Raw genomic sequence first — 113,211 nt, 5'->3', positions numbered from 1 at the left:
ATTTCGACGACCTCCTGTTCCTTGGTGCTTCGATCTCTCGCTATCCGCTCGAAGGTTACCGCGAGAAATGCGACACGTCCGTCGTGCTCGGTGCGCGTCATGCCAAGAAGCCGATCGTCCTGAAAACCCCGATCACCATTGCCGGCATGAGCTTCGGGGCGCTTTCGGGCAATGCCAAGGAAGCGCTTGGCCGTGGGGCGACGATCGCCGGAACATCGACGACCACTGGTGACGGTGGCATGACCGACGAGGAGCGTGGCCATTCACAGACGCTGGTCTACCAGTATCTGCCATCGCGCTATGGTATGAACCCGAAGGACCTGCGCCGTGCCGATGCGATCGAGATCGTTGTCGGCCAGGGCGCCAAGCCCGGCGGTGGCGGCATGCTGCTCGGCCAGAAGATTTCCGATCGTGTCGCCAATATGCGCAACCTGCCCAAGGGCATTGACCAGCGTTCGGCCTGCCGTCATCCGGACTGGACCGGCCCGGACGATCTCGAAATCAAGATCATGGAACTGCGCGAAATCACCGATTGGGAAAAGCCGATCTATGTGAAGGTCGGTGGTGCGCGTCCTTATTACGATACTGCTCTTGCGGTGAAGGCCGGTGCCGACGTCGTCGTGCTCGATGGCATGCAGGGCGGCACGGCGGCTACGCAGGACGTGTTCATCGAGAATGTCGGCATGCCAATCCTTGCCTGCATCCGCCCGGCCGTTCAGGCGCTTCAGGATCTCGGCATGCACCGCAAGGTTCAACTGATCGTCTCGGGCGGTATCCGTTCCGGCGCAGACGTCGCCAAAGCCCTGGCGCTCGGCGCTGACGCGGTCGCGATCGGTACGGCTGCACTCGTTGCCATCGGCGATAATGATCCACACTGGGAAGCGGAATATCAGAAGCTCGGAACGACGGCCGGTGCCTATGACGACTGGCACGAAGGCAAGGATCCCGCCGGCATCACGACGCAGGACCCGGAGCTTTCCAAGCGCCTCGATCCGGTCGCGGCCGGGCGCCGTCTCGCCAATTACCTCAAGGTGATGACGCTGGAGGCCCAGACGATCGCGCGGGCCTGCGGCAAGAACCATCTGCACAATCTGGAGCCGGAGGATCTTGTCGCACTGACGCTCGAGGCATCGGCCATGGCGCAGGTGCCGTTGGCCGGTACCAGCTGGATCCCAGGCAAGGGAGGCTTCTGACCCAAACATACCTTCGGCCGTTGCCCGATCTTAAAAGTCAGGCAGCGGCCTTTTTACGAAAAAGTGTCTGAATAATCCAAAGGGGAACGCAGTGACACTCGATCTTGCCAGCTTTGCCAAAGACCGTGGCATCAAATATTTCATGATCAGTTATACCGACCTGTTCGGTGGCCAGCGGGCGAAGCTCGTCCCGGCCGAGGCGATTGCCGACATGCAGAAGAATGGTGCGGGTTTTGCCGGGTTTGCCACCTGGCTCGACCTTACGCCCGCCCACCCAGACCTGTTTGCGCTTCCCGATCCGTCCTCGGTCATCCAGCTCCCCTGGAAGAAGGATGTGGCCTGGGTCGCCGCCGATTGCGTCATGGAAGACCAGCCGGTGGACCAGGCACCGCGCGTCATGCTGAAACGCCTGATCGCTGAAGCGGCCAAGGAGGGCCTTCGCGTCAAGACCGGCGTCGAGCCGGAATTCTTCCTGATCTCACCGGATGGCGGCAAGATTTCCGACGAGTTCGATAATGCCGAAAAGCCCTGCTACGACCAGCAGGCTATCATGCGCCGCTATGACGTGATCGCCGAAATCTGCGACTACATGCTCGAACTTGGCTGGAAGCCCTACCAGAACGACCATGAGGATGCGAACGGCCAGTTTGAAATGAACTGGGAATATGACGATGCTCTGCAGACTGCCGACAAGCATTCGTTCTTCAAGTTCATGGTCAAGACGATCGCCGAAAAACACGGCCTTCGCGCCACCTTCATGCCAAAGCCCTTCAAGGGGCTGACCGGCAACGGCTGCCACGCCCATATCTCCGTCTGGGATCTGGACGGCAAGACCAATGCCTTTGCCGACAAGGAAATGCCGTTCGGTCTGTCCGCCCAGGGAAGGACTTTCCTCGGTGGTATCATGAAGCACGCGTCGGCACTTGCTGCAGTGACCAATCCGACCGTCAACTCCTACAAGCGTATCAACGCGCCGCGCACGATTTCCGGTGCCACCTGGGCGCCGAATACGGTGACATGGACCGGCAACAACCGCACGCACATGGTCCGCGTTCCCGGTCCCGGCCGGTTCGAATTGCGTCTGCCGGATGGCGCGGTCAACCCGTATCTTCTGCAGGCGATCATCATCGCAGCGGGCTTGAACGGTATCCGGAAGAATGCCGATCCGGGCCGTCATTGGGACATCGACATGTACAAGGAAGGCCACACCGTTACCGGCGCACCGCTCCTGCCACTGAACCTGCTCGATGCACTCAGGGAATACGACAAGGACGAGGAGCTGAAGGCGGCGCTTGGCAAGAGTTTCTCCAGCGCCTACCTGAAGCTCAAGCATCAGGAGTGGAATGCCTACGCCTCGCATTTCACCGATTGGGAGCGGCAGACGACGCTCGATATCTGAGCCTCAGGCCAAGTTCCAAGATCAGAAGAGACGGCATGGCCTGTTCCTGCTATCCGATGTCGCGAAACGGATGGACGGGCAGGCCAGCGCCGCGCTAGCTTCCGTTCCACGATGCTGGGCCGGGAGGGCCAGCCAAGACCCAAACCGAGAGACTGAGACCGATGAAGAGCTACGTTCTGACCGTATCGTGCAAATCCACCCGTGGCATTGTCGCGGCGATTACCGGCTATCTGGCCGACGAAGGCTGTTACATCACCGACAGTTCGCAGTTCGACGACATGGAAACCGGCCTGTTCTTCATGCGGCTGACTTTCATCAGCCAGGAAGGCGCTGCGCTTGAGAAGCTGAAGACCGGGTTCGAGGCGGTGAAGACCCGGTTTGGCATGGAAGCCGATATCCGTGATTCCGAGCACCGGATGAAGGTGCTTTTGATGGTGTCGCGTTTCGGCCATTGCCTCAACGACCTGCTCTACCGCTGGAAGATCGGCGCTTTGCCGATCGACATCGTCGGCGTGGTCTCCAACCATTTCGATTACCAGAAGGTGGTCGTCAATCACGATATCCCGTTCCATCATATCCCGGTGACCAAGGCCAACAAGGCGCAGGCGGAAGCCCGGATGATGGACGTGGTCGAGCAGACCGGCACCGAGCTGATCGTGCTTGCCCGCTACATGCAGATCCTGTCGGATGCCATCTGCCAGAAGATGTCGGGGCAGATCATCAACATCCACCACTCGTTCCTGCCGTCCTTCAAGGGCGCCAACCCCTACAAGCAAGCCTATGAGCGCGGCGTGAAGCTGATTGGTGCGACGGCGCATTACGTCACCGCCGATCTCGACGAAGGCCCGATCATCGAGCAGGACATCGCCCGCATCACCCATGCGCAGTCGGCCGAGGACTATGTCTCGATCGGCCGCGATGTNCACCGCCGATCTCGACGAAGGCCCGATCATCGAGCAGGACATCGCCCGCATCACCCATGCGCAGTCGGCCGAGGACTATGTCTCGATCGGCCGCGATGTGGAGAGCCAGGTTCTGGCGCGCGCCGTGCACGCCCATATCCACCACCGTACCTTCATCAACGGCAACCGCACTGTCGTCTTCCCGGCAAGCCCGGGATCCTATGCCTCCGAGCGCATGGGGTGATCTTAGCCAGCTTGCCGTCGTTCTTCGCATCCCCGGACGCCCTATGCGTCCGGGGATGTTTCACATCTGGGGATGTGCCGTGCAACTCAAACGGGCGGCGCAATCTCAAGCGGGGAGCCATCTGAAAAGCGGCTGAATCGGAACGGCGCGGGATCAACGATCGGCGTGGTGCCCATGACGAGGTCGGCGGAGAGATGGCCGGCGCCTGGGCCGATGCCGAAGCCGTGGCCTGAAAATCCTGTCGCGATTGTCAGTCCCGGGATGGCTTCCAATGTCGAGATGATCGGCACGGCGTCCGGCGTCACATCGATCAGGCCAGCCCAGATCTGCTCCACCCTCGCATCGCGCAGCACCGGCAGCGCTTCCGTGGCGGCTTGCAGCGCGCGCAAGGCGGCCTTGCCATCCGGTTTCGGATCGAGAATCCGGTGATGTTCGAATGCGCCGGGCCGGTCGAGCGGGACGGCGGAAATTTCGAACAGTTCATTCCAGCTCTGTGCGCTCAGGCCGAGTTGTACTGCGTCCCCTTCGGCTTTTCTGGCAGGCTGGAAATCCCGGAATAAGGCAAAACTGTCCGGCACCAGCGCATGCATGTTGATACCGCCGTTGGCGATGGTGTAGCCACCGTCGAGGCGTTTGCGATAGGCATACGACGCGGTTGCGCCCGCGCCGTCCGGTCCACGGTTGACTGCGCTGGTGCGCAATACCGAGTTGCGCACTTTCAGTTGCGGCAGCCGGATGCCAAGTCCCTTGCAGAACAGCCGTGACCATGCACCGCCGGCAAGCACGGCGGCGGAGGTTTCGATGCGGCCCTTCTCTGTGATGACGGCGCTGATGCGGCCAGCACTTTTCTCGATGCCGCGCACGGCGCAGCTGGTCAGGATACGGGCACCGGCCCGGCGCGCGCCCGCCGCAATCGCAGGTACCGCCTTTTGCGGTTCGGCGCGGCCATCGCTTGGCGTGTAGAGCGCGCCTTTGTACCGTTGCCCGGCGCCCAGCATCACGGCAGCCGTTTCGTCGGGGCCGATCTGGCGCGTGTCGAGGCCGTGCGCTTGCGCCAGTTTCAACCAGGCGTCGCGATTGGCGACATCCGTCTCGGTCTCGGAGATATAGACAATCCCCGAACGGTGAAATCCGGTGTTGCCGCCAACGCGCGCATCCAGCCCATCCCAGATTTTCAGGGCCTCAATCGCCAGCGGAATTTCACGCCGGTCGCGGCCCATGACACGGACCCAGCCCCAGTTGCGGCTCGACTGTTCGCCCCCGAGTACGCCCTTTTCGCACAGCACGACATCGACGCCGCGTTCGGCCAGGAATAGCGCCGTGCTGACCCCGATAATGCCGCCGCCGATGATGATGACGTCTGCTTTCTTTGGCAGGGCGTGGTCGGTTTCACTGCGATCGAGAATGGGGCCGGGCATGGGCGAAGGTTCCGTGCGTCGAAGGAAGTTATCTCCGATGTGCACGGTATCTTGCCGTTGTTCAAGTCGCAAAGACTGGCCGCTTGCCGGTCCTGCGACGTGGCCTCAGGCGGGCAGTGAAAAAGCGTCGCTCTCACCCTCGACCAGGTCTTCCGGCCAGACCTTCCTGAGTTCCGCATCCGGATAGAAATGGCTAAAGGCCGGCATGGTCGCAAGGAGCGCTTCCGCCAGTGCGATCCCGAGATCGCGGCGCGATAGCGTGAAGCCGGTCAGGCTTGGCGAGAGGAAATGCGATTGCGGGCTCTGGCGGCCGATGATTGCGATATCGCGTCCAGGCTTGAGGCCGGCTTCGCTCATGCCACGATAGAAGCCTATGGCGATGGTTTCATTGACCAAAAGGATTGCGGTCGGCCGGTCCTTCATGGCCAGCAATTGCTGGGCGACATGATAGCCACCTGCCTCGTTCGGCTTCGAGTTGAAGACGAGATCAGGATCGAGCGTCAGTCCGTGTGCAGCAAGTGCCCGGGCGCTCTGATCGACGAAGAGATGACCGAGGTTGATATCATCATGCGGCCTTGTCACGGCGATCCGGCGATGACCCTTGGCCACCAGGCGGTCGATCGAGGTTTGCGCCATGCCTTCGAAATCGAGATCGAGCCAGGGCTGGCCGACATCCGTCAGGCTGCGTCCGAGCGTAACGAACGGAATCTTGCGTTTGGCGAGAAATTCGAAGCGTGGATCGTGCCGCTGCGTCGCCGACAGGATGAGGCCATCGGCAAAACCACGCGCGACGACGCGGCGGAGATAGTCGTCGGGGTCTTCTTCCGATGAGCAGAGCAGGGCAACCAGATCGAGATGGTGGCGGGCAAACACCGTTTGCACGCCGTCGAATACACTCATGAAGAACGTATCACCCTGGCCGGTGATCTCCGTGCCGGTCTGCATCATGAAGCCGATGATGTTGGTGGTGCCCTGGCGCAGGCTGCGGCCGGATTGATTGGGCACATAGCCGAGTTCTGCCGCTGCTTCGAGAACCTTGCGGCGTGTTTCCTCGTTGACGTCAGGGCGCCCGTTCAGCGCCCGCGAGACGGTGCCGATAGAAATATCCAGATGCTGTGCAAGCCTGCGTATGCCCGTCATTTCAGCTGCTTTCAACGCGTGATTTCGGTTGCCCAATGCTTCTCTATTGACACGTTTCAAAAATCGTTCATAGTTCCGTAAACGTTTACGGTGGCCGAAAAGGAGCGAAAACCGTAGACTTTAAGGAGGAGAAACCCATTTTGCGTGCAGTTCTGTGCGGGTGCGGAGCTATGGCCAAAGGCTGGCTCAAGGCGATCGCTGAAACCCCTGAAATTCGCTCGGCGGTTGAAGTCGTCGGGCTGGTCGACGTCAATCCGGTGGCAGCGAAAGCCCTGGCCGCCGAATTCGGATTGGCGGATGCGGTTATCGGTTCTGATCTCGGCGATGTCTTGCAAAAGACCTCCGCCGAAATCGTCTTCGATGTCGTCATTCCATCCGCCCGCCACGATGTGGTGGGAACGGCGCTCGCCCATGGCTGTCACGTGCTCAGCGAAAAGCCGATGGCAGCGTCGATTGAAGCGGGCCGTTCGTTGATTGCGCAAGCCGAGGCCGCAGGAAAGATTCACGCCATTGTCCAGAACCGCCGGTTCATCTCTGGTATTCGCCGCATCCGCCGTCTGGTGGAAAGCGGTGCGCTTGGCGAACTAACGGCGATCCATTGCGACTTCTTCATCGGCGCGCATTTCGGCGGGTTCCGCGAAGAGATGGACAATGTGCTGCTTCTCGACATGGCGATCCACACATTCGACGCCGCCCGTTTCGTGGCGGACAAGGTGCCGGTGGCGGTCTATTGCCATGAAAGCAATCCGCGCGGTTCCTGGTATGCGCATGGCGCGGCGGCCAACGCGATCTTCGAATTTTCCGATGACGTGACGTTTACCTATCGCGGCTCCTGGTGTGCGGAAGGGGCCAATACCAGCTGGGAAAGCCAGTGGCGGATTATTGGCACCAAGGGCACGCTGCTCTGGGATGGTGCGGACGAATTCAAGGCGGGCGTGATCGCGGGTTCGGAAGGTTTCTTCCGTCCAATCGAGGCTATCGACGTGCCGCAACCGGCAAACGAGGCGCAGACCCATGGCCATGCCAGCGTGATCGCCGACTTCCTCACCGCCATCCGAACCGGCGCCAAGCCGGAGACCGTCAGCAGCGACAATATCAACAGCCTTGCCATGGTGTTTGCGGCGATCGAGAGCGCCCGCACCCGGCAGCGCGTGACCCTATGAAGAACAGGACAGTTTGATGAGCAATCCGGCAAAATCCATCCGTATCGGCACCATGATCAGCGCATCCGCAGGCAAGGCGGCGGAGCGCATCGGCAAGGTGGCAGACTTGGGCTTCGAAAGCTTCGAGCCGTTCTTTTGGCAGACGACCAATGGCCAGAACCTCGCCGAACTTGGCAAGCGCTGCGTCGAGGCGATCGGCGATCGCGATATCACCATTTCGACACTCGGCATGTTCGGCAATCCGCTGGAAACCACCGACATCGACCGCGATACGCTGCAGGGCTGGAAGGACTGCATCGACAACGCCCACCATTTCGGCGCCACTTGCGTGGCGGGTTTCACCGGCCGTATCCGCAACAAACCGCTGACCGACAGCCTGCCGCGCTACAAGGAAGTCTGGAGCGAGCTTGCCAAGCGTGCCGCCGACAAGGGCGTCAAGATCGCGTTTGAGAATTGCGCCATGGATGGCAATTGGGCGACCGGCGACTGGAATATCGCCCACAATCCGGATGCCTGGGAACTGATGTTCAACGAGACACCGGATGATAATATCGGGCTCGAATGGGAGCCTTGCCACCAGATGGTCTATCTCATTGATCCGCTGCCGCAGATCCGCAAATGGGCGAAAAAGATCTTCCACGTGCATGGCAAGGACGCGACGATCCGCTGGGATGTCATTCGCGAGCACGGCATTTTCGGCAAGGAAAAATTCGTCTTCATGCGCACGCCGGGCTTTGGCGACACCAACTGGACGGATGTGATCTCGGAACTACGCCTTGCCGGCTGGTCGGGCTCGATCGACATCGAAGGCTGGCACGATCCGGTTTATCGCGATGCGCTGGAAATGACCGGCCAGGTGCACGGCCTCAATTATCTGAAGACATGCCGGGGCGGTGATTTCGTCACCGATCCCGCCTGATTGATCAGGCAGGCTTGAGAGAACTGACATGGACTGAAGAAGGCCGGCATGGAGGATGTCGGCCGACAGGATAACCACAAGGAGGAAATCATGGGTATCCGCAAATATGCAGTCATTGGTGCAATGGCGCTGGCAGGCGTCTCTATGTTCGGCCTTTCCGCCAAGGCGGAAGATGTGAAGCTCACCGTCTGGTCGCTTGACCGGGACATCCAACCGGCACCGCATCTGGTGGCCGATTTCAACAAGCTCAACAACGGTATCCAGATCGAATACCGCCAGATCCAGTTCGATGATGTGGTGAGCGAGGCGATGCGCGCCTATTCGACCGGCCAGGCGCCGGATATTATCGCCATCGACAATCCCGAGCATGCGCTGTTTTCGTCGCGCGGCGCCTTCCTTGATCTCACCGACATGATCTCGAAATCGACAGTGATCAAGCCGGAGAACTATTTCCCCGGCCCGCTGAAATCGGTTGAATGGGACGGCAAGTATTACGGCGTGCCGAAAGCGACGAACACGATCGCGCTCTACTACAACAAGGACATGTTCAAGGCGAAAGGGCTTGATCCGAACAAGCCGCCGCAGACCTGGGACGAGCTTGTCGAGGACGCACGCAAGCTGACCGACCCGGCGGCCAATGTTTATGGTCTGGCCTTCTCGGCTAAGGCCAACGAAGAAGGCACGTTCCAGTTCCTGCCCTGGGCGCAGATGGGCGGCGGTAGTTATGAAAACATCAATTCCGAAGGTGCCGTAAAGGCATTGACCGTCTGGAAGACGATCATGGACGAGAAGCTGGCTTCCCCGGATACGCTGACCCGCGGCCAGTGGGATTCGACCGGCACGTTCAACTCGGGCAATGCCGCCATGGCGATCTCCGGTCCGTGGGAACTCGACCGCATGTCGCAGGAAGCGAAATTCGACTGGGGCGTGACGCTGCTGCCGGTTCCGCAGGAAGGTGCAGAACGTTCGTCTGCCATGGGCGATTTCAACTGGGCGATCTTCGCCTCGACCAAGCATCCGGAGGAAGCCTTCAAGGCGCTCGAGTTTTTCGCCTCGCAGGATGACAAGATGTTCAAGAATTACGGCCAGCTTCCGGCCCGCTCCGATATCGCGATCCCGGCAACCGGCCAGGCGCTGAAGGATGCTGGACTGCAAGTGTTCCTCGAACAGCTGAAATACGCCAAGCCGCGCGGCCCGCATCCGGAATGGCCGAAGATCTCCAAGGCGATCCAGGATGCCATTCAGGCAGCGCTCACCGGCCAGTCGAGCCCGAAGGACGCGCTTGATCAGGCGGCCGATAAGATCAAGGCTGTGCTGGGCTGATTTGCTCCTCTTCTCCCCAGCGGGGAGAAGATGCCCAACGGGCAGATGAGGGGGATGAGGAGCGGCAGCGACGAATGCTTTCACGAAAGCCATAACCGAACGGCAGTGTGTGCCGCCCCCTCATCCGGCCCTTCGGGCCACCTTCTCCCCGTTGGGGAGAAGGTAAAAACGCCGATGGTTCGTACCATCATCATTTCCTCCCGGAAGGGGTTGTCTTTCGCGCCAATGCGCCAGACAGCCCCGTTCGGAGCATCGGAGGCCCCATGAAGAGGCTGCTTTCCAGCATCCGGGATGGCAACGGTTTCGATATCGTGCTCGTCGCCTTTCCGCTCGGTTTTCTGTTCCTGATGGCGGGTCTGCCGCTGCTCTACAATATCCTGATGAGCTTTCAGGAAGTCGATATGTTCAGCCTCGGCACGTTCCTGCGCCCCTTCGTCGGCTTCAAGAACTATCAGGATCTGTTTTCTCAACCGGAGACATGGCCGATCCTTGGCAATACCGCGATCTTCGTCACCGGTTCGATTGCCGGGCAATTCCTGATCGGCTTTGGGCTGGCGCTGTTCTTCTGGGTCAATTTCCCCGGGGCTTCCTGGCTGCGCGGCTTGTTTCTCGTGTCCTGGGTCATGCCGGGCCTCGTCGTCGGCGCCATCTGGAACTGGATCCTGTCGGGAGATTTCGGCGTGTTGAATTTCATGCTGCGGGAAACCGGCATCATCTCGGGCAACATTTTCTGGCGCTCCGATCCGAACTATTCGCTCTATGCGGTCATCATCGCCAATATCTGGCTGGGCACTGCCTTCAACATGATCCTATTATCCGTCGGGCTGGCCAGCATTCCCGGCGATCTCTATGAGGCTGCCGAACTCGACGGCGCCAATGCCTGGCAACGCTTCTGGACGATCACCCTGCCGATGATGCGCTCGACCATCGGCGCCATCGTTTCGCTTGGCCTGATCTTCACGCTGCAGCAATTCGACCTTTTTGCCGCCATCACCTCCGGCGGGCCGAACAATTCGTCCAACGTCACGCAATACTGGGCGTGGGACCTGTCCTTCCGGCAATATGACTTCGCCAAAGGAGCGACGATCTCCGTCATCATGATCGTCTTCGTGATGTTCGCCTCGGTCGTCTATGTCCGCTCCACACGTCATGAGGTGCGCGGATGAGTGATACCAATCGCAACCGCCTGATGCTGGTGATCGCCATCGTCATGGCAGCAATCTATCTGTTCCCGCTTTACTGGATGTTCATCACCGCTTTGAAAAGCGGTTCGGAGATGTTTGCGACGCCGCCGAGCTTTTGGCCGTCAGAGCCGCAATGGGCCACCTACGCCTTCGTCTGGGAAAGCCGGGGCATGGGACGCTATCTGTGGAACTCGCTGGTCATCGCCTTCGGCTCGGTCACCCTGATCACCGTGCTCGGTGTCGGCTGTGCCTATGTGCTGGCGCGGTACAGGAATGTCTGGGTCGATATCGGCCTGTTCCTGATCCTGATGCTGCAGGTGCTACCGGCGTCGCTGATGATCACGCCGATCTTCGTCGGTTTCTCGCAGCTGGGAATGCTGAATTATCCGCGCCTGGCGGTGATCATCGCCATTGCTGCCAAAAGCATGCCATTCTTTGTCGTACTGGTGCGCGCCACCTTCATGGCGGTGCCACAGGAGCTGGAAGAAGCAGCCCTTGTTGACGGCAATTCGCGGGTCGGCGCTTTCTTCAACATCGTTCTGCCGCTTGCACGCAACGGTATCCTTGTCAGCGCCATTTTGATCTTCATGCAGGCCTTCGGCGAGTTCGTCTATTCGAAATCGATCATCCAGGCGGTGGAACTGCAGCCCGCCAGCGTTGGCCTCAACTCGTTCATGGGACCGAACACCAATGAATGGAACAACATCATGGCCTATGCCACGATCTATGTGACCCCCATCCTCGCCATCTTCGTGCTGCTGCAGCGGCGCATCGTCTCCGGCCTTACTTCGGGAGCCATCAAATGACCAAGCAGATCGAGCTCTCGGGCGTCAATAAATATTACGGTGCCTTCCATGCACTAAAGAACATCGAACTCAGCATCGAGAAGGGCAGCTTCGTCGCGCTTGTCGGTCCGTCCGGCTGTGGCAAGTCCACGCTGTTGCGGTCGCTCGCCGGACTGGAAAGCATCTCGACGGGCGATCTGAAAATTGCCGGTGAGCTGATGAACAACGTGCCGCCGCGCAAGCGGGATATCGCCATGGTGTTCCAGTCCTATGCGCTTTATCCGCATATGACGGTGGAGCAGAACCTGACCTACAGTTTGCGCATTCGCGGTGTCCCCAAAGCGGAGGCCAAAAAGGCGGCGGAAGAAGTTGCGGCAACGACCGGGCTCTCCCAGCTTCTCGGCCGTTATCCGCGCGAGCTTTCCGGCGGCCAGCGCCAGCGTGTCGCCATGAGCCGGGCGATCATCCGCCACCCCAAGGCGTTTCTCTTCGACGAGCCGCTGTCCAACCTCGACGCCGCGCTGCGTGTCCACATGCGCAAGGAAATCCGCACCCTGCATGACCGGCTGGGCGCAACCTCCGTTTATGTGACGCATGACCAGATCGAAGCCATGACCATGGCCGATCATGTCGTGGTGATGAAGGATGGCGTCATCGAGCAGCAGGGCGCACCGCTCGAACTTTACGACCGGCCGGCCAACAAGTTTGTTGCCGGCTTCATCGGTTCGCCGGCGATGAATTTCGTGCCTGCTGTTGTCGGCGAGGATGGCCGTTCGCTGGCGGTCGATGTCGGCGAGAGGCAGACCATCACGCTCGACCGGCAGCTACAGCCGGGCCGCAGGGTGACGGCGGGATTGAGGCCTGAACATCTGCATTTCGTCGAGCCGGGGCAGGGTGTTTTCCGCCTGCCGGTCGGCATTGTCGAAAGCACCGGCTCGGCGACTTACATCACGACAGCCACTGCGACGGAGGTGACGATTGTTGAAACGGCGCGCAGACCGGTGAAAACCGGCGATATCATCGATGTGTCGATCCGTCCCGCCGATGTCCATGTGTTCGATGGCGAGACCGGATTGCGGGTATGAGGCAAGCCATTCCAGCGTGATGGCGGCGCTATACATCGGCAGGCCGGCGCGATAATCTCTCGCCGAGCAGCCAAGGTATGCAGAACCGCATGACACAGACAAAATCCAGCAGTCTCCACCCTGTTTTGCGGGTCGATTTTCCACATTCCGAACGGCTGGGGCGGGGCAAGATCGAACTGCTCGAGCATATCCGCGAGACCGGATCGATCTCCGCTGCGGGCCGGGCCATGGATATGTCCTACCGGCGGGCCTGGCTTTTGGTGAGCGCGCTCAACAGCATGTTCAGGCAAGAGGCGGTGGAATCGCAGCGTGGCGGAAAACAGGGCGGCGGTGCGGTTTTGACGCCTTTCGGTGACGAGCTGATCCGTCAGTTTCGAGCGATGGAGGAGAAGGCACAGGCGGCACTGGCATCGGAGCTGGCCTGGCTGCAGGACAATCTCAGCGCCAGCGCGCCGGCGATCAGAGATCCAGAGCCACGCTCTTGATGATCGCGTAAACCGGCTTGCCGGGATTGAGCCCGAGCATGTCGCGGGACAGCACCGTCACCGCCGAGATGATCGTCACACCATCGCAATCCAGCCGTACATCGACCATGCCCTGCGCCGGTTCGCCGATCTCGATGATCATGGCCTGCAGAATGTTGAGCGCACTCAGACCTTCTGGCCGGCTGGTTGCCAGCATGACGTCGCGGGCGGCAATCTGCAGCCGGACGTGTTTGCCAATGGGGGCATTCAGCTGCGGCACGCGGATTTCGACATTTCCGGACCTGATGACCGTGATCTGGTGTTCCATGTCCGTCGTCTCGACAGTGCCGTCGATGACAGCACGGGCCTCGCGGCGGTCGATGGTCGAGGAGGGCTGGCTGAGAATGGTTGCCGCATCGCCAGATGCGCTGATGCGGCCATTTTCCAGGATGATGACCTTTGTCGCCAGCCGGGCGACTTCTGCCACCGAGTGGCTGACATAGATGATCGGAATATCCGCTTCGTCGCGCAGCCGCTCCAGATAGGGTAAAATTTCCGCCTTGCGCTCCTCGTCGAGCGCAGCCATGGGCTCGTCCATCAGCAACAGGCGCGGGTTGGATAACAGCGCCCGGCCGATGGCGATGCGCTGTTTTTCGCCGCCGGAGAGATTGGCCGGCGCGCGGTCCAGCAGTGCGCCGACACCGAGCAGATCGACGATCCGGTTGAAATCCGCACCAACATGGCTGCGGCGGGCAAACCACCGGCCGTAGCCGAGATTGCGTCGCACGCTCAGGTGCGGAAACAGCCGTGCCTCCTGAAAGACGTAACCGAAGCGGCGCCTATGCGCGGGCACGAAAATCTGGTTGTCACCGTCGAAAAGAACGTCTCCATTGAAGGAAAGATGCCCGCCGCCCGGCCGTATAAGACCAGAAATGATATTGATCAGCGATGTTTTGCCGGAGCCCGAGCGGCCGAAGAGGGCGGTCACGCCCTTGTCCGCGGTGAAGGCAGCTTCCACGGAAAATGCGCCGAGCCGATGACGGATATCGACCTTGAGGCTCATGCGGCATCCATTTTCTTTGCGGCAAGATTTGCCAGGATTTCGGACACGATCAGCGCGGCCATCGAAATGACGATGGAAATGAGGGTCAGGCGAAACGCGCCGGCATCGCCACCGGGAACCTGGGTGAAAGTGTAGATCGCTGCCGACAGGGTCTGGGTTTCACCCGGAATATTGGAGACGAACGTAATCGTCGCGCCGAATTCGCCCATCGCCTTGGCAAAGGCGAGCACCATACCGGCGATGATGCCGGGCAGCACCAGCGGCAGGGTGACGGTCAGGAATACCCAGAAGGGTCCGGCACCCAGTGTTGATGCAGCCTGTTCCAACCGTCGATCGACGGCCTCGATCGAGAGGCGAATGCTGCGCACCATCAGCGGGAAGGCCATCACGCCGCAGGCAAGGGCAGCGCCGGTCCAGCGGAAGGAAAAGACGATACCGGTATATTCGGCGAGAAATGCGCCGATCGGGCCGCGTTTGCCGAACAGAACGAGAAGGAGAAAGCCGGTCACGACCGGCGGCAGGATCAGCGGAAGGTGAACCAAGCCGTTGAGGATGGATTTGCCCCAGAAGCGCCCGCGCGCCAGAAGCATGGCGATAGCAATGGCGAAGGGCAGGCTGACGATCATCGCGACGAGCGAGACGCGCAGGCTGAGACGGATTGCCGTCCATTCCGCGTCACTTAAAGTCAACCAGTCCAAATGTGCGTGCTCCGTCCCTGACGGTCAGACGATATGCGCTCCATCCATTCGCGGATAGAGCGCATTGAAGTCTTATTTCCGGCCTGTCTTACTTCAGAACCGTAAAGCCCTGGGCCTCGAACAGTGCGGCGGCCTTGGCAGACTTGACGAAGTCGACATAGGCGGCGGCGTCCGGGTTCTTGCTGTCGGTGGTGATCGCGATCGGATAAACGATCGGCGGATGGCTGTCTTCCGGGAAAGTACCGGCGATCGTCACGTCTTTGTCGGCGGCGGCATCCGTCTGGTAGACGATGCCGTAGGGTGCTTCGCCCTTGGAGACGAGCAGAAGCGCTGCGCGGACGTTTTCAGCACCCGCAACGTTCTTCTCGACCGAAGACCAGATGCCGAGCTTTTCAAGTGCTGCCTTGCCGTATTTGCCGGCCGGCACAGAATTGACGGCGCCCATGGCGAGCTTTTCGTCGCCGAGAAGAGCCTTCAAATCCAGTCCCTGCTTGATATCCACCGGAGCGGCGTCTTTCTTGCCGGTCACCAGAACGATACGGTTGCCGAGCAGGTTGGCGCGGGTTTCGTCCTTGATCAGCTTCTTTTCAGCGACGTAATCCATCCAGGCAAGGTCGGCGGAGATGAAGACGTCGGCCGGTGCGCCGGATTCGATCTGCTTGGCGAGCGCCGAGCTTGCCGCATAGGAAACGGTGGTTTCCTTGCCTGATTCCTTCTTCCATTCGGCATCGATGGCATCGAGCGCGTTCTTGAGGCTTGCTGCGGCAAAGACGGTGACCTTTTCGGCTGCAAGTGCAGGCTGGGCAAGCGCCGCGGCGCCAATCCAGAGTGCAACGGCGGCAGTTCCGAAAAATTTCAGCAAGGTTCGACGTTCAGAGCGCATGCGGTCCCCCATTGGTTTCGAGATATCTCTTTAGATATAACGGTATAATCCGATTGGCCAGCGTTATGTTTGTCAAAATATATTGAAAGTCATTTGCACCGGCCTGCAGCTCGCGGCTTGCTATCGATGCGGCGGAAGTTACATTCGGCGGCACAAGATTGACCGGAATGAACAGGGCAGGGACGCGATGGAATCGAGTGTGAAGATCGAGGAAAGCTGGAAGGCAGCTCTGAGCGCGGAATTCTCCAGCCCTTATATGGCCAGCCTGAAGACGTTCCTGCTTGAGGAGAAAAACAGCGGCAAGCAGATCTTTCCGAAGGGGCCGGAGTATTTTCGCGCGCTGGATCTGACGCCGCTCGACCAGGTGCGCGTCGTCATTCTCGGGCAGGACCCCTATCATGGCGAGGGGCAGGCGCATGGGCTGTCATTCAGCGTCAAGCCGGGCGTGCGCTCCCCGCCGTCACTGGTGAACATCTACAAGGAACTGCAAAGCGATCTCGGCATTGCGCCTGCCCGTCACGGCTTTCTGGAAAGCTGGGCGCGGCAGGGTGTATTGCTGCTCAACAGCGTGCTGACGGTCGAGCGGGCGATGGCGGCATCGCATCAGGGCAAAGGCTGGGAGACGTTCACTGATGCAATCATCCGCGCGGTCAACGATCAGGAACATCCCGTCGTCTTCATCCTCTGGGGATCCTATGCGCAGAAGAAGGCGGCCTTCGTCGACCAGTCGCGCCATCTGGTGCTCCGCTCGCCGCATCCGTCGCCGCTTTCGGCGCATAACGGTTTTTTTGGCACCAAGCCTTTTTCCAGGGCCAATGATTTTCTGGTCTCGAAGGGCCGCCAGCCGATCGAGTGGGCTCTGCCCGCCAACCCGGAAACGCCAGCTTAGGTCAATGTCTGGGAGGAGGGCGGTTCAGGGTTCTTGGCATTGCGGCGGGCAACGATGCTTTCACGCCACACGGTAAAAATGCCGGCGCAAACGACGATCACCGATCCGAGGATCATGTTGAGGTTCAGCGTCTCGCCGAAGACGGAGACGCCGATGATCGAGGCAAAGACCAGCTGAAGATAGGTCAGGGGTTGGACCTCGGCCGCGTCGAGCAGTTCATAGGCCTTGATCAGAAAGAAGTGGCTGGTCGTTCCGGTAATGCACAAGAGCAGCATCCAGGCCCAGTCCTGCGGCGCCAATGTCGTCCAATACAATGGTCCGATCAGCGTGATCGCAACGGCACCGGCGATGCCGGTATAGAAAAAGCTGGTGATCGAGCTATCGTCGCGGCTGACCAGCCTGGTCGAAATCACATAGATCGCAAAGATCAGCGCCGATGAGATCGGGATCAGGAAGTTGATATCGAAGCTGCTGTCGTCCGGTTTCAGGATCAGCAGAACGCCCAGCAACCCGACGATGATTGCCGTCCAGCGCCGCCAACCGACGCGCTCGCCCAGGAGCGGCATGGAAAGCAGCGCCACGAAAAGCGGCCCGGACGAAAAGATTGCCTGCGAATGGGCAAGGCCCACTCGCGAGAACGAGATGATGACGATGACGATCTGTCCAACCAGCAGGATGCCGCGCAGGATCTGCAGTCCCGGGCGTTTTGTCCTTGCGGTGACTACAAGGCCGCCACGCGAACGCGCCGCCAGCGCGATGGCGAAGGCGGCAAAGGCCCAATAGCGGATCATGGTAATGAAGACGGGAGGATAAAGGCTGCCCAGATGCTTGGAAATCGCGTCCTGTATCGAGAAGATTACAAGGGCAGCCAAGACGAAGATATAGCCGGTTTGCTTCGAGGTCATGACCATGGTCATACACCGGTGGTGCCGCAAGCAGCCACGGCATTTTTGCGTTGCAGCACTGTTTGTTTCAAACCGGCGTTTTCCGGCAACACGACGATGATCACCACCGCCGTGTTGCCGGTGTTTGCCTGGCTCAATCCTCGCGGAACGTATGCTGGATCTGTTCGGTCAGCGGTTTCGCGAGATAGGAGATCACCGTGCGATCGGCGATCTTGATGAAGACCTCGGCCGGCATGCCGGGATAAAGGGTCAGCCCCTTCAGGCCCTTCAGGCTCTCCGGCTTCGGTTTGATGCGCAACGGATAGTAGGTCATGCCGGTGCGCTGGTCGGTCACGAGGTCGGGTGCAACGGTGACAACCTCTGCCTCGACGATCGGTGTGGTACGCTGATTGAAGGCGCTGAACCGGACTTCAACCGGCTGGCCGACGCGTATCTGGTCGATGTCATGCGTGGCAATCTTGGCCTCGACCGTCAGGCCGTCAGCGCCGGGGACGACAAGCATCAGAACTTCGCCGGGGTTGATGACGCCGTTCACGCTATGAACGGCCAGCTGATAGATCCGGCCGTCAAGCGGCGCACGAATGTCGATGCGCTTCAGCTGGTCCATGGCGGCGACGCGGCGATCTTCGTATTCGGCGATCTTGCCTTCGACATCCGTCAGCTCCTTGGCATTCTCGGTGCGGCGGTCTTCATCCAGCTGCAGGATTTGCAGGTCGATCTCGCTGGATTTGCCGGCCGCCTGAGCGCGGGCCGCGATACGCGCGCCGCGGTCTCCCTCGAGCTGGGCGCGGTCACGCTTCAGTTCAGTCAGCCGCTGCATGGAAACAAGGCCCTTGCCGTAGAGCTTATCGAGACCCGTCAGTTCTTCGCTGATCAGCTTCAGCGCATCTTCGATCGCTGTGAGCTGAACGCTCAGGCCCTTGGTTTCATCGGCCAGCTGGTCCTTGCGCGATGCGAGCTGGCTTTTCATGCCGACGAGCGCGTTCTTGCGGCTGATGAACAGTTTGCGTTCACTCTGCTCCAGAACTTCACCGGGCGTACTGGTGCCGGATATCAGCTGGCTGAGGTCTTCGGGGATGGTGAAATCGTCTGAGCCGAGCTGTTCTGCGAGAAGCCTGGCCCGGCGCGCATAAAGCTGCGCCAGGGTATTTTGAACGATGGAGAGGTTGGCGCGCACGGTCGTCCCGTCGAGCTTGATCAGGATCTGGCCAGCCTTGACGGTATCGCCTTCCTTAACCAGCACTTCTTCGACGATGCCGCCGGTCAGGTGCTGGATCTTCTTGACATTGTTCTCGACCACGACGGTGCCACTGGCGACGATCGCGCTCGACAGTTCGGTGGTCATTGCCCAGCCGCCGACGCCAACGACGAGGGCGAGGCCGAGGACGGTCACCGCGGTGATATGCCGGCGCAGCGAGCGGTGCGCGCTTATGGGCTTTGCTGTATCGGTCACGATGCGGACTCCTGTCCTTCACCCACGACTTTCAACGATGCGTGGCTTGCAACTTGCTGCTGGCGGTTCTCCTTGCGCAGAATCTGCGCAAGCACTTCGTCCTTTGGCCCAAAGGCCTGCATCCGCCCCTCGTTCATCATCAGCACCATATCGGCGGCGGCGAGCGCACTTGGCCTGTGGGCAATGACAATGACAATACCGCCGCGTGCGCGCACGCTCATGATCGCTTCGCTGAGCGCCTGCTCGCCCTCGGCATCCAGATTGGAGTTGGGTTCGTCGAGGACGATGAGGAAAGGATCTCCGTACAGGGCGCGGGCAAGAGCGACCCGCTGGCGCTGGCCGGCGGAAAGTGCTGCACCGCCTTCGCCAATCTCCGTCTCGTAACCATTGGGCAGTTTGAGAATGAGATCGTGGACACGGGCGGCCTTGGCGGCGGAAACGATCGCGTCCGGTGACGGATTTTCGCTCAGGCGGGCAATGTTCTGCGCCACGGTGCCGGCGAAAAGCTCGACATCCTGGGGCAGATAACCGATGAACCGGCCAAGCCTGTCGGTGTCCCACTGATCAAGTGCTGCACCGTCGAGGCGCACGGAGCCGCGAAAAGCGGGCCAGATGCCGATGAGGGCACGCGCAAGCGAGGACTTGCCGGAGGCGCTGGGGCCGATCACGCCAAGCGCACTGCCGGCTCTCACAGTGAAGTTCACGTCTGCAAAGGTCAGGCGCTGCGCACCGGGAGGGCCACCTGCAAGGCTTTCAGCGCTCAGTTGCCCCTTCGGCACGGGGAGCTCCAACGGTGCCTCCCGTTCCGGCAGGGCCTTGAGCAGTTCCTTCAGGCGAGCCCAGCTCTGGCGGCAGGAAACATAGCCGCGCCAGTTGCCGATCGCGAGTTCTACTGGCGCCAGCGCCCGTGCCGTCAGGATCGAACCGGCGATGATGATGCCGGGCGACGCCAATCCTTCAATGACCAGAACCGCCCCGGTTGCGAGAACCGCGGATTGCAGCGCCATGCGGAACACCTTGGACAAAGCGCCATAGCCGTTGCCGACGTCCGATGTTTCGCGATTCTGCTCCCGGTAGGTATTGTTGCTTTGCTCCCAGAGCTGCGACATCCGCCCCATCATGCCCATGGCCTGCATGACTTCGGCATTGCGCTGCGAAGCCTGGGCGAAGGCGTTGCGATGGTTGCCCGCTTCCGACGCCCTTTTCGATGGGCCTTGCGTGCCGCGGTTCGTCAGGAACGTCAGGGCAATGAGGATGATCGAACCGACGATCGCGACGACGCCGATCAGTGGATGGAAGAGAAAGCAGATGCCGATGTAGAACGGCAGCCAGGGCAGGTCGAAGAAAGCCGCGGGGCCGGTGCCGGACAGGAAGGAACGCACCTGATCGAAATCGCGAAGAGCCTGCAGGCCATCGCCCTGGGTGCGCAGTTTCAAAGGGGCCTGAACCACGGCACGATAGATCCGCGCGCTCATGGCTTCATCCAAGGCCCCTGCGACGCGTACGAGCATGCGGCTGCGCACCATCTCAAAGGCGCCCTGGAACGCATAGAGCAGCAGCGCAAGCAGGCAGAGCGCGATCAATGTCGGGATGCTTCGGCTCGGCAGGACCCGGTCATAGACTTCCAGCATGAAGAAGGAGCCAGTCAGGTAGAGAATGTTGACAAGCGCACTGGCGATAAAGATGCCGATGAACGCCGCCTTGCAGTTCCACAAAGCTTCGGCAGGATCGGATGCGCTGACTTTGTTCTTCGATGAATTCGTCACTGTGGAGGTCCTCGCGAGACGTTCGCCGTCTCAAATGGTGTGCACAATGTGCCACAATTTCTCTAAGGCCGCATTACCTGGGATTCTGTCTCCTGGGGGATCTGCGAACTGCAACGGCATATCGCATCGCCGGTTGCCGGATTTGCGCGCCTATGTAAATTATTCCTCGCTAATGTAAACGGTTTTGTCGATTTTATAGTGGAAATATCGGAATATTGCCACGCGGTTGTAATGTTCAGGTAAAGTATTTTACTGCTTTACCAGATGCTTAGACTTGATGATAGGTGCCTCTGCCTTGCACTCCTTCAATCAATCAGCCAAACACTCCGATATGTTGGAAAAGGGTGCGAAATGAGAAACATTCTGGTCGTGGGGATCGGCGCCGGAAACCCTGAACACATGACGGTACAGGCGATCAATGCGCTCAATAAGGCCAGTGTTCTGTTTATCCCCACCAAGGGTGATGCCAAGGCGCAGCTTGCCGATATCCGCCGCGATATCGTGTCGCGCTATGTTACCAATCCGCGCAGCCGGGTGGTGGAATTCGAAATACCGGTACGCCAGGTGGCGGATCGATCCTATCATCGCAGCGTCGATGAATGGCATGCCGCAATCTCCAGTGCTTACGAGCGGCTTCTGACCGAGGAACTCGATGAAGGCCAGACCGGTGCCTTTCTCGTCTGGGGCGATCCGATGCTCTATGACAGCACGATCCGGATTATCGAACGGGTCCGTGCCTTGAAGACGATCGTGTTCGATTATGCGGTCATCCCTGGCATTACCAGCATTCAGGCGCTTGCGGCCAGCCACAGGATCCCGCTCAATCTCGTCGGCAAACCGGTCGAGATCACCACCGGCCGCCGTTTGACCGATAGTTTTCCGCAGAAAAGCGAAACGGCCGTCGTCATGCTTGATGGCGAGCAGGCGTTCATGAAGATCGACGACCCGGGTGCGCGGATTTATTGGGGTGCCTATCTCGGCACCGAGCAGGAGATCATTATCTCCGGCAGGCTAGCCGATGTGAGGGACGATATCCTCAAAGCCCGGGCGTCGGCGCGGGCGCTGCATGGCTGGATCATGGATATTTATCTTTTGCAGAAGGGTGCGGATTTTGAAGAGTAGTGGTCAAAGCGGTGCTTCGTTTCGACATGCTGCATGCGATGGCGGCCTGGTGTCCTGTGTTGTAGACTACAGCGGCGGGCGAGCGATGGCCCGGCGCCTTGGATTGTCCTTTTTTTGAAAACTGGAAATGGCCAGCTGCCTGTCATGACGTTTTGTGCCGCCCCCTCCAACGGACCGATGGAAGCCACGCAGGGATTGGCGATGCGCCGCGGCGCCTGTCCGTCACTGTCAACGCCGATGATGACGGGCGATGGCCTTCTGGCACGGCTGCGGCCTGAAAAGCCGGAATTTGCGCTTCGCGACCTGATGGCAATAGCGGATGCGGCTGCGTCGTGTGGAAACGGCATCCTGGAAATCACCGCCCGCGGAAATCTGCAGATCCGAGGGTTGACCACGCGCACAGTCCCGCTCCTTTCTGAAAAAATTGCCGAAGCCGGGATAGCGATTGCGCAGGGTCTGGCCATCGAAACGCCCCCGCTCTCCGGGCTGGACCAGACCGAAGTTGCCGATGCCGTTTCCGTCGCTGAACGGTTGCGCGTGGCGGTAGCCGCACATCAGCCGCCATTGGTTCTAGCGCCCAAGCTGTCGGTCATCATCGATGGTGGTGGCCAATTGAACCTGGGCGCGGTCACGGCGGATATCAGGCTGAGAGCGATGCGGACCAATGGGCAGGTCTTCTGGCTGCTGGCCCTTGCCGGTACGGAAACGACGGCAACGCGGATTGCGGCACTGGAGGAAGCGGCCGTCGTCCCGGCCGTGATGGATATTCTCAAAAACCTTGCTGCGATCGGCCGGGATGCCCGAGCCCGCGATATTGTTGGTGCTGTTTCGACACGCTGGGCGGCGATGACCGATCTTGATCTGATCGCGCCGCTGGTTGCGGCACCGAACGCTGCTGGCATACATGATCTCGGCGGGCAGAGACCGGTTCTGGGCATCGGCCTGCCTTTCGGACAAATCGACGTACAGCGTCTTGTCGCATTGCTTGAAGCGCTGGAAATTCTGGGGGCTACAGAAATCCGGCTGGCGCCTGGCCAAGCGCTGATGGTGCTGGGCATCGCACCCGACCGGATAGGCGCAGCGCAAGCTCTGGCCCTCGGCCATGGATTGCGGGCCTTTCCGCGCGATCCCCGCAACCATATTGCCGCCTGCGCCGGTGCCGGTGCTTGTGGCTCGGCGCGGATCGATACGCGGTCCGTGGCACAACTGGTTGCAGACACGGCACCGGCGCTGCTCGACGGGTCGCTGACGGTGCATGTCTCCGGTTGCGCCAAGGGGTGCGCCAAGCCATCCGCCTCGGCGCTGACGATTACCGCTGCGCCAACAGGCTACGGCCTTGTCGTAAATGGCCCAGCATCGGCGGCGCCAACCGCCTATATCGAAGAAAACAACATGAGAACGGCACTTGAACACCTCGACAAGCTCGTGTCTGAGCGGAAACAGGGTGGCGAATCGGCCCGGTCCTGCCTTACACGGCTCGGAGCGGACGGGATCAGAGCCGCGGTTCAACAGGGATAGAGATGCCTGAATACGATTATATCCGGGATGGCGATGCCATCTACGAGCGTTCGTTTGCCATCATTCGCAACGAAACCGATCTGTCCCGCTTTTCCGAGGAAGAGGCCGATCTGGCTGTTCGCATGGTGCATGCTTGCGGATTGGTGGAGGCTGCGCAATATTTCGAGTTTTCTCCGGGCTTTGTTCCAGCAGCGCGTCAGGCGCTGAAGAACGGCGTGCCGATCTTCTGTGATGCGTTCATGGTGTCTCATGGCATTACCCGCGCACGCCTTCCCGCCGAGAATGACGTGATCTGCACCTTGCGCGAACCGCAGACGGCCGATATCGCCCGTGAGATCGGCAACACCCGGTCTGCCGCCGCTCTGAAGCTGTGGGTCGAGCGCCTGGCCGGTTCCGTGGTTGCCATCGGCAATGCGCCGACAGCGCTTTTCTTCCTGTTGGAACTGCTGCGCGACGGGGCGCCAAAACCAGCGGCGATCATCGGCATGCCGGTCGGCTTCGTCGGTGCAGCGGAATCGAAGGATGCGCTGGCGGAAAATTCCTATGGTGTACCCTATGCCATCGTGCGCGGCCGTCTCGGTGGTAGTGCCATGACGGCGGCGGCCGTCAATTCGCTGGCGAGGCCGGGTCTTTGAGCGGCGCTTCGATCGGCAGGCTGATTGGTGTCGGAACTGGCCCGGGCGATCCGGAGCTTCTGACCCTCAAGGCCGTCAAGGCGCTGGCGGCAGCCGACGTGCTTGCCTATTTCGCCAAGGAAGGCCGGCGCGGCAATGGACGCGCGGTTGTCGACGGGCTGTTGAAGCCCGGTCTTATCGAATTGCCACTCTACTATCCGGTGACCGTCGAGATCGATAAGGATCACGACGACTACAAGAGCCAGATTACCGGTTTCTACGATGCCTCGGCAGCCGCTGTTGCCGAACATTTGAACGCGGGCAAGACCGTCGCGATCCTCAGCGAAGGCGACCCGATGTTTTATGGCTCCTACATGCATCTGCATGTGCGGCTGGCCGGGCGTTTTCCGGTCGAGGTCATCCCCGGGATTACGGCCATGTCCGGCTGCTGGTCGCTGGCGGGATTGCCGATTGTACAGGGCGACGACGTGCTCTCCGTGCTTCCGGGCACGATGGGTGAGGATCAACTGAAGCGCCGTCTTGGCGACACGGAAGCCGCCGTGATCATGAAGGTTGGCCGCAACCTGCCGAAAATCCGGCGGGCGTTGGTCGCTGCGGGCAAGATCAACCAGGCCGTTTACGTCGAGCGCGGCACGATGGCGAATTCCGCCATGATCCCGCTGGCTGAAAAAGCCGATGATATCGCGCCATATTTTTCGCTGGTGCTGGTGCCCGGCTGGAGTGGCAGGCCATGAGCGGTACGCTTTATGTGATCGGCACAGGTCCCGGGGGTCCGCAGCAGATGACGCCAGAGGCGCTTGATGCGGTCTCGAACTCCACCGATTTCCTCGGTTACGGCCCCTATCTCGACCGGTTGTCGCTGCGCCCCGACCAGAACCGGATCGCTTCGGACAACCGCGAAGAACTCGACCGGGCGCATGCCGCGATCCTTCGCGTTATTTCCGGCATGAATGTCTGCGTCGTCTCCGGCGGTGACCCGGGCGTCTTCGCCATGGCTGCTGCCGTCTGCGAGGCGATCGACAACGGGCCAGACGAATGGCGCACGATCGATCTCGTCATCGTTCCCGGCGTCACCGCCATGCTTGCGGTTGCCGCCCGCATCGGCGCTCCGCTCGGACACGATTTCTGCGCGATCTCGCTGTCGGACAATCTGAAGCCCTGGGATGTGATCACCCGCCGCTTGAAGCTGGTGGCCGAAGCAGGCCTGGTGATCGCACTCTACAATCCGATCAGCAAGGCGCGGCCCTGGCAGCTCGGCGAAGCATTCGAAATCCTGCGCACCGTGCTGCCTGCGGAAACGCCGGTTATCTTCGGCCGTGCGGCTGGCCGTCTGGACGAGCGGATGCTGGTCATGCCGCTTGGGCAGGCGGATGCGCAGAAGGCTGATATGGCGACCTGTGTGGTCATCGGCTCGCCGGAAACGCGGATCATTCAGCGTCCGGGTAAACCCGATCTCGTTTACACGCCGCGTTTCATCTCCGGGGAGAAAAGGTGATCGACAAGGCCGAGCGCGTCTTTGACAGTTTCGACCGTGCGGACATCGTCCGGTTGCTGGCGCTCGACCATGATCACCGCGATATCGAGCGCGCGGGCGGCCGCGATTTTGCCATAGGTGGCGGTGCCGCCGCTGTTCTTGGCGACGATGACGTCGATCCGGTTCTCGATCAGCAATTGACGTTCGGCGGCCTCCTCGAAGGGGCCGGTCGCGAGAATGTAATCCGCTTGGGGAATGTCGAGCCGCGGTGTAACGGGATCGACGCTGCGGATCAGATAGCGGTGCTGCGGTGCGCTTTCGAAGTGGAAAGCCTCCTGTCTGCCGATCGCGAGGAAGACACGTTTCGGCACGGTGCCAAGAGCGCCGACCGCGTCCGCGATGGAGCGAACACTCTTCCAGCGATCGCCCGGTTCCTGCTTCCATTTGGCGCGGCGCAAAGCAAAAAACAGAATACCGGTACTGCCTGCGGCGATGGCGGCGTTGTTGGAGATGCGAGCGGCAAAGGGATGGGTGGCATCGATCAAAAGATCGAAATTTCCAGCCTTCAAAAACTCGGCAAGTCCGTCGCTGCCACCGAAGCCGCCGCTGCGGGTCGCAACGGGCTGCACCATCGGCTCGGCCGTGCGCCCGGCCAGCGAAAGCAGGCTGTCGCAATCGGCGCGCTGCGCGAGCGCGGTTGCCAGTTGCCGCGCTTCGGTCGTGCCGCCAAGGATCAGGATGCGGTGTTTGCCCATGGGTGACAATCAGGCCTTTTCTCGTGGTGACACAACGCCGTGGCTGACGATTGTTGGCCTTGGCGAAGACGGTTTAGCCGGTCTCGGAGACGAGGCCAAGCGCTGTATCGCCAGTGCCTCGGTGGTTTTCGGCGGCGTTCGCCATCTGGAGCTTGCCGCTCCGCTGATCGCCGGTGAGCAACAGAGTTGGCTCAGCCCCTTCGAGCGCTCCGTCGAAGCTGTACTTGCGCGGCGCGGAACACCCGTTGTGGTTCTTGCGTCCGGCGACCCATTCTTCTTCGGCGTCGGCGTGACCTTGTCGCGGCAGATCGACCGTTCGGAAATGCGCGTTCTTCCTGCTCCGTCATCCTTCAGTCTGGCCGCCTCCCGTCTTGGTTGGGCGCTGCAGGATTCGGTGATCGTTTCCCTGCATGGGCGTCCGCTCGATCTGATCCGGCCGCATCTGCAGCCAGGCTCGCGCATTCTGGTGCTGACATCGGATGAGCGCGGTCCTGGTGAACTGGCCCGGTTGCTTGCGGCAAGCGGATTCGGGCCGTCGCGACTGACGGTACTCGAGGCGTTGGGTGGATCTGGGGAGCGTGAAACATCGCATGTCGCAGCGGAATTTTCGCTGACGGATATCAATCCGCTCAACATCTGCGCCGTCGATGTCGTGGCTGAGGCAGGCGCCCGAATCCTGCCGCTGGCGCCCGGCCTCGATGACGGGCTGTATGAGCATGACGGCCAGATCACCAAACGGGAGGTCCGCGCACTGACGCTGTCGGCGCTGGCCCCGCGGCGCGGTGAACTGCTCTGGGATATCGGTGGCGGATCCGGTTCGATCGGCATCGAGTGGATGTTGTGCGCCCCGGCCATGCGCGCAATTGCCATCGAAGGCTCTGCCGAGCGGGCAGAGCGTATCAAGCGGAACGCGGCCAATTTCGGCGTGCCGGGTTTAACCGTCGTGCATGGTACCGCACCGGGCGCCCTTGCCGGGCTGCCATCTCCGGATGCGATCTTCGTTGGTGGTGGCGGCAGTGAAGAGGGCGTGATGGCAGCGGCCATCGCTGCCTTGAAGACCGGTGGCCGGCTGGTTGCCAATGCGGTCACGACACAGATGGAAGCGGTTCTTCTCGATCATCACGCGCGGCTCGGCGGTTCGTTGATCCGTATCGATATTGCCCGCGTCGCTCCCGTTGGCGCCATGACCGGCTGGCGGCCTGCGATGCCGGTGACGCAATGGTCATGGGTAAAGCCGTGATCTTGGAATTTCAAAAGGACAAAGCATGACCGTTCATTTCATCGGAGCAGGCCCGGGCGCTGCAGACCTGATCACCGTGCGCGGCCGCGATCTCATCGCCCGCTGCCCGGTCTGCCTCTATGCCGGCTCGATTGTTTCGCCGGAATTACTACAATATTGCCCGGAAGGCGCCCGGATCGTCGATACGGCGCCGATGTCGCTGGATGAGATCGAGGCGGAATATGTGAAGGCTGCCGCCGCTGGTCATGATGTGGCGCGGCTGCATTCCGGCGATCTGTCGGTGTGGAGCGCTGTTGCCGAGCAGATCCGTCGGCTGGAGAAGCATGGGCTGGACTATACGATGACGCCCGGCGTACCTGCATTTGCGGCCGCTGCTGCGACGCTTGGCCGGGAGCTGACCATTCCGGCGGTTGCCCAGAGCCTTGTGCTGACGCGCGTGTCCGGCCGTGCATCGCCGATGCCGAATGCGGAAACGTTGGCCGGTTTTGGTGCCACCGGTGCGACGCTGGCCATTCATCTGGCGATCCATGCGCTTGGACAGGTGGTTGAGGAACTGACACCGCTTTATGGCGCCGATTGCCCAGTGGCCATCGTCGTCAAGGCTTCCTGGCCAGATGAGCGAGTTATCCGGGCTACGCTCGCCGATATCGAGGCAAAGGTGGCGGCCGATCCGATCGAGCGGACGGCACTGATCTTTGTCGGCCGCACGCTGGGAGCCACTGACTTCCGCGAGAGTTCGCTCTATGACGCGGCCTATCAGCGGCGGTTTCGCGGTCGCGACGGGTTGTAAAAGGCCTCAGATATCCATGCCCGTGGTGTCCGGCTGCTCGCCGGCTGCCTTGCGCGGCACGTCGTTTTTGCCTTCGATCCGGTCGCGGTAAAGCGCGGATTGGCCAAGCAACATCAAGGTCACCGGCGTTGTCAGGATGACGAAGACGATGATCAGGACCTCATGAAGAATCCAGCGGTTCTGAAGCACGGCGAAGGTTATCATCGAGGCGGTGCAGATCAGGACCGTGCCGGCGCTGGCACCGAGTGTCGGCGCGTGCAGGCGGCCATAGAAGGTTTTCAGCCGGATCAGCCCTATCGAACCGATAAGGGTGATGGTTGACCCGAGGAGAAGCAAGATGCAAACCGGGATTGCTACCCAGGTTGGAAGGTCGGTCAGATGGCTCATTCGATCACCTCGCCACGCATCAAGAATTTGGCAAAAGCGATCGAGGAAACGAAGCCGAGTATGGCGATGATCAGCGCCGCTTCGAAGTAGATCGAATTGGCCGTGCGGATGCCGAATGTCAGCAGCAGTAGCATGGCGATGATATAAAGCGCGTCGAGGCCGAGGATACGGTCCTGCGCCCGTGGCCCACGGACCATCCGGAACAGCGCACATCCCATGGCCAGTCCAAGCAGGATCTGGGATGCCAGAATCGACCAGATGATGAAGAGCTCGTTCATTCGAATATCTCCTTCAGCGGGGCCTCATAGCGATTTCTGACCAGTTCGGACCATGCCGCGCCGTTCTCAAGATCCAGGACATGGATCATGAGAACACCGGTTTGGCGGTCGAATTCGAGCCAGGCGGTGCCTGGTGTCGCGGTCAGGATACAGGCAAGCACTGCCAGCGCATTCTCGTCGCGCAGGCTGATGTCGATGGTGACGAAACCGGAATTGATCGGACGCTTTCCGGCGCGCAGGATCGCACTCATGACAGCGATGTTGGAGCGGACAATGTCGGCAGCCACGTGTCCGGCAAGAACGGCAATCACGCCATAATTCTTCAGGCGCGTCTTGTCGGGCTGGAGATTGACCATGATCCAGGCAAGGACGACCCCAAGTACGCTGCCGAGCACGACCTGGCCTGGCGACAGCGACTGGTTGATCAGCAGCCACAACATCAAAAGGGCTAGCGACAGTAGCGGATAGGGGAACCAGTAGCGCATGCTCTATTCCCCTGCCACAGGACCGGCGCGCGGCGCCGACATCACGCGTCCGATGTAGTTTTGTGGCTCACTCAGCGATTTTGCCGTCGCGTCCATGTAGCGCATGACGGGACCTGCCTGGAAGCTCAGGAAAACGCAGGCCGTCAGTAGCAGCAGAACGGGTGTGATCTCGATCAGGAAGACGCGTGGGATAGTGCCTTCGATCGATGTCCAGAACGTGCGGATACCGACGCGGTTCATGGCGATCATGGCGGCAAGGCCAGACAGGATAAGCAGGGCCGTGTAGCTCCATTCAACACCGGATACCGGCACATCGTCGCCAAAGCTGCTGGGATTGAACACCCCATGAAGCATGGCGAATTTGGCAAGGAACCCGGACAGTGGCGGCAGGCCTGACAGAAGGATGGCGCAGATGCAGAAACACAGGCCAAGTACGGCCATGGTACCAGGCACGGCAACGCCCCCCTCTTTCTCTTCCTCGTTCTCATCGACGTCGCCATAGGCCTCCATCGTCACGGCCAGAACGTCGGCACCGGCATCGCGGGCGCGCTCCACCAGTTCGATCAGCAGGAAGAAGGCGCATATCGTCAGTGTCGAGCTGACAAGATAAAACAGCGCGCCACCGATGACGGCACCATTGCCCAGGCCGATCGCCGCCATCAGCGTGCCGGAGGAGACCAGCACGCAATAGCCGGCAAGCCTGCCCATCGCCTGCGAGGCCAGTACGCCGATTGCACCGAAACCGATCGTCAGCAGGCCGCCATAAAGAAGTACCGACTGCCCGAAGCCGAGGGAGGCGCCGGCATCGCTGCCGAACAGCAGCATGGAGAGCCGCAGAAGAATATAGACGCCAACCTTGGTGAGGATGGCGAAGATTGCGGCAACCGGCGGGGTTGCCGCCGCGTAGGTGGCAGGAAGCCAGAAGCCGAGTGGCCACATGCCGGCCTTGACGAGGAAGGCTATGCCGAGAAGGGCAGCACCAGCTTCCATCAGCATCCGGTTTTCCGGGCCGATCGTGGTGATCCGCATGGCAAGATCGGCCATGTTGAGGGTACCGGTCGCGCCGTAGATCAGGCTGACGCCGATCAGGAACAGCGAGGACGCCGCGAGGTTGACGGCGATGTAGTGTAGACCCGCCTTGACCCGCATCGGGCCTGAGCCATGCAGCAGCAATCCATAGGACGCTGCCAACATCATTTCGAAGAAGACGAACAGGTTGAAAAGGTCGCCGGTCAGGAAGGCGCCGTTGAGACCAGCGAGCATCAAAAGGAACAGCGAATGGAAGTGATGGCCGGCCCGATGCCACTTCGCCATCGAGAACACTTGCGTTGCCATCGCTAGCAGTCCCGTCAGGACCAGCATCAGGGCGGACAGCCGGTCAAGCACCAGAACGATGCCGAACGGTGCCGGCCAGTTTCCAAGCAGGTAGACGCTGGCACCCGCTTCGCCGTCTCCCGAGGAGGACGCCATCTGCATCAGCAGAATGCTGATGATGAAAACCACGACGGTCGAGGTGAACGCGATCACGCCCTTTAGCGTCCGGTTCCGTTCGTCGATGGGAATGAGAGCCGCTGCCGTGACGATCGGCAGCAGGATCGGTAGGATGATCAGGTGATGAAGCCAGCTCATTCCGCGCTACTCCCTGCCATCGACATGGTCGGTGCCGGTAAAGCCGCGAGAGGCGAGAAGAACGACGAGAAAAAGCGCCGTCATAGCAAAGCCGATGACGATAGCTGTCAATACCAGTGCCTGGGGGATGGGATCGGTGTGGGTCAAAAGTCCACCGACACCACCCGGTTCCAGCACCGGCGGCGCATTGACCCTCAGCCGCCCCATGCCGAAGATGAAAAGATTGACGGCATAGGAGAGCAGCGACAGGCCGATGATGACCTGATAGGTGCGCGGCCGGAACAGAAGCCAGACGCCGGAGGCTGTCAGAACGCCGATACCGGCAGAGAGAACCAGTTCCATTATGTGTTCTCCTTCGCAGCCAGTCTCGCGGCCCTGATCTGGGCGCGGGGAGCACGCACCGACTGGTGGGCAAGCGCAATCAGGATCAGCACGGTGGCGCCGAGCACCAGTGAGAACACGCCAAGATCAAACAGGATCGCGCTCGCCAGCGGGATTTTGCCAAGGATCGGCAGCGATGCGTATTGGGCGTGCGAGGTCAGGAACGGATAGCCGAAGACCCAGGACCCAAGACCGGTCGCGGTGGCGACGATGAGGCCGATGGCCATCCAGCGCAGTGGATGGATTCGCAGCCGTTCTTCCACCCAGCGCGTGCCGCCCGCCATATATTGCAGGATGAAGCCGATCGACATGGCGATCCCCGCTGCAAAGCCGCCGCCCGGCAGGTCATGGCCGCGGAAGAACAGGAAGGCAGCCAGCATACCGATGACGGGGAACATCCAGCGCATGATGACCGAGGGGACCAGCAGGTATTCTGTGACGCTGTCGCCCTTCTTGCGGTCCGGGTGATCGTCGTCGAAGGCGTTCTGGACGCGTTGCTGCTCCGGCGCCTCGAGGCTTTCGGTGGCGGGGCGGAAACGCAACAACAGCGCAAATACTGTCAAAGCAACGATGCAGAGAACGGCGATTTCGCCCAGCGTGTCGAAACCGCGGAAATCGACGAGGATGACGTTGACGACATTGGTGCCGCCGCCTTCGCTATAGGCGCGTTCGAGGAAATAGCTGGAGATGGTCTCCGGCATCTCCCGGGTCATCACCGTGTAGGAGATGAGCATCATGCCAAGTCCGGCAAACACGGCAAAGGCCAGATCGCGCAGGCGCCGAAGGCGCGTGGAGATGGTCATCAACTGGTCGTCCGGATCCTCGATCCGCTTGGGCAGCCAGCGCAGGCCAAGCAGGATGAGAACTGTCGTGACGATCTCGACGAGCAATTGCGTCGCGGCAAGATCGGGTGCCGAGAGCCAGACAAAGGTGACGCAGGTGACAAGACCGGCACCGCCGAGCAATACGAGCGCTGCGAGCCTGTGGAATTTCGCCTGATAGGCCGCGCCGACGGCACAGACCATGCCAACCAGCCAGAGCAGCGCAAAGGCTGGATCGATATTCCGCAGAACGATATTCGCCGGTTTGAAACCCTGTGAAAGAAGCGTCACGGCTCCCGCAAGCAGCGCTACTGCGACGAGGACCCGCATCTGGGGCTGCAGACGCCGGGTGCCGGCGCGCATTTCGATGGAGCGTGCCCATTTCCACGACAGGGTCACGAGTACGCGCTCGAAGATGCGTTGGCCCTCCAGGCGGCGGAAGAAGGGCGGCCCCTCGATGCTGGTGGCGAGATAGGGCCGCATGATGAAAAACAGTCCGATGCCGCCGACCAGCGCGATTAGGCTCATGAACAATGGCAGGTTCCAACCGTGCCAGACTGCAAGGCTATAGACGGGGGTTGCATCGCCGAGCACCGATTGGACGGCGGTGTGGAGGAACGGGCCGATGGTCAGGGCCGGGATGACGCCGACGACGAGGCAGGAAAACACCAGGAAATAGATCGGCGCCAGCATCCAGTGCGGCGGCTCGTGGGCCGTCTTAGGCAGGTCCTGCGGTGGTGGGCCGAAGAAAACGCTGTAAATGAAACGCAGCGAATAGGTGACAGCGAACATGCTGGCGAGCGTTGCGATATAGGGTGTGAGCGTGTCGAGCGCGTTGTATTTGTGGGTTTCAATCGCCTCGGCGAAGAACATTTCCTTCGACAGGAAGCCGTTCAGCAGTGGCACGCCCGCCATCGAGGCGCTGGCGACCATCGCGAGCGTCGCGGTGATCGGCATGTACTTGAACAGTCCGCTCAGCTTGCGCATGTCGCGCGTGCCGGTTTCATGGTCGATGATCCCGGCCGCCATGAACAGCGAGGCCTTGAAGGTGGCGTGGTTCATGGTGTGGAAGATCGCGGCGACTGCTGCCAGCGGGCTTCCGAGGCTGAGCAGGACGGTGATTAGGCCGAGATGACTGATCGTCGAATAGGCGAGCAGCCCTTTCAGATCCTGCTGGAAGATGGCGAAATAGGCGCCGAGCAAGAGCGTGCTAAGCCCGGCCAGGCCGACGAGCCAGAACCACTGGTCAGTGCCTGCCATGACAGGCCAGAGCCGGATCAACAGGAACACGCCGGCTTTGACGAGCGTGGCCGAGTGCAGGTAGGCCGACACTGGCGTTGGCGCCGCCATGGCATGGGGTAGCCAGAAATGGAAGGGAAACTGCGCGCTCTTGGTGAGAACTCCCAGCAAGATAAGGATTAGCACGGGGGTATAGAGCGGGTCGTTGCGGATCAAATTGCCCGACGAGAGCACGACATCGAGATCGTAGCTGCCGACAATATGGCCGATCAGCATCAGCCCGACGAACATGCACAAGCCGCCGGTGCCCGTGACCGTCAGTGCCATGCGGGCTCCGTCACGGGCATTGGCATTGTGGTGCCAGTAACCGATCAGAAGGAAGGAGATGATGCTGGTCAGCTCCCAGAAGATCGCCAGAAGAATGAGATTGCCTGATAGAACCATGCCGAGCATGGCACCCATGAAGGCGAGAAAAAGTGCGAAGAAGCGCGGCACGGGGTCATTGGCCGACATATAGTAGCGCGCATAGATGACGACGAGCAGGCCGATCGCGGTGACCAGGCTTGCAAACATCCAGGCGAAGCCGTCCATGCGCAACGAGAAGTTCAGGCCCAGCTCCGGAAGCCAGTTGATATCGTAGCGAAGCACCTTGTTCGCGGCGACGATCGGGTAGAGGCCGGCCGATATGGCGAGGCAAAACAGGGCGATCGAACCTGAAAGCCAGGCACTGGCCGTACCTTTGTGTGCGGGAATGCAGATTGCAGCAAGGCTTCCTGCAAAAGGCGCAAGAACCAGAATCAAAAGCAATGTCGCCGCGGTCTCTATGTGCCCGTTTCCCTAAATCTTTCCGAAATGACAGGACCGCGAGGGGTCCGTGAATGCTGCAGCATTGTGCGCCACGGCGGTGCCCGAAGCGCACCGCGAAACGGTGCAAGAGCACATTGTTTTTATGGCTGCTTTCGACCGCCATGCCAACCCGCAACCGTGATAAAATCGACTGGCTGCGGCAATTCGTTGCCGGGTGTGCCGTGAAATCACAGTGCAGCGTCCGGTCGTCACGTGCCCGGTCAATTTGTGTTTGGAAACATCAGGCCGTGATTTTTGTAACGAAATGTAGGATCGATGTGGCGGGAAATATTTCGACACTGAAAACGGCCCGGGGCAGCGGCCGTGGTACGTGCGTTTTTCCTTGCTGCTGATATAAACACGGCATGGATACAATACCGCACATTCTTGTCGTCGATGATGATCCGGAGATTCGTCGGCTGCTTGGGAAATACCTCGACGGCCAGGGCTTTCGCATCAGCCTGGCCGGCAGCAAGGGCGAATGCGAGGCCAAGCTGGCTGAGCTGAAGATCGATCTTCTGGTCCTCGATGTCATGTTGCCGGATGGTTCCGGGCTTGATCTTTGCCGTTCATTGCGGGGAAGGATGCCGCAATTGTCGATCATCCTTTTGACGGCGCTAAAGGAAGATGTCGACCGAATCATCGGGCTTGAATTCGGTGCCGACGATTATCTCGGAAAGCCGTTCAATCCGCGCGAACTCTCTGCCCGTATCCGCGCCGTGCTTCGCCGTGGCCGCGCCGAGCCGACACCCACGGGCAGCCGGCAATATGTGTTTGCCAACTACATCGCCGATATCGAAAGCCGCACCTTGCACGCGCCTGACGGTAGTGCCGTCGACCTGACGGGCGGCGAGTTCGAGTTGCTGGTGGTGTTTCTCCAGCGTCCGGGCCGTGTTCTGTCACGCGATTCGCTGCTTGACCTGACGCAGGGCCGGACGGCCGATCCTTTCGACCGGTCGATTGATATCCTGGTCAGCCGTCTGCGCCGCAAGCTGGGCGATGCCAGCGTGTTCGCCATGCTGAAGACGGTGCGCAACAAGGGTTATCAACTCGCAGTTCCCGTTGAGCGGAGCAACTAGATGCTGTCGCTCCGCACGCGGTTGACGGCGCTGCTGATCATCTCGGTTGTTCTGGTACTGGTGATTGCTGCCGTCATCACGGCGTGGCTGCTGCGGAAACCACCGGAGGTCATGTACGACCGCGTTCTTGCCGAAAAGGCCGAGTTCGCACTTCTTCTGCTTCGTGCCGACCCGTTGGCAGCGCAGACGCTGCATATTGCAATTCAAGAAAAACCGGCGAAAGACCGCATCGATCAGGAGCGCACGGAGAATATCCTCGCAGAGGGCCGCCGGCAGGGTTACACCGCCGATGTCGTCGTGTTGAAGAGCTTCAATCCGCATCGCTGGGATATCGCCATCCGGCTGGATGATGGCCGATGGGCTTATCTGGACTTCCCCGACCCCGCTCCTTTTCCCTATCTGCCACTGGCGGCCTACCTGGCGTTGGTCGCGATCGGCATGACCGGCATTTCGGCCTATGTCAGCAATGTGATGATGAGGCCCCTGCGCATTCTGGATGAAACGATTGCCAAGATCCGCCCTGATGGCATTATTCCGGAGCTGCCGGAGACCGGGCCGATGGAGGTTCGCACCACTGCCAAGACCATCAACCGGTTGGCAACACGTCTCAATGCGGCAGTTTCCAGCCGTATGCGCATGATTGCCGCCGCAGGCCACGACATGCGCACGCCCATGACGCGTATGCGCCTTCGCGCCGAATTCGTCGGCGATGGCGATGATAGACAGTCCTGGCTGAAGGATCTCGACGAACTGGATCACATCGCCGACAGTGCTATCCGGCTGGTGCGCGAGGAAATCAGTCCGGCCGCGCAGGAGCAGGTATCGCTGGATGCAGTCCTTCGCTCCGTCGCCGAGGAGGTTCGCGAGACGGATCTACTCGTAGAGCAGGGAGCGATCGTACCGGTCCTGGTCAAGGGCGCGCCGTTTGCCCTGAAACGCGCGCTGCGTAACCTAGTGGTAAATGCTGCCACGCATGGTCTTGGTGCCCGCGTTTCGCTGGCCAACTATGGCGAAGAGGCGGTCTTGACGGTTATGGACCGCGGCCCCGGTATTCCGCAAAATCTGCTTGATCGTGTCTTCGAGCCGTTCTTTCGCGTTGACCAGGCCAGACGGCAGATCGTGCCGGGCGCCGGTCTCGGCCTCGCCATTTCGCAGGAAATCATTGAAAATCATGGTGGCACCATCACCATCGTCAACCGCCGGGAGGGTGGCCTGCTGCAGACCGTACGCCTGCCGCTGTGCAAGCCACATCAGGACTAATCGAACCACCTGCGCTCCGGGATGATGCGTCCAGCCAATCGCGGTCAGGGATCGGCTGTCGCATCGGGCTTGGCAGCCAGCGACGGAGCGAATACCGTTTCTGACCGGTAGGCGCGGGCATCAGCATTGCCTTTGTGATGCTGCCCAGCGTGCAAGATATGAGGCCAGCGCCAAGCCGCACTTTCATTCCCTCACAGCACACCGATGAACTCCTCACAAGCCACTGATGAGCATAAAAAAGCGCGACCGATTGAAATGGCCGCGCTTGATTGGTCTGGCTATTCGGACCTGCCGGTATCGGCAGGCTTCCGGCTTACTGTCCGATGGCCTGGATACCCGCGCCACCACCGATGGCAATATTGAGAGCAACGTAATTGTTGGACAGGTTGCGGATGCTGGCTGCAAGCGCGATGCGGGAGTTCGCAAGGTTGCGTTCCGCGTCGAGAACGTCGAGCAGCGATGTTGCGCCGCCCTTGTAGCTTTCGCGGGCCAGACCCAGGGCTTCCTCGTAGGAATCCACGACCTTACGCAGGGCTGCTACCGTCTGATAGTTGTTTCGGAGGCCGACGAGCGCGTTTTCGACTTCCTCGATCGCGTTCAGAACAGTCTGCTTCCATGCAAGGTACTGCTGTTGTGCGCCGGACTTGGCGATATCGACATTGGCCTTCAAACGGCCGCCATTAAAGATCGGAATGTTCAGGCTTGGGCCAAAGGACCAAGTGCTAAGGCCCCCTGCGACCGTCGAGACGATCCGCGCGCCATCGATCGAACCGCTCAGGCTGAGGCTTGGGTAAAGCTGAGCCTCAGCAACGCCGATCTGGGCAGTCGCCGCAGCCAGCAGGCGTTCGGCTTTGCGGATGTCGGGGCGGTTGCGCACGAGATCAGCCGGAATGCCGATCTTGGTGTTATAGCGCGGCGAAGGCTGCGATGCGCCGTTGCGCAGGCTTGCCGTGACGGTTGTCGCGGGCAGTCCGAGCAGCGTGGCGATGTGGTTTGCCGCCTGGTTGAAGCCGGTCTGGTAACCCGGCAATTCCGCGAGGGTGGTGTTCACGAGGCCTTCGGCCTGAACGACGTCGAGGCTGGACGCTGCGCCCGCTGCCTTGATGTCATTCGTCAGCTTCAGTGTTTCGCGCCGCGATGCCAGACTCTTCTGCTGCAGCGCATAAGCTTCCTGGTTGTAACGCGCCTCGATGTAAGACGTGGTCAGATCGGACAGATAGGCCAGGCGGGCAACGTTGACGTCGGCATAGGCGGCATCAAGCGAAGCATTGGCCGATTCCTTGGCGCGTGCATACTGGCCAAACAGATCGATCAGCCAGGAAGCATCGCCGCCGCCGCCGATCGTCTTTGTTTCGCTATGGTCGCCCTGGCCGCTCTTGCGCCGGGTAGAGCCATCCTGGCCCGCAACCGTTGCAGAACCATTCGCATTGATCTGCGGCAGGCCGCCGGATGCTGCGACGATGACATTGGCGCGGGCTTCAACGATGCGCTCGATCGACTGCTGGACGTCAAGGTTCTCGCCCAGGCCCTGTGCGACGAGGCCGTTCAATTTCTTGTCGCGGAAGGCTTCCCACCATGGCTTCAGCGTCACGTCCTCTGCTTCCGCCTTGCCTCCCTCCGAGAATTTCGCCGGCACCGCGGCATTCGGAGATTGATAGTTAGGACCGACAACGCAGCCCGAAAGAAGAACGAGGCTCAAGGGAAAGAGCACTTTAGCAATTTTCATCTGGGTCCCCATCCGGCCCGAGCGGGTCGGTAATAAACGATTCATACTTTTCGTCTTTAACATTTTCCGCGCCGCATGCGAGGGAACAATTGCAAAGATGGCCCTGAAATGGACTTTCCCCAGCTTTGGTGTTTCCTAAGTGCCACGGCTTGGACGTTGTAGCTGTGATTTCAAGGGCGCCTGACAAAAAATTGCCCGTGCGAATCACGCTGATTCCAGCAGTGTGCCTGCGTGAATGTTAACAATTTGCTGACCCTTAAAGGGTGTGCATGTCTGACGTTTGTCGGTGGCGTGTCGAATTGTTTCCAGCGTGCGTGGCCCACGGGCCAATGCGGGCGGACATGAGAAATCCGGTGATGAACCGGCGAACCAAGCGTGTCTCACGAGAAGGCAGGTGTCATGCGCATGATGCGGCACGGTGCTTTCCTGAGTTAAGCCGCCAGCCATCGGCGCTCGCGGGCAAAGTTTGCGAGGTCTGTCGCGCTCATCGGTCTGGCGAAGGCATAGCCTTGCAGCCCGTGACACCCCAGATCCTTCAGAATTCGGGCATGCTCCATGGTTTCGACGCCCTCGGCGATGACGTCGATACCGAGCGATATGCCGATGTCGATGATTGAGGCCACCAGCTGGCGCTGTGTGGTCGAGGTCAGGATCGGGATCACCAGCTGCCTGTCGATCTTGAGGCGGCGCGGGGTGAGCTTCAAAAGGCTGACAATGGAGGCATATCCGGTGCCGAAGTCGTCTATTTCGATATCGATGCCGAGATTTTTGATCTGCTCGATATTGGAAAGCACGGTCATGTCGCTTTCGTCGAACGAGATGGACTCCAGCAGTTCGAACGAGATCTTACCGTGCGGAATAGCCATCTGATTGAGGCGATCGATCAGCTTTTCATCATGCAGGCGATGATAGGAAAGATTGACGGACACTTTCGGGATATGGATGCCGCTGGCTTCCCACCGCATCGACTGGAACAGCGCCTGCTCAAGGATACGCTGGTCGATCTCCGAAAGCACATTGATGTCTTCGGCCGTCTTCAGAAAGGCGTATGGCGCCAGCAGTCCCTTGGTAGGGTGGTCCCAGCGGGCCAGCGCTTCGACCCCGATGATATCCAGAGTGTTCGGACAGAACTGCGGCTGGAAATGCGCGATGAACTCATTCTGCTCGAGACCGCGCAGGATTTCATCTGCCGTCTGTTTCGTCTTGAAAACAGCCGTCTTCAGGGAATGCGTGAAGAACTCATAGCGGTTGCGGCCGCGGCGCTTTGCTTCGTAAAGCGCGATATCGGCGTTGACCAGAACCTGGCTCAGTTCCTCCTCTTGCCTTGCCTGATGGGCAATGCCGATGCTGACGCCTATACGGCATTCCTGTTCCTTGTATCGGACCGGTATGCTCATCGCATCGATGATCCGTTGGGCGAGCTCAGCTTCATGAGCCTCTATCCCGGTCTGGCGTGAAATGATGACGAACTCGTCTCCACCGATGCGGCCAACGAAATCGTCGCCGCTGGTGTTGGCGCGAAGGATCTGGGCTGCATGCTTGAGGATTTCGTCGCCAGCCGCATGGCCGAGCGTGTCGTTGATTTCCTTGAACCGATCGAGATCGATATGGAAGATGCTGGCGAGACCCGGTCTCGTCTCGTCGGCGTGTTTTTTTGCCAGAATTTCGTCAAGGTATCGGCGGTTCGGCAGCGCTGTCAGTGGATCGTGCAGAGCATTGAATTCCATCCGGTGCCGGGCTGCTTCCAGTTCGGCACTGTGGGCTTCGGCTTGTCCTTTGGCGGCTTCAAGCCGCTCGGTCTTTTCGACGTCGGTGGTTACATCCCAGTTGACGCCGACGATCTTCTCATTGCCGCCAGCGCCAATATAGGTGGAGCCGACCGTCCGGATATGCCTGACGCGGCTGCCCGGAAGGCGGATGCGAAATTGCGAAACGTAGCTCGCACCGTGGTGCAGGGCATTGCTGAATTCCTGTTCGGCGCGCTGCAGATCATCCGGATGCAGGGCGTCCCGCCAATCCTCGTAGACTTCACTGGCGTTCTGCCGCAGACCGTACAATTCCTTCATGCGGTCGTCCCAGAGAAGTTTACCGGAGGCGATGTCGAGCTCCCAGATGCCGATCTGTGAGGCATCGAGCGCAATCTTCAACCGGTGGGACAGTTCCTGGAGCTGATCCTTGTTGTTTTGAAGGACCTGGATATTACGTTTGCGTTCCTCGATCAGCCGCCCGCTGATGAACATCGGCACGAGGATGAAGAGGCCGCCGATAAGGATGAGGGTGCGGATGAACCAGGCGTTCGGAGGGGTATCGACCCACCCCCCTTTTGGCACTGCACTGATCATCCAGGATCCACCCGGCAGAAACAGGCTTACTTCGACAGGGTCGGCTGCCTTGACCGCGCTATTGCCGAAAAACAAGGCGCCATCTTCACCCAAGCCGTCGCGGCCGGAAATCGCCACGTCTATATCAAGTGCGGCTGAAAGAAGCCCGCTGTCCTGATAGAGCCGCTCCACGTCGATGACTGCGGAGACGACACCCCAGTAGCGGTTCGAGGCGCCGCCATATGAGATGGCCACAGGAAAGCGGCCGATCAGGCCTTGACCGCCCTGCACAAGATCCAGGGGGCCAGCAAGAACCATCTTGCCCAGCTCACGAACCTTGAGCGCTGCGGCGCGCTGATTGCTGTTCTTGCGGTAGTCGAGGCCGAGGGCCTTCTCGTTGCCTTCGAGTGGGTAAACGAGGGAGACGATCAGGTTGGGGGCGGCCGCGATGTTGCGCAAGCGCGAACGCTCATTGAAGATGTTGCGCGCCAGTTCGGAGAACCGTTTCTGGTTCATGCCCGGTTCCGTGGAGATCGCAGCGATCAATCCACGCACGAGTTGAATGTCGCCATTGATGTTGGCTTCGAGCTTCGAGCGGATCGGGTTGAGCTCCGCAATAACCGCCTCCCGCATCTTTGCCGCATGAACTGCGCGGTTCTGCTGTTCAGCAAACAGGCCGGTTGCGATCACCACCATCAACGCGACGTAGGTCGGCATGTAGTTCGGTTTGAGAAACCGAACTATTGTTGACTTTCTGAGCGCATTCGACAGTCCCGAAAACACGTGATCTCCAATGCTGTTCACTATTCGACAGCAATTGGACCGGATTGTCGCAAAGGCGTCTTAACAAGATGTGCTTCGAGGCCCCGTCAATTCTAGCGTTCTATTCGGATTTTTTCCTTTTTGGCAGGTTCTTGCGGTCGGTTTCCGCAAGCTCTTTCAGCTCTTTTTCCGACATGGATTTTTCCATGCTCTTGGAAGCGCCCTGGAGTTCGGATTTTTTCATGTCGCCGCGCTTGGCGGACAATGCGACACCGGCGGCTTTTTGCTGGGCTTGGGATTTTGCGGGCATCGACTTACTCCTTCGGTCGGATGCCTGTTTAACAACCGTCTTCTAGATTGGTTCCGCAGGGCTTGCCACATTGATTTCAGGAGTGCCAATCATTGCCAGCAATGTCTCCAACCGGTCAGCATCGCGCGGCAGTTTGTCGGTTCGCAGCCGCGAGATGCGCGGGAAGCGCATGGCAACACCGGACTTGTGCCTGCTGGAGAAATTGATACCCTCAAATGCGACCTCGACAACGAAGCCGTGATCTGGCTCCGCCCGGATCGACCGCACCGGGCCGAAGCGCTCGATAGTGTTATTGCGCACGTAGCGGTCCAGCACCTCAAGCTCTGCATCGGTGAAACCGAAATAGGCCTTGCCAACGGGCACCAGAACATCCTTGCCTTCACTCTCCGTCCAGACTCCGAAGGTGAAGTCGGAATAGTAGCTGGACCGTTTGCCGTGGCCGCGCTGGGCATACATCAGCACCGCGTCGATATTATAGGGCTCGCGTTTCCACTTGAACCAAGGCCCCTTCGAGCGTCCAGACGTATAGGACGAATCCAGGCGTTTCAGCATGATGCCCTCGATCACCGGATCCGGCGGCTCCTTGCGTAGGCGATCGAGTTCCTCCCAGCTCGAAAACGGGACGAGCGGCGAGAGATCGAAATGCGAGGGGGCGGCCTTTTCGATCAGGGCCGAAAGTGCTGCGCGCCGGGTCAAAAAGCTTTCCGGACGCATATCGCGCGACCCGGAAAACAACAGGTCGTAACCGCGAATGAAGGCCGGATAGTCTTCCAGCATTTTTCGTGTCACGGTCTTGCGGTTCAATCGTTGCTGCAGATCGGAGAATGTCCGCGTTGCGCGGTTGGTGCGCATGGTGCCGCCGACAAGAAGCTCGCCATCGATGATACCCTCGAAATCCGCAGCCTCAAGAATATCCGGAAAGGCACTGGAAATGTCGTCGCCGCTGCGTGAATAGAGCCGCCGCGTCCCGGCCAGATTGGCAAGCTGGACGCGGATGCCGTCCCATTTCCATTCGGCGGCAAAATCCTTCGGGTCGAGTGAAGCCAGATCATTGTCTCCAACCGGTGTTGCGAGCATCACGGCATGGAAAACCGCGGGCATATCCAGTTTGGGCTTGTCGGTCTTTCCGTCGAGCCATTGGAACAGCGACACATAGGGCGGGGACAGGCCATGCCAGAGCGTTTCGATCTCGGTGATATCGACATTGCCCATGTCGGCGAGGGCCTGCTTCACCAGCCGTGCCGAGACGCCGATGCGCAGGCCGCCGGTGATGAGCTTGAGGAAGGCAAACCGGCTTGACCCTTCGAGTTGATCAAGCAGATCGCGCACGAGGCCATGCACATTGGCTCGGCCGGCCGTTTCCAGCTGATGCATGACTGTGCCAAGCGATAGGTCGCTGGATGCTGGCTTTCCTGTGGCTGGCGGTTCCCAGACGAGCGAGATCGTTTCGGCGAGGTCGCCGACATAATCATAGGAATAGCGGAACAGCACCTCGTCCATGCGCTCCAGTACCAGTTGCCGCAGCACGTTCGGTTTCACGGCCTTCAAGGTCAGCGTGCCGGCGATGACGGCGAGCGCATAGCCGCGGTCGGGATCCGGTGCGTCGCGGAAATAATCCGCCATCAGCTTGATCTTGGCGTTGCGTTGTGGCGTGAGAACCAGGCGGTCGAGCAGTTCTGCGAAGGGACGCACCGGCTATTCTCCTTCGTCGTCGTAGCCGACCAGATGCAGCGGCCGGGCGGCGATACCCTGCAACTCGCACCAACGGACAAGGGCCTCTTCGCGGCCGTGCGTCACCCAGACCTCGGCTGGCTTGATCTCGTTGATTGTCGCGGTCAGTTCCGGCCAATCGCAGTGATCCGACATGATCATCGGCAGTTCGACGCCGCGCTGCTTGGCGCGTTGCCGCACCAGCATCCAGCCGGACGCGAAGATGGGCATGGGATCGGGAAAGCGCCTGGCCCATTTGTCGGCAAAGGCCGAGGGCGGGCCGACGACAACGGCACCGGCGAAGGACTGTTTGTCTTTCGCATCGATCGTGGCCGGCCGGAGATCCCCCAGTTGGATACCTTCGCTTTCATAATAATCGCAGAGCCTTGCTAAGGCGCCGTGAATGAAGATCGGTGCGTCGTAACCCGCTTCGCGCAGAAGCATGATGATCCGCTGCGCCTTGCCGAGAGCATAGGCGCCGACCAGATGGGCACGCTCGGGAAATTGTTTGAGCGAGGTCAACAGCTTGGCAATCTCGCCACGGTCATCCGGGTGGTGAAACACCGGCAGGCCGAAAGTTGCTTCGGTGATGAAGACATCGCATGGGACCGGCTCGAAGGAGAGGCAGGTCGGGTCGCGGCGGCGCTTGTAGTCGCCTGAGACGACGATGCGCATGCCACCTGCTTCAACGGCGATCTGTGCCGACCCGAGCACGTGACCGGCCGGATGAAAGCTGACGGTGACATCGCCGATCGTCGTGCGGGTACCGAGGACGGCTTCCTGCGTACTGACGCAGAATGTGTCGCCATAGCGGATACGCATGATCTCCAGCGTCTCGCGCGTCGCCATCACATGTGTGTGGCCGGCGCGCGCATGATCGGCGTGACCGTGGGTGATCAACGCCCGTTCGACAGGCTGGACGGGATCGATATAGAAGCCGCCCTTCTCGCAAAAGAGACCCTTGGGCGTCGGATAGAGCAGCGTTTCCGGTTTCATGCAGACGAAGATAGCTGGCAATTGCACGACTGCCAGCTATCGCAGCGAATTTTTCGAAATCAGGCTACCGGGTTGTGGCCGAGTGTCTTGGAAATCAGATCAAGCACGCCCTCGGCATCGACGCCGATGCAGATGTTCTGGCTTGGCAGGTTGTCCCAGTCGCTTGGCGGGAAAATATGATCGTCGGCCTTCTGGATGGTCTGGCCATCGGCAATGCCGCCGCAAACGACGCGGATCGCACCGCTGCGCAGGGTGAAGAGTTCCGGCGCCACGACATAGACACAGGCGCAGCTGTCATGCACGACCATACCGTCATCGACATGCTGTTCGTAGAAATCGATATAGAACTGCGAAATGTCCGACAGGAGCTTGGCGCGCTTGCCGCCGGTCGCAGCAATAGCTTCCAACCGCCCACGAGTCATGACGGTCTTCTCGGTTACATCAAGCCCGACGACGACCACCGGCCATGGGGCTGTCATCACCACGTCGGCGGCTTCCGGATCGCCATGGATATTGGCTTCGGCAGCCGGTGTGATGTTGCCGCGCATGTCGAAGGCACCACCCATGATGACGACTTCCTTGACCAGAACGGCGATATCTGGATCGTCGCGCAAGGCGAGCGCCAGATTGGTCATTCGGCCGACGGCAACAAGCGTTACCTCGCCGGGATTGGCGCGTACCATGTCGATGATGAAGCGATGGGCCGGACGCGGATCGCAGGCCAGATCGACCGTTTCTGGAACCCCGATATTGCCGAGACCATCATCGCCGTGGATGAAGGTTGGCCAGCCAACATGGGGCCGGGACGGGTCGAGCGTTTCGCCAAGCCCTTTGGCAACAGGCGCTGCAATATCCCATTGCTGCTTCAGATAGAGCGCGTTGCGAGTCGTCGTTTCGATCGAGGCATTACCGAAAACGGAGGTGATGCCGATCAGGTCGATATCCGGGTGATTATGCAGGAACAACAGGGCCATCGCATCGTCGACGCCGGGATCCGTATCAAAAATTACCTTATGCATGATGTGTTCTTTTCTTTGTTTTGAAAGCCGGCCGCAGCTTGCTGAAAGGGGTGACGTCCAGCGTTGTGTCACTTTTAGCGGTGCGGCGGCCAAGAGCAACCCATTTTCCGGGCCATGGGAGGTGGAGTGCCAAAACAAGGCAAATCCGTATCCTGCCGCGAAATAGGGCCAGCAGGCTTAAACTTTCCGAAACGTCGCCGCGATAGGATGGGGGCTCAATCAATAGGTGGGGCCGTTCCTGCATCCGCGCAGACGCGCGGTGGCAGGCAAGGGAGTTTCAAGCTGATGACGGAACAGCGTACGTGAAGTCGGTCTTTAAAAAGATACGTCTCCCCCGCAAGGTGATGTTCCTCATTACCGGCATTCTCGTGCTGTCGGGTGCGTCCGGCGCCTATGCCGTCTATTCCGGCAAGGAAACCTTTCTCGGCATGGCCGGACCGCAAAAGCCCTCAACTTCGGGCCTGGCCTGCACCACGATCGAAACCCTGAAGATGCGCCGCAATGGCCAACGTTGGATTCGCAAATATGTGAGCACGGAATCTGCAGGCGGTGTCGATCGTGTCCGCACTGCATTGCGCATTACCGGCCTGTTGGCCAAGGAAGAGCAGGCCGATCTCTATCAGGTAGTTGTGCTTGATTCCGCCGGACCGTCAGATCGTGCCGATCGGCGCGGCGCGGCCATCGGCGCCCAGGTCCTTTTCGCGCCTGATCCATCCAAGCTGCCGGGAATGAGCACGCCATTTACGGCCCGTTATACGGAGGCGAAGGCAAACACCGTCGGTCTGTTCTATGGTGCCGAAGTGGCTCTCTCGACCGACGACATCAAGACCACGTTGACGGCAATGGACGACAAGTCGGATTGTTTCGATCCGGTCGCGGCCGCTGCTGCGGCAGTGCCTGGGGCTGCCGGATCAAAGAGCGGCGACCACGGTGAAGCGCCGGCTGCTGCGCACGGAGAGGAAGCAGAGAGTGGCGAGGCGCCTGCTACGCATGCCGAGGAAGGAGCCGCGCCGGAACATGACGCCGAGGCTACGGCGGAGCAGGGCGCGGTAAAGCCTGAGGAAAAAGGTTTCTTCGGCTCCATGCTGGCCATGGTGCTCGGCGGAGATGGCGAAAAGCCATTGGAATCCGCGATGGAAAAACCCGCCGAACGCCCAGCAGAAGAACCTGCAGGGCACTGACGGGCTTTCAAACAGCGCGCTGCCGGCCATCCGGATCAGACGATGGCGTTGCCGGCAATGACGGCGAGAACCACGAAAATCAGGAAGATGATCACGGCGATGGCGAACAGCACGCGCGCGATCGTCGCGGTTGCGGCCGAAACGCCTGAAAAACCGAGAAAACCGGTAATCAGCGAGATGACCAGGAAGATGAGCGCCCATTTCAGCATGGAGGGGGTCCTTTTCAGATTCTGCGGACATAGACGCGCAGGAGCCTGAAAAGTTCCGTCGGCTGACAAGAACGCGCCATCCGGTTTAGCGAATGGCGCGTCCCTAGCGTTGTCTCAGTCCGCCTTGTTGCGGCGGGCCGGGAAGAGGATGATGTCGCGGATCGACGGCGCGTTGGTGAGCAGCATGATCAGGCGATCGACACCGATGCCGAGACCGCCTGCGGGCGGCATGCCCTGGTCGATCGCATCGAGGAATTCGTCGTCCAGCTGCTTGTCCTTCTCACCGCGGGCATGCGCCTGCTCGAGCTGCTCGACCATACGCCTGCGCTGCTCTTCCGGATCGTTGAGTTCCGAAAACGCATTGCCCAGCTCCCAGGCGTTGCAATAGGTCTCGAACCGTTCGACTAGGCGTGGTTCGCCCGGCACTTCCTTGGCGAAGGGCGAGATATCCTTCGGGAAATGCGTCACGTGTGACGGCTGGATCAGCGTGCCTTCGACCTTTTCTTCGAAAATGAAGGCCAGGCATTCGCCCCAGGTCGCGTCCTTCTCGACTTCAAAACCGGCAGCCTCGGCGGCAGCGCGGGCTTCCTCGTCGGTTTTCATCGCCAGGAAGTCGATACCGGTCGCTTCCTTGACGGCATCCGGCATAGGCACGCGCTTGAACGGCCCCTTGAAGGAGATTTCCTTGTCGCCGAACATGAATTCGGTCGTGCCATGGATCGACATCGCGAGCTTGGAGAACAGCCGCTCGACGAGGTCCATGACGTCCTCGTAGTCGGCATAGGCCCAGTAGCATTCCATCATGGTGAATTCAGGATTGTGCCTTGTGGAAACGCCTTCGTTGCGGAAGTTGCGGTTGATTTCGAACACCTTGTCGGTCAGGCCCGACACCAGCGTGCGCTTCAAATACAGTTCCGGCGCGATGCGCAGATACATGTCGAGCTTCAGCGTATTGTGGTGCGTCTTGAAAGGTTCGGCCGTTGCGCCGCCGTAGACCGAATGCAACATCGGCGTTTCGACTTCCATGAAACCGTCGTCTTCCATGAAGCGGCGAATACCGGAAACGATCTTCGAACGCTGCTGGAAGCGGAGCTTGGACTCCTCGTTGGTCATGATGTCGAGGTGACGCTTGCGATAGCGCTGCTCGATGTCGGACAGGCCATGCCACTTCTCCGGCATCGGCAGCAGCGACTTGGTCAGCATAGTGATTTCTTGCGCGTTGATCGAGAGTTCGCCGCGCTTGGTGCGGCGCACCACGCCGGTGACGCCGATGATGTCGCCGAGATCGATCATCGGCAGCATCGCCCGGGCTTCTTCCGGCGTCGTGTCCTTGTGGGAGAAAATCTGGATCTTGCCGCCGGCATCATGGATATCCATGAACATGCCAGAATTGCGCGAGGAATAGACGCGCCCGGCAACCGTGACGACATCTTCGGTCACCACGTCTGCTTCCAGGTTCTCGTATTTCGCCGCAAGCTCAGCATTGGTGATCGTGCGGTGGAAATGCGCCGGATAGACGTCGCCGATCTTTTCGCGCAGCATTTTCAGCTTCTGGGCGCGCACTTCGGTGACGTCGGAGGAGAGGGCGGTTTCGGTCTTGTCGGTCATGGGGCTCGCCTTCTATGGGGCTTTGTTCTCAAGGGTACTAGGGGTCGAGGCCATTTCCTCTTCGCCCCACCGGGGAGAAGGTGGCCCGAAGGGCCGGATGAGGGGGAGCAAAAGACTTCTCAGCCTGCCGCACCACCCCCTCATCGCCTCGCATTCGCTCGGCACTTCTCCCCGCTGGGGAGAAGAAAGAGCCAGTCTTTATTTGCCGCTGCCTGCCATCGAGGCGGCAACCTGGCCTGCAACCTTCAGGCGCTGGCGCACGACCGAGCGGCCGAGGATAGCCATTGAATCGAACAGCGGCAGCGAGCGGCTGGAGCCCGAGACCGCCACGAACAGCGGCGCCACGATGACTTTCAGCTTCTTGCCCATGCGGTCGGCAATGGCACGCAGCTCGGCTTCGATCGACTCGACGTTCCATTCGAGGATCTTTTCCAGATCCGGCTGGACCGTGTTGAAGATCTCGACCAGTTCTTCCGGGCTCGATTTGACCTTGGCGAAGGATGCGGCGTCAAGCGACAGATCGGACTTGAACAGGAAGCCCGCCAGGTCCGGCAGTTCGCCCAGCTTGGAAATGCGCGACTGCGAGAGTTTGAGGCCCTGCTTGATACGGTCGTTTTCCATCGCCCAGGAAAGCACGCGGGCGGCGAACTCGTCTTCTGACAAACCTTCGCGCAGCCAGCGGCCATTCAGCCAATCCAGTTTCTGTACGTCGAAAATCGCGCCGGCCTTGGAGAGGTTCGCCGGATCGAATTTCTCCGCTAGCTGTTCCATGGTCAGCATTTCCTCGCCTTCGGCGATCTGCACGAAGAACAGGCCGAGGAAGTTCATCAGCGCTTCGGGCAGGTAGCCGAGTGCCGTGTAGTACGAGATCGAGGTCGGGTTCTTGCGCTTCGACAGCTTCGACTTGTCATGGTTGCGCATCAGCGACAGATGCATGAAAACCGGCGGCTCGAGACCGAGATACTGGTAGATCAGGATGTGCTTCGGGACCGAGGACAGCCATTCCTCGCCGCGCGCCACATGGGTGATCTTCATCAGATGGTCGTCGACGACATTGGCCATATGATAGGTCGGCATGCCGTCGGCTTTCAGCAGGACCTGCATATCGACTGCATCCCACGGAATATCGACTTCGCCATAGACGCCATCGACGAACTTGCAGGAGCCTTCCGCAGGGATCTTCATGCGCACGACGGTCGGTTCGCCGGCAGCCATGCGTGTCGTCACTTCCTCTGCCGAAAGTGTCAGGCAGCGGCCGTCATACTTTGGCGGCTTGCCGGCGGCGCGCTGCGCCTCGCGCATTTCCGCCAGACGTTCGGGCGTGCAGAAACAGCGGAAACCGTGGCCGTTGGCAACGATCTTCTCGACGAAGGGCAGGTAGGTGTCCTTGCGGTCGCTCTGGCGGTAGGGGCCATAGGGGCCGCCGATATCCGGGCCTTCCGACCATTTCAGTCCGCACCATTTCAGGGCGTCCAGCACCTTGGTTTCGAATTCTGGGGTCGAGCGGGTCGCGTCGGTGTCCTCGATACGCAGGATGAACTCGCCACCCATCTTCTGTGCGAAGAGGTAGTTGAACAACGCGATATAGGCGGTGCCGACATGGGGTTCGCCGGTGGGGGAAGGTGCAATGCGCACCCGGACTGGTCTGTCTGTCATGATCCTGGCCCGTGCTTTACGTGCTTTCGGCCTTCCTGCCGGAAAGGAGACGTCCGGATGTGAAGGCGCATGCTTTTAAGGGAAGGAAATGCCCGGCTGATGCCTGAAATGGCGGAAAATACCGGAAATTCCATATGGCTGGGGTGAGACCATATTCAAAAGGGCGCGTCAAGGAAAACTGCGTTTTCAGCTGTGGCCGGGAACTTTTCAAATGGCCGTTGACATCCGCGTGAAATCGATCTAATTAACCTTTAAGTTAATTAACTTATTGGCTAAATAAAATGACCCAGGACCAACTCAGCACAACTCTTTCGGCGCTCGCCGATCCGACGCGCCGGGCAATTCTGGCGCGGCTGGCTTTGGGGGAGGCGTCCGTCAATGAATTGGCCGAACCGTTCGCGATGAGCCTGCCTGCCGTTTCCAAGCATCTGAAGGTGCTGGAGAAGGCGGGGCTGATCAGTCGCGGTCGCGAGGCGCAGTGGCGGCCCTGCAAACTGGAGGCGGGGCCGCTGAAAGACCTGAACGCCTGGCTCGATAACTACCGGCAATTTTGGGAGGAGAGTTTCGACAGGCTCGATCTCTACCTGCAAAAACTTCAAGAGGGAGATGGAAATGAACGCAAGAGCTGACGTGGTTCCGGCCGATAAGGCCAACCTTGTCCTGACCCGGACATTCAACGCCCCGGCAGCGCTGGTCTACAAGGTCTGGACGGACCCGTATCATCTGTCCCAGTGGTGGGGGCCACACCATTTTACCAACCCGGTCTGCGAGGTCGATCTGAGACCTGGCGGTGTCATTCGTATCCATATGAAGGGGCCGGACGGCCAGATGTATCCGTCAAACGGCGTCTTCAAGGAAATCGTCGAGAACGAGCGCCTGGTGTTTACCAGCACTTATGATGGCGAAGACGGCATCCCCATGCTCGAGGCGCTGAATACGGTGACGTTTACGGAAAAGGACGGCAAGACCGTGCTGACCCTGCATGCTGAGGTGTTGAAGGCAACCGAAGCCGTTCTGCCTGCCCTTGACGGCATGGAGGAAGGCTGGAGCCAGAGCCTCGAAAAGCTTGCAGCCGTTATCAACGACGCAGCCGCTGCCTGAAGTTCTTTTTATCCAACATGCCCCTGAAGCCCGCAACGGGCGCTTCAGGGGCGCTTGTTCCCTTACACAACAGGACCCTGAATATGTTGAAAATTCTACTGATTGTTCTTGCCGTCATCGTCGTGCTTCTGCTCGCCGTGGTCGTCTTCGCATCCACCAAGCCAGACACATTCCATGTCGAGCGTAGTGTCACCATCAATGCCCCGCCTGAAAAGATTTTCCCGCTGATCAATGACTTCAAGCAATGGCAGGCCTGGTCACCCTATGAAATGAAGGACCCGGCCATGAAGCGCACCTATGATGGCGCGACAGGCGGTCAGGGCGCGGTTTACAGTTGGGATGGCAACAAGAATGTCGGCGCTGGCCGGATGGAAATCACTGAAGCGACACCATCCACCAAGGTACAGATCAAGCTTGACTTCATCCGTCCCTTCGAAGGCCATAACGTTGCTACCTTCGCGCTTTCACCCGCCACGCAAGGCACGACTGTGACCTGGGCGATGGATGGACCGAGCCCGCTGATCGCCAAAGTGATGGGTCTGTTTTTCAATATGGACACGATGATCGGTGGCGATTTTGCGCAAGGGTTGCAAAACCTCAAGGTGATTGCGGAAAAGTAACCGGCAAAAAGGGAACCATTGTTGGCGTGACCCGTTTCCTTGATGAGGAGTGCGGGCCGTGCCAACCGGACCAGAGGGAGATGGAGAACGCGGAGATTTTTCCGGTTTCTCTTCGCGGCCAACGAAATGGCAGGCGAGCTTCTTACCCCTTCGGCCTCGTTCCTCGAATGCCCATATGGAATTGCCCCGGGACAACAGTCCCGGGGCTTTTTTGATGGGCGCTTTCCAGCCGCAAACAAAAAAGGGAGCGCAGCCGGATGGTGCGCTCCCTGTTGAGTCGTCAATCAGGCGAATACCCGGTCAGTGTTTTGCGGCCTTGTCCTTCTGCCGCTTGTTGCGCGACAGCATGTTGAGCACCTCGACGAGCGCTGAGAAGGCCATGGCGGCGTAGACGTAACCCTTCGGCACATGCAGGCCCATGCCTTCGGCGATCAGCGTCGTGCCGATCATCAGAAGGAACGCGAGCGCCAGCATGACGATGGTCGGGTTCTTCTCGATGAAGCGGGCAAGCGGACCGGAAGCGACCAGCATGACGGTAACGGCAAAAACGACGGCGATAACCATGATCGGCAGATGCGGCGTCATGCCGACGGCAGTGATGATGCTGTCGACCGAGAAAACCAGGTCGAGCAGCAGGATCTGGCCGATGGCGGCGCCAAAGCCCGTTGTCACCGAGCTGGCGATGAAATCCTGCTCATGATCGGCTGGATCCACATTGTGGTGGATTTCCTTGGTGGCCTTCCAGACGAGGAACAGGCCGCCGGCAATCAGGATCATGTCCTTCCACGAGAATGGATGGTCGAACACGGTAAAGACCGGGGTCGTCAGCTGGACGATCCACGCGATGGTGCCAAGCAGGCCCAGTCGCATCAGCAGGGCAAGGCCGATGCCGATCTTGCGTGCCTTTTCCCGATGTTCGGGCGGCAATTTGTTGGTCAGGATCGAGATGAAGATCAGGTTGTCGATGCCAAGCACGACTTCCATGACGATCAGAGTGATCAGGGCAATCCAGGCAGTCGGATCTTGCATTAGGAGCAAAATATCCTGCATCGGGGGCGGTTCCTTCCTCGGCAATCAGCGTGCATATGCGGGAACCCGCGCCGCCGGATGGCAACGCGGGTTTAATTGATTGTTTCTTATGTATGCGGAAACGGTGGCAAGGCAAGCGCCGAGGGGCGCGCAAACCGGCGCGATACCGTTAACTCGCCACCGGAAGCCAGATTTCGGTGAGCCCCATACCCGTTCTCGGGTCAAACCGCTCGTCATAGCGTTCCATCAGATCGGGAAGTCCGGCATGCTTATAGCCGGATGCGGGCAGCCATTCGGTAAAGATCGCGTTGCAGGTTGCCTGGATGCCGGAAATATGGCCGCGATGGGCGAAGATTGCATAGGTCTGGGCGGGAAGTTTCAGAGTTTCAAAGCCTTCGGGCAGGTCGTCGGTGTCTCGAACCTCGACGGCGGTCATGTACTGAAAGCTGCTATCCTGTCCGTCTTCCTGCGTGCAGATGCCATAGGCGGCACGCCCGATCTGGCCGGCAATGCCGCCGTCATGGGCGTTGAACCGCTGCCATTGCGAGGGGATGCCAGCATTGGCGCCGTAATTGTAGGTCTGCTGCAGGCCTGCCATCATCATGGTTGGCGTGGTTTCAAATCGCGGCTCGTCCAGTCTTGGAAGGGGTGCAGTGTTCATGCGAAGGGGCTCCATAAGATCGAGATCGCCAACATGCCCTCTGTTGCGAACTTCTTCCGGTGTCACGCCGAAATGCTCGCGAAAGGCACGGGTGAAGGCTTCATGCGAGCTGTAACCCGCATCAAGGGCGACTGCGAGAATGCTGGAGGCGCCCTCGGCAAGGGAGAGAGCCGCGGTGCTCAAGCGCCGCGCCCGGATATAACCACTGATCGAAAATCCTGTCGTCAGGCCAAAGACACGCGACAGGTGATAGCGGGAAAGCCCCGCCGTCTCCGCGATATCTTCCAGTGAAATATCCCCGGCGTAATGGCTTTCGATAAACCACAGCGCCTTGCCAATCGCATTCATCCAACCTCCCGCAGCAAACCGGATATGACCTTAATGCCGATCAGGCGGCTTCATTTGATCGTGGTTGCGCGATTGCTGACGGCTATCAGGCTGTTGCCCGGGTTCCGTACGCGGCCATGAAGACGCGAACGGCGCCGCTAATGACTCGGTCGATTTCTTCTGGCGACGGTGGGGCCTCCATGGTTCCGAAGAGGCGAAACTTGAAGAAGCCGCCACTGGCGAGATCCAGAAATTGGCCTGCCGCCAGATCGAGGTCATCGATCTTGACACTGCCGATATCGACCTGATGTGCCAGGAATTCCTGCAGGACCGTTCGCAAGTTTTCCGGCCCCTTGAAGAACCGCTGACACAGAACCGGCATGCGATCGCGGACGCCCAGAACGGTACGCATCGCGCTGATCACCTTTTCATCGGTCACGTGGGTGACGAACGAGACGCCAAATTTATAAAGCCCGGCTTCGACATCCTCGTGAGCGGCCAGAACCGTGCGAACCGCTGCCAGAAAAAGCGCGCGCTCGTTTTCGATGATCGCCGAAAACAGGTCTTCCTTGTTCTGGAAGTAGACGTAGATCGTGCCTTTGGAAACGCCGGCTTCCCGCGTTATATCGTTCATGCTGGCGGAGGCGAAGCCGACGCTCATGAAAACGCGCTTTGCGCCTTCGATGATCTGTTCACGCTTTGCTGGGTCTTCGCCGGCGGCGCGGCGGCCGGAAAGGGCCTCACCCGGACAGTCTGCGGTAGCCGTTGTTTCTGCCAATTTGTCGTTACCTTCGGACATTTTTGTCTCATTGTTAACTTTTCGAACCGGTTGGTTCGATTTGACTTGATATGTGAGTAGTTTCGCATTAAGTCAAATCGAACTGAACGGTTCGGTTCGAATTTCTCATATCATGGCTGGTAGTGCAATATGTCAGTTTCAAGCAAGTCCGGTGCTGCCCATGTCCGCCCCGTCGGCGATGATTTCAAGGTGCCCGGCGAACAGATCGAAGCTCCTGAAGCCAAGAACGTGACGGAGCCCGCTGCCGAGCAGCAGGCGGCTCCTCAGGTTGCGGCTGTTGCTGAGCAGCCCGCGCCGAAGCGCCGCAAGCTGGTGTTTCCGGTCATCGTGATCGCTGCTTTGGCAGCCGGCGGCTGGTATGGCTACGACTGGTGGACCAACGGCCGCTTCATGATCTCGACCGACGACGCCTATATTGAGGGCGATATCGCGTCGATTTCGCCGAAGGTGTCCGGCTATATCGAAAAGGTCAATGTCATCGCCAACCAGCACGTCAAGGCTGGCGATCCGTTGATCACGCTCGACAAGGAAGATTACCGCATTGCCGCCGATCAGGCGCAGGCGCAGATCGATACGGAAAAACTGTCGCTGCAACGCTTCGACGCTCAGATCGCTGGTGCAAAGGCCAGCCTGCAGCAGGCAGAAGCGCAGAAAACCGCCCTTGAGGCGACCGTCCGTGGTGCCCAGATCACGCTCGCGCGTGCCAGTGACCTCCAGTCAAAGGCAGTCGGTACGGTCGCCTCCCTCGATGATGCCACGGTGGCACTCGATCAGGCCAAGGCCAATCTCATTGGTGGCGATGCGCAGATCGCTACGGCGAACGCCAACATCGCCGTTTTGGTTGCTCAGCGCGCCGAGGCCGAAAGCACCATCCGGACGCTCGAACTGGCCCGCGACAAGGCTCAGCGCGATCTCGGCTTCACGGTGCTGAAGGCGCCTTATGACGGTGTCATCGGCAATCTGTCCGTTCAGGATGGCGACCTCGTTTCCGCGGGTCAGCGTCTGGCGGCCCTGGTGCCGACCGAGCAGCTCTATATCGATGCGAACTTCAAGGAAACGCAGATCGCTCACATGGTGCCAGGCTCGAAGGTCAACATCCATGTGGATGCCTTCGACGAAGCGCCGATCGTCGGCACCGTGCAGTCGATCTCGCCGGCTTCCGGCTCGGTGTTCTCGTTGCTTCCGGCTGAAAATGCCACGGGCAATTTCACCAAGGTGATCCAGCGCGTTCCGGTTCGCATTGTCTTCCCGAAAGAGGTGCTGGACAGCGGCCGCCTTCGCGCCGGCTTGAGCGTCGTGGTCGATGTCGATACCCGCACCGCACCGAAGCAGGAAACCGCTGCGGCCAAGTGATCCGTATGCCGCGCCGTCAAGGCGCGGCTTCAGCGGTTTAGACAAAAACGTCCCGGGCCGATGTGCCGGGACCCTGTGATGCACCAGTTTTCATGATCATGATGGCTCCCACGTTCGTTTGAACGCGGTCACGCCAGGAGCAAAGCCGATGGCTGCCACTGCAACAGCGGGTACAATGCCGCTTCCTGCCGCCAAAGCGGAAGAGAAGATGGACCCGAAACGGCTGATCGCCTTTTTCGCGATGGTCTTCGGCATGTTCATGTCGATCCTCGACATTCAGATCGTCTCGGCCTCGCTGGCCGAAATCCAGGCCGGACTGTCGGCCGGCTCCGATGAAGTCGCCTGGGTGCAGACGGCCTATCTGATCGCCGAGGTCATCATGATCCCGCTGTCCGGCACCTTGGCCCGGATCGTTTCGACGCGTGTGCTGTTCTCGGTGTCGGCTGCAGGCTTTACGATCGCCAGCGCCCTCGCGGCGACGGCCACCAATATCGACCAGATGATCGTCTACCGGGTGCTGCAGGGCTTTATCGGCGGTGGCATGATCCCGTCGGTGTTCGCAGCTGCCTTCACGATCTTCCCGCCGTCAAAGCGCAGCATCGTCTCGCCGATCATCGGCCTTGTCGCGACGCTGGCGCCAACCATTGGACCGACCGTCGGCGGCTATCTCAGCCATGCCTTTTCCTGGCACTGGCTGTTCCTCGTCAATATTATCCCGGGCATCATCGTTACCATCGTAACCTGGAATTTCATCGATTTCGACAAGCCTGAGTGGGGCCTTTTCAAGAAGTTCGACTGGTGGGGCCTCTTGTCGATGGCGGTCTTCCTCGGCGCGCTGGAATATGTGCTGGAGGAAGGCAACAAGAACGACTGGTTCAGCGACGAATATATTCTCATCGGCGCGGTTGCATCGGCGATCGGTGCTGTGGTGTTCTTCTATCGGGCCTTCAAAGTCGAGTTTCCGGTGGTCGATTTAAGGGCTTTCTCCAATCGAAACTTCGCCTTTGGGTCGCTGTTTTCCTTCGTCATGGGGATAGGCCTCTACGGCCTCACCTATATCTATCCGCTCTATCTCGGCCGAATCCGCGGCTACGATTCGCTGATGATCGGCGAGACGATGTTCGTGTCAGGCCTGGCGATGTTCTGCACCGCGCCGATTGCGGGCAGGCTGTCTACCAAGGTCGATCCGCGCGTCATGATGGCGATCGGTTTTGCCAGCTTCGCGTCCGGTACCTGGCTGATGAGTTCGATGACGGCGGATTGGGATTTCTATGAGCTTCTGCTGCCGCAGATCCTGCGTGGTTTCGGTCTGATGATGTGCATGGTGCCGATCAACAACGTCGCGCTTGGCACCTTGTCGCCCGCCCGTATTCGCGGGGCATCCGGCCTGTTCAACTTGACGCGTAATCTCGGTGGCGCCGTTGGTCTGGCTGCGATCAATACCATTCTCACGCAGCGCCAGGAAGAGCATTACGCCCGCCTGCAGGAACATGTGCAATGGGGCAACCCGGAAGCCATGGACCAGCTGAACAACATGATCGCCAAGTACAATTCGCATGGCCTCGACGGCGCGACCATTGCCATTCAAAAGCTGTCCGGGATGGTGACGCAGCAGGCAACGGTCATGTCGTTCATCGATGTGTTCCTGATCCTCACTTGCCTGTTCGGCGCCTTGGTCTTCTGCGCCTTCCTGATCCAGAAACCGCAACCCGTGCCAACGGGAGCGGGCGGTGGCGGGCACTAGCCGTTAAGGCCACTGCATATCCGATCTGTACGTCATGGCTTTCATCCGCCAGAATGCCCTGAAGGCAAACTTCAGGGCATTCTGCATGACTGGTCATCCGTTTCCTCCGCTCCCCAGACGGTCGTTTCTCGCCAATCTTCTCAGTCTCGGAGTTGTTTCGTCGGTCGGACCGGCGTTCGCGGCGGCGAACGCAAAGCCAGCCTGGCCTTCCATCGATGCGACATTCCTGTTCACGGCTGACGTTCATACCTGCCTCATTTCCGGCGGTGTGCTCAGCCCCAATTGCGCAGCAGAGGGCAAGACCGACGCCAATCTCTTGCGGCATGTGGCGGCGCTGAATCGCATCACGGAGTTTAGCTGGCCAACGGAGATTGGCGGCGTCGCGACCGGGCTTGCCGGGGCAGGCAAGAAAATCGCCAAGCCGCTCGGCCTGGTGATCGGCGGCGACATGACGGATGATGGCGGGGGCCAAGTCAAGGTTCCCGGGGAAGGCCACCAACTGCTGCAATTTTCAAGCCGCTATCAGGAAGGCACCGGGCCGGACCGGGTGCATTTCCCCGTTTATAACGGCCTTGGCAATCATGATCTCGACCAGGATGGAGTACCGCCGCATATCGACTGGTATCGCCGTGAACTGCGCGACTATGTCGAGCTTAATCATCGCCCGACGGTGTTCTACAAGCCACCGGTGGCCGTCGCCAATTACGACATCGATTCCGACAATTACTCCTGGGACTGGGGCGGCCTGCATCTGGTGCAGCTGCAGCGTTTCGGTGGCGATACCAGCAAAGGAGCAATCAGCGGGCTGGACTGGCTGAAGCAGGACCTCGCCAATGCGGCGGCTGATGGCCGGCCGGTCGTCGTGTTTCAACATTACGGCTGGGATACTTTCTCGCTGGAGAAATGGGACCCTGCAAAGATGACCTTCGATGATGAAGGCTCCGGTCACGCGCACTGGTGGGATGACGATGATCGCGCCGCACTGCTCTCGGTCTTGAAAGGCTATAATGTCGTTGGCCTGTTTCATGGCCACGAGCACGATACGCCGATGATCTATAAAGAGGGCAGCCTTGATCTGTTCAAGCCAATTGCCACCTTCAAGGGTGGCTTTGCTGTGGTGCATATCACCAATCAATACATGGACGTAGCCCTCGCGCAGGCTGACGGCACGGATGGCGGCGTGACGTTTCAGAAGGCATTCAGCAAGCGTTTCGGGTGATCTGCGATTGATGGCGATTGCCCGGAAATGGCTCGGTCGCCATTTTCTGATTTACGTACATCAAATTTTCCTCTAAGGCTCGTTGCCGGAGGAAACATGCGCCCGACAGTTCACGATATTGCCGCCGCGGCAGGGGTCAGCCTTGCGACCGTCGACCGCGTTTTGAACCAGCGCGCCGGCGTCCGCGTCGTCACGCGCGAAAAGGTTGAGCAGGCGATCGAACGCATTGGTTATGTCCGCGATGTCGCGGCAGCGAACCTTGCCAAGAGCCGCGTCTATCCTCTCGTCTTCATTCTGCCGTCCGGGGACAATTCGTTCATGCGCGGCCTTGAGACCCAGGTACGCGCTGCGATTGGCCGTTCCTCTGCCGAGCGTACCGCCATCTCCATTGTCACTGTCCCGGCGTTCAACGCCGAAGCCCTGGTTGTTGCGCTGGATGAGGCGCGGGCGGGATCTCCCGCGGGGGTCGCGGTTGTGGCGATCGATTCTCCCGATGTCATAGCCGCCGTCGACCGCCTGCGGGCTGATCACATCCCCGTCGTGACGCTTGTTTCCGATCTGGCCGGTTCGAAGCGCGATCATTTCGCTGGCGTCGACAATATCGCCGCAGGACGCACGGCGGCCAGCTTGATGGGGCGATTTCTCGGCGGCCGCTCCGGACCGGTGGCGGTGCTGGCCGGTTCGATGCTGGTGCGCGACCATCGCGAACGGCTTGACGGCTTTCGTACTGTCATGGCGGAACATTTCAGCGGCCATGCGCTCTTGCCTGTCATCGAAGGGCAGGACGATCCTGCCTTGGTCGAGAGGCTTGTCGGTCAGGCGCTTGCCGCATCGCCGGAAATTGCCGGTATCTACAGCCTCGGCGCCGGTAATCGCGGCCTGATCGCCGCCTTGAAGCGGCGAAAGAGTACGGCCCCGGTCTGCGTCATCGCCCACGAATTGACACAGCATACGCGGGCGGCATTGAACGACGGATTGATCGATGTGGTCCTCAATCAGGACGCGGGGCACGAGGTGCGTAGCGCCATTCGCGTGTTGAAAGCCAAGGCCGATGGCGTCGCCGTCATCGGTGCGCAGGAACGCATCCGCCTCGACATTTTCCTCAAGGATAACCTGCCGTTCGAGCAGGACAGCAACCAGATGCCCGCTGAGGGCAGGCAAGACTAGGGAGATCATCATGTATCTTGGCATCGACCTCGGTACGTCCGGGGTGAAGGCATTGCTGATCGACGGCGGCCAGCGGATCATCGGTTCCGCATCGGGAGCAATGGACGTATCGCGGCCGCATCCGGGCTGGTCGGAACAGGACCCGGTCGATTGGATCCGCGCCACGGAAGAGGCGATCGCCGGGTTGAAAGCCGCTCATCCCAAGGAATTGGCCGCCGTCAAGGGCATCGGCCTCTCCGGTCATATGCACGGCGCGACGCTTTTGGATGACAATGACAAGGTGCTGCGCCCTTGCATTCTCTGGAACGATACGCGCAGCCACAAGCAGGCCTTGGCGCTGGACGCCGATCCGCAGTTCCGGGCGTTGACTGGCAATATTGTCTTTCCAGGTTTTACAGCCCCGAAACTCGCCTGGGTGGCTGAAAACGAACCCGATATTTTCGAGAAGGTCGATTGGGTCCTGCTGCCCAAGGATTACCTTCGCCTGTGGCTGACCGGTGAACATATTTCCGAAATGTCGGATTCGGCCGGGACCTCCTGGCTCGATACCGGCAAGCGCGCATGGTCGGAAAGCTTGCTCGATGCGACGGGGCTCACCGAAAGCCATATGCCGTCCTTGATCGAAGGCACGGAACAGGGCGGGACGCTCAAGGCTGATCTTGCTGCCAAATGGGGCATGGGCGCCGGCGTTATCGTTGCCGGCGGGGCAGGCGATAATGCCGCCTCCGCCTGTGGCATGGGCACCGTTGGTGAAGGCCATGCCTTCGTCTCGCTCGGCACCTCCGGCGTGCTGTTTGCCGCCAATGCCAGCTATCTGCCCAACCCGGCCAGCGCCGTGCATGCGTTCTGCCATGCGCTGCCCAACACCTGGCATCAGATGGGGGTCATCCTGTCAGCAACCGACGCGCTCAACTGGCATTCGGAGATCACCGGCAAAAGCGCCGCCGATCTCACAGCCGAGCTGGGCGACACCCTCAACGCGCCGTCCGGCGTTACCTTCCTGCCTTATCTCTCTGGTGAACGCACACCGTACAATGACGCGTCTATCCGTGGTGTCTTCGCTGGACTTGGCCATGAAAGCAGCCGGGTGGCGCTGACGCAGGCCGTTCTCGAAGGCGTGTCCTTCGCGCTCCGTGATAGTCTCGAGGCATTGCGGGTCGCAGGCACGACACTCTCCCGCGTCACCGCCATCGGCGGCGGCTCGCGCTCGCGCTACTGGCTGAAATCGATTGCGACGGCGCTGAACCTGCCGGTCGATGTGCCTGCTGACGGCGATTTTGGCGCGGCTTTCGGCGCCGCCCGTCTGGGCCTCGTCGCAGCGACAAAGGCCGACCCGCTGTCGGTCTTCACCGCTCCGGCGACGGCCGAAACTATCCAGCCCGACGCGGCGCTGCACGGCGCCTATGCGGAAGCCTATCAGCGTTATCGCCGCCTCTACCCGGCGATCCGCTCCGCCTACTGATTGCAATCAGCGTTTTGAACACAAAGAGGAAACACCCATGAGCACAGGCTTTTTCGGCGATATCGCCAAGATCAAATATGAAGGCCCGGACAGCACCAATCCGCTGGCCTTCCGCCATTACAACCCCGACGAAATCGTCATGGGCAAGCGCATGGAAGATCACCTGCGCTTTGCGGTTGCCTATTGGCACACCTTCGTCTGGCCGGGCGGTGACCCCTTTGGTGGCCAGACATTCGAGCGCCCCTGGTTCGAAGACAGCATGAAGGCAGCCAAGCTGAAGGCCGATGTCGCCTTCGAATTCTTCTCGCTGCTCGGGACACCCTTCTATTGCTTCCATGACGCCGACGTGCGCCCGGAAGGCAAGAATTTTGCCGAGAATACCAAGAACCTCAACGAAATCGTCGATTATTTCGCCAGGAAGCAGTCCGACAGCGGCGTCAAGTTGCTCTGGGGCACGGCAAACCTGTTCTCCAATCGCCGCTACATGTCGGGTGCTGCCACCAATCCGGATCCGGACGTCTTTGCCTTCGCTGCCGCGACCGTAAAGACCTGCATGGACGCAACGCTGAAGCTCGGCGGCGACAACTATGTCCTGTGGGGCGGCCGCGAAGGCTACGAGACCCTGCTCAACACCAACCTGAAGCAGGAACTCGACCAGCTTGGCCGCTTCGTCAACATGGTTGTCGAGTACAAGCACAAGATCGGCTTCAAGGGCGCCATTCTGATCGAGCCGAAGCCGCAGGAGCCGACCAAGCACCAATACGATTACGACGTCGCCACAGTCTACGGCTTCCTCAAGTCCTACGGTCTTGAAAACGAGGTCAAGGTCAATATCGAGCAGGGCCACGCGATCCTCGCCGGCCATTCGTTCGAGCATGAACTGGCGCTTGCCAACGCCTATGGTATTTTCGGTTCGATCGACATGAATCGCAACGATTACCAGTCCGGCTGGGATACTGACCAGTTCCCCAACAACGTTCCGGAAATGGCGCTGGCCTATTATCAGGTCCTGTCCGGCGGCGGCTTCAAGACCGGTGGTACCAACTTCGATTCGAAGCTGCGTCGCCAGTCGATCGATCCGGAAGACCTGCTGATCGGCCACATCGGCGGTATGGATTGCTGCGCCCGGGGCCTGCGCGCTGCCGCCAAGATGGTCGAGGACAAGGCACTCTCCGGTCCGCTCGACGCTCGCTATGCCGGCTGGAAATCGGCCGAAGGCCAGAAGCGCCTGACCAGCATGTCGCTGGAAGAGATTACGGCCTATGTCGAAAAGACAGATCTCAATCCGCAGCCGAAGTCCGGCAAGCAGGAACTGCTCGAAAACGTCGTCAACCGTTACGTCTGATCGTCGTTCCAAGTTAAATTCATGATCAGTCAAAGGGGCGCCACCGGCGCCCCTTTTTGCATGAAATGCTGTTTTGGTTGTTTGAAACAACCCCGGTCACTCTGTCGCATTTTTGAGAAAATATGGGCGAAGACAGGGTCTTAGGGCGGTTTGGCATCAACAGTAACCAGCGCTCTTAAAGGCATTCTTAACTATGCCGGCCTAGTTCTGTCTTCACGCTTTGGACCACCCTGCCGGCATGACGCCGATTGCGCAGCGCGCATGCCTTTCCCCGTTTTGATTTTAGGATGCTCCATTATGTCTGCGCCCGTTTCCGCGACCAAACACCTGAATGAACGTCTCGATTTTGTCGGGCTCGTTGGCGAAGAACGCGCTGCCCTGGTCCGGGCAAGGCCGGCCATTTCGGCCTCCCTGGATGCTGCGCTTGACAAATTCTATGCCAAGGCGACGGCGGTGCCGGAAACAGCGAAATTCTTCGCCAGCGAAGCGCATGTCAAAAGCGCCAAGTCGCGGCAGGTTCGCCACTGGGATCAGATCGCCTCCGGTGAGTTCGATGATAAATATGTCGAGGCTGTCACCGCGATTGGCAAGACCCATGCCCGCCTCGGCCTGGAGCCGCGCTGGTACATCGGCGGCTATGCGCTGATCATGGAATCGATCATCAAGGCGGTTGTTGAAAAGCACCTTGAAGGCTTTCTCTACAAGAAGAAGGCCAAGGATATCAGCATCGAAGTGACGGCGATCATGAAAGCCGCCTTTGTCGATATGGACTATGCCATCTCGGTCTATCTCGATGCCCTGCAGGAGCAGCGGGCAATCGGGGATGCCGAGCGGAAAACACACTCGGTACAGCAGGACGAGGCTCTTTCGGCGCTCGACCGCTCGCTGACAGGACTTGCCAATGGCGACCTGACCGCCAAGCTCAGCGCGGCGCTTGCGCCGCAGTTCGACGGTTTAAAAACCAATTTCAACTCTGCGCTTGGAACGCTCGACAAGGCGCTCGGCTCTATCGTTTTGGCCGCCGACGAAACCTCCGGCAATGCGGGCGAACTGGTGACCGCCGTCGATGATATGGCCCGCCGCACCGAACAGCAGGCGGCCTCGCTGGAACAGACTGCTGCAGCGCTGGAAGAGATCACCACGATCTCCAAGGAAGCGGCGATCCGCACCGAAGAGGCCCGCCGTGTCGTCGGTAACGCCACCGAAGAGGCGCGCAAATCGGGGCAAGTCGTCCAGCAGGCCGTATCGGCGATGAGCGCGATCGAGGAATCGTCCCAGAAGATCACCCAGATCATCGGCGTCATCGACCAGATCTCGTTCCAGACCAATCTGCTTGCATTGAACGCCGGCGTTGAAGCGGCCCGCGCCGGGGATGCGGGCAAGGGGTTTGCTGTCGTGGCGCAGGAAGTGCGTGAACTCGCACAAAAGTCCACCGATGCGGCAAAGCAGATCAAGGGCCTGATCGACAAGTCGTTCGAGGACGTGCTGACCGGCGTTTCCCTCGTCAACCAGACTGGCGAGGCTCTGCGGACGATTGGCGAACAGGTCATGCATATCAACGGTCATATCGATGCCATCGCCGGTTCAGCGCGGGAGCAGGCGATCGGCATTACCGAAATCAACACGGCGGTGACGGGCATGGACCAAATGACCCAGCAAAATGCCGCCATGGTCGAGCAGACCAATGCGGCAACCCATAATCTGATGCGTGTCAGCACGACGCTGAAGGACCTGGCCAACCAGTTCACGGTGTCAAACCGGCGGCATATTGAAGTCGTGTCGCGCCGCGCGCCTGAGAAGCGTTACGCCTGATCACCGAACATCTGTTTGATGAATGGAGCGCTGGCCGGAAGGCTCAGCGCTTCGCCCATTTGAGCGACGGGGCGGCAACCGAGTTGCGGACCACCAGATCGGGACGGAGCAGGATTTCCGTTTCCGGCGGCTTTCCGTCGGACAAAAGATCCAGCAATAGCGCCATCGCATGTTTGCCGATTGCGGTTCGCGGCTGGCGGATGGTCGTCAGTGCCGGTGACATGAAGCTTGCCTGTGGCACGTCGTCAAAACCGGTCACGGAAAAATCGCGCGGAATATCGTAACCGCGGGCGCCAAGGCCAATCATCACGCCGATTGCCGTCTGGTCGTTAACGCACATGAAGGCTGTTGGCAGCGTGTCGCGCATGAACAATTGTTCGACGGCAAGCCGCCCGCTTTCGATCGTGCCGTCGCCTTCAAAAACGATACGCTGATCGGCGCTGACATTGGCGGCATCCAGCCCGGCCTCATATCCGCTGCGCCGCCGGCTATAGGCCAGCCGGGTGCGGGAATCACCGATAAAGGCCACCTTGCGATGACCTTCGGCGATCAGCAGGTCGATTACCTTGCGGGCGCCCTCGGTATCATCGACGCCGACATAAGGAATGCCGCCATTGAAAACCGGTTCGAAAACACCGACGCTGGGCGGCAGCCGTGCAGTCATCGACTGATGGCCAAAAGGCAGGATGCCGGTAAACAGGATCAATCCGGCGGCTTGGTTGGAATTCAGGAACTTCAGATATTCCAGCCCGCGCTGGGCGTCGTTCTGCGTATGGCCGATCAGCACGCCGTAACCATGCGAGCGCGCTTCGTTTTCCAGGCCGACGAGAATGTTGGAAAAATTCGGGTCGCCGATATCGGGCGCCACCACCAGAATCATATTGGAACGGCCAAGCCGCAGGCTGCGGGCCATGGCGTTGGTCGTGTAGCCGGTGATGGCGATTGCCTGGCTGACCTTGAGCCGCGTCGAATTGGCGACTTTCTCTGGCATATGGATGGCGCGCGACACGGTCGCAATCGACACTTCCGCGATCCGGGCGACGTCTTCGATGGTTGCCGGCGTGGAATTCGACACTGCGCTCTGCCTTGGTTTTAGTCTCGGCGGGACACTACACAGACTTGCCCGGAGGTCAAAGCCTGCACGAAGAATTTCTCGGTTATGCCCTGATGTAAACCTTTACATGATCTATGTAAAGGTTTACATCATGCTCAAGCGGATGGGAGCCGCAGGGAGGATTTCATGAGTTCGCAGACCAGCGGCGCCGGTGATGGCGCGATCGTGTTGTCCGCACGGCGCATCAGCAAGTCGTTTAACGGCGTGCAGGTCCTGTTCGGTGTCGACTTCGATCTGCGTGCTGGCGAAATCCATGCCTTGATGGGGGAAAACGGTGCTGGAAAATCCACGCTCGTCAAGATTCTTTCCGGTTTCGAGCAGCCCACCTCCGGCGACATCATCCTCGATGGACATTCCGTCAAGCTGCCGCCGAACGGTGCCGCCGAAGCGCTCGGCATTGTCATCATTCACCAGGAATTCAATCTCGCCGAACATCTGACCGTCACTGAGAGCCTGTTTCTCGGCCGCGAAGTCACGCGTTTCGGCGTGCTCGATCGCAAGTTCATGCGGTCCGAAACGCGCCGCGTGCTTGATCTGCTCGGATCGCATGTCGATGAGAATGCGATGATCAGTTCGCTGTCGATTGCCGACAAACAGATGGTCGAGATCGCCAAGGCGATCAGCCGCGATGCCCGCGTCGTCTTCATGGATGAGCCGACCGCCGTGCTTTCCCGCGAGGAAACCAATTTCCTGTTCAAGCAGGTGCGCAAGCTGCGCGATCAGGGGACGAGTTTCGTCTTCGTCTCGCACAAGCTGGACGAGGTCATGGAGCTGACCGACCGGGTCACCGTGCTGCGTGACGGCCAGTGGATCAAGACGTCGCCGACATCCATTCTTGATGGGGAATCGATCGCGCAGCTGATGGTGGGGCGCGAGTTGTCGAAACTCTATCCGGCCAAGCGCGAGCCGAATGTTGACGAAGAGATCGTGTTGAGCGTCGACGCGGTGTCGACCGGCTACGTCAAAGATGTGAGTTTCGAGGTTCGCAAGGGCGAGATCCTCGGGTTTTCCGGCATGATCGGTTCCGGTCGCACGGAATTGATGGAGGCGATTGCGGGCTTGAGGTCGCGCGCCTCGGGTGAAGTGGTTATCCACGGCGAAGCGGTTCCATCAGGCGATGTGCATGCCGCCAACCGGCGCGGCCTTGCCTACATGACCAAGGATCGCAAGTCGAAGGGCTTGCTGCTCAATTCGCGGATGACCGCCAACCTGACGCTGCAGTCGCTCGAAAATCACGGCAAGCTCGGTTATCTCAGCCCCGCCAGCGAGGCGCAGGCGCTGGAGCGCGCGCGCCGCCGCTTCGATATCCGGGTACGCGATGGCAATGTGGTGGCTGGCCGCATGTCGGGCGGCAACCAGCAAAAGCTGCTGCTTGCCAAGGTCATGGAAACCGAGCCCGAGATCATCATCATCGACGAACCCACCCGCGGCATCGATGTCGGCACCAAGCAGCAGATCTATCACTTCATCTCGGCACTGGCGCGAGATGGCCGCTCGATCATCGTCGTCTCCTCGGAAATGCCGGAGGTGATCGGCCTTTGCACACGCGTCGCTGTCATGCGGGAAGGGCGGATCGTCGGCATGCTGGAAGGCGATGAAATCTCCGAGCAGGAGATCATGCGCTACGCGGCTGGACTGAAGAAAAAGGCCGCGGCCTGAACTGTTGTGGCGAAAGCGGCGCACTGAAAAACAAACCCCAGGGATAATGGGACGGGAGGTTGGAGTGGATACAAGCGTGAATGAGGAAACCCGGGACGTGCGGCGCCGGAGCTGGCGGGATATCGACCTTCGGGCGGTCGCGCCATTTGCGGCTTTGATACTGCTTCTCATCCTCGGGGCACTCGTCAATCCAAACTTCATCGGCTTGAACAATCTCGCCAATGTCGCCACCCGCAGTGCCTTCATCGCCATCATCGCGATTGGCGCAACGTTCGTTATTTCCTCCGGCGATCTCGATTTGTCCGTCGGCGCGATGGTGGCCTTCGTCGCGAGTCTGATGATCCTGTTCATGAACTCCGGCGTCATCGCCGACCCGGCCCTGATGCTGACGGCGGCAGTGCTGTTCGCGGTTGTCGCAGGGTCCCTGTGTGGCTTGGCAAACGGCCTGATCACCACGGTCGGCCGGATCGAGCCATTCATCGCAACGCTTGGCACCATGGGCATCTACCGCGGACTGACGACGTGGCTGTCGCAGGGCGGTGCGATCACGCTCAAGGATCCGGCCCTCCAGGAAATATACCGCCCCGCCTATTTCGGCTCGATCCTCGGTGTCCCGGTGCCGATTGTGGTAATTCTGGCGGTGACCTGCATTGCGGCTTTCATTCTCTATCGCACCCGTTATGGCCGCCATGTCGTTGCCGTTGGCTCGAACGCCGATGTTGCCCGCTATTCCGGCATTCCGGTCAACCGGGTTCGCACCATCGCCTTCGTCATCCAGGGGCTTTGCGTGGCGATTGCGGTTCTTCTTTATGTGCCGCGCCTCGGCTCCACGTCGGCGACGACCGGCATCCTGTGGGAACTCCAGGCGATCACCGCTGTCGTCGTCGGCGGAACGGCGCTGAAGGGTGGCGCGGGCCGGGTCTGGGGGACGATCTGTGGTGCCTTCATTCTGGAACTCGTTGGCAACATCATGCTGCTTTCCAATTTCATCAGCGAATATCTGATCGGGGCCATCCAGGGCACGATCATCATCGTTGCGATGCTCGTCCAGCGTTCGCTGGTTCGGAAATCGTGAAGGACCGGGTTCAGGGGGTCGCCCGGTCAGGACTGTTAGACCCGCATTCACTAGGGAGAGAGAAACATGCGTAAAGGACTATTGGGCGCAGCAGCCGTCGCCGTCATGGCGCTGACCAGCGTTGCCCACGCGCAAGAGGAAAAGAAGGTCACGATCGGCGTTTCGATCCCGGCCGCCGACCATGGCTGGACGTCGGGCGTCGTGTTCCACGCCGAACGTGTCGCCAAGCTCTTGATGTCGCAGCATCCGGGCCTCAACGTCATCGTCAAGACGTCGCCGGATCCGGCAAGCCAGGCCAATGCCGTGCAGGACCTTGAAACTCAGGGCATCGACGCACTGGTCATCCTGCCGTCCGATCCGGATCCGCTGGTCAACGCCATCAAGGAAGTCAAGGGCAAGGGCACGTTCGTCGCCATCGTCGACCGCGCGCCGTCCGTCAACGACAACACTGTTCGCGACCTCTATGTGGCCGGCAACAACCCGGCTCTCGGTCAGACGGCCGGCGAATATATCAAGGCAACGACGCCGGACGCTGAAGTCGTCATCATTCGCGGCCTGCCGATCCCGATCGACCAGCAGCGTCAGGATGGCTTCGACAAGGGCATCGAAGGTTCCAACGTCAAGGTTCTCGACCGCCAGTTCGGCAACTGGAACCGCGACGACGCCTTCAAGGTCATGCAGGACTACCTGACCAAGTACCCGAAGATCGACGTGGTCTGGTGCCAGGACGACGACATGGCTGTCGGCGTGCTGCAGGCTATCGACCAGGCCAAGCGCACCGACATCCAGTATGTCGTGGCCGGTGCCGGTTCGAAGGACATGATCAAGAAGGTCATGGACGGTGACAAGATGATCCCGGTCGACGTGCTCTATCCGCCGGCAATGGTTGGTACCGCGCTCGAAATGACCGTTGCCAATTTCTATGGCCAGGTTCCGGTTCGCGGCGTCTACACCATCGACGCAACGCTCGTGACCAAGGACAATGCCAAGGACTTCTACTTCCCCGATTCACCGTTCTGATCGCTTAAGGCAACGACCGGGCGCCCGCGAAAACGGGCGCCTATTTTTATGACGGGACATTGTTCGGACTGTCTCGCCGGATTTTTGCGGCACGTACCTCTTGCCGCCACGCAAAGTCCGTGATTAGGTTCCGGCGCACTGGAATTCTGGCCATCGCCGCCAGCTGGCTTTATCGGAAAGAGGCGCCTTGCCCTCGATAAATGGCATGTTACAACACTACGGAAACGTTTACGGTCGATAATCAGGGAGGAATCTGACATGAAGACCATCAAGGGCCCCGCGCTTTTCCTTGGCCAATTTGCGGGTGATGCCGCTCCCTTTAATTCATGGGATTCGATCACCCAGTGGGCGGCCGATTGCGGCTATATCGGCGTTCAGGTTCCGACCTGGGCCAGCCAGTTGATCGACCTGAAGAAGGCAGCTTCGTCGAAGGATTATTGTGACGAGTTCGCCGGCAAGGCGCGCGAGAACGGCGTTGAGGTGACCGAGCTTTCGACCCACCTTCAGGGCCAGCTGGTCGCGGTCAATCCGGTCTATGACGAAGCGTTCGATGGTTTTGCTGTCCCCGAAGTGCGCGGTAATCCGAAGGCCCGCCAGCAATGGGCTGTCGAACAGGTCAAGATGGCGCTGACGGCGTCGAAGCATCTCGGCATCAAGGCGCATGCGACCTTCTCCGGCGCGCTCGCCTGGCCGTTCATGTATCCGTGGCCGCAGCGCCCCGCAGGTCTGGTGGAAACCGCTTTTGATGAACTCGCCCGCCGCTGGAAGCCGATCCTCGATCACGCCGATGATTGCGGCGTCGATATCGCCTATGAGATTCATCCGGGCGAGGACCTGCATGATGGAATCACGTTCGAGATGTTCCTCGAGCGCGTCGGCAACCATCCCCGCGCGAACATGCTCTACGATCCCTCGCACTATGTTCTTCAGTGCCTGGATTATCTCGACAACATCGATATCTACCACGAGCGCATCAAGATGTTCCACGTCAAGGATGCCGAGTTCAATCCGACGGGGCGCCAGGGTGTCTATGGCGGCTACCAGGGCTGGGTGAACCGGGCCGGGCGCTTCCGCTCGCCGGGCGACGGCCAGGTCGATTTCGGCGCGGTGTTCTCGAAGCTGACCGCCAATGATTTCGACGGCTGGGCTGTGGTCGAATGGGAATGCGCGCTGAAGCATCCCGAAGACGGCGCCCGCGAAGGCGCGGAATTCGTCAAGCACCACATCATCCGCGTCACCGAAAAAGCCTTCGATGATTTTGCCGACAGTGGGGCAGACGACGCGGCCAACCGGCGTATGCTGGGGCTTTAAAGCCTCTTCTCCCCCTCGGGGAGAAGGTGGCCCGAAGGGCCGGATGAGGGGGGCAAACGCTCAGAATTTGCCGAGCCGCCCCCTCATCGCCTCACTGCGTTCGGCACTTCTCCCCGCTGGGGAGAAGAGGTCGCCACCGCCGGTAAGGGAGAGAAAAACTCCTACGAACACAAATCCAATTAAGGGAGACACTCTATGGCAATCGAAGGAACCACCGAGGTTCGGGAAAAGCGTATTCGTCTCGGCATGGTCGGCGGCGGGTCTGGTGCGTTTATTGGCGCCGTCCACCGCATGGCTGCGCGACTTGACGATCAATTCGAGCTGGTCGCTGGCGCGCTGTCGTCGACACCGGAAAAGGCGAAGAATTCGGGTGCCGAACTCGGTCTTGATCCGGCACGCAGCTATTCCGATTTCAAGGAAATGGCGATCCGCGAAGCCAAGCTGAAGAACGGCATCGAGGCCGTCGCTATCGTTACGCCGAACCACGTGCATTACGAGGCCGCCCGCGAATTCCTCAAACGCGGTATTCATGTGATCTGCGACAAGCCGCTGACCTCAACGCTATCGGACGCTAAGAAACTGAAGAAGCTGGCGGATGAGAGCGACGCGCTGTTCGTGCTCACCCACAATTACACCGGTTATCCGATGGTCCGCCAGGCCCGCGAGATGATCGAGAATGGCGATATCGGCGCCGTCCGGCTGGTGCAGATGGAGTATCCGCAGGATTGGCTGACCGAGAATATCGAACAGTCCGGTCAGAAGCAGGCCGCATGGCGCACCGATCCGTCGAAGTCAGGGGCGGGTGGCTCCACCGGCGATATCGGCACCCATGCGTATAATCTCGGCGCTTTCGTTTCCGGCCTTGAGCTGGAAGAGCTGGCTGCCGATCTCGATAGCTTCGTCGAAGGCCGGGCGCTGGATGACAACGCGCATGTGATGATGCGCTTCAAGGAAAAGAACGGTCAGCGCGCCAAGGGTATGCTCTGGTGCAGTCAGGTTGCCCCCGGCCATGAGAACGGCCTGATGGTCCGCGTCTATGGCACGAAGGGCGGCCTGGAATGGACGCAGAAGGACCCGAACTATCTCTGGTACACGCCGTTCGGTGAGCCCAAGCGCCTGATCACCCGTGCGGGTGCCGGTTCCGGCCCGGCCGCCGCCCGTGTGTCCCGCATCCCGTCCGGCCATCCGGAAGGCTATCTCGAAGGCTTCGCCAATATCTACACCGAAGCCGCTCGCGCCATCTTCGCCAAGCGCAAGGGCGTGGCGGTCGACCCGGCGGTCGTTTATCCGACGATCGATGATGGCATGAAGGGCATGGTGTTTGTCGATGCCTGCGTCCAGTCGTCGAAGCGCAACGGCGCCTGGATCAAGGTCTGATCCATCGCAGATACGTGCTCTCATTCACTCCGCCCCGAAAGGGCGGAGTGATGCAGTCCATAGGCGATTCTGTGGTTGACTTTTGGTCATTCCGAGTTACTGCAACGTTTCAGATTTCCTGATGGCGTGGAGCGGATTTGATGGTTTGCCGCGCAATCCGATGAGGGCGATGATGATCGAAGCAAAGAAACTGGCTGAACGCTTCCCCGGCGATTTCATTTTCGGTGTGGCGACCGCCTCGTTCCAGATCGAGGGGGCAACCAAGACCGATGGGCGCAAGCCGTCGATCTGGGATGCGTTTTCCAACATGCCGGGCCGGGTCTATCAGGGGCACAACGGCAATGTCGCCTGCGATCACTACAACCGGCTGGATGAGGACCTTGACCTGATCCAGGGCCTTGGTGTCGAAGCCTATCGCTTCTCGATCGCCTGGCCGCGGATCATTCCGGAAGGCACCGGGCCGGTCAATGAAAAGGGGCTGGATTTCTACGATCGCCTTGTCGATGGCCTGAAGCAGCGCAACATCCAGGCCTTTGCGACGCTGTATCATTGGGACCTGCCGCTGGCGCTGATGGGCGACGGCGGCTGGACGGCGCGCACGACGGCCTATGCCTACCAGCGCTACGCCAAAACCGTCATCGCCCGCCTCGGTGATCGTCTCGATGCTGTGGCGACGTTCAACGAGCCCTGGTGCTCCGTCTGGCTCAGCCATCTCTACGGCATTCACGCCCCGGGTGAGCGCAACATGGATGCGGCCCTGCATGCGCTGCATTTCACCAACCTCGCCCATGGCCTTGGCGTTGCCACCGTCCGCGAACTCCAGCCGGACCTGCCGGTTGGCATCGTCATCAACCCGATGCATGTCTATCCCGATAGCGACAGCGCCGAGGACAAGGCGGCGGCTGAACGGGCCTTCGATTTCCACAACGGCGTCTTCTTCGGCCCGGTCTTCAAGGGTGAATATCCGCAAAGCTTCCTGTCGGCGCTCGGCCATCGCATGCCCACCATTGAGGATGGTGATATGGCAACGATCAGCCAGAAAACCGACTGGTGGGGCGTCAACTACTACACGCCGATGCGTGTGTCCCATGATCCAGCCGAAGGTGCCGAATTCCCGGCGACGGTGAACGCCAAGCCGGTCAACGACGTGAAGACCGATATCGGCTGGGAGATCTTTCCGCAGGCGCTGGGTGATCTCATCCGCACGGTCAACGACCGCTACGCGCTGCCGGATTGCTACATCACCGAGAACGGGGCGGCCTACAATATGGGCGTCGAAAACGGCGTGGTCGATGATCAGCCGCGGCTCGATTACATCGCCGAGCATCTTGCCGTCACGGCAGATTTGATCCGGGAAGGTTATCCGATGAAAGGCTATTTTGCCTGGAGCCTGATGGATAATTTCGAGTGGGCGGAAGGCTACAAGATGCGCTTCGGCATCGTCCATGTCGATTACGATACCCAGGTCCGAACCATCAAGAAAAGCGGTCATTGGTACAAGGAACTGGCCGAACAGTTTCCGAAGGGCAATCACAAGGCCGGGTAAATTCGACCGGCTGCATCATCATAAGAATGGTGATGCAGCGCAGGACAGATACCCGGCCCGCCTCGGCGGCGGGCTCAGCTTCCCAAATGCCGCTCGCCGCGTTTCTTTGCCAGCTCCATCTGCCGCTGCCGCTGGCGATAACGCTGGCGGTCTTCCTCTGTGCGGGTATCATGACAGTGGACGCAGGTGACGCCATGCTCGTGATGGGGTGACAGAAGGTCCTGCGGCGTCAGCGGCTGGCGGCAGGCGTGGCAGAGCGTGTGCTCGCCTTCCTTCAGGCCATGCGTCACCGAGACGCGGTCGTCAAAGACGAAGCAGGCGCCATCCCAGAGGCTTTCCTCTTCCGGCATGTCTTCCAGATATTTCAGGATGCCGCCCTTGAGGTGGTAGACCTCGTCAAAGCCCTGTTCCTTCATGAAGGCTGTCGCCTTCTCGCAGCGGATGCCGCCGGTGCAGTACATGGCGATCTTCGGCTTTGCGGCGAGATCGGCATTGTTTTTCACCCAGCCGGGGAACTCACGGAAGCTTTTGGTGTTGGGGTCGACCGCGCCACGGAACATGCCGATCGCGGTCTCGTAGTCGTTGCGGGTATCGATCACGATTGTATCGGGATCGGAGATCAGCGCATTCCAGTCCTTCGGAGCCACATAGGTGCCAACGATCTTGTTGGGGTCGATATCCTCGACGCCCATGGTAACGATTTCCTTCTTCAGCCGCGCCTTCATGCGCAGGAACGGCATGGAGGAGGCCCAGCTTTCCTTATGTTCGAGACCTACGAATTCCGGCTGGGTGCGCAGAAAGGCAAGCACGGCCCTGATGCCGTCCTCAGGACCGGCAATCGTGCCGTTGATGCCCTCATGCGCCAGCAGCAATGTGCCCTTGACGCCATTGTCATCACAGATCGCCTGCAATGGCTCGCGAAAGTCGGCAAAGCGCTCGAATGCGGCGAAATGATAAAGCGCTGCCACCAGAAACTGGCCATTGGCTTCCGGGCGAGGGGTGTGGATCGTGTCTGTCATGCGGCGTGAAATACAGCTTTCCGGCCGCGCGCGCAATCGGGTGCGCGGCCGGCATGGAGATGGTCATGCGGCCTGCGGCGTAAAGACACGCAGGCGATGGCCATCCGGGTCGGTGCAGATAAACGTATAGTCACTGTCCGACGAGACCGGTTCCTGCAGGATCGTCACGCCTTTCCGGCGCCATTCGTCGTGAAGCGCATCGACGCCTTCGCGGCCAGCGACGAAGATTGGAAGCTCCGCGTCGTTGGTATTCACGGCGGCTGGCAGCCTCTTTCTCTTTGCCAGGCCAAGCTTCAACGCATCGTTCATCAGGACGACCGCATAGGTCGGCGACAGCTCCAGCGGCAGCGCACCGAACATCGCCATGTAGAAAACGGCGCTTTCGGCCGGGCTGTCGACGGGCAGAACAAAGTCGGTTTTCATGGCAGTCTCCTCTCGGTGGGTCCGGAGACGTTTCTATTCCGTTCTGCTGTCAATTTATGGCAGTAGGCTCACATGTCCTGAGGGACCTTGTGGGTGTTTCGCCATTCGGCCAGCAACCGGTCGCGCCGGCGTGGAATGCGGATGCCGGTCACGGTCATGGTGGTAAAACGGTCGGTGCGGAAATGACGGAAGTCGCTGCGCAGCTCGCACCAGGCCGCCAGCACGCGGGTTTCCTCGAAATAAGCCAGCGCAAAAGGCCAGATGCGCCGCGTTGTCGGCTGTCCATTGACGTCGGCATAGTCGATGTCGATCTTTATACCCAGCCGGATAGCTTCGCGAATGGCCGGAAAATCGATGGTTCCCAGCCGAAGGTCACGGGTGTTGTAGACGAGCAGCGAGTTCGTTTCCAACTCATGGCGCAGATCGGCGGGCAGCACGGCGGCGATCTTTGTCAGAGCGTTGCGGGCGGCATCCTTCAATTCGTCGTCGGTCCGCGCCGCTACCCAGCGTGCGCCGAGCACTAGCGCCTCGATTTCCTCTTCGCTCAGCATCATCGGCGGCATGAGGAAACCGGGTTTGAGCACGTAGCCGAAGCCGGGCGCGCCCTGGATGTCGGCACCTTGCGCCTGCAGTGTGGCGATGTCGCGGTAGAGCGTGCGGATGCTGATGCCCATGCGCTGGGCAAGCGCGTTGCCGCTCACCGGGCGCCGGTACGTGCGCAGAAGCTGGATAAGATCGAGAAGACGGGTGGAGCGGGACATGGTCGCGATCATACTGACAGGGATTGGCAGTATCAATGCCGGGAGTGCCGCGTCAGACTGCGTCCTGCCACAGGAGCATGATCTTGCGGCTTTCGTCCTTCGGGTCATCGCGAAAAACCGAAGCAGCAACGGTCAGTGCCTGTTCCCGCAGGGCTTTCTGCCGCGTGATGACGGCCGAGAGGAGATAGGCGACGTCCTCGCTCTTGCCCAATAGATGCGGCTGCTCATCGACCAAGGAGGCAAGGAGCGCCAGATCGTTGTGATGGCCAAGCAGATCGACCACCTTCGTGACCTCGACCCGCTTTGCGTGCATCGCCGAGGGCCACAGACGTTGCAGAAGATCGAGATAGAAACGGTAGTCCTGACTGCGTTTGCGCAATTCATGAAACAGATGTGCATCGGTGGTGTCCGTACAGGCTTCCAGCGCGGTGGAAGCTCTCTCCAATGCCTTGCGCCAGCCCTTGGCGATGCGTTTGGCACCCTTTTTGCCACCGTCCCGAAAAGTGATGCAGGCGAGTGAATCCAGTGCCCTGCCGCAGGTTGAGAGCGCTAAAGCGACGCTTTCTTCCTGTTGATCTCCCTCCGCGGCCCGCTCATCGCGCCGGGTGATCAGCACTTTGCCGATCCGTTTCAGGGCGGCGCGTTCGTCGTTGGTTTCGGCATGCTCCAGCAGATACCGGTTGACTTCGACAAGGGCAGTCGCGTCGCGGGAAATCGAGAGCATTTGGGACATCTTGCGGATGCGTGCATTCTCCGAGCGCTGGAATGCGGGAATGTCTGCCGCGGCGAGGCGATAGAGAGAACGCAGTCTTTTGAAATTCTTGCGGGCATCGTGAATGGCCTCCGGCAGCCCCTGCGGACGGTCGGTCAATACTGCAATGGCAAGTGTCAGTTGCTCGCTACCAACCGCTTTGAATTCATCCGTGAAGTGTTCAGAAGGGCGAATATGATAGCTCATGATCTGCCTTGGATACCAACGGATTGGTCGAGAGATACTGGTTGGAGTACTGCGGGTCTCCGGTCACCTCGTTACCCAGCCAGGAGGGCAGGTCCGGTGTGTCATCTTCGGCCTCAAGTTCGACTTCGGCGACAATCAGCCCTTCATGCGCGCCGCCATAGACATCGACCTCCCAGACGAAGCCGTGGTGGCTAACCTCATAACGGGTCTTCTCGATGACAAGGCCGACGGCCAAAGACATCATATCCTTGGCGTCTTCCACGGGAATCTCATACTCGAACTCATCGCGGGTCATCGAGCCAGTGCCGATCTTGATCGTCAGTTTCGCGCGCCTGTCATCGATCAGCCGCACACGTGCGGAACGGTCGTCCATGGTGACGATATAGGCCTGCAGAAAACGCGTACCGCCGTCTGCGGCCTCGCGCCAGCCATCGGAAGCCACCAGAAACTTGCGTTCAATTTCCTTGGCCATTGATAACGCCTGCCGTTTGAATGCCCACGCCAAGCACACTACAGGATTGTCACATTCGAACAAGCAAGCACTTTGACCTGCCGGCGGCTTTGAAGCACGTTCGGGCCTGTCTATTGTCAAGCATGCGTCACCATGTCCGAATAGGCTTGGCTGTCCCGTTTGGTATCGACAAAAGCGGATGGGAAGAGTATTCGAGCCTCACTTCAATCGTTTTAAAAAAGGCTGTCCGGCATGAGCGAGAAAACCGAGAGACTTCTTTCTGTCCTGAAATTGCAGCCGGTCGTTCCGGTGCTGGTCATTGATGACCTCGCGACCGCCGTGCCTTTGGCGCGTGCCCTTGTCGCCGGTGGTTTGAAAGCGATCGAAATTACGCTGCGCACGACTGCTGCGCTCGAAGCGATCCGGGCTGTGGCCAACGAGGTGGAAGGTGCCGTTGCCGGTGCCGGAACCATCCTCAATGCGGCCCAATACGAAGCGGCTGTCGAGGCGGGCTCGCAGTTCATCGTCAGCCCCGGCACGACGCAGGAGCTGATCGACGTTGCCAATGATTCCGATATCCCGCTTCTGCCGGGTGCTGCCACGGCAAGCGAGGTCATGGGCCTGCGCGAAGAAGGCTACAAGGTGATGAAGTTCTTCCCAGCCGAACAGGCTGGCGGCGCTGCCTACCTGAAGTCGCTGTCCTCGCCGCTGGCCGGCACGCTGTTCTGCCCGACCGGCGGCATTTCGCTGTCGAATGCCCGGGATTACCTGTCGCTGCCCAACGTCGTCTGCGTTGGCGGCTCCTGGGTGGCGCCGAAGGAACTGGTTGCCAAGGGCGACTGGGCCGGCATCACCAAGCTGGCTGCCGAGGCTTTCGCGTTGCGCGGCTGATCGATCGTTTCGTTATGACTGTTCAAAAGGCCGGGCGCGTGCGCCCGGCCTTTTTCATGGCAGGCGTCTTTCATTTGTATTTCTGTCGTTGCATTCCTATGTTTCTTTCCGACCGAAACCGGCCTCAAGGGAGTGGACCGAATGTTTGATGCGAAGAAATTGCTGGATCAGTTTTTGGGTTCGCAAATCCCCGGTGCTGGCGGATCGGTGCGGGAGCGGGCCGGTCAGGCGACGCAGCTGGCCAAGGACAATCCGCTGGCCGCCGGCGCCATCGCTGCCGTTCTGCTCGGCACCGGTACTGGCCGCCAGGTGGCTGGCTCGGCCCTGAAACTTGGTGGTCTCGCTGCCATCGCCGGTCTTGGCTACCAAGCCTACAAGAATTATCAGGCCGGCAAGGAACCTATCGCGCAGCCGGAAGCGCAGGCGCAGCCAGAACTGCTGCCGCCACCGGCCGATTCCGGCTTCAGCACCGAACCCGCTGTCATTCGCAATGATTTTGTGCTCGTTCTGGTCCGCGCCATGATTGCCGCCGCCCGCGCCGATGGTCACATCGACGATGTCGAGCGCGCCCGCATCATGGACAAGGTGAAAGTCTCCGGCCTCGATTCGGAAGCTGAGCAGTTCCTGCATGAGGAGCTAAGCCAGCCGGTCGACCTCGATGCCATCGTCGCGGCGGCTGTGACCGAAGAGGAGCGTGTCGAGCTTTATACCGCGTCGCGTCTTGCCATCGATGCCGACAGCCGCGCCGAGCGCGGATATCTCGATCAACTGGCCGGACGCCTTGGCCTTGCCGATGCTCTGATCGACCATATCGAGGCGACGGTCTCGTCGGCCAAGACACCGGTTATCGAAGCACAGGCCAATCCGCAGCAGACCTCGGTGCCGCAGACCGGTCAGCCCCCAATCAAGTCGCCGTGGTGATCAATCCATCATCACTTTGCATTTGTGCCGATGCCTGAGCTGTCCTATGCCAGCGTCAAAGCCTTTGTTATGACCGGTGCGGTTTCTGCGCCGGTTTCAAGGTTGCTGGTGTCGTCTCTTCCGGAGTTTGCAGATGCGTGATTTGACCAATTGGACAGCCCGCCCGGCCCCGAAACCGGTGACTCTGGAAGGCCGTTATGTGCGGATCGTGCCTTATGATCGGGTGAGCCACCTGGAAGCGCTATGGCGAGCCTTTGGTGGTCTGGAGATCAATGTGCGCCTTCAGTATTTCTCGCAGGATGATTTTCGCGGCATCGAGGATTTCGATGCCTGGCTCACGGCGGTGCAGAAGGGCGGCTGGGTTACGGAAGTCTTCTGTGACAAGGCCAGCGGCGATGTCGTCGGCATGGCCAACTACATGCGGCCCGATCCCGCCAATGGTGTGGTCGAGGTCGGTGGTGTAGCGCATTCTTTTTCGATGGCCAGGTCGCCCTTGTCCACCGAAGTTCATTACCTGATGGCCAGGCACGCCTTCGAGGACCTGGGATACCGGCGATACGAGTGGAAATGCGACAACCGTAATGAAGCCAGCAAGAAAACGGCGAGCCGGCTTGGCTTCAGCTTTGAAGGGGTCTTCCGCCAGCACATGTTGTCGAAGCGCGCCAATCGCGATACGGCATGGTTCTCGATCATCGATGGCGAATGGCCGTTGCTCAACGCTGCTTTCGAAGCTTGGCTGTCGCCTGAGAATTTTGCCGGTGATGGCACGCAGAAGCGAAAGCTTGAAGATATTCGCGCCGGACTGGCGCAAAAGGAGACCGCATGAATACCCCGGAAAAGAAGGAACACTCGCCAGCGATCGCCGCGGCCGTTATCCTGGTCATCGTCGGGGCCGGCTTCTTTATCCTGCCGAAAATCATGCTCTGGCTTGGCACGTTTTCGCCCTGGCTGGCCGCGGCCTTCGGTGCGGTTTTCGTGCTCGGCTTCTTCCTGATCTTCTGGCTGCGCGCCCGATACCAGCGCGGGCGTGGACTTTGAAGGTTTAGCCCTGCAGCGACGCCCCAAGCAGAACAATGCCCAGTACCAGCACCAGCAAGGCGCCGGAGATTTCGATGCCGTTGCTGATGCGCATGGCCGATGATCCGTTAGACGCGTAGCGCACAGCCAGGTCCTTGGCGGTGACGGCGAGCGTCGCCAGCACGGAGACGGTGATGGCCGTGCCGATCGACATGGCAAAGACCGATAGAACGCCGCCGAGATAAAGCCCGTTTAACAGCGCGAAGCTCAGCACGATCAGCGCGCCGGAGCAGGGGCGCAAGCCCACGGCAACAATCGCCGACCAGGCCTCGCGGAGCGCGAAGCGATCACCCTTGAGCATTGAAGGATCGGGTGCATGTGCGTGGCCGCAGGTGTCGCAGACTTCGCCCGGCCCATGGCTATGGCCATGATCATGGGAGTGAGGACTGTGGCCGTGTCCGTGGTCATACGAAACCACTGGGGCCAGCCGCCGCGTCCGTATAGCCTTCAGCTTGCGAAACAGCAGCCAGCCGCCAAAGGCAGCGATCAGGGCGTAGCTGACCACTTCGAGGAAATGCGTGGCCTGCGTCATCGAGATTGATGATCCCCGCAGCACCAGATAGGCGGCGCCGACGAGCAGGATGGCGACGCCTCCCTGCATCATCGACGACAGGAAGGACAGGAGCACGCCGCGCTTCAGTTCGGTCTCGTTGGCGATCATGTAAGAGGAAATGACCGCCTTGCCGTGACCGGGGCCGGCAGCGTGGAACACACCATAGGCAAAGGACAGGCCGATCAGCGACCAGAGGTGCCACGGGTCGTCCCGCATGGCTTTGATCGCCTCTGTCAGCGTGTGGTAGAAACGCTGCTGCTCCATGTTGATCCAGGCGAAGAAGCCGCCGAAAATGCCGCTGGTATTGAAGGCCGGCTCAGCGGTGCCGATACCGAGCGGCGACTGTGCGTGGGCGATGCTGATGCCGGCGGCGGCCAGAGCCAGCGCCAAACCCAGCAGGCGCGCGGGATGCCGCAGCATCAGCATTTGAACTCGATTCGTGTGGCAAACATCTTCGACATGTCGGTTCCTGTCGGATCGTTGAAGAAGGCGTCGGTGAGGCTTGCCTGATTCTGGGCAAGCACTTCATCCGGGTCGGGACGGACCACCTTGTGCTCGCAGGCGTTCAACTGGTCGCCAACCGCAACGAGATCGCCGTCGGTCGGGAAATCCATCGCCGTGTACATGGTGGGATCATAGACGCCGAATGACATATTGCCCTTAAGCAGCATCGGCTCGGCAGGCTTGACGGCGAACATTAAGAGCAACTGGCCGTCCTTGTAATCAGCCGTGATTTCGTCCGGCTTGCTGACCTTGATGGTTTTGCCGTTGTCGGTGATCGTCGTGTAGTAATTGTATTCCTGCAGGGAATCGAGAACCGTCTGGCCGACCTCCTGCAGTTCATCGGGATCGAGTTGCGCATTGGAGTTCTTGTCGAAATCCATCACCACGCTGGCGGAAAACAACTCGTCAAAACGCCAGACATTGCGCAGTTCGGTGATCTGGTTGGTCGCATCCGCAACGATTTCCAGCCGCGCCTCGGCGAAAATATGCGGATGAGCGAGTGCTGCGCCGGGCGCAAGCACAGCCGCTACCGTCAGGATCAGGGACGATCGTTTCATTCTGTCGTGATTCCTCTGGCTGTTTTGGCGCAACGCAGCATTCATGCAATGTGGGGTAAATGGGACGGAATTGGGACTTCTGCCCATCGTGGCCCGGTCAATTTTCCGCGTTCTTGCGAAACCACTGATGCAGGAAGTCGACGAATGTGCGCACTTTGGTCGGCAGATAACGCCGATGCGGATAGATCGCGTAGATGCCGCGATCCTTTGGTATGTAGTCTTCGAAAATGGAAACCAGCGTACCGGCGGCCACTTTCGGCCGGGCGATGAAATCGGGAATGCTGGCGACGCCCATGCCGGATTCCGCCGCGCGCACGGCGGCCAGCGGACTGTTGACTTCGATCGGGCCGCCCACGGGAACACTGAACCCTGTGCCATCCGGCTCGGTGAAGCGCCAATTGCTGTAGGAACGGCCGTTGGTATCGATGATGCAGGCGTGCCGCGACAGCTCGGATGGGTGGTTAATCGGTCCGAATTCTTCGAGGAATGCCGGTGTCGCGCAGTACAGAACCTGGAAATCGTCAAGCTTGCGGGCGATCAGTGTCGAATCCTCCAGCTTGGTGATGCGGATAGCCACGTCAAAACCTTCCTCGACCAGATCGACAAAACGGTCGTCGGAGATGATTTCCAATGACAGTTCCGGATGCGCCTTACCGAAATCGATCAAGGACTGGCCGATCTCCGCGTCGACGAATGTGCGCGGCGCGGAAATGCGCAACCGGCCTTTCAGGTCGGAATTGCTGGCACGGACGAGATCGGCGAGATTGTCGATCTCCTTGAGGATCTCCGATGCCGTCCGGTAATAGGTATGGCCGGCTTCAGTCAGAGAAAACTGCCGGGTCGTGCGGTTGAGCAGAAGGGCGCCCAGTTCGTCTTCCAGTTCCCGCACATATTTGGACAAGAGCGCCTTTGAGCGCCCGACACGCCGGGCGGCTGCGGAAAATCCCTCGGCATCGACGACATCGATGAAGGCGCGGATGCGTGTCAGTGTATCCATCGGGCTGCTTTATCCTGCCTGCTCGGGCTGCTGCCCTGTTTCTGATTCGCGGTTTGGGGCCGTTGCAACGATAGACCGGCGTTGCGTAAAGACGAAGAACTGTTACGGCGTTAACGTTTGTCACCTCCGCCGGCCGCTGCCGCACCGCTCCAAAAACGATCTTAAAACAAGACGTTGGTTTCTGCGACGGGTTGGCGGAGATTGTTCAGGAAATCTGAACATCTTAACGGGTTTTGGCGCGCATAAAAAATCAGCAGCCAATGTGAAAAAAGTCTTGATTACGACAAGGTTTTTTCTTATCTCCGCTTCAGCCCAAAGTCGCACGTGCCCATGGCTGTCCGCCGACCCTCGAATTGGTGAGGAAATCGGTAAGGTACCTGGAATTAACCCCTCCAGTCGCTATTCCGGCCAACCGGAAAATGCGAGGACATCCGAAGCAACGACGGTGCGGGCCTTTTTGTTCTCTCCCTGCTTTCCATCAGCGGGGGTTACTGAAGAGGCACACCTTCATTGCCGGAAGTGCGGTAGGTCATCCTTCCAATCAATGGCAGACAAAGCGGATCAAAGCTCTTGGCGGAGCGTTGTTCCATCATTCGCGCATCGTGCGCATGTCTGGATCCGGGGTCTCCACCGGCTGGTTCCGGGGCATGTTCGCGTATGTCCTTTGTCCTCCACGTTTTCGTGGAGCGTACCTGATTGGGGATAGAACCATGACGACTGCACGTATCATCGACTTCCTGAACACCCGACGTCCCGAAGGTCCTTGCCTCGTGGTTGACCTCGATGTCGTGCGCGACAATTTCAAGGCTTTCCGTCACGCTCTGCCGGATAGCTCGATCTACTATGCCGTCAAGGCAAATCCGTCGCCGGAAATACTGCGCCTGCTCGCATCCATGGGCTCCAACTTCGATTGCGCGTCCGTCGCTGAAATCGAAATGGCGCTCGATGCCGGTGCGACTGCGTCGCGTGTTTCCTTCGGCAACACCATCAAGAAAGAACGCGATGTCGCCAAGGCGCATGCGCTCGGCGTTTCGCTGTTTGCTGTCGATAGCCACGAGGAAGTCGAAAAGATTTCCCGTGCCGCTCCCGGTGCCCGCGTGTTCTGCCGTGTCCTGACGGATGGCGAAGGCGCCGAATGGCCGCTGTCGCGCAAGTTCGGCTGCGTTCCGCAGATGGCCGTCGACGTTCTCGTCTACGCGCATCAGCTGGGCCTGGTTTCGTACGGCGTTTCGTTCCATGTCGGCTCGCAGATGACCAAGGTCGACGCCTGGGATTCGGCCCTTGCCGATGCCAAGCGCGTCTTCGTTCAGCTGGCCAAGCAGGGCATCGAGCTGAAGATGGTCAACATGGGCGGCGGTTTCCCGACCAAGTACTTGCGCGACGTGCCGTCGGCTGAAGCCTATGGCAAGGCGATCTTCGGTTCGCTGCGCAAGCACTTCGGCAACAACCTGCCGGAAACGATCATCGAGCCGGGCCGCGGCATGGTTGGCAATGCCGGTGTGATCAAGGCGGAGGTCGTCCTGATCTCGAAGAAGTCGGACAATGACAATCACCGCTGGGTGTTCCTCGACATCGGCAAGTTCGGCGGTCTCGCCGAAACCATGGACGAAGCGATCCGTTACCCGATCCGCACGATCCATGATGCCGACGAAATGGAGCCTTGCGTTCTGGCCGGCCCGACCTGCGATTCGGCCGACGTGCTGTACGAGAAGAACATGTACCCGCTGCCGATCACGCTCTCGATCGGTGACGAAGTCCTGATCGAAGGCACCGGCGCCTACACGACGACCTACTCGGCTGTTGCCTTCAATGGCTTCGATCCGCTGAAGGCTTACGTGATCTAAAAAGCCTGCTCCGGTTCACGCCGGAGCAGCACCCTCACAATTTGTTTTCGATACCGTTTGAATCGGTTTTGAGTGCGGGAGGCCCCGATGGCCGCTGTTCTTGATTCTGTCCGCGCATTCTTTGCGCAGAATTCCTTTACCATCGACGCGGAAAACCCGGGCGACGTTGTCGCGCGCGAAAACCTGCTTGACCTCACCATGGGTCCAAACCGCCGCCGCAAGTCGTCCGAGGCGCTGCGCCGTGGCCGTGTACCGGCCGAAGGCCTGGCGTTGGTTGCCCGCGATCCGGATGGTCACGTCATCGGCACCGTGCGCCTGTGGAATGTCGAGGCTGGCGTGAGCCGCGAAGGCGTTCCGGTTGATGCCTTGATGCTTGGCCCGCTGGCTGTCGATTGCGCCCATGAGGGCAAGGGCATAGGCGGCGCGCTGATGCGCGCAGCCATCGGTGAGGCGAAGTCCCGCGGCCACGGTGCCATTCTGCTCGTTGGTGATGCGCCTTACTATGAGCGCTTCGGCTTTTTCGCTGAAAAGGCCCGCCATCTCGTCATGCCCGGTCCGTTCGAGCGCCACCGTTTTCTGGCGCTGGAGCTCAAGGACGGCTGGCTGGAGGGGGCTGCCGGCATCATGGTGGCGAGCGGCTGCACCTTTGCCAGGGCGGCACGGTAATCCGCCAATGTTGCAAAAGCCCCGCCTGCCTCCAGGGGGCGGGGCTTCTCCTGTGACAGGGATGCAACGGTCTTGGCCGGTTGTTTCCCGTTTGGGAAATTGGATCGCCGCTTCTCTCATAAATTGATTTGAATCAAAGCATTGCTGCCGCGTCGGCGTAGCCCTCCCTTGCCAAGGTCATTCGACATTTCAAGGAGAGGCAATATGGGATACGGGCGTGAAGTCATCGCTGCGCTGGTGGCGGGATGTGCATTGTTTGTGACGGGGCAAGCCGCAGCGGCGGATTTGGCGCAGGCTCCGCTGGAGCCGGTCTCCATCGAGACCCTGACGGCGCGCAATCCCTGGCAGATACGTGTGCGTGCGCTTGGCGTCATCACGCGCGACACTGGCTCCATCGACGGCGTGCCCGGCTCCGATCTCAGTTATTCGGATACGCTGATCCCGGAGCTCGATATCAGCTATTTTTTCACCGACAATATCGCGGCCGAACTGATCCTCGGCACCACTTATGCCAATATCCATGAGGATGGCGCGGTGGGTGTGCCGGTTGGCAAGGCCTGGCTGCTGCCGCCCACTCTGACGCTGCAATACCACTTCACCGATTTCGGCGCGTTCAAGCCCTATGTCGGGGCGGGCGTCAACTATTCGCTGTTCTACAATCAGTCTGAGAAGCCCGGTTTCAGCAATCTCGACGTCAAGAGCCATTTGGGCGCAGCGCTTCAGGTCGGTTTCGACTACATGCTGGACGACAATTGGGGCGTCAACTTCGACGTGAAGAAGATTTTCCTCAAAACCGAATGGTCGGCTGATCATGATACGCTTGGTCCTTTGAGCGGCAAGGCCAAGATCGATCCCTGGCTGATCGGTACGGGTATTACCTATCGTTTCTAGCCGCTGACATTTGAGACGCAGGGCGAGGGGCAGGACCTGCTTTCCCTGTGGCCGAGCGGTTCTGCATCATAACGGTGGGCGATACCGGAAGGTAACGCCCACCGTTTCTCGTTGGGCCGGATGTTTGACAGTATCTGCGCAATGGATTAGATGTCCGCCAACGGGTGAGAGCCCCGGCCGTCCGCAAGCTCCAAGCTTTTGGTGAAGTCTCTCGTTCCTTTTCGGTCGTCCATGATTGTGGCGTGCGAACGGTGGCAAGGCGGACCCCCTCCGGATGATTGCACGCTCCATGTTGGAGACTGAACGATGCGTGGATCGATCCCGCTTCCCTCACTCGATGCCCTGAAAGATCAGGCAAAGCGGCTGCGTGCCGGTCTTGGTGCCGATGGTCAGGACATCACCCATTCGAAATCGCTGGAACTTCTGGCCGCGCAATACGGATTTCGCGACTGGAACACGCTGCATGCCGTGGTGGGCAACCGGCCGCCGCTCAATCCGTGGATGCTCGGCTCGCGAGTCAAGGGTCACTATCTCGGCCAGCCGTTTGAAGCGACCATTCTCGGGGTGCAGGCCGTGACTGCGCAGCCGGGCCGTTACCGGCTAACGCTGGATTTCGATGAGCCCGTGGATGTCGTCACCTTTGATAGTTTCTCCGCCTTCCGCAAGCGCGTCCACTGCACGATCGACGAGACAGGACGAACGGTTGAGAAAACGTCGAATGGCCGGCCGCAGGTGGAGTTGGCGTGGTGAAAACGGATACTCAGATTTCCGCGAGGAATGTGCGTCCTCGCGGCGAGATGCGATAGCCGCTCTGCAGACTTTCCGTCAGGCCGAGTTCCTTCAGCTTGCGGATTTTCTGCTTGAGGGCGGCCTTTTCAAAGCCGATGCTCGTGGCAAGCTCTCCGGCCGTGATGCCTTCGCGCGCCGCGATCAGCCGCAGCGTTTGCAATGTCCAGGGAGTGTCAGCATCAAAGGCTGTCAGGCGGCGCCGCAGTTCGTCCCGTTCGCCAAGGCCAAAACTGCAGATGTCACGCAACTTAACTCTCGGGTCGGCGCTTGCAACATGGAAGGCGATGCGATAGAGGGTACCTGCACGTTGTCCCGCGATATCGGCAAGCAACGCGTCCAACGACGAATGGCCTGAACGGGAAGCATCCTCATCGGTGAGGCTGCCAGCGTCCGTCATATCGATCGCATTGATGGCCAGCACGCCGGCAGCGGTGCGTAGCGTCCCGCCGGCCCGCACGGTCGGCTTCTGCCAGCGCCGGAATGCCAGAGTCACGGCGCCTTTCGCGATCTCCTCGAGCACGTCCTTTTTGAACAGCATTCAAAGGTTTTCGCGCGGCAGACCTTTATCGTCAAGCCTGCCGCCGATGCTGAGGGCGCAAGGTCAGCCGGCGATATCGACCACGCCGCAATCGCCCGCCTCTGAGCCGAAGGCAAGCTGCCGACCGTTCTTGTTCCAGGCCATGGCTGATATCGCGCCCTTGCCGGGACGGCGCAGCAACACTTCCTTGCTGTCGGCGAAGCGCACCACCATGATCATGCCATCGGCATAACCGATGGCCGCAATCTCTTCGACGGGATGGCAGCAGACCTGGGTGACCATGATATTGGCACGGGTGCCGAGTTCCAGCGGCGCCTTGCCCATCGGGCCGTCCTTGGCCTGGAAGGGCCAGACGATGGCGGCCGGTGCCCCGGAAGAGGCAAGCCACTTGCCCTTGGCGGACCATGAAACTGATTTGATCTTGGCCGGGTAGCCGGTCATCCGCATATGCCGGGTCTCGGCGCCGGGCTTGGTATCGAGCTTCCAGCCGTGCAGCGCATTTTCCTGCATGGAGGTGACGACGAAACGGCCGTCGGGCGAGAAGGTAACGCCGGTATGAGCGCCCTTCCATTCAAGATCGACCGGTTGGCTCGCCATCGCCACCCAATGCAGGGAGACGCCGTTGTAGCGCGCAACCGCTATGCGCAGGCCCTTCGGTGCAAAGGCGATGCCCTCGACCGTGCGTTCCTCGGCGAAATCCTTGATTGTTCCATCGGCCAGCCGCACATGCGCTGTCTTGCCATAGGCATACGCAATGGCGCCTTGTGGTCCGGCAGCGACCTGCGAAATCCATTTGCGCGGAACATTGGCAAGCTCGCTCACCGTGCCGTCCGCCTTGATCCGCAGCACCTTGCCATCCTCACCGCCGGTCAGCAGCGTGTCGCTCGCTTCGTCGCGGATGGAGGAAAGCAGGCCTTCGTGCGCCTCGACGGTTTTATGGCCGTGATCGAGGCGATGGACGAGGCCGGAGGATTCGGCAAAGAACGGTATGTCGCCGAGAAAGGCCACGCCGGCGACGTGACCCTGGAGATCGAGAGGAGCAACTGTCGGCATCAGTAAGCTGCGGCTCCGGCGGGAGCGGCTTCACACGCCTTGAACGTGCGTTCGAGTTTTTCGCGGTCGAGTTCGCGGCCGATGAAGACGAGGCGGCTTTCGTGTTTCTCGCCGTCCTTCCAGGCGCGCTGGTGGTCGCCTTCGATGATCATGTGCACGCCCTGCACAACATAGCGTTCGGGATCGTCCTTGAAGGCGATGATGCCCTTGAGGCGCAGGATATTGGGACCTTCCGTCTGGGTGATCTTCTGGATCCACGGGAAGAAGCGCTCGGCGTTCATTTCACCACCGCGCAGCGAAACCGACTGCACCGTAACGTCATGGATCGGCGAGGGGGCATGGTCGTGATGATGGTGTTCGTGGCCGTGATGATCATGATCGTGGTGATGATGGTCGTGATCATGGTGATGATGATCGTGGCCGCAATCCGGACCGCAGGTATGATCGTGGTCGTGATGATCCTGCTCAAGGAAATGCGGCTCGTTTTCCAGTGCCCGTTCCAGGCTGAAAGCGCCCTGGTCGAGCACTTTCGTCAGGTCGATATTCGAGCGTTCGGTACGATGGATGCGCGCCGACGGATTGATCGCCCGCACCGTCGCTTCGATCTTGGCCAGTTCTTCCGGCGTGACGAGATCGGTCTTGTTGAGCAGCACGACGTCGGCAAAGGCGATCTGGTCTTCGGCTTCGCGCGAATCCTTCAGACGCAGCGGCAGATGCTTGGCATCGACCAGCGCGACAACAGCGTCGAGTTCGGTCTTGGCGCGCACATCATCATCCATGAAGAAGGTCTGGGCAACCGGTACCGGATCGGCAAGGCCTGTGGTTTCGACGATGATCGCATCGAAGCGGCCCGGGCGGCGCATCAGGCCTTCGACGACGCGGATCAGGTCGCCGCGCACCGTGCAGCAGACACAGCCATTGTTCATTTCATAGATTTCTTCGTCGGATTCGACGATCAGGTCGTTGTCGATGCCGATCTCGCCGAATTCGTTGACGATAACAGCGTATTTCTTGCCGTGGTTTTCAGACAGGATGCGGTTCAGGAGCGTCGTTTTGCCGGCGCCGAGATAACCGGTGAGCACGGTGACGGGAATGGGCTTGGCGGCAGCTGTGGTTGCTTCGGTCATGGGAACCTCGGAAAATTCGGGATGCCTACGGGCATGGGGGTGATGCTGATATAGGAGATGGTGAGCCCCAGCGCAAATGGGGGCGTGAACTTCACGCCGTTTTTCTGCGCACCATGCGGGTCAGTGCAGGTTCGAAAGATCGAAGGCGGCAACATCCTCCAGCAACTGGATAATGCCGGAGGCCGCATGGGCAATCAGTTGCTCGCCGCGCTCTGCAGTGGCCGCTGAGGCATCGCCGGCGACACCCTGTTCGTTCAAGTCCGTCATCTTCCAGCCGAAAGCGTGCGGCCCATAGGCGCGCAGATGTTTGAAACGATCGGCGAAATCGGACTGGTGTGACGTGAAGCTCTGCGCTTTCGACATATCTACCCGGTCTGGATACATCGCCAGCATCACCGAGGTTTCGATATCGCCACCATGAATGTCGATGGCTTTGTCCTGCGGCCTCATCCACCCATCTGGTTGCCCGAACCGCGTCCAGCTCGTCGTCACCGCCAGCATGCCGAACCGCACCCGCGCTTCCGTCGCAACAATGGTCATCAGTGGCGAGTTGCCGCCATGCGCGTTCAGCATGACGAATTTGCGGATGCCTTTGTCGTTCAGATTCTGCGCGATGCCCAGCCAGCGCTGCACCGCCTCATCGTATCCCAGTGAACGGGTGCCTTCGACATCCAGATGCTCGATCGAATAGCCAACGGGTTCCACCGGTAGGAACGTGACGGGCAGGGCCGGTGGCAGGCGGGCGATGATCCGTTCAGCGAAACCTTCGGCAATCAGCGTATCCGTCTCGAACGGCAGGTGTGGTCCGTGCTGTTCATGGGCACCGAGCGGCAGCACGGCGATCCAGTCCGCTCTTGCTGCGGCCGGCAGATCGGAATCATTGTCTTTCCAACGCGGTGCGGGGACTGTCATGCTCCTGAGAGCCTTTCGGTTGTACTTGCGGTATGAAGGTCATTCGAGTCATACAGGTGACGGATGGCCGTGCAAGAAATTTGGTGGAGGACCGATGGGAAAGAAGAGCAAGGCCGAAAAGAAAGCCAAGGGCGGCAAGAAAAAACATCATGACATCGAAGTCCACGCACAGGACCTTGCATCGGTGCTGGTGCAGGCGGCGCGCTCGATGCGCACGGTGTTGTCGCGCAATCTCCTCGATAGTGGTCTCTATGCCGGTCAGGACGGCGTCATGCTGGCGCTGGCCGAGACCGATGGTCTGACCGCCGGTGTCCTGGCGATGAAGCTCGGCGTCAAGGCACCGACGATGACCCGCACTGTCGGCCGGATGGAAGCGCAAGGGTTTCTGGAGCGCCGCGCCGATGACGAGGACGCACGGCTGACCAAGGTCTATCTGACCACCACCGGCCGCGACCGCCTCCAGACCATTGCTGAAGCGGGCAAGACCTCTGAAGACATGGCGACGAAGGGCTTGAGCGAAAAGCAGATCAAGACCCTAATGAAGCTTCTGCGCACGGTCGATGGCAACCTTCAGGGCACGGCCGCCGCCGAATAATCCCTTCTCCGATCGTGCCTTAATTGGAGATTGCGGTTGCAATTTAAACAGTTTAAAGAGGATTTAAAAATAGCGGTATTTAGCCGGGATATCTGAGGGGGAAACGTGGCGCAGAAGATCAAGCTCTCCACCATTGCGGAAACGCTTGGTGTGTCCACGGCGACCGTTTCCCTGGCTTTGCGCGATAGTCCGCTTGTTGCGGCCATGACCCGCGACAAGATCAAGGATCAGGCGCGCGCACTCGGTTATATCTACAATCGCCGCGCAGCCAGCCTTCGGACGTCCCGTTCCGGCATTATCGGTGTTGTCGTGCACGACATCATGAACCCGTTCTACGGCGAAATCCTGAAAGCCATCGAGGCTGAGCTCGATCGCGACCGGCAAACCTTCATTCTGTCCAACCATTACGATTCCGTCGAAAAACAGCGCGCCTTCATCGAAACCCTGCTACAGCTGGGCGGCGACGGCGTCATCATGTCGCCTGCCATCGGCACGCCGCCGGAGGACATCCAGCTCGCCGAAGACAATGGCATGCCGGCAATCCTGATTGCCCGTTCGATCGAAGGCCTCGATGTGCCGATCTTCCGGGGTGATGATGCCTACGGCATTTCTCTCGCGACCAACCATCTGATCAGCCTTGGTCATCGTGTCATCGCCATGGTCGGTGGCACGGACCAGACCTCGACAGGACGTGATCGCTATCAGGGCTACGTCAACGCGCTGCGCAAGGCCAATATCGATGTCGATCCGGACCTGCGCATTCCCGGCCCCCGGTCGATGCAGGGCGGTTTCGAGGCTGCCGTTCATCTGTTGTCGCTGCCGCAAAAGCCGACGGCCGTCGTCTGCTGGAATGATCTTGTCGCCATCGGCATGATGAATGGCATTGCCCGCGCCGGTCTTGTGCCCGGCCGCGATGTGTCGGTCACCGGTTACGACGATCTCGAGGAAGCCTCGATCTCCACGCCGGCGCTGACCACCGTTTGGAACGGACAGTCTGATGTCGGCCGCAGTGCCGCCCGTGCGCTGCTTGATAAGCTGAACGGCAGCCATGAGCCGGATGGTATCCACCTGATCAAGCCGGAAATGCGGATACGCCAGTCGACCGGCCCGTTTCGGCCCAATCCCTCCGAATAATTCGATCCAATTCCGCAAGGAGCAAACCATGCCCAACGGTCGCCCGCGTATTCTCGTACCCGGAAAAATGAGCCAGCGTGTGCTCGACCGTTTGCCGGCTCATTTTGAGCCTGTTTTCATCGTAGCCGCTGATCCCGGCCTGGTGACGGCTGACCTTGCATCCAGTGTTTCCGGTATCGCCGTTCAGGGCAAAATCGCGGCTGAATTCATCGATGCGTTTCCCAATCTCGAGATCATCGCCAGCTTTGGTGTCGGATATGATGGTGTCGATGCCGGGCATGCGGCCAAGCGTGGCGTTGCCGTCACCAATACGCCGGATGTGCTCACGGATGAGGTGGCCGATACCGCGATTGGCCTGCTCCTCAACACCCTGCGCCGTTTTCCCGTCGCCGAACAATGGCTGCGCCAGGGCCGCTGGGTCAAAGACGGAGCCTTTGGCCTTTCGCCCTTGACCCTGCGCGGCCGGACGGTCGGCCTTTATGGTCTCGGCCGTATCGGGCTGGCGATTGCCAAGAGACTGGAAGCGTTCGGCGTTTCCATCGCCTATCATACCCGCACGCCGCGTGAGGGGCTGGCCTACACCCATTATCCAACGCTCAAGGGAATGGCAGAGGCGGTCGATACGATCATCGTGATCGTGCCAGGCACCGAAAGCACCCGCAAAACCATCAACGCCAGCGTCCTGGAGGCCTTGGGGCCACAGGGTGTATTGATCAACGTCGGCCGCGGCACCACCGTGGATGAGGCTGCCCTTGCCGATGCCTTGCAGCGCGGCGTCATCGCGGCAGCCGGCCTCGATGTCTTCGAGAACGAGCCGCATGTGCCCGAGGCGCTGCTTTCCCTGCCGAACCTCTCGCTGCTGCCGCATGTCGGCTCAGCCTCGCAAGCGACGCGCAATGCGATGGCCGATCTGGTCGTGGATAATCTCGTTGCGTGGTTCGATACCGGTGCCGCATTGACGCCAGTGCCGGAAACGCCGTTCAAGCGGAAGACGGCTTAAACAGCCGTCAACGCCTTCTTCTTTGTTTCGGCATAGGCGCGAACCGCATCGCCAAAGGCCTGAAACAGGGTCGAGGACGGAGCGTCCTTGCCGACCCAGTATTCCGGGTGCCATTGCACGCCGACGGCAAAGGCCTTGGCGTCGATGACCGATACCGCCTCGATCGTGCCGTCTTCGGCGATGGCCTCGACAGCGAGACGCGGGGCGGCCTTCGAGATCGCCTGCCGGTGCAGCGAATTCACCTGTACTTCGCCAGCGCCGAGCACCGAAGCGAGGCAGCTGCCTTCCTTGATGATGACGTTCTGGCGGATGCCGTAGGCGATATCGAGTTCCGGCACATCCGGCTTGCGGTGATCCGAGATGCCGGGCAGGTCCTGGATTTCGTTTGCCAGCGTGCCGCCCAGGACAACGTTCAATTCCTGGATGCCGCGGCAAATGGCAAGCAAAGGCACGCCCCGTTCCAACGCGCGGCGGATCAGCGGCAGACTTGTCGCGTCGCGGCCGGGATCGAAGGGACCATAGGCCTCCGACGGTTCCTGTCCATAGAGGGAGGGATGCACATTGGTGCGCGATCCGCTGACGAGAACGCCGTCCACCCGGTCGAGGATTTCATCGGCATCGTTGCCACTCTCAAGGGCTGGCACCAGGAATGTCATAACGCCGGAGCCTTCGACAGCAGCGCGAACATATTGATGCGGCGTGGCATGCCAAACATTGCCGTCGAAGGACCTGAAATCAGCGGGTATGGCAACAACGGGTTTGGGCACTGCTGGATCTCCACCTACGGCTGGTCACCTCGCTCGAAGCCCAGCCTCATATCACGGTATAAAGCCATTGCGCTCAGGGAGGGGAGAAGTCAATTCCGATGCTGGCTGCAGCGTGCCTAAACCGGTTGCAAGCGACTGGCAAGATCTGGCTTTTTGCCTTAGAACTGCAGTAACCATTGCGACAGATAAATCCTTGGGAACAGTTTTGAAGAAGGCTTCGCTTTGGCGTGCGCGAATAACCGGCTCGCAGCCGAAACCATGCAAGGTTGTATAAAAGCATTACTCCGCGGAGCCTGCTGCAATACTGGGTTGAATATCTGCAATGCCGGCGTGTTTGAGCCAATTTGCCTAATATATGGGAAGATTTTTTCCGGTAAGCGCGCGAAATCTTTCGTTAAACCCTCGGGAATAACACTTCGCCAAACCGGAGCAGGGGGTTCATGAAGTCAAATGAACAGAGCGCTCTTCCGACCGATGTGTATCTTTCGTTCGTAAGCTCGCTCTACGATTACCGCCAGACATTGTTGATCGGCATGCTGTCGCATGTCGTGACATTCCTGCTCGTCTTTGCAAAAACCAGTGACCCCTTCTTCATCGGCTGCACGATCGCGATTGTGCTGATCTGGTTCGTGCGTGGCATCGATATGCGGCGGTTTGATCGCGAGAACCTGGCCTCTCTGGATTTTGAAGGCATCCGCCGCTGGGAAAATCGCTATAATGCCGGAGGTGTCTGCGCCACCATGACGCTCGGCATAGCCTGTGGTTACGCAATTCTCGTCAGCCGCGATCCCTTTGCCGAACTCGCCTGCATTTCCGTGACGCTTGCCACCATGGTGTCGCTCGTCGGCCGCAATTATGGTTCGGCGCGTGCCGTCGTCGTCATGTCCCTGTCGGCTTGCGGCCCGATCATCCTCGGCCTGCTGGGCCTGATGGACTGGTTCATGGCATTGCTGGCCGTCTTGATCGTGCCGTTTGTTCTGACGACCTGGGCGATGGCCCGGGGTGTGCGCGAAACCTTGCACAAGAACGTTTTGGCCGCGCGGGAGATTTCAACCATCGCCGGCCGTTTCGACCTTGCGCTCAACAATATGCCGCATGGCCTGTTCATGCTCGATGCCGACAACCGTATTCTGGTCGCCAACCGACGGGCCTGCGAACTGCTCAATCTCGGCGATCGCGATCGCCTGAAGGATTGCCATCTCGATGCCGTTCTGCGCTATGGTGTCCGTCACACGTTTCTGGAACAGGATCAGGCAAAACAGGTGCTGAAGCAGCTGGGCCAGTTGATGCAGGGCATTCAGTCGCGTGCGCTCATTCCGTTCTCCGACGATCTGTTTCTCGAGTTTTCAGCAAGCCGCCGTGCCAATGGCGGCATTGTGTTGATCTTTGAAGACGTCACGGCGCGTGTGCGGGCGGAAAAGAAAATCCTGCAGATGGTGCGGTTCGATACGCTGACCGGTCTGCCAAATCGTGATTATTTCGGCGAACTGGTGAGCAATGCGCTTGCCGATCAGAACCGCACCGGCGTGACCGGCTTCATGGTTCTGGATGTCGCCGAATTCAAGCATGTCAACGATACGCGCGGCCACGTCGTTGGCGACAGGTTGCTGTGTGCGATTTCCGAACGATTGAAGAAGGTGACGGGAGACAAGGCGATTGCTGCACGCCTGATGGGCGACGAATTCGTTCTGTTCTTTGCGGGCGAAAGCAACCGCCGTCTTCTCGAAGAGCGGATACGGGCGGTGCATGCGCAAATGCGCGGCGCTTATCTTGCCAGCGGCTTTACCTTCAATATCGCGATGAGCGCCGGCTATGTGATTGCCGATAGCTCAGATTTCCGTCTTGAAGACATGCAGATCAAGGCCGACCTGGCGCTGTTTGAAAGCAAGAGCCGTGAAAAGGGAAGCTGCACCGCGTTCGAAGCGGAAATGGACGCGAACTATCTCGACCGGCAGAAAATGAAGACCGATCTGCGAGATGCGATTGAAACGGGTGGGCTGTCGATTGCCTATCAGCCGATGTTCCTCGCCGATGGCTCGCGCGTCGAATGCTGCGAGGCGCTCGCGCGCTGGATCCACCCCGAGCGCGGCCCGGTCGCGCCGGATGTGTTCATTCAATTGGCCGAGGAAATCGGTGTTGTTTCCAACATCACCAAATTCATGCTGCGCCAAGCCTGCCTTGATTGCCTGAAATGGCCCAGTCACATCGCCGTTTCCGTCAATCTGTCAGTCCTTGATCTGCGCAATGGCGAAATCATTCCGATCGTCGCGGATATTCTGTCTGAAACCGGCCTGGATCCATCGCGGCTTCACCTTGAGGTGACCGAAAGCTGCCTGATGGAAGAAGCGGCCAAGGTGCAGACGATCCTCCAGGAATTGCGCGCCCGCGGTATTACCATCGCCATCGATGATTTCGGAACAGGGTATTCGAGCCTCAGTTATCTCGATGCACTGCCGCTCGATATCATCAAGATCGACCGCTCCTTCGTGCGCAACATCCGCGAGGATGCGCGACGCTTCAAGCTTCTGCGCGGCATGGTCAACCTGTCGCGCGAGCTCGGGTTGAAAATCGTCATCGAAGGGGTCGAGACCAACGATCAGCTGGCGCTGATCAATCAGTACAAATGTGCCGACCTGATCCAGGGATATGTCTTCGCAGCCCCCATGCCTTCGCTGGCGATCGAAAGCCTGTCGGATACCTTGTTGAAGAAGCTTTCCGTGCCAAAACGGCGCAATCGGCGCACGGCTTAGATATCCAACCTCTTTCTGCAGCTTTTTTTGATCCAGCCAGGTGATCATTCCGAGATGCCGGAATGCGACCTGTTTCAAGCTGTTACGCTGCCAAAATACACAATGATAATTTAGCATTAACTACCTGTTAACCTTAACAAATGGTTTATGCTTAATAATCTATTAAAACATTGTGAGGTGCCTCCGTTTGGAAGATGAATGCCCCCTTCAACGGGGGCGTTTGATGAAATGAAAGTGGAGCAGCAGAACAGGTTTTCAGAGCGACTGCTGGAACTGTTGGATCATGTTGAATATCGAAGGGTCGAAACAGGGGAGGACATGGAAGATGTCGCCCGTATCCGTTTCAAGGCCTATAAGATGGCCGATATATTGCCCTTGTCCGGCACGATGCTCATTGATGACATTGATTTCGACAGTCACGCCTATGTTTTCGGAATCTATTTCGAAGAGCGCTTGATCAGCACCGTGCGGGTGCACCATGTGACGCCGGAGCATCGGATCAGTTCGTCCGGGTCCGTCTTTGGGGCGGAGATCGACAGCTTTCTCGATGCGGGTCTGTCGTTGATCGATCCGGTCCGGCTTGCCGCCGATCCGGAAATCCTGAAGGAAATGCCAGCCATCCCGTATCTCACTCTGCGCGTTGCCACCATGGCGTCCGAGCATTTCGACGTCGATCGCTGCCTGTCGCTGGTAAAGCCGCAGCACGCAGCCTTCTACAAGCGGGTTTTCGATGCCGATACGATTGTCTCCCCGCAAAAGAACTGCGGCGACTACAAGATCGACCTGACGCTGCTCGCTGCCCGCGTCCGCGAGATCCGTCCCTGGCTCTATACCCGGTTTCCGTTCTTCGATTCGGAACCGTTCGAGCGGCGCATGATGTTCGGCGATGACCGGGAGGCGCAGTATGCGCCACTGACGGTGCTGCCAACCGCGCGTCTGGCGTTGACGATGCAGAGCCGCGCGCGCAGCCAGTCCTGATCGGGCTTTGGCGTAGCGGAGGTGGCTATCTTATCAACCGTTATGCCGCATGTTGCGCCTGCAGTTTTCGTTGCGTTTGACTGTGGCTTTGTGTAAGGCCACCTATGCGCGATCGATGCTTTCGGGCACGTCGGATGCGCATAGAATGGAATAGAGACGGGATGCTGCGCTCGCCACCAGGGGCAGAGTAGGGTGTGGCTGAATTTCAGGGAGATATGGACGATGGCTGAACATCATTCCGGACCGGCCGAATTGGGCGCACCGATGGATTATGCCGAACACGAGAAGACCTACAACTTCTTCCTCGAAGGCACTAAGATTGTCACGATCTTCTGCGTCGCGTTGCTGATCGCCATGGCTGCCGGTTTCTTCACCAGCGCCGGCTTCTTCACCGCCTTCGTTCTCTTCATTCTCCTCAATATCGCCGGTTTCGTTCTTCTGCGCTGACCGGTTTTCCAAAGTTTTGATGAAAGCGGCACTTGGGAGTGAGGTGCCGGCTTTTCCATGGCCCGGCGGTTTCCAGGCCATGGTAGACATGCGCGCGGGCTGCCGGAGGGTGGTTCAAAGCGTGATTTAAGAGTGTGCGGGAGAGTGGAAATCGCGGTCCGCCGTGTTCCCGCCCGTGTCAGGGAGGAACCTGTGGCAGAAACCGTATTCATACCGTTGGAAACATTTCCGGGCGAGGGCCGTATTGCGGCATCACCCGAGAGTGTGAAGAAGCTCAAGACCCTCGGCTTCGAGGTTGTCGTGCAGGCCGGTGCCGGCACGTTATCACGTATTCCTGATAGCGAGTTCGAGAAGGCCGGCGCTGTAATCGGTTCTGCTGCCGATGCTGCAAGTGCCGATGTGGTGCTGAAGGTGCGCCGTCCGTCCTCTGCCGAAGTTGCCGGCTACAAGTCCGGCGCCATCGTGCTGGCGATCATGGATCCCTATGGGAATGATCAGGCGCTGGCAGATATGGCCAAGGCCGGTGTATCTGCCTTTGCGATGGAATTGATGCCGCGCATCACCCGTGCCCAGTCGATGGACGTGCTGTCGTCACAGGCCAACCTTGCCGGCTATCAGGCGGTGATCGAAGCTGCATCCGAATATGACCGGGCCATGCCGATGATGATGACGGCGGCGGGCACTGTTCCTGCTGCGAAAGTCTTCGTCATGGGGGCGGGCGTTGCCGGTCTGCAGGCGATTGCCACGGCACGGCGTCTCGGCGCGGTCGTCTCCGCCACCGACGTTCGCCCGGCCTCCAAGGAACAGGTCGCTTCGCTCGGCGCCAAGTTCATTGCGGTCGAGGACGAGGAATTCAAGGCGGCCGAAACTGCAGGCGGTTACGCCAAGGAGATGTCGGCGGAATATAAGGCCAAGCAGGCGGTGCTGACCGCCGAGCACCTCGCCAAGCAGGACATCGTCATTACCACGGCTTTGATCCCGGGCCGTCCGGCACCACGGCTGATTACCCGCGAGATGCTGAAAGCCATGAAACCCGGCTCGATCGCCGTTGATCTCGCTGTCGAGCGTGGCGGCAATGTCGAAGGTGCGGTTGCCGATCAAGTGGTCGAGGTCGAGGGCGTCAAGGTCGTCGGCTATACGAATATGCCGGGCCGTATCGCCGCTTCCGCCTCGGTCCTCTATGCCAAGAACCTCGTGACCTTCCTTGAAACCATGGTTTCCAAGGAGACCAAGGCGCTTGCGCTCAATGCCGAGGACGAACTCGTCAAGGCGACGATGCTGACGCATGGCGGTGCCGTGGTGCATCCAAACTTTGCATCGCCGGCCGTGGCCACAGCAACAGCTTGAAAATTGGAGAGGGCAGCGCGCGTGCTTCGGGGAGAAGTGCGGCTGCCTAAGGGAGAAATATGATGGCCAATGAGATGCTCGACAAGGCGATCGGCGACCTCGACCGGGCGGTCGAAGCGGTGCGCACTGCCGCCGAATATGTGCCGGATGCCGCCGGTAATGTTGTTCACGGATTGAGTGGTGGCGCGATCGACCCGTTCGTGTTTCAGCTGGCAATCTTCGTTCTGTCGATCTTCGTCGGCTATTACGTGGTTTGGTCGGTAACGCCGGCGCTGCATACGCCGCTGATGGCGGTCACCAACGCGATTTCCTCGGTTATTGTCGTCGGCGCGCTGCTTGCGGTCGGCATCTCGGCGTCCGGCCTCGCCACAGGCTTCGGCTTCGTGGCGCTGATCCTTGCCTCGGTCAACATCTTCGGCGGCTTCCTGGTGACCCAGCGCATGCTCGCTATGTACAAGAAAAAAGAGAAGTGAGGCTGCCGTCATGAGTGCCAATATCGCAGCCTTCCTCTATCTGGTTTCCGGTGTCCTGTTCATCATGGCGCTGCGCGGCCTATCGCATCCGACCACCTCGCGCCGCGGCAATATCCTCGGCATGGTGGGCATGGGCATCGCCATCGTCACGACGCTGCTCCTTGCCACCCCGTCGTTTGGCGGCCTGGTGCTGATCGTGCTCGGTCTTGCCATTGGCGGTGGTGCAGGTGCCTACATCGCCCGTTCCATCCCGATGACCTCGATGCCGCAGCTGGTGGCCGGCTTCCATTCGCTGGTCGGCCTTGCCGCCGTCTTGGTCGCAGCCTCCGCACTCTATACGCCGTCGTCCTTCGGTATCGGCGAGATTGGTTCGATCCACGCGCAGGCGCTGGTCGAAATGGCGCTCGGCGTTGCCATCGGTGCGATCACCTTTACCGGCTCGATCGTCGCCTTCCTGAAGCTTGACGGGCGCATGTCGGGCAAGCCGATCATGCTGCCGTTCCGCCATGTCATCAACGCGGCGCTTCTGCTGCTGATCATCTTCTTCATCGTCGGTCTTGCGGCGTCGGAAAGTCATTTCGATTTCTGGGCGATTGTCGTTCTGTCGCTGGCGCTCGGCGTTCTGCTGATCGTGCCGATCGGTGGCGCCGACATGCCGGTCGTCGTCTCGATGCTGAATTCCTACTCCGGCTGGGCCGCCGCCGGTATCGGCTTCACGCTTGGCAATCTGGCGCTGATCATCACCGGTGCGCTGGTCGGCTCGTCCGGCGCGATCCTGTCCTACATCATGTGCAAGGGCATGAACCGCTCCTTCATCTCGGTCATCCTAGGCGGCTTTGGCGGCGATGCCGCAGCCGCAACCAGCGACGATGGCGTGCAGCGTACGGTCAAGCAGGGCTCGGCCGACGATGCCGCCTTCCTGATGGCCAATGCGTCGAAAGTGATCATCGTGCCGGGCTACGGCATGGCTGTTGCGCAGGCGCAGCACGCCGTGCGCGAGCTTGCCGATGCGCTGAAGGCCAACGGTGTCGAAGTGAAATATGCCATTCATCCGGTTGCCGGCCGTATGCCGGGCCATATGAACGTGCTGCTCGCCGAAGCCAACGTGCCGTATGATGAGGTGTTCGAACTTGAGGATATCAATTCCGAGTTTGCGCAGGCCGATGTCGCCTATGTCATCGGCGCCAACGACGTCACCAATCCGGCGGCGCGCGACGACAAGACGTCGCCGATCTACGGCATGCCGATCCTCGATGTCGATAAGGCCAAGACCTGCCTGTTCGTCAAGCGCTCTCTCGGCTCCGGTTATGCTGGCATCGACAATACGCTGTTCTACAAGGACGGCACCATGATGCTGCTCGGCGACGCCAAGAAGATGACCGATGATATCGTCAAGGCCATGAACCACTAAGCGATGAACCGCTGAACCTGGAGTGCCGTCCGTTAAGGCGGCACTCCATCGTGTATCAATCCGGACGTCCTTCCCGCCCGGCATTTTAATCGAAATTCAATTGTCCTCGCCTATCGTCGGGTGCCAGCTGCAATGCGTGGCGCCGGTACGAAAGAGGATCATGAGTTCATCTTCGCAATTCGGTCATGCCCGGATCGGGCGCTACGCCCGGCAGCTTGATGCGGGCATCGGGTGGTTGCGCTTCCCGGACGAGATGGAGCGCGAATATGCGCTTCAGATCGACAAGGACGAGCGCCGGCCCGCGATGGTCAGTGCGGTTTTCTCCCTGGCATTCATCATTCTCTTCGGAGTTTCCGATTTTGTCCGGCTCCCTTTGATGGGGCAGTTTCCAGATCTCACCGCCGATATGTGGGGCATTCTGGCAAGCCGGGTGGTGGCGGTCCTGTTCCTGCTTGTCTGCCTGTATCTTTGCCATCGCCAGGGTGGGGCGTCGCGGGCAGCACCTTTGTCGATCGCTACCGTGCTGGCGCTTGCGGTGTGTGGGGCGGTGTCGGTCTGCCTCTACAAGCGCAACGGTCTGGGGCACGCCGAATTCGCCCAGCTTCTATTCGTCATGGGAGCGTTCTCGCCGCTGGGGCTCCGTTTCCGTCACAGCTTCGAACTGGCCTTAGGGGTTGTCGTCCTGACCTTCGCGTTGCGATACTGGCTGCTACCACTGGAACTGCAAGGGCTGCAATTCAACGCCATGCTGCTTCTGACGCTGGTCTTCTCGGCAGTCGGCGGTTATCTGCGGGAGCGTGCGCATCGGGAGCAATTCCTTCTGCGCGGCATTCTCAAGGAGCAGGCGTCACACGATCCGCTGACCGGGCTTGCCAACCGGCGTGGTCTTGATGAGCAGCTTGAGACGGTCCGCCAGCAGGCCCGGCGCGAAAACGTACCCGTCGGCTTGCTGTTGCTCGATGTCGACTTTTTCAAGCGTTACAATGATCGCTACGGGCATCAGGCCGGTGATCTGGCCTTGCAACGCGTGGCGGCGTGCCTGGACGCCTTTGCGCACCGTCCGCTCGACCTGGCCTGCCGGATGGGCGGAGAGGAGTTCGCGCTTGTTCTCTACGATTGCGGGGAAGCGTCGCTGAAGGGCCGCATGGATGAGCTTTGCGCCGCGGTGCGAGGGCTTCGCATCGATCACGCCACTTCGGATATCTGCGCTTTCGTGACGGCCAGTATCGGAGGTGTGCTGCTGCAACCGCAGGAAACGGCCTGGGCGGCTCTCGATCGTGCAGATCAGCTGCTTTACGAGGCCAAACGGGAGGGGCGCAATCGTACGATTGTTGAGCGCCCAATCCCTGTAGCTGCGGTCGCGTGACCGGCGCGCGGCGTGACGCCGCGCCTTGTCTCGTCAGCCGGCAGCCTTGACGCGGGCAAGACCGGCGCGAGCCGGTTCGTATTTCGGATCCAGCGACAGTGCGTGACCGTAGGACTTCGCTGCCTTCGCCTTGTCGCCGCGCCGCTCATAGACCAGCGCCTGGTTGGCCCAGGATTCGGCGATCTTGCCGTTCAGGTTGATCGCGGTGTTGAAATCTGCGAACGCATTGTCGTCGTCATTGGTGGCAACATAGGAAATGCCACGGCCGTTATAGGGCTCCGGCGCGCTTGGTGACAGCGAGATCGCCGTCGAAAAATCTTCGATCGCCTGGGCATGCTGCTTGCGGGCCTGATAGATCAAGCCACGGTTGTGATAGGCGCGCGGGTCTGTCGTGTCGAGTTCGATGGCCTTGTTGAAATCGGCAAACGCCTGATCCAGCTGTCCGGCCTGACGGTAAAGATTGCCGCGGCCGATGAAGGCGACGTCATAACGCGGGTTGAGCTGCAAGGCCTTGTTGTAATCGGACTGCGCTGCCGACTGGTCGCCCATGTTGCGCTGGACAAGCGCGCGGTTGGCATAGGCCTGATAGAATTGCGGATTGAGCTCGATCGCCTTGTTGAAATCGGCGAGTGCCCGGCGGAATTCACCCGCGCGGCCGTAGGCGGAACCACGGACATTGTAGCCTTCCGGGTCGCTCGGATTGGCGGCGATCACGGCAGACAGAGACGCAATGTTCTCGTTGCTTCCCTGTGCCCGCTCGACCCGCATCATGTTGCTTGGCGTATCTGCGGTCGAGCAGCCGGAAAGGACAAGTGCGCCCGTCACAGCCAGCATGGAGGCGAGGGCAAAACCGCGCCGATTGGAGCGCCCGGCAAGGCCGGTATGGTCGGAAAAATCCGCAGTCCTGGCAGTCGATGTCAAGATTGATTCCCTCGTTAAGCGAAGCGTCTCGGCATGTCCCGGGCCTGAAGCGGCAGACCGGGCCAGCATGCACAGTTTCAATGTTCTGGAGCGTCAGATGCATCGTCATCGATGCGCTCCGTGTCCGAAGACAGTGTAGCACGCTCTGCGCGCCCGTCGCCTGTGTCAGGAATTATATCCGGCAACATGCGATTGAAACAGAAAGAGCGGTGGCGATCATGTCGCCCCCGCCCAATTTACGCGTCAAATACGCCGTAAACGCTGATCAGCGCGCTGCCGCCGAAGGGCGGGGGGTAACGATACCCATTTCGCGCTGCAGGCGCTTGCGGGCCAGCTTGCGAATGCGGCGAACGCCTTCAGCCTTTTCGCGGGCGCGCTTCTGGGATGGCTTTTCGTAGGCCTCACGCATCTTCATTTCGCGGAAAACGCCTTCGCGCTGCAGCTTCTTCTTGAGTGCGCGAAGCGCTTGATCGACATTGTTGTCGCGGACTAGTACCTGCACGAGAATCCCGTTCCTTCAGTTTGGAGTGATCGCCTCATGAAATCAGGTCAACGAGGCAAAAAAATATAGTTCGCGGAGCCCGGAAGCTTTACGATTGAGAGAGCGGATACCAGATCGGTTGCTCAAAGTCCAGCTTCCAGTTGCTTTTGGCGGCCGAAAGCGCCGGAAAACCATGGCTTCGCGGCTCCGGCAACGGTAACCGCACTGAAGCAGGCCCGGTGTGCTGCAGCTTCCAATATGGGCGCTGCCTTATATTGTGCCCGGAAAGCGGCATGTCGCAACTCGTGCGACAAGCGCCGTCTCGCGTCGCAAAAGAAACGTTGCGGAAGTTCGGGATTTGCGATTTCTAGGATCGACCACAAGAAATTCACCGGCCTTCTGGCAGGACTACGGAGTGTGAAAGCGGATGCGCAAATATTCGGTTTTTGCTGTCGCTCGCGAAGCGATGCGCGGCCACAGGGGATGGGAGGCTCAGTGGACCTCGCCCGAGCCGCGCAAGGAATATGATGTCATCATCATCGGCGCCGGCGGCCATGGCCTGGGCACCGCCTATTACCTCGCCAAGGAACACGGCATCACCAATATCGCCGTGCTCGAAAAGGGCTGGCTCGGTGGCGGCAATACCGGCCGCAACACCACCATCATCCGCTCCAATTATCTCTATGACGAAAGTGCGGGGATCTACGATCACGCCTTGAAGCTCTGGGACGGGCTCAGCCAGGATCTCAACTACAACGTGATGTACTCGGCCCGCGGCGTGATGATGCTGTCGCACAACATCCATGACCAGCAGGTGTTCAAACGCCATATCCATGCCAACCGCCTGAACGGCATCGACAATGAATGGCTGACGCCGGAACAGGCGAAAGAATTCTGCCCGCCGCTCGATATTTCCCGCACCGCCCGCTACCCGATCAACGGTGCCGCCCTGCAGCGGCGCGGCGGTACTGCGCGTCACGACGCCGTCGCCTGGGGTTACGCCCGTGCGGCTGCCGATCGCGGCGTTCATATCATCCAGAATTGTGAAGTCACCGGCATCCGCCGCAATCCGGATGGTTCCGTCGCTGGTGTCGATACCAATCGCGGCCAGATCAATGCCAAGAAGGTCGGCGTCGTGGCTGCCGGTCATACCTCGGTGCTGATGGAGATGGCCGGCGTGCGCATGCCGCTGGTCAGCTATCCGCTGCAGGCGCTGGTGTCGGAGCCGATCAAGCCGATCTTTCCTTGCGTGGTCATGTCCAACACCGTACACGCCTACATCTCGCAGTCCGACAAGGGCGAGCTCGTCATCGGCGCCGGGACTGACCAGTATTCGTCCTATTCCCAGACTGGCGGTCTGCAGATCATCACCCACACGCTGGATGCCATCTGCGAACTCTTCCCGATCTTCCGGCGCATGAAGATGATGCGTTCCTGGGGCGGTATTGTCGACGTGACGCCGGATCGCTCGCCGATCCTCGCCAAGACTCCGGTTTCCGGCCTTTACGTCAACTGTGGCTGGGGCACCGGCGGCTTCAAGGCAACGCCGGGTTCGGCCAATGTCTTTGCCCATACCATCGCCAACGACGCGCCGCACAAGATCAATGCGCCGTTCACGCTGGAACGTTTCCGTTCGGGCCGCCTGATCGACGAAGCGGCCGCCGCCGCCGTTGCGCACTAAGGGGAAACACCATGCTTTTGATCTACTGCCCCTATTGCGAGGAAGAGCGTTCAGAGCTCGAATTCCGCCAGGCCGGTGACGCGCATATCGCCCGTCCCACCAACATGACCGAGATGACCGATGAGGAATTCGAGGCCTTCTTCTTCCTGCGCGACAACGTCAAGGGGCTGACCTTCGAGCGCTGGCGGCATCTGAACGGTTGTGGCCGCTTCTTCAATGCTGCCCGCGATACCGTCAGCGACAAATTCCTGACCACTTACAAGGCCGGCTTGCCGCGCCCGGATCTCAGCACGCTGCGTCCGGCAACGGAAGCGACAGTCGAAACCTATGAAGCCACGGAGTCGAATGCTAAATGAGCGGCGCCAATCGTATCCCCGGTGCAGGCCGTCTCACCCCTGCAAAAACCGCCCGAATCTTCTTCGACGGCAAGAGCTATGCCGCCCTTGAAGGCGATACCGTCGCCTCGGCGCTGCTGGCCAACGGCGTTCATCTGGTCGGCCGCTCGTTCAAGTATCACCGTCCACGCGGCATCGTGTCGGCTGGTGCGGAAGAGCCGAATGCGTTGATCGGCGTTGAGCGCGATGCTGCCCGCAAGCAGCCGAACGTGCGGGCCACCGTGCAGGACGTCTTTGACGGCATGAAGGTCATCTCGCAGAACCGCTGGCCGTCGCTCGCCTTCGACGTTGGCGCGGTCAACAACCTGCTGGCACCGTTCTTTGCCGCCGGTTTCTACTACAAGACCTTCATGTGGCCGAAGCAGGCCTGGAAACACGTCTACGAGCCGCAAATCCGTGCGGCGGCGGGTCTCGGCGTGTCGCCGACCGAAGACGACACCGATCATTATTCCAGCCGCTACGCCCATTGCGATGTTCTGGTGATTGGCGCCGGGGTGGCTGGCCTTTCGGCAGCGCTTGCCGCCGCCAAGACTGGCGCGCGGGTCATCATCTGTGACGAGCAGCCGGAAGTTGGCGGTGCACTGCATTACGACAAGAGCGTCACGATCGATGGACAGGACGGTTATTCCTGGGCTCAGGCCACCGCCGCCAATCTGGCGAAGATGGACAACGTCACCGTCCTGCCGCGCACGACGGCGTTCGGCTATTACGCCCAGAATTTCGTCGGCCTGAACGAGCGGGTGACGGAGCATCTGGCCAAGCCGGATAAAAAACTGCCGCGCGAGCGCCTCTGGCAGGTCCGCGCCAAGCGCGTCATCATCGCCACCGGCGCCATCGAGCGGCATATGGTGTTTGCCAACAATGACCGTCCGGGCATCATGCTGGCATCCGCCGCCCGCACGTTCCTCAACCATTTCGGCGTCGCCGTCGGCAAGAAGGTTGGCGTCTACACGGCCAACGATTCCGCCTATGAGGCTGCCTTCGATCTGAAGCGCGCCGGTATTACCGTTGCTGCTATCGTTGATACCAGGGAGCAGCCGGGCGAAGCGGTGCTGGCCGAAGCGCGTTCCCTTGGCATCGAAGTGCTGGCTGGTCACGCTGTTGTCGATACCGGCGGCAAGCTTCGGGTTTCCTCCATGTCGGTTGCCCGCAATGGCGGCGGCGGTGCGCGCAAGATCGCCATCGATGCGCTGTTGATGTCGGCGGGCTGGACGCCTTCGGTGCACATGTTCTCGCAGTCGCGCGGTAAGGTCGCCTATGACGCCGAGACGCAGCGCTTCCTGCCTGGCACCTATGCGCAGGACTGCCTGTCGGTCGGTGCCTGCAATGGCACCAACGATTTGCAGGCGACCATCGAGGAATCGCTAGCGGCCGGCGAACTGATGTCGAATGCCTCGGGCTTTACCGCCTCGCAAAAGCTGGCGCTTCAGGGCGCGAATGCCTTTGCCTGGACCGGCGGCATGGCCGGCGCTGCGGAGGGCGCTGGACCGGACACGACCGTCAAGGCGTTCATCGATTTCCAGAACGACGTCTGCGCCAAGGACATTCGCCTTGCGGTGCGCGAGGGCATGCACTCGATCGAGCATATCAAGCGCTTCACCACCAATGGCATGGCGACCGATCAGGGCAAGCTGTCCAACATCCATGGTCTGGCGATCGCGGCTGAAACGCTCGGCCGCGAAATCCCCAAGGTTGGCCTCACCACGTTCCGTGCGCCCTATACCCCGGTGACTTTCGGGACGCTGATCAACCATTCGCGTGGCGAATTGTTTGACCCGACCCGCAAGACGCCGATGCATGCGCTGGAAGAAGCTCAAGGCGCAGTGTTCGAGGATGTCGGCCAGTGGAAGCGTGCCTGGTATTATCCGCGGGCTGGTGAGGACATGCATCAGGCCGTCAACCGCGAGTGCAAGACGGTGCGCGACGTCGCCGGTATCTTCGATGCCTCGACGCTCGGCAAGATCGAGGTTGTCGGCCCGGATGCAGCGCAGTTCCTCAACCTGATCTACACCAATAGCTGGGATACGCTGAAGCCCGGCCGCTGCCGCTATGGCATCATGCTTCGCGAAGACGGCTTCGTCTATGACGACGGTGTCGTCGGCCGCATGGCGGAAGACCGCTTCCATGTCACCACGACGACGGGCGGCGCTGCCCGCGTCATGAACCATATGGAAGACTATCTTCAGACCGAGTTTCCGCATCTGAACGTCTGGCTGACCTCCGCTACCGAGCAGTGGGCTGTCATCGCCGTGCAGGGGCCGAAGGCGCGCGAGATCATCGGACCGCTGGTGGAAGGTATCGATCTGTCGAACGACGCCTTCCCGCATATGAGCGTTCGCGAAGGCAAGATCTGCGGCGTGCCGACCCGGCTGTTCCGCATGTCGTTTACCGGCGAAACCGGCTTCGAAGTCAACGTTCCCGCCGATTTCGGCCCGGCCGTCTGGGCGGCGATTTCCGAGCGGACCGAAGCGCTCGGCGGTTGCGCCTATGGCACCGAGGCGATGCATATCCTGCGCGCCGAGAAGGGCTACATCATCGTCGGTCAGGATACCGACGGGACAGTGACCCCCGACGATGCCTCGCTTGGCTGGGCGGTCGGCAAGAGGAAGGCTGATTTCGTCGGCATTCGCGGCCTGCGCCGTCCCGATCTGGTCGCCGATGGCCGCAAGCAGCTTGTCGGGCTTTTGACCAAGGACCCGGCGGTGGTGCTGGAAGAGGGGGCGCAGATCGTTGCCAATCCGAACCAGCCGCTGCCGATGACGATGATCGGTCATGTGACCTCGGCCTACTGGTCGGAAAACTGCGGCCGCTCGATCGCTCTGGCGCTGGTTGCTGGCGGCAAGGCGAAGATTGGCCAGACGCTGTATGTGCCGATGCCCGACAAGACGATCGCCGTCGAGGTGAGCGACATGGTGTTCTTTGACAAGGAAGGAGGCCGCATCAATGGCTGATCTCGCAACCCGTACCCTGCCGCTTTCCGGCTTTCACGGCGGCTCCGGTGCTGCCGCGCTTTCCGTCGCTTCTCCCGCAACCCGGATATCGCTCAGGGCCAAGCCAGATGCTGTTGCAGCTCTCTCGGGAGTGCTCGGCCTGTTGCTGCCCACCAAAGCCAAGACGTCTGCATCTTCGAATGGCCGCCACGCGCTCTGGCTCGGGCCGGATGAATGGCTCATCATCGACGAGAACGGGGCCGACCTGATGGCAGCGGTGGCGTCCAGCAACGTGCTGCATTCGGCGACCGATGTTTCCCATCGCAACACGGCCATTATCGTCAAGGGCCGGGGTGCCGCTGTGGCGATCAACGGCGGCTGCCCGCAGGACCTGTCGCTGGCGGCCTTCCCGGTTGGCGCCTGCTCGCGCACGGTTCTGGCCAAGGCCGAGATCGTGCTTTTGCGTACTGCCGAAGATACGTTCCGGGTCGAGTGCTGGCGGTCGTTTTCGCCGTATGTCTCGACGCTTCTCGCCGAAGCTGCCGAGGACGCGGGGAACTGATGGTGTAGCCCGGTCTCGATGGCATCCGGGCTCACTCGAGCGATCCGACCCCACGGTCATGAAATCGGCGGTCAGTTCCGAGGGTCTCCTATCGCCTCTGGATCACGCATCCTCCGGCCGATCCTTCGGGTCGAACTGGATGATGGTGAGCCACGTTGCCGTCAGCGCCGGCTTGCGTTCGCCTTCGATATCGACGGTAACCTCATAGGTGACCATCAGCATGCCGGCGCCGCGGAAGCGGGCTTCGGCCATGGTGAAGCGGCCGCGCACCTTGGCGCCGCTTTTCACCGGCGTCATGAAGCGCACCTTGTCGAAGCCGTAGTTGATACCCATCGTCTGTTCGCGCACACGCGGCAGGCAGTTGTAGTTCATCGCCGAGAGCAGCGAGAGTGACAGGAAGCCGTGGGCAATGGTGCCGCCGAACGGAGTTTCTGCGGCGGCGCGTATCGGGTCCGTATGGATGAACTGATGGTCGTCGGTGGCACCGGCAAAGCTGTCGATGGTGTCTTGCGTCACTGTGATCCAGTCGGAAATACCGACTTCGGTGCCCACCAGGTTCTTGACGTCAGATAGCGAAATTTCCTGCGGCATTCTCTTTTCCGATCAAAAACATCCCCCCGTTTCTCTATATGCCGCTCTTTCGAAAAACGGCAATCGGGGAAGCAGTATAGGGTTACAAAATTTCGACGTGGAAACTGACACTTCGTGCCGCCGTCATGCCGATACCGGCGTTGGCTGACGGTAGCAGGCTTTGCCAGCCCGAGCCCGGCCGGACCGGCAGATGAACCGCATGCGGCGCGTGGCTGCGGTTGATGGCGATGGCAAGCCGGGTGCGTCTGCTTTGGTCCCTGTCGCCGGTGGACAGCAGCATGACCAGATGGTCGGTAGTTGCGCTTTCCCAGTCGCCCGTCGTCATCGGTTGGCCGTCGAAACGCAGCCACTCGACATCACCGTTGCCGGTAAAGAACGTGGTATCGCTGAAGACATCGAAGCGGGCGCGGATGTGCGACAGAGCGGCGGTGTGGGCGATAAGCGTGTCGTCCAGTTGGCTCCAATCGACCCAGGTGATGGCGTTGTCCTGGCAATAGGCGTTGTTGTTGCCGTGCTGACTGCGGCCGCCTTCATCACCCGCTGTCAGCATGATGGCGCCGCGGCTGGCAAACAGGGTGGAGAGCAGGCCCATGACATCGCGGCGGCGGAAGCCCAGAACTTCGGGATCGGCTGTTGCGCCTTCGACGCCATTGTTCCAGGAGTGATTTTCGTTGTGGCCGTCGCGATTGTGCTCGCCATTCGCCTCGTTGTGTTTGCCGGCATAGGAGACGAGATCCATCAGCGTGAAGCCATCATGGGCGGCGATGAAATTGACGCTACGGGTCTTTTCACCGCCATTGCGGGAGAAGATATTGGATGAGCCGGCGAGCGCCGTCGCCAGATCGCCGATCGTGTGGCTATCACCGCGCCAGACGCGGCGCAGGTCATCGCGCGCCCGGTCGTTCCATTCGAGGAAGGAGGCCGGGAAATTGCCGAGCTGGTAGCCGCCGGGACCGATATCCCAGGGTTCGGCGATCAGGATGCGGTCTTTCAGGACTGGGTCGGTGCGCATTTCGGTAAGCAGGGCGGCATCGCTGCGGAAACCATTGGCATCTCGGCCGAGGATCGAGCCGAGATCGAACCGGAAGCCGTCTATGCCTGCCGACAGAACGAAATGGCGCAGGCTGTCGAGGATCAACTGGCGCACCACCGGGTGATCGCAGGCGATGGTGTTGCCCGTACCTGTGTCGTTGATCAGTTCGCCGGGCCGGTCCTCGGCGTGGCGGTAATAGGCATGGTTGTCGAGGCCGCGCATCGAGAGCGTCGCGCCGAAGCGGTCACTTTCGCCGGAATGGTTGAAGACCAGATCGAGAAGAACGCCAATGCCCGCGGCATGCAGGGTCGCAACCGTTTCGCGCAGTTCCGTCATGCCGCCAGGCACAAGGCGCGGGTCGAGCGCCATGAAGGCGACGGGATTGTAGCCCCAGCCGTTGGTAAGGCCGAGCGGGGGCAGATGGCGCTCGTCGATCCAGGCGGTGATCGGCATCAGCTCGATGGCGGAAACGCCGATGCGCTTCAGGTGGGCGATGACGGCGGGATGGGCAAGGGCCGCAACGGTGCCGCGTTGCTGTTCCGGCACATCGGGATGCAGCATGGTGAAGGGGCGGACGGCAACTTCGTAAATCAGGCCGCCGGTCTGGAAGACCGGGGGCTGGCGTTGTGCGCTCTGCGGCGCGGTCACGATCGCCTTTGGCACCAGATCGGCGGTGTCGTCCCCGAAAGCCGACAGGCGGGGATCGTAATGGAACGGCCGGTCGAGTTCACGGGCATAGGGGTCGACCAGCAGCTTGGCGGGGTCGAACCAGAGGCCGTTGTCCGGATCGTAATCTCCTGAAGCCCGAAAACCGTACCGCGTGCCCGACGGGGCGTCCGGGATTGTCAGGCTGCAAACATCGTCTTCGCCGCGTTGCATCGGCAGACGGCGCAATTCGTTGTTGCCGCTCGCGTCGTAGAGGCAGAGCTCGATGCCCGAGGCCGAGGAAGAATGGACCGCGAAGGTCGTGCCGCTGCCGGTGAGCGTGGCGCCGAGGGAAGAAGCGGGCAGGTTCGGCATCGGGGTACCTCGGGATGATGCGGGGACTTCGGACGTTTCGTATCAGATTGGTTTGACAGTGATTTTTTCCGGCTTTCGGCTTTGTTGCAAGCGGTATGTTTACCTCCTTTCGAGGGGGAGGTGGACTCCGCCTTCTCCCCGGCGGGGAGAGCGACTGTCTTGTTAGTCAAGCGTTTTGCCATGGCTTTCAATCCCAGTGTGCCCGGTTTCGTCAGGTAAAGGTGGCTTCGCCCCCCTCATCCGGCCCTGCGGGCCACCTTCTCCCCGATGGGGAGAAGAGGGAGATCGTCGCCTTCCTCAACGGTCTATAACCACGCCCGGAAAATCCGCCGTGGTTTTCTCT

General features: G+C 60.0%; 104 protein-coding genes and 2 pseudogenes (1 of these 106 only partly in view). 60 read left to right on the top strand and 46 right to left on the bottom strand.

The annotated features are described in order from the left end of the window. The 4 genes and pseudogenes from ASC96_RS10995 to purU (ASC96_RS33750) form a co-directional block, all read left to right on the top strand. Positions 1-1,193: the 3' portion of an FMN-binding glutamate synthase family protein gene (locus ASC96_RS10995; protein ID WP_060503084.1), read on the top strand. Its footprint begins 136 nt before the window's first position; the window shows 1,193 of its 1,329 coding nt (coding positions 137-1,329); the start codon falls outside the window, past its left edge; it ends in the stop codon at positions 1,191-1,193. Positions 1,194-1,284: 91 nt separating this feature from the next. Next, positions 1,285-2,592 carry a type III glutamate--ammonia ligase gene (gene glnT, locus ASC96_RS10990; protein ID WP_060503083.1) on the top strand — a complete coding sequence of 436 codons (1,308 nt, stop codon included), beginning with the start codon at positions 1,285-1,287 and terminating at the stop codon, positions 2,590-2,592. A gap of 161 nt (positions 2,593-2,753) precedes the next feature. After that, positions 2,754-3,514, top strand: a pseudogene (purU, locus tag ASC96_RS10985) (formyltetrahydrofolate deformylase); the annotation flags it as partial. Position 3,515: 1 nt separating this feature from the next. Then, a pseudogene (gene purU, locus ASC96_RS33750) lies at positions 3,516-3,738 on the top strand (formyltetrahydrofolate deformylase); the annotation flags it as partial. A gap of 86 nt (positions 3,739-3,824) precedes the next feature. Here purU (ASC96_RS33750) and ASC96_RS10980 read toward each other — a convergent pair. Together ASC96_RS10980 and ASC96_RS10975 are read right to left on the bottom strand one after the other, a co-directional pair. Next, complete coding sequence (locus tag ASC96_RS10980) at positions 3,825-5,156, bottom strand: FAD-binding oxidoreductase (protein WP_060503082.1); 1,332 nt, start codon at positions 5,154-5,156, stop codon at positions 3,825-3,827. Between the two features lie 105 nt (positions 5,157-5,261). Continuing rightward, a complete protein-coding gene (locus tag ASC96_RS10975) occupies positions 5,262-6,296 on the bottom strand; it encodes a LacI family DNA-binding transcriptional regulator (protein WP_060503081.1) in 1,035 nt (344 codons plus the stop codon). Between the two features lie 137 nt (positions 6,297-6,433). Here ASC96_RS10975 and ASC96_RS10970 point away from each other — a divergent pair, with 137 nt between their 5' ends. The 7 genes from ASC96_RS10970 to ASC96_RS10935 all read left to right on the top strand — a co-directional run bounded on the left by ASC96_RS10970 (position 6,434) and on the right by ASC96_RS10935 (position 13,240). Further along, complete coding sequence (locus ASC96_RS10970) at positions 6,434-7,459, top strand: Gfo/Idh/MocA family oxidoreductase (RefSeq protein WP_277995994.1); 1,026 nt, start codon at positions 6,434-6,436, stop codon at positions 7,457-7,459. 16 nt (positions 7,460-7,475) lie between these two features. Beyond that, on the top strand, positions 7,476-8,378 hold the full coding sequence (locus ASC96_RS10965; RefSeq protein WP_060503079.1) for a sugar phosphate isomerase/epimerase: 903 nt from the start codon (positions 7,476-7,478) through the stop codon (positions 8,376-8,378). Positions 8,379-8,468: 90 nt separating this feature from the next. Continuing rightward, complete coding sequence (locus tag ASC96_RS10960) at positions 8,469-9,701, top strand: sugar ABC transporter substrate-binding protein (protein ID WP_060503162.1); 1,233 nt, start codon at positions 8,469-8,471, stop codon at positions 9,699-9,701. A 263-nt stretch (positions 9,702-9,964) separates the two neighbouring features. Beyond that, positions 9,965-10,867 carry a sugar ABC transporter permease gene (locus ASC96_RS10950; RefSeq protein WP_060503077.1) on the top strand — a complete coding sequence of 301 codons (903 nt, stop codon included), beginning with the start codon at positions 9,965-9,967 and terminating at the stop codon, positions 10,865-10,867. Then, entirely contained in the window at positions 10,864-11,691 is an 828-nt protein-coding gene (locus tag ASC96_RS10945; protein ID WP_060503076.1) for a carbohydrate ABC transporter permease, read from the top strand. Before ASC96_RS10950 ends, ASC96_RS10945 begins: the two co-directional genes overlap by 4 nt. Beyond that, complete coding sequence (ugpC, locus tag ASC96_RS10940) at positions 11,688-12,755, top strand: sn-glycerol-3-phosphate ABC transporter ATP-binding protein UgpC (RefSeq protein ID WP_060503075.1); 1,068 nt, start codon at positions 11,688-11,690, stop codon at positions 12,753-12,755. The genes ASC96_RS10945 and ugpC overlap by 4 nt, the downstream gene beginning before the upstream one ends. Positions 12,756-12,844: 89 nt before the next feature. Next, complete coding sequence (locus ASC96_RS10935) at positions 12,845-13,240, top strand: winged helix-turn-helix domain-containing protein (protein WP_060503074.1); 396 nt, start codon at positions 12,845-12,847, stop codon at positions 13,238-13,240. On the opposite strand, the gene modC is transcribed toward ASC96_RS10935, so the two are convergent. The 3 genes from modC to modA all read right to left on the bottom strand — a co-directional run bounded on the left by modC (position 13,215) and on the right by modA (position 15,863). Then, positions 13,215-14,282 carry a molybdenum ABC transporter ATP-binding protein gene (gene modC, locus ASC96_RS10930; RefSeq protein WP_060503073.1) on the bottom strand — a complete coding sequence of 356 codons (1,068 nt, stop codon included), beginning with the start codon at positions 14,280-14,282 and terminating at the stop codon, positions 13,215-13,217. The genes ASC96_RS10935 and modC overlap by 26 nt on opposite strands. After that, the gene (gene modB, locus ASC96_RS10925) at positions 14,279-14,980 is read right to left on the bottom strand and encodes a molybdate ABC transporter permease subunit (protein WP_060503072.1); all 702 of its coding nucleotides are present in this window, start codon (positions 14,978-14,980) and stop codon (positions 14,279-14,281) included. The genes modC and modB overlap by 4 nt, the downstream gene beginning before the upstream one ends. 88 nt (positions 14,981-15,068) lie before the next feature. Further along, a complete protein-coding gene (modA, locus tag ASC96_RS10920; RefSeq protein ID WP_060503161.1) occupies positions 15,069-15,863 on the bottom strand; it encodes a molybdate ABC transporter substrate-binding protein in 795 nt (264 codons plus the stop codon). Between the two features lie 187 nt (positions 15,864-16,050). Between modA and ung the strand changes: the two genes are divergently transcribed. Next, positions 16,051-16,752 carry a uracil-DNA glycosylase gene (gene ung, locus ASC96_RS10915; RefSeq protein WP_060503071.1) on the top strand — a complete coding sequence of 234 codons (702 nt, stop codon included), beginning with the start codon at positions 16,051-16,053 and terminating at the stop codon, positions 16,750-16,752. Here ung and ASC96_RS10910 read toward each other — a convergent pair. Genes ASC96_RS10910 through ASC96_RS10900 form a run of 4 tightly spaced genes read right to left on the bottom strand, consistent with a single transcriptional unit; the run spans position 16,749 to position 20,876 of the window. Continuing rightward, positions 16,749-17,657 carry a DMT family transporter gene (locus ASC96_RS10910; RefSeq protein WP_082512017.1) on the bottom strand — a complete coding sequence of 303 codons (909 nt, stop codon included), beginning with the start codon at positions 17,655-17,657 and terminating at the stop codon, positions 16,749-16,751. The genes ung and ASC96_RS10910 overlap by 4 nt on opposite strands. Before the next feature lie 8 nt (positions 17,658-17,665). Beyond that, the gene (locus ASC96_RS34250; protein ID WP_277995993.1) at positions 17,666-17,794 is read right to left on the bottom strand and encodes a hypothetical protein; all 129 of its coding nucleotides are present in this window, start codon (positions 17,792-17,794) and stop codon (positions 17,666-17,668) included. Beyond that, positions 17,791-19,110, bottom strand: a complete 1,320-nt coding sequence (locus ASC96_RS10905; RefSeq protein ID WP_060503069.1) for an HlyD family type I secretion periplasmic adaptor subunit — start codon at positions 19,108-19,110, stop codon at positions 17,791-17,793. The genes ASC96_RS34250 and ASC96_RS10905 overlap by 4 nt, the downstream gene beginning before the upstream one ends. Beyond that, the gene (locus ASC96_RS10900) at positions 19,107-20,876 is read right to left on the bottom strand and encodes a type I secretion system permease/ATPase (protein ID WP_060503068.1); all 1,770 of its coding nucleotides are present in this window, start codon (positions 20,874-20,876) and stop codon (positions 19,107-19,109) included. The genes ASC96_RS10905 and ASC96_RS10900 overlap by 4 nt, the downstream gene beginning before the upstream one ends. Before the next feature lie 351 nt (positions 20,877-21,227). Between ASC96_RS10900 and cobF the strand changes: the two genes are divergently transcribed. The 5 genes from cobF (at position 21,228) to ASC96_RS10875 (ending at position 25,646) form a co-directional block, all read left to right on the top strand. Continuing rightward, positions 21,228-21,998, top strand: a complete 771-nt coding sequence (gene cobF, locus ASC96_RS10895) for a precorrin-6A synthase (deacetylating) (RefSeq protein ID WP_060503067.1) — start codon at positions 21,228-21,230, stop codon at positions 21,996-21,998. A gap of 144 nt (positions 21,999-22,142) precedes the next feature. Beyond that, a complete protein-coding gene (cobG, locus tag ASC96_RS10890; protein WP_060503066.1) occupies positions 22,143-23,516 on the top strand; it encodes a precorrin-3B synthase in 1,374 nt (457 codons plus the stop codon). Between the two features lie 2 nt (positions 23,517-23,518). Further along, entirely contained in the window at positions 23,519-24,151 is a 633-nt protein-coding gene (locus tag ASC96_RS10885) for a precorrin-8X methylmutase (RefSeq protein ID WP_060503065.1), read from the top strand. Beyond that, the gene (locus ASC96_RS10880) at positions 24,148-24,885 is read left to right on the top strand and encodes a precorrin-2 C(20)-methyltransferase (RefSeq protein ID WP_060503064.1); all 738 of its coding nucleotides are present in this window, start codon (positions 24,148-24,150) and stop codon (positions 24,883-24,885) included. The genes ASC96_RS10885 and ASC96_RS10880 overlap by 4 nt, the downstream gene beginning before the upstream one ends. After that, positions 24,882-25,646, top strand: coding sequence for a precorrin-3B C(17)-methyltransferase (locus ASC96_RS10875; protein WP_060503063.1), 765 nt, complete (start codon positions 24,882-24,884; stop codon positions 25,644-25,646). Before ASC96_RS10880 ends, ASC96_RS10875 begins: the two co-directional genes overlap by 4 nt. Here ASC96_RS10875 and ASC96_RS10870 read toward each other — a convergent pair. Further along, positions 25,610-26,380, bottom strand: coding sequence for a cobalt-precorrin-6A reductase (locus ASC96_RS10870; RefSeq protein WP_060503062.1), 771 nt, complete (start codon positions 26,378-26,380; stop codon positions 25,610-25,612). The genes ASC96_RS10875 and ASC96_RS10870 overlap by 37 nt on opposite strands. On the opposite strand from ASC96_RS10870, the gene cbiE reads away from it, so the two are divergent. Both cbiE and cobM read left to right on the top strand, forming a co-directional pair. After that, complete coding sequence (gene cbiE, locus ASC96_RS10865; RefSeq protein ID WP_112834739.1) at positions 26,379-27,620, top strand: precorrin-6y C5,15-methyltransferase (decarboxylating) subunit CbiE; 1,242 nt, start codon at positions 26,379-26,381, stop codon at positions 27,618-27,620. The two genes, ASC96_RS10870 and cbiE, sit on opposite strands and share 2 nt — an antisense overlap. A gap of 25 nt (positions 27,621-27,645) precedes the next feature. Next, a complete protein-coding gene (cobM, locus tag ASC96_RS10860; protein ID WP_060503060.1) occupies positions 27,646-28,410 on the top strand; it encodes a precorrin-4 C(11)-methyltransferase in 765 nt (254 codons plus the stop codon). 6 nt (positions 28,411-28,416) lie between these two features. On the opposite strand, the gene mnhG is transcribed toward cobM, so the two are convergent. Genes mnhG through ASC96_RS10830 form a run of 6 tightly spaced genes read right to left on the bottom strand, consistent with a single transcriptional unit; the run spans position 28,417 to position 34,425 of the window. Continuing rightward, positions 28,417-28,797 carry a monovalent cation/H(+) antiporter subunit G gene (gene mnhG, locus ASC96_RS10855; RefSeq protein WP_060503059.1) on the bottom strand — a complete coding sequence of 127 codons (381 nt, stop codon included), beginning with the start codon at positions 28,795-28,797 and terminating at the stop codon, positions 28,417-28,419. Beyond that, on the bottom strand, positions 28,794-29,075 hold the full coding sequence (locus ASC96_RS10850) for a K+/H+ antiporter subunit F (RefSeq protein WP_060503058.1): 282 nt from the start codon (positions 29,073-29,075) through the stop codon (positions 28,794-28,796). The genes mnhG and ASC96_RS10850 overlap by 4 nt, the downstream gene beginning before the upstream one ends. Next, positions 29,072-29,560, bottom strand: coding sequence for a Na+/H+ antiporter subunit E (locus ASC96_RS10845; protein WP_060503057.1), 489 nt, complete (start codon positions 29,558-29,560; stop codon positions 29,072-29,074). Before ASC96_RS10845 ends, ASC96_RS10850 begins: the two co-directional genes overlap by 4 nt. A gap of 3 nt (positions 29,561-29,563) precedes the next feature. Next, positions 29,564-31,189 (bottom strand): monovalent cation/H+ antiporter subunit D, encoded by a 1,626-nt coding sequence (locus tag ASC96_RS10840; RefSeq protein WP_060503056.1) that lies wholly within the window; start codon positions 31,187-31,189, stop codon positions 29,564-29,566. A 6-nt stretch (positions 31,190-31,195) separates the two neighbouring features. Continuing rightward, positions 31,196-31,531, bottom strand: coding sequence for a Na+/H+ antiporter subunit C (locus ASC96_RS10835; RefSeq protein WP_060503055.1), 336 nt, complete (start codon positions 31,529-31,531; stop codon positions 31,196-31,198). Next, positions 31,531-34,425 (bottom strand): monovalent cation/H+ antiporter subunit A, encoded by a 2,895-nt coding sequence (locus tag ASC96_RS10830; protein ID WP_347360124.1) that lies wholly within the window; start codon positions 34,423-34,425, stop codon positions 31,531-31,533. Before ASC96_RS10830 ends, ASC96_RS10835 begins: the two co-directional genes overlap by 1 nt. Before the next feature lie 416 nt (positions 34,426-34,841). Between ASC96_RS10830 and ASC96_RS10825 the strand changes: the two genes are divergently transcribed. After that, complete coding sequence (locus ASC96_RS10825) at positions 34,842-35,555, top strand: response regulator transcription factor (protein ID WP_060503053.1); 714 nt, start codon at positions 34,842-34,844, stop codon at positions 35,553-35,555. Then, the gene (locus ASC96_RS10820; RefSeq protein ID WP_060503052.1) at positions 35,556-36,815 is read left to right on the top strand and encodes an ATP-binding protein; all 1,260 of its coding nucleotides are present in this window, start codon (positions 35,556-35,558) and stop codon (positions 36,813-36,815) included. Between the two features lie 313 nt (positions 36,816-37,128). Here ASC96_RS10820 and ASC96_RS10815 read toward each other — a convergent pair whose 3' ends face one another. The 6 genes from ASC96_RS10815 to ASC96_RS10790 form a co-directional block, all read right to left on the bottom strand. Further along, entirely contained in the window at positions 37,129-38,541 is a 1,413-nt protein-coding gene (locus ASC96_RS10815; protein WP_060503051.1) for an efflux transporter outer membrane subunit, read from the bottom strand. Between the two features lie 431 nt (positions 38,542-38,972). After that, positions 38,973-41,579, bottom strand: coding sequence for an EAL domain-containing protein (locus tag ASC96_RS10810; protein ID WP_060503050.1), 2,607 nt, complete (start codon positions 41,577-41,579; stop codon positions 38,973-38,975). 166 nt (positions 41,580-41,745) lie between these two features. Beyond that, entirely contained in the window at positions 41,746-41,934 is a 189-nt protein-coding gene (locus tag ASC96_RS10805; protein WP_060503049.1) for a DUF3008 family protein, read from the bottom strand. A gap of 42 nt (positions 41,935-41,976) precedes the next feature. Continuing rightward, positions 41,977-43,626: a cisplatin damage response ATP-dependent DNA ligase gene (locus ASC96_RS10800; protein WP_060503048.1), complete on the bottom strand. Its 1,650-nt coding sequence runs from the start codon at positions 43,624-43,626 to the stop codon at positions 41,977-41,979. Positions 43,627-43,629: 3 nt separating this feature from the next. Then, positions 43,630-44,640 carry a ligase-associated DNA damage response exonuclease gene (locus ASC96_RS10795; protein WP_060503047.1) on the bottom strand — a complete coding sequence of 337 codons (1,011 nt, stop codon included), beginning with the start codon at positions 44,638-44,640 and terminating at the stop codon, positions 43,630-43,632. 59 nt (positions 44,641-44,699) lie between these two features. After that, positions 44,700-45,659, bottom strand: a complete 960-nt coding sequence (locus ASC96_RS10790) for a nucleoside hydrolase (protein WP_060503046.1) — start codon at positions 45,657-45,659, stop codon at positions 44,700-44,702. Positions 45,660-45,961: 302 nt separating this feature from the next. Here ASC96_RS10790 and ASC96_RS10785 point away from each other — a divergent pair, with 302 nt between their 5' ends. After that, positions 45,962-46,840: a hypothetical protein gene (locus ASC96_RS10785; protein WP_244481983.1), complete on the top strand. Its 879-nt coding sequence runs from the start codon at positions 45,962-45,964 to the stop codon at positions 46,838-46,840. 35 nt (positions 46,841-46,875) lie between these two features. Here ASC96_RS10785 and ASC96_RS31595 read toward each other — a convergent pair whose 3' ends face one another. From ASC96_RS31595 to gltX, 3 genes are all read right to left on the bottom strand, one after another. Next, entirely contained in the window at positions 46,876-47,049 is a 174-nt protein-coding gene (locus ASC96_RS31595) for a DUF1328 domain-containing protein (protein ID WP_037100293.1), read from the bottom strand. 114 nt (positions 47,050-47,163) lie between these two features. After that, on the bottom strand, positions 47,164-48,657 hold the full coding sequence (gene lysS / locus ASC96_RS10780) for a lysine--tRNA ligase (RefSeq protein ID WP_060503045.1): 1,494 nt from the start codon (positions 48,655-48,657) through the stop codon (positions 47,164-47,166). Between the two features lie 198 nt (positions 48,658-48,855). Beyond that, positions 48,856-50,313 (bottom strand): glutamate--tRNA ligase, encoded by a 1,458-nt coding sequence (gltX, locus tag ASC96_RS10775; RefSeq protein WP_060503044.1) that lies wholly within the window; start codon positions 50,311-50,313, stop codon positions 48,856-48,858. Between the two features lie 281 nt (positions 50,314-50,594). Between gltX and ASC96_RS10770 the strand changes: the two genes are divergently transcribed. The 3 genes from ASC96_RS10770 to ASC96_RS10760 all read left to right on the top strand — a co-directional run bounded on the left by ASC96_RS10770 (position 50,595) and on the right by ASC96_RS10760 (position 52,034). Next, entirely contained in the window at positions 50,595-50,942 is a 348-nt protein-coding gene (locus ASC96_RS10770; protein ID WP_060503043.1) for a metalloregulator ArsR/SmtB family transcription factor, read from the top strand. Further along, the gene (locus tag ASC96_RS10765) at positions 50,926-51,414 is read left to right on the top strand and encodes an SRPBCC domain-containing protein (RefSeq protein ID WP_060503042.1); all 489 of its coding nucleotides are present in this window, start codon (positions 50,926-50,928) and stop codon (positions 51,412-51,414) included. Before ASC96_RS10770 ends, ASC96_RS10765 begins: the two co-directional genes overlap by 17 nt. Positions 51,415-51,497: 83 nt before the next feature. Next, the gene (locus tag ASC96_RS10760) at positions 51,498-52,034 is read left to right on the top strand and encodes an SRPBCC family protein (RefSeq protein WP_060503041.1); all 537 of its coding nucleotides are present in this window, start codon (positions 51,498-51,500) and stop codon (positions 52,032-52,034) included. A 300-nt stretch (positions 52,035-52,334) separates the two neighbouring features. On the opposite strand, the gene ASC96_RS10755 is transcribed toward ASC96_RS10760, so the two are convergent. The 3 genes from ASC96_RS10755 to ASC96_RS10745 form a co-directional block, all read right to left on the bottom strand. Continuing rightward, positions 52,335-53,084, bottom strand: coding sequence for a TerC family protein (locus ASC96_RS10755; protein ID WP_060503040.1), 750 nt, complete (start codon positions 53,082-53,084; stop codon positions 52,335-52,337). A gap of 148 nt (positions 53,085-53,232) precedes the next feature. Beyond that, complete coding sequence (locus ASC96_RS10750) at positions 53,233-54,072, bottom strand: AraC family transcriptional regulator (RefSeq protein ID WP_060503039.1); 840 nt, start codon at positions 54,070-54,072, stop codon at positions 53,233-53,235. Positions 54,073-54,157: 85 nt separating this feature from the next. Beyond that, positions 54,158-54,850, bottom strand: coding sequence for a TetR/AcrR family transcriptional regulator (locus ASC96_RS10745; RefSeq protein ID WP_082512012.1), 693 nt, complete (start codon positions 54,848-54,850; stop codon positions 54,158-54,160). Positions 54,851-54,979: 129 nt separating this feature from the next. Between ASC96_RS10745 and ASC96_RS10740 the strand changes: the two genes are divergently transcribed. The 7 genes from ASC96_RS10740 to ASC96_RS10710 all read left to right on the top strand — a co-directional run bounded on the left by ASC96_RS10740 (position 54,980) and on the right by ASC96_RS10710 (position 64,952). Continuing rightward, positions 54,980-56,203, top strand: a complete 1,224-nt coding sequence (locus ASC96_RS10740; RefSeq protein WP_060503038.1) for an HlyD family secretion protein — start codon at positions 54,980-54,982, stop codon at positions 56,201-56,203. A gap of 148 nt (positions 56,204-56,351) precedes the next feature. Continuing rightward, positions 56,352-57,947, top strand: coding sequence for a DHA2 family efflux MFS transporter permease subunit (locus ASC96_RS10735; RefSeq protein WP_060503037.1), 1,596 nt, complete (start codon positions 56,352-56,354; stop codon positions 57,945-57,947). 34 nt (positions 57,948-57,981) lie between these two features. Further along, positions 57,982-59,166 carry a metallophosphoesterase gene (locus ASC96_RS10730; protein ID WP_244481981.1) on the top strand — a complete coding sequence of 395 codons (1,185 nt, stop codon included), beginning with the start codon at positions 57,982-57,984 and terminating at the stop codon, positions 59,164-59,166. 96 nt (positions 59,167-59,262) lie between these two features. Continuing rightward, positions 59,263-60,333 (top strand): LacI family DNA-binding transcriptional regulator, encoded by a 1,071-nt coding sequence (locus tag ASC96_RS10725; RefSeq protein WP_060503036.1) that lies wholly within the window; start codon positions 59,263-59,265, stop codon positions 60,331-60,333. 10 nt (positions 60,334-60,343) lie between these two features. After that, complete coding sequence (gene xylB, locus ASC96_RS10720) at positions 60,344-61,795, top strand: xylulokinase (protein WP_060503035.1); 1,452 nt, start codon at positions 60,344-60,346, stop codon at positions 61,793-61,795. Positions 61,796-61,832: 37 nt separating this feature from the next. Then, positions 61,833-63,140: a xylose isomerase gene (gene xylA / locus ASC96_RS10715; protein ID WP_060503034.1), complete on the top strand. Its 1,308-nt coding sequence runs from the start codon at positions 61,833-61,835 to the stop codon at positions 63,138-63,140. Between the two features lie 297 nt (positions 63,141-63,437). After that, positions 63,438-64,952 carry a globin-coupled sensor protein gene (locus tag ASC96_RS10710; protein ID WP_060503033.1) on the top strand — a complete coding sequence of 505 codons (1,515 nt, stop codon included), beginning with the start codon at positions 63,438-63,440 and terminating at the stop codon, positions 64,950-64,952. 43 nt (positions 64,953-64,995) lie between these two features. Here ASC96_RS10710 and ASC96_RS10705 read toward each other — a convergent pair whose 3' ends face one another. Further along, positions 64,996-66,027, bottom strand: a complete 1,032-nt coding sequence (locus ASC96_RS10705; protein ID WP_060503032.1) for a LacI family DNA-binding transcriptional regulator — start codon at positions 66,025-66,027, stop codon at positions 64,996-64,998. Between the two features lie 165 nt (positions 66,028-66,192). On the opposite strand from ASC96_RS10705, the gene ASC96_RS10700 reads away from it, so the two are divergent. The 6 genes from ASC96_RS10700 (at position 66,193) to ASC96_RS10675 (ending at position 74,054) form a co-directional block, all read left to right on the top strand. After that, positions 66,193-67,725 (top strand): sugar ABC transporter ATP-binding protein, encoded by a 1,533-nt coding sequence (locus ASC96_RS10700; RefSeq protein ID WP_060503031.1) that lies wholly within the window; start codon positions 66,193-66,195, stop codon positions 67,723-67,725. 46 nt (positions 67,726-67,771) lie between these two features. Continuing rightward, positions 67,772-68,800, top strand: coding sequence for an ABC transporter permease (locus ASC96_RS10695; RefSeq protein ID WP_060503030.1), 1,029 nt, complete (start codon positions 67,772-67,774; stop codon positions 68,798-68,800). 66 nt (positions 68,801-68,866) lie between these two features. Next, positions 68,867-69,820 (top strand): substrate-binding domain-containing protein, encoded by a 954-nt coding sequence (locus ASC96_RS10690; protein ID WP_060503029.1) that lies wholly within the window; start codon positions 68,867-68,869, stop codon positions 69,818-69,820. A 258-nt stretch (positions 69,821-70,078) separates the two neighbouring features. Continuing rightward, entirely contained in the window at positions 70,079-71,131 is a 1,053-nt protein-coding gene (locus ASC96_RS10685; RefSeq protein ID WP_060503028.1) for a sugar phosphate isomerase/epimerase, read from the top strand. Between the two features lie 195 nt (positions 71,132-71,326). Beyond that, entirely contained in the window at positions 71,327-72,508 is a 1,182-nt protein-coding gene (locus ASC96_RS10680; RefSeq protein ID WP_060503027.1) for a Gfo/Idh/MocA family oxidoreductase, read from the top strand. 169 nt (positions 72,509-72,677) lie between these two features. Then, entirely contained in the window at positions 72,678-74,054 is a 1,377-nt protein-coding gene (locus ASC96_RS10675) for a GH1 family beta-glucosidase (RefSeq protein ID WP_060503158.1), read from the top strand. A 74-nt stretch (positions 74,055-74,128) separates the two neighbouring features. On the opposite strand, the gene ASC96_RS10670 is transcribed toward ASC96_RS10675, so the two are convergent. The 5 genes from ASC96_RS10670 to ASC96_RS10650 all read right to left on the bottom strand — a co-directional run bounded on the left by ASC96_RS10670 (position 74,129) and on the right by ASC96_RS10650 (position 77,687). After that, positions 74,129-75,073, bottom strand: a complete 945-nt coding sequence (locus ASC96_RS10670; protein ID WP_060503026.1) for a rhodanese-related sulfurtransferase — start codon at positions 75,071-75,073, stop codon at positions 74,129-74,131. Between the two features lie 63 nt (positions 75,074-75,136). Further along, complete coding sequence (locus ASC96_RS10665) at positions 75,137-75,496, bottom strand: VOC family protein (protein WP_060503025.1); 360 nt, start codon at positions 75,494-75,496, stop codon at positions 75,137-75,139. A 68-nt stretch (positions 75,497-75,564) separates the two neighbouring features. Next, positions 75,565-76,257, bottom strand: a complete 693-nt coding sequence (locus tag ASC96_RS10660; RefSeq protein ID WP_060503157.1) for a YafY family protein — start codon at positions 76,255-76,257, stop codon at positions 75,565-75,567. A gap of 52 nt (positions 76,258-76,309) precedes the next feature. Then, positions 76,310-77,215 (bottom strand): CHAD domain-containing protein, encoded by a 906-nt coding sequence (locus ASC96_RS10655; protein ID WP_060503024.1) that lies wholly within the window; start codon positions 77,213-77,215, stop codon positions 76,310-76,312. Further along, positions 77,190-77,687 (bottom strand): CYTH domain-containing protein, encoded by a 498-nt coding sequence (locus ASC96_RS10650; RefSeq protein WP_060503023.1) that lies wholly within the window; start codon positions 77,685-77,687, stop codon positions 77,190-77,192. Before ASC96_RS10650 ends, ASC96_RS10655 begins: the two co-directional genes overlap by 26 nt. Positions 77,688-77,918: 231 nt before the next feature. On the opposite strand from ASC96_RS10650, the gene ASC96_RS10645 reads away from it, so the two are divergent. The 4 genes from ASC96_RS10645 (at position 77,919) to ASC96_RS10630 (ending at position 80,516) form a co-directional block, all read left to right on the top strand. Next, the gene (locus ASC96_RS10645; protein WP_060503022.1) at positions 77,919-78,557 is read left to right on the top strand and encodes a 2-dehydro-3-deoxy-phosphogluconate aldolase; all 639 of its coding nucleotides are present in this window, start codon (positions 77,919-77,921) and stop codon (positions 78,555-78,557) included. Positions 78,558-78,698: 141 nt separating this feature from the next. Continuing rightward, positions 78,699-79,478, top strand: a complete 780-nt coding sequence (locus ASC96_RS10640) for a tellurite resistance TerB family protein (RefSeq protein WP_060503021.1) — start codon at positions 78,699-78,701, stop codon at positions 79,476-79,478. A gap of 133 nt (positions 79,479-79,611) precedes the next feature. Then, positions 79,612-80,304 (top strand): GNAT family protein, encoded by a 693-nt coding sequence (locus tag ASC96_RS10635; protein ID WP_060503020.1) that lies wholly within the window; start codon positions 79,612-79,614, stop codon positions 80,302-80,304. Beyond that, positions 80,301-80,516: a hypothetical protein gene (locus ASC96_RS10630; protein WP_060503019.1), complete on the top strand. Its 216-nt coding sequence runs from the start codon at positions 80,301-80,303 to the stop codon at positions 80,514-80,516. The genes ASC96_RS10635 and ASC96_RS10630 overlap by 4 nt, the downstream gene beginning before the upstream one ends. Positions 80,517-80,520: 4 nt before the next feature. Here ASC96_RS10630 and ASC96_RS10625 read toward each other — a convergent pair whose 3' ends face one another. The 3 genes from ASC96_RS10625 to ASC96_RS10615 all read right to left on the bottom strand — a co-directional run bounded on the left by ASC96_RS10625 (position 80,521) and on the right by ASC96_RS10615 (position 83,166). Next, positions 80,521-81,534: a nickel/cobalt transporter gene (locus ASC96_RS10625; RefSeq protein ID WP_060503018.1), complete on the bottom strand. Its 1,014-nt coding sequence runs from the start codon at positions 81,532-81,534 to the stop codon at positions 80,521-80,523. Further along, complete coding sequence (locus tag ASC96_RS10620; protein ID WP_060503017.1) at positions 81,528-82,169, bottom strand: DUF1007 family protein; 642 nt, start codon at positions 82,167-82,169, stop codon at positions 81,528-81,530. Before ASC96_RS10620 ends, ASC96_RS10625 begins: the two co-directional genes overlap by 7 nt. Positions 82,170-82,266: 97 nt before the next feature. Then, on the bottom strand, positions 82,267-83,166 hold the full coding sequence (locus ASC96_RS10615; RefSeq protein WP_060503016.1) for a LysR family transcriptional regulator: 900 nt from the start codon (positions 83,164-83,166) through the stop codon (positions 82,267-82,269). A gap of 710 nt (positions 83,167-83,876) precedes the next feature. Between ASC96_RS10615 and odc2 the strand changes: the two genes are divergently transcribed. From odc2 to ASC96_RS10595, 4 genes are all read left to right on the top strand, one after another. Then, positions 83,877-85,010, top strand: a complete 1,134-nt coding sequence (odc2, locus tag ASC96_RS10610; protein WP_060503015.1) for an ornithine/lysine decarboxylase — start codon at positions 83,877-83,879, stop codon at positions 85,008-85,010. Positions 85,011-85,097: 87 nt separating this feature from the next. Beyond that, positions 85,098-85,676, top strand: a complete 579-nt coding sequence (locus tag ASC96_RS10605; RefSeq protein WP_060503014.1) for an N-acetyltransferase — start codon at positions 85,098-85,100, stop codon at positions 85,674-85,676. Between the two features lie 204 nt (positions 85,677-85,880). Beyond that, complete coding sequence (locus ASC96_RS10600) at positions 85,881-86,567, top strand: OmpW family protein (RefSeq protein ID WP_060503013.1); 687 nt, start codon at positions 85,881-85,883, stop codon at positions 86,565-86,567. A gap of 306 nt (positions 86,568-86,873) precedes the next feature. Next, positions 86,874-87,317: a glyoxalase superfamily protein gene (locus ASC96_RS10595; protein ID WP_060503012.1), complete on the top strand. Its 444-nt coding sequence runs from the start codon at positions 86,874-86,876 to the stop codon at positions 87,315-87,317. Positions 87,318-87,327: 10 nt separating this feature from the next. Here ASC96_RS10595 and ASC96_RS10590 read toward each other — a convergent pair whose 3' ends face one another. From ASC96_RS10590 to ASC96_RS10575, 4 genes are all read right to left on the bottom strand, one after another. Continuing rightward, the gene (locus ASC96_RS10590) at positions 87,328-87,894 is read right to left on the bottom strand and encodes a helix-turn-helix domain-containing protein (RefSeq protein ID WP_060503011.1); all 567 of its coding nucleotides are present in this window, start codon (positions 87,892-87,894) and stop codon (positions 87,328-87,330) included. A gap of 63 nt (positions 87,895-87,957) precedes the next feature. After that, positions 87,958-88,947: a WD40 repeat domain-containing protein gene (locus tag ASC96_RS10585; RefSeq protein ID WP_060503010.1), complete on the bottom strand. Its 990-nt coding sequence runs from the start codon at positions 88,945-88,947 to the stop codon at positions 87,958-87,960. Next, a complete protein-coding gene (locus ASC96_RS10580; protein WP_060503009.1) occupies positions 88,947-90,074 on the bottom strand; it encodes a GTP-binding protein in 1,128 nt (375 codons plus the stop codon). Before ASC96_RS10580 ends, ASC96_RS10585 begins: the two co-directional genes overlap by 1 nt. Before the next feature lie 120 nt (positions 90,075-90,194). Continuing rightward, positions 90,195-90,986, bottom strand: coding sequence for a creatininase family protein (locus tag ASC96_RS10575; protein ID WP_060503008.1), 792 nt, complete (start codon positions 90,984-90,986; stop codon positions 90,195-90,197). 94 nt (positions 90,987-91,080) lie between these two features. On the opposite strand from ASC96_RS10575, the gene ASC96_RS10570 reads away from it, so the two are divergent. From ASC96_RS10570 to ASC96_RS10560, 3 genes are all read left to right on the top strand, one after another. Continuing rightward, positions 91,081-91,581: a MarR family transcriptional regulator gene (locus ASC96_RS10570; RefSeq protein WP_060503007.1), complete on the top strand. Its 501-nt coding sequence runs from the start codon at positions 91,081-91,083 to the stop codon at positions 91,579-91,581. Between the two features lie 105 nt (positions 91,582-91,686). Next, positions 91,687-92,715 carry a LacI family DNA-binding transcriptional regulator gene (locus tag ASC96_RS10565; protein WP_060503006.1) on the top strand — a complete coding sequence of 343 codons (1,029 nt, stop codon included), beginning with the start codon at positions 91,687-91,689 and terminating at the stop codon, positions 92,713-92,715. A gap of 28 nt (positions 92,716-92,743) precedes the next feature. Then, positions 92,744-93,715 carry a 2-hydroxyacid dehydrogenase gene (locus tag ASC96_RS10560; RefSeq protein WP_060503005.1) on the top strand — a complete coding sequence of 324 codons (972 nt, stop codon included), beginning with the start codon at positions 92,744-92,746 and terminating at the stop codon, positions 93,713-93,715. Here ASC96_RS10560 and ASC96_RS10555 read toward each other — a convergent pair. After that, positions 93,712-94,482 carry a gamma-glutamyl-gamma-aminobutyrate hydrolase family protein gene (locus tag ASC96_RS10555; protein WP_060503004.1) on the bottom strand — a complete coding sequence of 257 codons (771 nt, stop codon included), beginning with the start codon at positions 94,480-94,482 and terminating at the stop codon, positions 93,712-93,714. The genes ASC96_RS10560 and ASC96_RS10555 overlap by 4 nt on opposite strands. A gap of 440 nt (positions 94,483-94,922) precedes the next feature. Here ASC96_RS10555 and ASC96_RS10550 point away from each other — a divergent pair, with 440 nt between their 5' ends. From ASC96_RS10550 to ASC96_RS10520, 7 genes are all read left to right on the top strand, one after another. Beyond that, positions 94,923-97,232 carry an EAL domain-containing protein gene (locus ASC96_RS10550; protein WP_060503003.1) on the top strand — a complete coding sequence of 770 codons (2,310 nt, stop codon included), beginning with the start codon at positions 94,923-94,925 and terminating at the stop codon, positions 97,230-97,232. Positions 97,233-97,460: 228 nt separating this feature from the next. Then, positions 97,461-98,210, top strand: a complete 750-nt coding sequence (locus ASC96_RS10545; RefSeq protein WP_060503002.1) for a hypothetical protein — start codon at positions 97,461-97,463, stop codon at positions 98,208-98,210. A gap of 222 nt (positions 98,211-98,432) precedes the next feature. After that, positions 98,433-98,657, top strand: coding sequence for an aa3-type cytochrome c oxidase subunit IV (locus tag ASC96_RS10540; protein WP_060503001.1), 225 nt, complete (start codon positions 98,433-98,435; stop codon positions 98,655-98,657). Between the two features lie 192 nt (positions 98,658-98,849). Further along, entirely contained in the window at positions 98,850-100,004 is a 1,155-nt protein-coding gene (locus tag ASC96_RS10535) for a Re/Si-specific NAD(P)(+) transhydrogenase subunit alpha (RefSeq protein ID WP_060503000.1), read from the top strand. Between the two features lie 62 nt (positions 100,005-100,066). After that, the gene (locus tag ASC96_RS10530; protein ID WP_060502999.1) at positions 100,067-100,477 is read left to right on the top strand and encodes a proton-translocating transhydrogenase family protein; all 411 of its coding nucleotides are present in this window, start codon (positions 100,067-100,069) and stop codon (positions 100,475-100,477) included. A 10-nt stretch (positions 100,478-100,487) separates the two neighbouring features. Beyond that, positions 100,488-101,888, top strand: a complete 1,401-nt coding sequence (locus ASC96_RS10525; protein ID WP_060502998.1) for an NAD(P)(+) transhydrogenase (Re/Si-specific) subunit beta — start codon at positions 100,488-100,490, stop codon at positions 101,886-101,888. 160 nt (positions 101,889-102,048) lie between these two features. Continuing rightward, entirely contained in the window at positions 102,049-103,254 is a 1,206-nt protein-coding gene (locus tag ASC96_RS10520) for a GGDEF domain-containing protein (protein ID WP_060502997.1), read from the top strand. Between the two features lie 33 nt (positions 103,255-103,287). Here the strand turns inward: ASC96_RS10520 and ASC96_RS10515 are convergent, their stop codons facing one another. Both ASC96_RS10515 and rpsU read right to left on the bottom strand, forming a co-directional pair. Next, a complete protein-coding gene (locus tag ASC96_RS10515) occupies positions 103,288-104,175 on the bottom strand; it encodes a tetratricopeptide repeat protein (RefSeq protein ID WP_060503156.1) in 888 nt (295 codons plus the stop codon). A 265-nt stretch (positions 104,176-104,440) separates the two neighbouring features. Beyond that, positions 104,441-104,677: a 30S ribosomal protein S21 gene (gene rpsU / locus ASC96_RS10510; RefSeq protein WP_060502996.1), complete on the bottom strand. Its 237-nt coding sequence runs from the start codon at positions 104,675-104,677 to the stop codon at positions 104,441-104,443. 406 nt (positions 104,678-105,083) lie between these two features. On the opposite strand from rpsU, the gene ASC96_RS10505 reads away from it, so the two are divergent. The 4 genes from ASC96_RS10505 to ASC96_RS10490 are packed head-to-tail and all read left to right on the top strand — an operon-like array spanning position 105,084 to position 110,224. Continuing rightward, positions 105,084-106,337 (top strand): sarcosine oxidase subunit beta, encoded by a 1,254-nt coding sequence (locus ASC96_RS10505; RefSeq protein WP_060502995.1) that lies wholly within the window; start codon positions 105,084-105,086, stop codon positions 106,335-106,337. A gap of 11 nt (positions 106,338-106,348) precedes the next feature. Continuing rightward, positions 106,349-106,693, top strand: coding sequence for a sarcosine oxidase subunit delta (locus ASC96_RS10500; RefSeq protein ID WP_060502994.1), 345 nt, complete (start codon positions 106,349-106,351; stop codon positions 106,691-106,693). Continuing rightward, the gene (locus ASC96_RS10495; RefSeq protein ID WP_060502993.1) at positions 106,690-109,683 is read left to right on the top strand and encodes a sarcosine oxidase subunit alpha; all 2,994 of its coding nucleotides are present in this window, start codon (positions 106,690-106,692) and stop codon (positions 109,681-109,683) included. Before ASC96_RS10500 ends, ASC96_RS10495 begins: the two co-directional genes overlap by 4 nt. Continuing rightward, entirely contained in the window at positions 109,676-110,224 is a 549-nt protein-coding gene (locus ASC96_RS10490; protein WP_060502992.1) for a sarcosine oxidase subunit gamma, read from the top strand. Before ASC96_RS10495 ends, ASC96_RS10490 begins: the two co-directional genes overlap by 8 nt. Positions 110,225-110,326: 102 nt before the next feature. Here the strand turns inward: ASC96_RS10490 and ASC96_RS10485 are convergent, their stop codons facing one another. Continuing rightward, positions 110,327-110,815 (bottom strand): MaoC family dehydratase, encoded by a 489-nt coding sequence (locus ASC96_RS10485; protein ID WP_060502991.1) that lies wholly within the window; start codon positions 110,813-110,815, stop codon positions 110,327-110,329. 82 nt (positions 110,816-110,897) lie between these two features. After that, entirely contained in the window at positions 110,898-112,868 is a 1,971-nt protein-coding gene (gene glgX, locus ASC96_RS10480; RefSeq protein ID WP_060502990.1) for a glycogen debranching protein GlgX, read from the bottom strand. Positions 112,869-113,211: the final 343 nt, after the last annotated feature.

This window comes from Rhizobium sp. Root1204, assembly GCF_001424965.1.
GTDB lineage: Bacteria > Pseudomonadota > Alphaproteobacteria > Rhizobiales > Rhizobiaceae > Pararhizobium.
The sequence above is the reverse complement of the archived record's forward strand: the minus strand, read 5'-3'. Positions and strand labels throughout refer to the sequence as shown.

What these genes read in the sequence shown, in the direction of transcription:
- ASC96_RS10980 (WP_060503082.1), bottom strand. Translation starts at nt 5,156, where the DNA reads ATGCCCGGCCCCATTCTCGATCGCAGTGAAACCGACCACGCCCTGCCA.
- ASC96_RS10975 (WP_060503081.1), bottom strand. Translation starts at nt 6,296, where the DNA reads ATGACGGGCATACGCAGGCTTGCACAGCATCTGGATATTTCTATCGGC.
- ASC96_RS10965 (WP_060503079.1), top strand. Translation starts at nt 7,476, where the DNA reads ATGAGCAATCCGGCAAAATCCATCCGTATCGGCACCATGATCAGCGCA.
- ASC96_RS10960 (WP_060503162.1), top strand. Translation starts at nt 8,469, where the DNA reads ATGGGTATCCGCAAATATGCAGTCATTGGTGCAATGGCGCTGGCAGGC.
- ASC96_RS10950 (WP_060503077.1), top strand. Translation starts at nt 9,965, where the DNA reads ATGAAGAGGCTGCTTTCCAGCATCCGGGATGGCAACGGTTTCGATATC.
- ASC96_RS10945 (WP_060503076.1), top strand. Translation starts at nt 10,864, where the DNA reads ATGAGTGATACCAATCGCAACCGCCTGATGCTGGTGATCGCCATCGTC.
- ugpC (WP_060503075.1), top strand. Translation starts at nt 11,688, where the DNA reads ATGACCAAGCAGATCGAGCTCTCGGGCGTCAATAAATATTACGGTGCC.
- ASC96_RS10935 (WP_060503074.1), top strand. Translation starts at nt 12,845, where the DNA reads ATGACACAGACAAAATCCAGCAGTCTCCACCCTGTTTTGCGGGTCGAT.
- modC (WP_060503073.1), bottom strand. Translation starts at nt 14,282, where the DNA reads ATGAGCCTCAAGGTCGATATCCGTCATCGGCTCGGCGCATTTTCCGTG.
- modA (WP_060503161.1), bottom strand. Translation starts at nt 15,863, where the DNA reads ATGCGCTCTGAACGTCGAACCTTGCTGAAATTTTTCGGAACTGCCGCC.
- ung (WP_060503071.1), top strand. Translation starts at nt 16,051, where the DNA reads ATGGAATCGAGTGTGAAGATCGAGGAAAGCTGGAAGGCAGCTCTGAGC.
- ASC96_RS10910 (WP_082512017.1), bottom strand. Translation starts at nt 17,657, where the DNA reads ATGACCTCGAAGCAAACCGGCTATATCTTCGTCTTGGCTGCCCTTGTA.
- cobF (WP_060503067.1), top strand. Translation starts at nt 21,228, where the DNA reads ATGAGAAACATTCTGGTCGTGGGGATCGGCGCCGGAAACCCTGAACAC.
- cobG (WP_060503066.1), top strand. Translation starts at nt 22,143, where the DNA reads ATGACGTTTTGTGCCGCCCCCTCCAACGGACCGATGGAAGCCACGCAG.
- ASC96_RS10885 (WP_060503065.1), top strand. Translation starts at nt 23,519, where the DNA reads ATGCCTGAATACGATTATATCCGGGATGGCGATGCCATCTACGAGCGT.
- ASC96_RS10875 (WP_060503063.1), top strand. Translation starts at nt 24,882, where the DNA reads ATGAGCGGTACGCTTTATGTGATCGGCACAGGTCCCGGGGGTCCGCAG.
- cbiE (WP_112834739.1), top strand. Translation starts at nt 26,379, where the DNA reads ATGGGTGACAATCAGGCCTTTTCTCGTGGTGACACAACGCCGTGGCTG.
- ASC96_RS10870 (WP_060503062.1), bottom strand. Translation starts at nt 26,380, where the DNA reads ATGGGCAAACACCGCATCCTGATCCTTGGCGGCACGACCGAAGCGCGG.
- cobM (WP_060503060.1), top strand. Translation starts at nt 27,646, where the DNA reads ATGACCGTTCATTTCATCGGAGCAGGCCCGGGCGCTGCAGACCTGATC.
- mnhG (WP_060503059.1), bottom strand. Translation starts at nt 28,797, where the DNA reads ATGAGCCATCTGACCGACCTTCCAACCTGGGTAGCAATCCCGGTTTGC.
- ASC96_RS10850 (WP_060503058.1), bottom strand. Translation starts at nt 29,075, where the DNA reads ATGAACGAGCTCTTCATCATCTGGTCGATTCTGGCATCCCAGATCCTG.
- ASC96_RS10845 (WP_060503057.1), bottom strand. Translation starts at nt 29,560, where the DNA reads ATGCGCTACTGGTTCCCCTATCCGCTACTGTCGCTAGCCCTTTTGATG.
- ASC96_RS10840 (WP_060503056.1), bottom strand. Translation starts at nt 31,189, where the DNA reads ATGAGCTGGCTTCATCACCTGATCATCCTACCGATCCTGCTGCCGATC.
- ASC96_RS10835 (WP_060503055.1), bottom strand. Translation starts at nt 31,531, where the DNA reads ATGGAACTGGTTCTCTCTGCCGGTATCGGCGTTCTGACAGCCTCCGGC.
- ASC96_RS10825 (WP_060503053.1), top strand. Translation starts at nt 34,842, where the DNA reads ATGGATACAATACCGCACATTCTTGTCGTCGATGATGATCCGGAGATT.
- ASC96_RS10820 (WP_060503052.1), top strand. Translation starts at nt 35,556, where the DNA reads ATGCTGTCGCTCCGCACGCGGTTGACGGCGCTGCTGATCATCTCGGTT.
- ASC96_RS10815 (WP_060503051.1), bottom strand. Translation starts at nt 38,541, where the DNA reads ATGAAAATTGCTAAAGTGCTCTTTCCCTTGAGCCTCGTTCTTCTTTCG.
- ASC96_RS10810 (WP_060503050.1), bottom strand. Translation starts at nt 41,579, where the DNA reads ATGCCGACCTACGTCGCGTTGATGGTGGTGATCGCAACCGGCCTGTTT.
- ASC96_RS10805 (WP_060503049.1), bottom strand. Translation starts at nt 41,934, where the DNA reads ATGCCCGCAAAATCCCAAGCCCAGCAAAAAGCCGCCGGTGTCGCATTG.
- ASC96_RS10795 (WP_060503047.1), bottom strand. Translation starts at nt 44,640, where the DNA reads ATGAAACCGGAAACGCTGCTCTATCCGACGCCCAAGGGTCTCTTTTGC.
- ASC96_RS10790 (WP_060503046.1), bottom strand. Translation starts at nt 45,659, where the DNA reads ATGCATAAGGTAATTTTTGATACGGATCCCGGCGTCGACGATGCGATG.
- ASC96_RS31595 (WP_037100293.1), bottom strand. Translation starts at nt 47,049, where the DNA reads ATGCTGAAATGGGCGCTCATCTTCCTGGTCATCTCGCTGATTACCGGT.
- lysS (WP_060503045.1), bottom strand. Translation starts at nt 48,657, where the DNA reads ATGACCGACAAGACCGAAACCGCCCTCTCCTCCGACGTCACCGAAGTG.
- gltX (WP_060503044.1), bottom strand. Translation starts at nt 50,313, where the DNA reads ATGACAGACAGACCAGTCCGGGTGCGCATTGCACCTTCCCCCACCGGC.
- ASC96_RS10770 (WP_060503043.1), top strand. Translation starts at nt 50,595, where the DNA reads ATGACCCAGGACCAACTCAGCACAACTCTTTCGGCGCTCGCCGATCCG.
- ASC96_RS10765 (WP_060503042.1), top strand. Translation starts at nt 50,926, where the DNA reads ATGAACGCAAGAGCTGACGTGGTTCCGGCCGATAAGGCCAACCTTGTC.
- ASC96_RS10760 (WP_060503041.1), top strand. Translation starts at nt 51,498, where the DNA reads ATGTTGAAAATTCTACTGATTGTTCTTGCCGTCATCGTCGTGCTTCTG.
- ASC96_RS10755 (WP_060503040.1), bottom strand. Translation starts at nt 53,084, where the DNA reads ATGCAGGATATTTTGCTCCTAATGCAAGATCCGACTGCCTGGATTGCC.
- ASC96_RS10750 (WP_060503039.1), bottom strand. Translation starts at nt 54,072, where the DNA reads ATGAATGCGATTGGCAAGGCGCTGTGGTTTATCGAAAGCCATTACGCC.
- ASC96_RS10745 (WP_082512012.1), bottom strand. Translation starts at nt 54,850, where the DNA reads ATGTCCGAAGGTAACGACAAATTGGCAGAAACAACGGCTACCGCAGAC.
- ASC96_RS10740 (WP_060503038.1), top strand. Translation starts at nt 54,980, where the DNA reads ATGTCAGTTTCAAGCAAGTCCGGTGCTGCCCATGTCCGCCCCGTCGGC.
- ASC96_RS10735 (WP_060503037.1), top strand. Translation starts at nt 56,352, where the DNA reads ATGGCTGCCACTGCAACAGCGGGTACAATGCCGCTTCCTGCCGCCAAA.
- ASC96_RS10730 (WP_244481981.1), top strand. Translation starts at nt 57,982, where the DNA reads ATGGCTTTCATCCGCCAGAATGCCCTGAAGGCAAACTTCAGGGCATTC.
- ASC96_RS10725 (WP_060503036.1), top strand. Translation starts at nt 59,263, where the DNA reads ATGCGCCCGACAGTTCACGATATTGCCGCCGCGGCAGGGGTCAGCCTT.
- xylB (WP_060503035.1), top strand. Translation starts at nt 60,344, where the DNA reads ATGTATCTTGGCATCGACCTCGGTACGTCCGGGGTGAAGGCATTGCTG.
- xylA (WP_060503034.1), top strand. Translation starts at nt 61,833, where the DNA reads ATGAGCACAGGCTTTTTCGGCGATATCGCCAAGATCAAATATGAAGGC.
- ASC96_RS10710 (WP_060503033.1), top strand. Translation starts at nt 63,438, where the DNA reads ATGTCTGCGCCCGTTTCCGCGACCAAACACCTGAATGAACGTCTCGAT.
- ASC96_RS10700 (WP_060503031.1), top strand. Translation starts at nt 66,193, where the DNA reads ATGAGTTCGCAGACCAGCGGCGCCGGTGATGGCGCGATCGTGTTGTCC.
- ASC96_RS10695 (WP_060503030.1), top strand. Translation starts at nt 67,772, where the DNA reads ATGGGACGGGAGGTTGGAGTGGATACAAGCGTGAATGAGGAAACCCGG.
- ASC96_RS10690 (WP_060503029.1), top strand. Translation starts at nt 68,867, where the DNA reads ATGCGTAAAGGACTATTGGGCGCAGCAGCCGTCGCCGTCATGGCGCTG.
- ASC96_RS10685 (WP_060503028.1), top strand. Translation starts at nt 70,079, where the DNA reads ATGAAGACCATCAAGGGCCCCGCGCTTTTCCTTGGCCAATTTGCGGGT.
- ASC96_RS10680 (WP_060503027.1), top strand. Translation starts at nt 71,327, where the DNA reads ATGGCAATCGAAGGAACCACCGAGGTTCGGGAAAAGCGTATTCGTCTC.
- ASC96_RS10675 (WP_060503158.1), top strand. Translation starts at nt 72,678, where the DNA reads ATGATGATCGAAGCAAAGAAACTGGCTGAACGCTTCCCCGGCGATTTC.
- ASC96_RS10670 (WP_060503026.1), bottom strand. Translation starts at nt 75,073, where the DNA reads ATGACAGACACGATCCACACCCCTCGCCCGGAAGCCAATGGCCAGTTT.
- ASC96_RS10665 (WP_060503025.1), bottom strand. Translation starts at nt 75,496, where the DNA reads ATGAAAACCGACTTTGTTCTGCCCGTCGACAGCCCGGCCGAAAGCGCC.
- ASC96_RS10660 (WP_060503157.1), bottom strand. Translation starts at nt 76,257, where the DNA reads ATGTCCCGCTCCACCCGTCTTCTCGATCTTATCCAGCTTCTGCGCACG.
- ASC96_RS10655 (WP_060503024.1), bottom strand. Translation starts at nt 77,215, where the DNA reads ATGAGCTATCATATTCGCCCTTCTGAACACTTCACGGATGAATTCAAA.
- ASC96_RS10650 (WP_060503023.1), bottom strand. Translation starts at nt 77,687, where the DNA reads ATGGCCAAGGAAATTGAACGCAAGTTTCTGGTGGCTTCCGATGGCTGG.
- ASC96_RS10645 (WP_060503022.1), top strand. Translation starts at nt 77,919, where the DNA reads ATGAGCGAGAAAACCGAGAGACTTCTTTCTGTCCTGAAATTGCAGCCG.
- ASC96_RS10640 (WP_060503021.1), top strand. Translation starts at nt 78,699, where the DNA reads ATGTTTGATGCGAAGAAATTGCTGGATCAGTTTTTGGGTTCGCAAATC.
- ASC96_RS10635 (WP_060503020.1), top strand. Translation starts at nt 79,612, where the DNA reads ATGCGTGATTTGACCAATTGGACAGCCCGCCCGGCCCCGAAACCGGTG.
- ASC96_RS10630 (WP_060503019.1), top strand. Translation starts at nt 80,301, where the DNA reads ATGAATACCCCGGAAAAGAAGGAACACTCGCCAGCGATCGCCGCGGCC.
- ASC96_RS10625 (WP_060503018.1), bottom strand. Translation starts at nt 81,534, where the DNA reads ATGCTGATGCTGCGGCATCCCGCGCGCCTGCTGGGTTTGGCGCTGGCT.
- ASC96_RS10620 (WP_060503017.1), bottom strand. Translation starts at nt 82,169, where the DNA reads ATGAAACGATCGTCCCTGATCCTGACGGTAGCGGCTGTGCTTGCGCCC.
- ASC96_RS10615 (WP_060503016.1), bottom strand. Translation starts at nt 83,166, where the DNA reads ATGGATACACTGACACGCATCCGCGCCTTCATCGATGTCGTCGATGCC.
- odc2 (WP_060503015.1), top strand. Translation starts at nt 83,877, where the DNA reads ATGACGACTGCACGTATCATCGACTTCCTGAACACCCGACGTCCCGAA.
- ASC96_RS10605 (WP_060503014.1), top strand. Translation starts at nt 85,098, where the DNA reads ATGGCCGCTGTTCTTGATTCTGTCCGCGCATTCTTTGCGCAGAATTCC.
- ASC96_RS10600 (WP_060503013.1), top strand. Translation starts at nt 85,881, where the DNA reads ATGGGATACGGGCGTGAAGTCATCGCTGCGCTGGTGGCGGGATGTGCA.
- ASC96_RS10595 (WP_060503012.1), top strand. Translation starts at nt 86,874, where the DNA reads ATGCGTGGATCGATCCCGCTTCCCTCACTCGATGCCCTGAAAGATCAG.
- ASC96_RS10590 (WP_060503011.1), bottom strand. Translation starts at nt 87,894, where the DNA reads ATGCTGTTCAAAAAGGACGTGCTCGAGGAGATCGCGAAAGGCGCCGTG.
- ASC96_RS10585 (WP_060503010.1), bottom strand. Translation starts at nt 88,947, where the DNA reads ATGCCGACAGTTGCTCCTCTCGATCTCCAGGGTCACGTCGCCGGCGTG.
- ASC96_RS10580 (WP_060503009.1), bottom strand. Translation starts at nt 90,074, where the DNA reads ATGACCGAAGCAACCACAGCTGCCGCCAAGCCCATTCCCGTCACCGTG.
- ASC96_RS10575 (WP_060503008.1), bottom strand. Translation starts at nt 90,986, where the DNA reads ATGACAGTCCCCGCACCGCGTTGGAAAGACAATGATTCCGATCTGCCG.
- ASC96_RS10570 (WP_060503007.1), top strand. Translation starts at nt 91,081, where the DNA reads ATGGGAAAGAAGAGCAAGGCCGAAAAGAAAGCCAAGGGCGGCAAGAAA.
- ASC96_RS10560 (WP_060503005.1), top strand. Translation starts at nt 92,744, where the DNA reads ATGCCCAACGGTCGCCCGCGTATTCTCGTACCCGGAAAAATGAGCCAG.
- ASC96_RS10550 (WP_060503003.1), top strand. Translation starts at nt 94,923, where the DNA reads ATGAAGTCAAATGAACAGAGCGCTCTTCCGACCGATGTGTATCTTTCG.
- ASC96_RS10545 (WP_060503002.1), top strand. Translation starts at nt 97,461, where the DNA reads ATGAAAGTGGAGCAGCAGAACAGGTTTTCAGAGCGACTGCTGGAACTG.
- ASC96_RS10540 (WP_060503001.1), top strand. Translation starts at nt 98,433, where the DNA reads ATGGCTGAACATCATTCCGGACCGGCCGAATTGGGCGCACCGATGGAT.
- ASC96_RS10530 (WP_060502999.1), top strand. Translation starts at nt 100,067, where the DNA reads ATGGCCAATGAGATGCTCGACAAGGCGATCGGCGACCTCGACCGGGCG.
- ASC96_RS10525 (WP_060502998.1), top strand. Translation starts at nt 100,488, where the DNA reads ATGAGTGCCAATATCGCAGCCTTCCTCTATCTGGTTTCCGGTGTCCTG.
- ASC96_RS10520 (WP_060502997.1), top strand. Translation starts at nt 102,049, where the DNA reads ATGAGTTCATCTTCGCAATTCGGTCATGCCCGGATCGGGCGCTACGCC.
- ASC96_RS10505 (WP_060502995.1), top strand. Translation starts at nt 105,084, where the DNA reads ATGCGCAAATATTCGGTTTTTGCTGTCGCTCGCGAAGCGATGCGCGGC.
- ASC96_RS10500 (WP_060502994.1), top strand. Translation starts at nt 106,349, where the DNA reads ATGCTTTTGATCTACTGCCCCTATTGCGAGGAAGAGCGTTCAGAGCTC.
- ASC96_RS10495 (WP_060502993.1), top strand. Translation starts at nt 106,690, where the DNA reads ATGAGCGGCGCCAATCGTATCCCCGGTGCAGGCCGTCTCACCCCTGCA.
- ASC96_RS10490 (WP_060502992.1), top strand. Translation starts at nt 109,676, where the DNA reads ATGGCTGATCTCGCAACCCGTACCCTGCCGCTTTCCGGCTTTCACGGC.
- ASC96_RS10485 (WP_060502991.1), bottom strand. Translation starts at nt 110,815, where the DNA reads ATGCCGCAGGAAATTTCGCTATCTGACGTCAAGAACCTGGTGGGCACC.
- glgX (WP_060502990.1), bottom strand. Translation starts at nt 112,868, where the DNA reads ATGCCGAACCTGCCCGCTTCTTCCCTCGGCGCCACGCTCACCGGCAGC.